Origin of the sequence: Pseudoalteromonas sp. SG43-8, assembly GCF_014164245.1 — a bacterium.
GTDB lineage: Bacteria > Pseudomonadota > Gammaproteobacteria > Enterobacterales > Alteromonadaceae > Pseudoalteromonas > Pseudoalteromonas distincta.
The window spans coordinates 115,344-230,686 of record NZ_JACJEX010000005.1 but is presented as its reverse complement, the minus strand read 5'-3'; the positions used below and the strand labels follow the sequence as shown (position 1 = coordinate 230,686).

97 protein-coding genes (2 of these 97 cut by a window edge) are annotated in these 115,343 nt (G+C 39.2%); 62 read left to right on the top strand and 35 right to left on the bottom strand.

Annotated features, from left to right (window positions below):
* The 8 genes in view from ispD to rpoS are tightly spaced (at most 41 nt apart) and all read left to right on the top strand, a layout consistent with a single transcriptional unit that may run on beyond the window.
* A protein-coding gene (gene ispD, locus H5122_RS12040; protein ID WP_182682169.1) for a 2-C-methyl-D-erythritol 4-phosphate cytidylyltransferase crosses the window boundary here: on the top strand, window positions 1–353 show its 3' portion. The gene continues 349 nt to the left of window position 1, outside the view; 353 of the gene's 702 nt are visible here — the last part of the coding sequence; its start codon lies off the left edge, out of view; it ends in the stop codon at window positions 351–353.
* Window positions 350–847, top strand: a complete 498-nt coding sequence (gene ispF / locus H5122_RS12035; RefSeq protein ID WP_024604077.1) for a 2-C-methyl-D-erythritol 2,4-cyclodiphosphate synthase — start codon at window positions 350–352, stop codon at window positions 845–847. The genes ispD and ispF overlap by 4 nt, the downstream gene beginning before the upstream one ends.
* Complete coding sequence (gene truD, locus H5122_RS12030; RefSeq protein ID WP_182682170.1) at window positions 844–1,896, top strand: tRNA pseudouridine(13) synthase TruD; 1,053 nt, start codon at window positions 844–846, stop codon at window positions 1,894–1,896. The genes ispF and truD overlap by 4 nt, the downstream gene beginning before the upstream one ends.
* A complete protein-coding gene (gene surE / locus H5122_RS12025; protein ID WP_182682171.1) occupies window positions 1,877–2,641 on the top strand; it encodes a 5'/3'-nucleotidase SurE in 765 nt (254 codons plus the stop codon). Before truD ends, surE begins: the two co-directional genes overlap by 20 nt.
* Window positions 2,631–3,269 carry a protein-L-isoaspartate(D-aspartate) O-methyltransferase gene (locus H5122_RS12020; protein ID WP_182670794.1) on the top strand — a complete coding sequence of 213 codons (639 nt, stop codon included), beginning with the start codon at window positions 2,631–2,633 and terminating at the stop codon, window positions 3,267–3,269. Before surE ends, H5122_RS12020 begins: the two co-directional genes overlap by 11 nt.
* 9 nt (window positions 3,270–3,278) lie before the next feature.
* Complete coding sequence (locus H5122_RS12015; RefSeq protein ID WP_002958957.1) at window positions 3,279–3,857, top strand: YqaA family protein; 579 nt, start codon at window positions 3,279–3,281, stop codon at window positions 3,855–3,857.
* A 41-nt stretch (window positions 3,858–3,898) separates the two neighbouring features.
* A complete protein-coding gene (locus H5122_RS12010; RefSeq protein WP_182682172.1) occupies window positions 3,899–4,723 on the top strand; it encodes a peptidoglycan DD-metalloendopeptidase family protein in 825 nt (274 codons plus the stop codon).
* 35 nt (window positions 4,724–4,758) lie between these two features.
* Window positions 4,759–5,733, top strand: a complete 975-nt coding sequence (gene rpoS, locus H5122_RS12005) for an RNA polymerase sigma factor RpoS (RefSeq protein WP_002958955.1) — start codon at window positions 4,759–4,761, stop codon at window positions 5,731–5,733.
* 91 nt (window positions 5,734–5,824) lie between these two features.
* On the opposite strand, the gene mutS is transcribed toward rpoS, so the two are convergent.
* A complete protein-coding gene (mutS, locus tag H5122_RS12000; protein ID WP_182682173.1) occupies window positions 5,825–8,410 on the bottom strand; it encodes a DNA mismatch repair protein MutS in 2,586 nt (861 codons plus the stop codon).
* 21 nt (window positions 8,411–8,431) lie between these two features.
* Here mutS and H5122_RS11995 point away from each other — a divergent pair, with 21 nt between their 5' ends.
* Entirely contained in the window at window positions 8,432–8,920 is a 489-nt protein-coding gene (locus H5122_RS11995; protein ID WP_002958953.1) for a CinA family protein, read from the top strand.
* Window positions 8,921–8,987: 67 nt separating this feature from the next.
* The gene (gene recA, locus H5122_RS11990; RefSeq protein ID WP_002958952.1) at window positions 8,988–10,031 is read left to right on the top strand and encodes a recombinase RecA; all 1,044 of its coding nucleotides are present in this window, start codon (window positions 8,988–8,990) and stop codon (window positions 10,029–10,031) included.
* A 189-nt stretch (window positions 10,032–10,220) separates the two neighbouring features.
* Here recA and H5122_RS11985 read toward each other — a convergent pair whose 3' ends face one another.
* Both H5122_RS11985 and H5122_RS11980 read right to left on the bottom strand, forming a co-directional pair.
* Entirely contained in the window at window positions 10,221–12,344 is a 2,124-nt protein-coding gene (locus tag H5122_RS11985; protein ID WP_182682174.1) for a TonB-dependent siderophore receptor, read from the bottom strand.
* A 219-nt stretch (window positions 12,345–12,563) separates the two neighbouring features.
* On the bottom strand, window positions 12,564–13,730 hold the full coding sequence (locus tag H5122_RS11980) for a DcaP family trimeric outer membrane transporter (RefSeq protein ID WP_024600614.1): 1,167 nt from the start codon (window positions 13,728–13,730) through the stop codon (window positions 12,564–12,566).
* 433 nt (window positions 13,731–14,163) lie between these two features.
* On the opposite strand from H5122_RS11980, the gene acs reads away from it, so the two are divergent.
* Window positions 14,164–16,104, top strand: a complete 1,941-nt coding sequence (gene acs / locus H5122_RS11975; RefSeq protein ID WP_039486744.1) for an acetate--CoA ligase — start codon at window positions 14,164–14,166, stop codon at window positions 16,102–16,104.
* A gap of 104 nt (window positions 16,105–16,208) precedes the next feature.
* On the top strand, window positions 16,209–16,859 hold the full coding sequence (locus H5122_RS11970) for a response regulator transcription factor (protein WP_002958948.1): 651 nt from the start codon (window positions 16,209–16,211) through the stop codon (window positions 16,857–16,859).
* A gap of 101 nt (window positions 16,860–16,960) precedes the next feature.
* Here H5122_RS11970 and purU read toward each other — a convergent pair whose 3' ends face one another.
* Together purU and H5122_RS11960 are read right to left on the bottom strand one after the other, a co-directional pair.
* Window positions 16,961–17,791 (bottom strand): formyltetrahydrofolate deformylase, encoded by an 831-nt coding sequence (gene purU, locus H5122_RS11965; protein ID WP_182682175.1) that lies wholly within the window; start codon window positions 17,789–17,791, stop codon window positions 16,961–16,963.
* Window positions 17,792–17,996: 205 nt separating this feature from the next.
* Entirely contained in the window at window positions 17,997–19,883 is a 1,887-nt protein-coding gene (locus H5122_RS11960; RefSeq protein WP_182682176.1) for a hypothetical protein, read from the bottom strand.
* 312 nt (window positions 19,884–20,195) lie between these two features.
* Here H5122_RS11960 and H5122_RS11955 point away from each other — a divergent pair, with 312 nt between their 5' ends.
* The 3 genes from H5122_RS11955 to H5122_RS11945 all read left to right on the top strand — a co-directional run bounded on the left by H5122_RS11955 (window position 20,196) and on the right by H5122_RS11945 (window position 23,723).
* Window positions 20,196–21,173 carry a DNA topoisomerase IB gene (locus tag H5122_RS11955; RefSeq protein WP_002958945.1) on the top strand — a complete coding sequence of 326 codons (978 nt, stop codon included), beginning with the start codon at window positions 20,196–20,198 and terminating at the stop codon, window positions 21,171–21,173.
* A gap of 211 nt (window positions 21,174–21,384) precedes the next feature.
* Window positions 21,385–22,710: a murein L,D-transpeptidase gene (locus H5122_RS11950; protein ID WP_182682177.1), complete on the top strand. Its 1,326-nt coding sequence runs from the start codon at window positions 21,385–21,387 to the stop codon at window positions 22,708–22,710.
* An 11-nt stretch (window positions 22,711–22,721) separates the two neighbouring features.
* On the top strand, window positions 22,722–23,723 hold the full coding sequence (locus tag H5122_RS11945; protein WP_154903679.1) for a D-Ala-D-Ala carboxypeptidase family metallohydrolase: 1,002 nt from the start codon (window positions 22,722–22,724) through the stop codon (window positions 23,721–23,723).
* A 275-nt stretch (window positions 23,724–23,998) separates the two neighbouring features.
* Here the strand turns inward: H5122_RS11945 and pelG are convergent, their stop codons facing one another.
* Genes pelG through H5122_RS11910 form a run of 7 tightly spaced genes read right to left on the bottom strand, consistent with a single transcriptional unit; the run spans window position 23,999 to window position 35,661 of the window.
* Window positions 23,999–25,363 carry an exopolysaccharide Pel transporter PelG gene (gene pelG, locus H5122_RS11940; protein WP_182682178.1) on the bottom strand — a complete coding sequence of 455 codons (1,365 nt, stop codon included), beginning with the start codon at window positions 25,361–25,363 and terminating at the stop codon, window positions 23,999–24,001.
* Window positions 25,351–26,868 carry a GT4 family glycosyltransferase PelF gene (pelF, locus tag H5122_RS11935; protein ID WP_182682179.1) on the bottom strand — a complete coding sequence of 506 codons (1,518 nt, stop codon included), beginning with the start codon at window positions 26,866–26,868 and terminating at the stop codon, window positions 25,351–25,353. The genes pelG and pelF overlap by 13 nt, the downstream gene beginning before the upstream one ends.
* Complete coding sequence (locus H5122_RS11930) at window positions 26,861–27,844, bottom strand: HEAT repeat domain-containing protein (RefSeq protein ID WP_033020714.1); 984 nt, start codon at window positions 27,842–27,844, stop codon at window positions 26,861–26,863. Before H5122_RS11930 ends, pelF begins: the two co-directional genes overlap by 8 nt.
* Entirely contained in the window at window positions 27,841–29,139 is a 1,299-nt protein-coding gene (locus H5122_RS11925) for a PelD GGDEF domain-containing protein (RefSeq protein ID WP_182682180.1), read from the bottom strand. Before H5122_RS11925 ends, H5122_RS11930 begins: the two co-directional genes overlap by 4 nt.
* Complete coding sequence (locus H5122_RS11920) at window positions 29,136–29,651, bottom strand: protein PelC (RefSeq protein ID WP_182682181.1); 516 nt, start codon at window positions 29,649–29,651, stop codon at window positions 29,136–29,138. Before H5122_RS11920 ends, H5122_RS11925 begins: the two co-directional genes overlap by 4 nt.
* A 14-nt stretch (window positions 29,652–29,665) precedes the next feature.
* Window positions 29,666–32,953, bottom strand: a complete 3,288-nt coding sequence (locus tag H5122_RS11915) for a tetratricopeptide repeat protein (RefSeq protein ID WP_182682182.1) — start codon at window positions 32,951–32,953, stop codon at window positions 29,666–29,668.
* Window positions 32,953–35,661: an endo alpha-1,4 polygalactosaminidase gene (locus tag H5122_RS11910; RefSeq protein ID WP_182682183.1), complete on the bottom strand. Its 2,709-nt coding sequence runs from the start codon at window positions 35,659–35,661 to the stop codon at window positions 32,953–32,955. Before H5122_RS11910 ends, H5122_RS11915 begins: the two co-directional genes overlap by 1 nt.
* 485 nt (window positions 35,662–36,146) lie before the next feature.
* On the opposite strand from H5122_RS11910, the gene H5122_RS11905 reads away from it, so the two are divergent.
* The 5 genes from H5122_RS11905 (at window position 36,147) to H5122_RS11885 (ending at window position 42,104) form a co-directional block, all read left to right on the top strand.
* Complete coding sequence (locus tag H5122_RS11905) at window positions 36,147–37,814, top strand: methyl-accepting chemotaxis protein (protein ID WP_182682184.1); 1,668 nt, start codon at window positions 36,147–36,149, stop codon at window positions 37,812–37,814.
* A 106-nt stretch (window positions 37,815–37,920) separates the two neighbouring features.
* Window positions 37,921–38,436: a MarR family winged helix-turn-helix transcriptional regulator gene (locus H5122_RS11900; RefSeq protein WP_223231670.1), complete on the top strand. Its 516-nt coding sequence runs from the start codon at window positions 37,921–37,923 to the stop codon at window positions 38,434–38,436.
* Between the two features lie 133 nt (window positions 38,437–38,569).
* Window positions 38,570–39,319, top strand: coding sequence for an RIO1 family regulatory kinase/ATPase (locus tag H5122_RS11895; RefSeq protein WP_182670808.1), 750 nt, complete (start codon window positions 38,570–38,572; stop codon window positions 39,317–39,319).
* A 315-nt stretch (window positions 39,320–39,634) separates the two neighbouring features.
* Window positions 39,635–40,987, top strand: a complete 1,353-nt coding sequence (locus tag H5122_RS11890; protein WP_101164203.1) for a magnesium transporter — start codon at window positions 39,635–39,637, stop codon at window positions 40,985–40,987.
* Between the two features lie 55 nt (window positions 40,988–41,042).
* Complete coding sequence (locus H5122_RS11885; RefSeq protein WP_024598984.1) at window positions 41,043–42,104, top strand: DUF21 domain-containing protein; 1,062 nt, start codon at window positions 41,043–41,045, stop codon at window positions 42,102–42,104.
* Between the two features lie 32 nt (window positions 42,105–42,136).
* On the opposite strand, the gene H5122_RS11880 is transcribed toward H5122_RS11885, so the two are convergent.
* Entirely contained in the window at window positions 42,137–42,742 is a 606-nt protein-coding gene (locus H5122_RS11880) for a TIGR04211 family SH3 domain-containing protein (RefSeq protein WP_002958928.1), read from the bottom strand.
* A gap of 307 nt (window positions 42,743–43,049) precedes the next feature.
* On the opposite strand from H5122_RS11880, the gene H5122_RS11875 reads away from it, so the two are divergent.
* The 4 genes from H5122_RS11875 (at window position 43,050) to H5122_RS11860 (ending at window position 48,354) form a co-directional block, all read left to right on the top strand.
* Window positions 43,050–44,573, top strand: a complete 1,524-nt coding sequence (locus tag H5122_RS11875) for a CYTH and CHAD domain-containing protein (protein ID WP_024596277.1) — start codon at window positions 43,050–43,052, stop codon at window positions 44,571–44,573.
* On the top strand, window positions 44,574–45,239 hold the full coding sequence (locus H5122_RS11870; RefSeq protein ID WP_182682185.1) for an START domain-containing protein: 666 nt from the start codon (window positions 44,574–44,576) through the stop codon (window positions 45,237–45,239).
* Between the two features lie 87 nt (window positions 45,240–45,326).
* Window positions 45,327–46,136 (top strand): phosphate/phosphite/phosphonate ABC transporter substrate-binding protein, encoded by an 810-nt coding sequence (locus H5122_RS11865; RefSeq protein WP_182670812.1) that lies wholly within the window; start codon window positions 45,327–45,329, stop codon window positions 46,134–46,136.
* Window positions 46,123–48,354, top strand: a complete 2,232-nt coding sequence (locus H5122_RS11860) for an ATP-binding protein (RefSeq protein ID WP_182682186.1) — start codon at window positions 46,123–46,125, stop codon at window positions 48,352–48,354. The genes H5122_RS11865 and H5122_RS11860 overlap by 14 nt, the downstream gene beginning before the upstream one ends.
* A 39-nt stretch (window positions 48,355–48,393) precedes the next feature.
* On the opposite strand, the gene H5122_RS11855 is transcribed toward H5122_RS11860, so the two are convergent.
* Window positions 48,394–49,911, bottom strand: a complete 1,518-nt coding sequence (locus H5122_RS11855) for a S10 family peptidase (RefSeq protein ID WP_182673781.1) — start codon at window positions 49,909–49,911, stop codon at window positions 48,394–48,396.
* A gap of 364 nt (window positions 49,912–50,275) precedes the next feature.
* Between H5122_RS11855 and H5122_RS11850 the strand changes: the two genes are divergently transcribed.
* From H5122_RS11850 to mrcB, 4 genes are all read left to right on the top strand, one after another.
* On the top strand, window positions 50,276–51,499 hold the full coding sequence (locus tag H5122_RS11850; RefSeq protein ID WP_182670815.1) for a diguanylate cyclase domain-containing protein: 1,224 nt from the start codon (window positions 50,276–50,278) through the stop codon (window positions 51,497–51,499).
* A gap of 211 nt (window positions 51,500–51,710) precedes the next feature.
* Window positions 51,711–52,049, top strand: coding sequence for a P-II family nitrogen regulator (locus H5122_RS11845; protein WP_004587162.1), 339 nt, complete (start codon window positions 51,711–51,713; stop codon window positions 52,047–52,049).
* A 9-nt stretch (window positions 52,050–52,058) separates the two neighbouring features.
* On the top strand, window positions 52,059–53,288 hold the full coding sequence (locus H5122_RS11840) for an ammonium transporter (RefSeq protein WP_182670816.1): 1,230 nt from the start codon (window positions 52,059–52,061) through the stop codon (window positions 53,286–53,288).
* 149 nt (window positions 53,289–53,437) lie between these two features.
* On the top strand, window positions 53,438–55,780 hold the full coding sequence (mrcB, locus tag H5122_RS11835) for a penicillin-binding protein 1B (protein ID WP_182682187.1): 2,343 nt from the start codon (window positions 53,438–53,440) through the stop codon (window positions 55,778–55,780).
* Window positions 55,781–55,845: 65 nt separating this feature from the next.
* On the opposite strand, the gene H5122_RS11830 is transcribed toward mrcB, so the two are convergent.
* The 5 genes from H5122_RS11830 to H5122_RS11810 all read right to left on the bottom strand — a co-directional run bounded on the left by H5122_RS11830 (window position 55,846) and on the right by H5122_RS11810 (window position 62,445).
* Window positions 55,846–57,687 (bottom strand): methyl-accepting chemotaxis protein, encoded by a 1,842-nt coding sequence (locus H5122_RS11830; RefSeq protein WP_182682188.1) that lies wholly within the window; start codon window positions 57,685–57,687, stop codon window positions 55,846–55,848.
* 180 nt (window positions 57,688–57,867) lie between these two features.
* On the bottom strand, window positions 57,868–59,148 hold the full coding sequence (gene hemL, locus H5122_RS11825) for a glutamate-1-semialdehyde 2,1-aminomutase (RefSeq protein WP_024604975.1): 1,281 nt from the start codon (window positions 59,146–59,148) through the stop codon (window positions 57,868–57,870).
* A gap of 33 nt (window positions 59,149–59,181) precedes the next feature.
* Entirely contained in the window at window positions 59,182–60,198 is a 1,017-nt protein-coding gene (locus H5122_RS11820) for an aspartate carbamoyltransferase (RefSeq protein ID WP_002958914.1), read from the bottom strand.
* Window positions 60,199–60,312: 114 nt separating this feature from the next.
* A complete protein-coding gene (locus H5122_RS11815) occupies window positions 60,313–60,747 on the bottom strand; it encodes a CopD family protein (RefSeq protein WP_002958913.1) in 435 nt (144 codons plus the stop codon).
* Window positions 60,748–60,762: 15 nt separating this feature from the next.
* Complete coding sequence (locus H5122_RS11810; RefSeq protein ID WP_182682189.1) at window positions 60,763–62,445, bottom strand: chloride channel protein; 1,683 nt, start codon at window positions 62,443–62,445, stop codon at window positions 60,763–60,765.
* 321 nt (window positions 62,446–62,766) lie between these two features.
* Here H5122_RS11810 and erpA point away from each other — a divergent pair, with 321 nt between their 5' ends.
* The gene (erpA, locus tag H5122_RS11805; RefSeq protein WP_002958911.1) at window positions 62,767–63,105 is read left to right on the top strand and encodes an iron-sulfur cluster insertion protein ErpA; all 339 of its coding nucleotides are present in this window, start codon (window positions 62,767–62,769) and stop codon (window positions 63,103–63,105) included.
* 49 nt (window positions 63,106–63,154) lie between these two features.
* Here the strand turns inward: erpA and H5122_RS11800 are convergent, their stop codons facing one another.
* The gene (locus H5122_RS11800) at window positions 63,155–63,343 is read right to left on the bottom strand and encodes a hypothetical protein (RefSeq protein ID WP_024596569.1); all 189 of its coding nucleotides are present in this window, start codon (window positions 63,341–63,343) and stop codon (window positions 63,155–63,157) included.
* A 446-nt stretch (window positions 63,344–63,789) separates the two neighbouring features.
* On the opposite strand from H5122_RS11800, the gene H5122_RS11795 reads away from it, so the two are divergent.
* Window positions 63,790–64,029 carry a helix-turn-helix domain-containing protein gene (locus H5122_RS11795; RefSeq protein WP_002958908.1) on the top strand — a complete coding sequence of 80 codons (240 nt, stop codon included), beginning with the start codon at window positions 63,790–63,792 and terminating at the stop codon, window positions 64,027–64,029.
* A 70-nt stretch (window positions 64,030–64,099) separates the two neighbouring features.
* Here the strand turns inward: H5122_RS11795 and H5122_RS11790 are convergent, their stop codons facing one another.
* Genes H5122_RS11790 through H5122_RS11775 form a run of 4 tightly spaced genes read right to left on the bottom strand, consistent with a single transcriptional unit; the run spans window position 64,100 to window position 67,855 of the window.
* Entirely contained in the window at window positions 64,100–65,479 is a 1,380-nt protein-coding gene (locus H5122_RS11790; protein WP_002958907.1) for an AmpG family muropeptide MFS transporter, read from the bottom strand.
* Window positions 65,480–65,528: 49 nt separating this feature from the next.
* Window positions 65,529–66,149, bottom strand: coding sequence for a peptidylprolyl isomerase (locus tag H5122_RS11785; protein WP_002958906.1), 621 nt, complete (start codon window positions 66,147–66,149; stop codon window positions 65,529–65,531).
* A 2-nt stretch (window positions 66,150–66,151) separates the two neighbouring features.
* Entirely contained in the window at window positions 66,152–66,712 is a 561-nt protein-coding gene (locus H5122_RS11780; protein ID WP_149603069.1) for a YajG family lipoprotein, read from the bottom strand.
* The gene (locus tag H5122_RS11775) at window positions 66,713–67,855 is read right to left on the bottom strand and encodes a methyltransferase (protein WP_182682190.1); all 1,143 of its coding nucleotides are present in this window, start codon (window positions 67,853–67,855) and stop codon (window positions 66,713–66,715) included.
* A gap of 42 nt (window positions 67,856–67,897) precedes the next feature.
* On the opposite strand from H5122_RS11775, the gene H5122_RS11770 reads away from it, so the two are divergent.
* The 17 genes from H5122_RS11770 (at window position 67,898) to cyoE (ending at window position 84,812) form a co-directional block, all read left to right on the top strand.
* Window positions 67,898–68,509 carry an alpha-ketoglutarate-dependent dioxygenase AlkB gene (locus H5122_RS11770; protein WP_024604969.1) on the top strand — a complete coding sequence of 204 codons (612 nt, stop codon included), beginning with the start codon at window positions 67,898–67,900 and terminating at the stop codon, window positions 68,507–68,509.
* A gap of 61 nt (window positions 68,510–68,570) precedes the next feature.
* The gene (locus tag H5122_RS11765) at window positions 68,571–68,882 is read left to right on the top strand and encodes a BolA family transcriptional regulator (protein ID WP_024596564.1); all 312 of its coding nucleotides are present in this window, start codon (window positions 68,571–68,573) and stop codon (window positions 68,880–68,882) included.
* 113 nt (window positions 68,883–68,995) lie between these two features.
* On the top strand, window positions 68,996–70,189 hold the full coding sequence (gene fabV / locus H5122_RS11760) for an enoyl-ACP reductase FabV (protein WP_182682191.1): 1,194 nt from the start codon (window positions 68,996–68,998) through the stop codon (window positions 70,187–70,189).
* Between the two features lie 629 nt (window positions 70,190–70,818).
* Window positions 70,819–72,162: a Na(+)-translocating NADH-quinone reductase subunit A gene (locus tag H5122_RS11755; protein WP_024596562.1), complete on the top strand. Its 1,344-nt coding sequence runs from the start codon at window positions 70,819–70,821 to the stop codon at window positions 72,160–72,162.
* A gap of 4 nt (window positions 72,163–72,166) precedes the next feature.
* Window positions 72,167–73,369 (top strand): NADH:ubiquinone reductase (Na(+)-transporting) subunit B, encoded by a 1,203-nt coding sequence (locus tag H5122_RS11750; RefSeq protein WP_002958899.1) that lies wholly within the window; start codon window positions 72,167–72,169, stop codon window positions 73,367–73,369.
* The gene (locus H5122_RS11745) at window positions 73,362–74,114 is read left to right on the top strand and encodes a Na(+)-translocating NADH-quinone reductase subunit C (protein WP_002958898.1); all 753 of its coding nucleotides are present in this window, start codon (window positions 73,362–73,364) and stop codon (window positions 74,112–74,114) included. Before H5122_RS11750 ends, H5122_RS11745 begins: the two co-directional genes overlap by 8 nt.
* Window positions 74,114–74,746: an NADH:ubiquinone reductase (Na(+)-transporting) subunit D gene (locus H5122_RS11740; protein WP_002958897.1), complete on the top strand. Its 633-nt coding sequence runs from the start codon at window positions 74,114–74,116 to the stop codon at window positions 74,744–74,746. The genes H5122_RS11745 and H5122_RS11740 overlap by 1 nt, the downstream gene beginning before the upstream one ends.
* A gap of 10 nt (window positions 74,747–74,756) precedes the next feature.
* On the top strand, window positions 74,757–75,365 hold the full coding sequence (nqrE, locus tag H5122_RS11735) for an NADH:ubiquinone reductase (Na(+)-transporting) subunit E (RefSeq protein WP_002958896.1): 609 nt from the start codon (window positions 74,757–74,759) through the stop codon (window positions 75,363–75,365).
* Window positions 75,366–75,383: 18 nt separating this feature from the next.
* A complete protein-coding gene (gene nqrF, locus H5122_RS11730) occupies window positions 75,384–76,613 on the top strand; it encodes an NADH:ubiquinone reductase (Na(+)-transporting) subunit F (RefSeq protein WP_002958895.1) in 1,230 nt (409 codons plus the stop codon).
* Window positions 76,614–76,723: 110 nt separating this feature from the next.
* Window positions 76,724–77,755, top strand: a complete 1,032-nt coding sequence (locus tag H5122_RS11725; protein ID WP_182682192.1) for an FAD:protein FMN transferase — start codon at window positions 76,724–76,726, stop codon at window positions 77,753–77,755.
* Window positions 77,756–77,856: 101 nt separating this feature from the next.
* Complete coding sequence (gene nqrM, locus H5122_RS11720; RefSeq protein ID WP_007376137.1) at window positions 77,857–78,069, top strand: (Na+)-NQR maturation NqrM; 213 nt, start codon at window positions 77,857–77,859, stop codon at window positions 78,067–78,069.
* A 1,182-nt stretch (window positions 78,070–79,251) separates the two neighbouring features.
* Window positions 79,252–79,671, top strand: a complete 420-nt coding sequence (locus tag H5122_RS11715; protein ID WP_002958097.1) for a hypothetical protein — start codon at window positions 79,252–79,254, stop codon at window positions 79,669–79,671.
* A 317-nt stretch (window positions 79,672–79,988) separates the two neighbouring features.
* Window positions 79,989–80,948, top strand: a complete 960-nt coding sequence (gene cyoA, locus H5122_RS11710) for a ubiquinol oxidase subunit II (RefSeq protein WP_182682193.1) — start codon at window positions 79,989–79,991, stop codon at window positions 80,946–80,948.
* Window positions 80,949–80,950: 2 nt separating this feature from the next.
* Entirely contained in the window at window positions 80,951–82,939 is a 1,989-nt protein-coding gene (gene cyoB, locus H5122_RS11705) for a cytochrome o ubiquinol oxidase subunit I (RefSeq protein WP_024596558.1), read from the top strand.
* Complete coding sequence (cyoC, locus tag H5122_RS11700) at window positions 82,936–83,562, top strand: cytochrome o ubiquinol oxidase subunit III (protein ID WP_002958100.1); 627 nt, start codon at window positions 82,936–82,938, stop codon at window positions 83,560–83,562. The genes cyoB and cyoC overlap by 4 nt, the downstream gene beginning before the upstream one ends.
* Window positions 83,562–83,918 (top strand): cytochrome o ubiquinol oxidase subunit IV, encoded by a 357-nt coding sequence (gene cyoD / locus H5122_RS11695; RefSeq protein ID WP_002958101.1) that lies wholly within the window; start codon window positions 83,562–83,564, stop codon window positions 83,916–83,918. Before cyoC ends, cyoD begins: the two co-directional genes overlap by 1 nt.
* Before the next feature lie 9 nt (window positions 83,919–83,927).
* Window positions 83,928–84,812, top strand: coding sequence for a heme o synthase (gene cyoE, locus H5122_RS11690; RefSeq protein WP_002958102.1), 885 nt, complete (start codon window positions 83,928–83,930; stop codon window positions 84,810–84,812).
* 61 nt (window positions 84,813–84,873) lie between these two features.
* Here cyoE and H5122_RS11685 read toward each other — a convergent pair whose 3' ends face one another.
* Window positions 84,874–85,461 carry an FMN-binding negative transcriptional regulator gene (locus tag H5122_RS11685; RefSeq protein ID WP_182682194.1) on the bottom strand — a complete coding sequence of 196 codons (588 nt, stop codon included), beginning with the start codon at window positions 85,459–85,461 and terminating at the stop codon, window positions 84,874–84,876.
* The gene (locus tag H5122_RS11680) at window positions 85,461–86,036 is read right to left on the bottom strand and encodes a GNAT family N-acetyltransferase (RefSeq protein WP_182682195.1); all 576 of its coding nucleotides are present in this window, start codon (window positions 86,034–86,036) and stop codon (window positions 85,461–85,463) included. The genes H5122_RS11685 and H5122_RS11680 overlap by 1 nt, the downstream gene beginning before the upstream one ends.
* 106 nt (window positions 86,037–86,142) lie before the next feature.
* On the opposite strand from H5122_RS11680, the gene H5122_RS11675 reads away from it, so the two are divergent.
* Entirely contained in the window at window positions 86,143–87,600 is a 1,458-nt protein-coding gene (locus H5122_RS11675) for a PLP-dependent aminotransferase family protein (protein WP_182682196.1), read from the top strand.
* Between the two features lie 14 nt (window positions 87,601–87,614).
* Here the strand turns inward: H5122_RS11675 and H5122_RS11670 are convergent, their stop codons facing one another.
* The 4 genes from H5122_RS11670 to H5122_RS11655 all read right to left on the bottom strand — a co-directional run bounded on the left by H5122_RS11670 (window position 87,615) and on the right by H5122_RS11655 (window position 93,787).
* Complete coding sequence (locus H5122_RS11670; protein WP_182682197.1) at window positions 87,615–88,280, bottom strand: hypothetical protein; 666 nt, start codon at window positions 88,278–88,280, stop codon at window positions 87,615–87,617.
* A 173-nt stretch (window positions 88,281–88,453) separates the two neighbouring features.
* Window positions 88,454–90,436, bottom strand: a complete 1,983-nt coding sequence (locus H5122_RS11665) for a phytase (protein WP_182682198.1) — start codon at window positions 90,434–90,436, stop codon at window positions 88,454–88,456.
* A gap of 11 nt (window positions 90,437–90,447) precedes the next feature.
* The gene (locus H5122_RS11660; RefSeq protein WP_182682199.1) at window positions 90,448–91,422 is read right to left on the bottom strand and encodes a metallophosphoesterase; all 975 of its coding nucleotides are present in this window, start codon (window positions 91,420–91,422) and stop codon (window positions 90,448–90,450) included.
* Window positions 91,423–91,483: 61 nt separating this feature from the next.
* Window positions 91,484–93,787 (bottom strand): TonB-dependent siderophore receptor, encoded by a 2,304-nt coding sequence (locus tag H5122_RS11655; protein WP_182682200.1) that lies wholly within the window; start codon window positions 93,785–93,787, stop codon window positions 91,484–91,486.
* A 297-nt stretch (window positions 93,788–94,084) separates the two neighbouring features.
* Here H5122_RS11655 and H5122_RS11650 point away from each other — a divergent pair, with 297 nt between their 5' ends.
* Both H5122_RS11650 and H5122_RS11645 read left to right on the top strand, forming a co-directional pair.
* A complete protein-coding gene (locus H5122_RS11650) occupies window positions 94,085–95,005 on the top strand; it encodes a GGDEF domain-containing protein (protein ID WP_182682201.1) in 921 nt (306 codons plus the stop codon).
* A complete protein-coding gene (locus tag H5122_RS11645) occupies window positions 94,989–95,990 on the top strand; it encodes an AraC family transcriptional regulator (protein ID WP_182682202.1) in 1,002 nt (333 codons plus the stop codon). Before H5122_RS11650 ends, H5122_RS11645 begins: the two co-directional genes overlap by 17 nt.
* Before the next feature lies 1 nt (window position 95,991).
* Here the strand turns inward: H5122_RS11645 and H5122_RS11640 are convergent, their stop codons facing one another.
* The 4 genes from H5122_RS11640 to ettA all read right to left on the bottom strand — a co-directional run bounded on the left by H5122_RS11640 (window position 95,992) and on the right by ettA (window position 99,713).
* A complete protein-coding gene (locus H5122_RS11640) occupies window positions 95,992–96,495 on the bottom strand; it encodes a TlpA disulfide reductase family protein (protein ID WP_182682203.1) in 504 nt (167 codons plus the stop codon).
* A 62-nt stretch (window positions 96,496–96,557) separates the two neighbouring features.
* Window positions 96,558–97,466 (bottom strand): histone deacetylase, encoded by a 909-nt coding sequence (locus H5122_RS11635; protein WP_182682204.1) that lies wholly within the window; start codon window positions 97,464–97,466, stop codon window positions 96,558–96,560.
* A 53-nt stretch (window positions 97,467–97,519) separates the two neighbouring features.
* Window positions 97,520–97,885, bottom strand: coding sequence for a PilZ domain-containing protein (locus H5122_RS11630; protein WP_002958114.1), 366 nt, complete (start codon window positions 97,883–97,885; stop codon window positions 97,520–97,522).
* 154 nt (window positions 97,886–98,039) lie between these two features.
* Window positions 98,040–99,713 (bottom strand): energy-dependent translational throttle protein EttA, encoded by a 1,674-nt coding sequence (ettA, locus tag H5122_RS11625; protein ID WP_039486820.1) that lies wholly within the window; start codon window positions 99,711–99,713, stop codon window positions 98,040–98,042.
* A 333-nt stretch (window positions 99,714–100,046) separates the two neighbouring features.
* Here ettA and H5122_RS11620 point away from each other — a divergent pair, with 333 nt between their 5' ends.
* The 8 genes from H5122_RS11620 (at window position 100,047) to H5122_RS11585 (ending at window position 110,421) form a co-directional block, all read left to right on the top strand.
* Window positions 100,047–100,694: a porin family protein gene (locus H5122_RS11620; RefSeq protein WP_182682205.1), complete on the top strand. Its 648-nt coding sequence runs from the start codon at window positions 100,047–100,049 to the stop codon at window positions 100,692–100,694.
* A 210-nt stretch (window positions 100,695–100,904) separates the two neighbouring features.
* Window positions 100,905–101,852: a homoserine O-succinyltransferase gene (gene metA, locus H5122_RS11615; protein ID WP_002958117.1), complete on the top strand. Its 948-nt coding sequence runs from the start codon at window positions 100,905–100,907 to the stop codon at window positions 101,850–101,852.
* Complete coding sequence (locus tag H5122_RS11610) at window positions 101,842–102,915, top strand: homocysteine S-methyltransferase family protein (protein WP_007376157.1); 1,074 nt, start codon at window positions 101,842–101,844, stop codon at window positions 102,913–102,915. Before metA ends, H5122_RS11610 begins: the two co-directional genes overlap by 11 nt.
* Before the next feature lie 8 nt (window positions 102,916–102,923).
* Window positions 102,924–105,554, top strand: coding sequence for a methionine synthase (metH, locus tag H5122_RS11605; protein ID WP_182682206.1), 2,631 nt, complete (start codon window positions 102,924–102,926; stop codon window positions 105,552–105,554).
* A 296-nt stretch (window positions 105,555–105,850) separates the two neighbouring features.
* Complete coding sequence (locus H5122_RS11600; RefSeq protein ID WP_182682207.1) at window positions 105,851–106,603, top strand: hypothetical protein; 753 nt, start codon at window positions 105,851–105,853, stop codon at window positions 106,601–106,603.
* 136 nt (window positions 106,604–106,739) lie between these two features.
* Window positions 106,740–107,495, top strand: coding sequence for a hypothetical protein (locus tag H5122_RS11595; protein ID WP_182682208.1), 756 nt, complete (start codon window positions 106,740–106,742; stop codon window positions 107,493–107,495).
* A gap of 170 nt (window positions 107,496–107,665) precedes the next feature.
* On the top strand, window positions 107,666–108,163 hold the full coding sequence (locus H5122_RS11590) for a (2Fe-2S)-binding protein (protein WP_007376163.1): 498 nt from the start codon (window positions 107,666–107,668) through the stop codon (window positions 108,161–108,163).
* A complete protein-coding gene (locus H5122_RS11585; RefSeq protein WP_182682209.1) occupies window positions 108,160–110,421 on the top strand; it encodes a xanthine dehydrogenase family protein molybdopterin-binding subunit in 2,262 nt (753 codons plus the stop codon). Before H5122_RS11590 ends, H5122_RS11585 begins: the two co-directional genes overlap by 4 nt.
* A gap of 63 nt (window positions 110,422–110,484) precedes the next feature.
* On the opposite strand, the gene H5122_RS11580 is transcribed toward H5122_RS11585, so the two are convergent.
* Window positions 110,485–110,682 (bottom strand): CsbD family protein, encoded by a 198-nt coding sequence (locus H5122_RS11580; RefSeq protein ID WP_002958133.1) that lies wholly within the window; start codon window positions 110,680–110,682, stop codon window positions 110,485–110,487.
* Between the two features lie 285 nt (window positions 110,683–110,967).
* On the opposite strand from H5122_RS11580, the gene hrpB reads away from it, so the two are divergent.
* The 4 genes from hrpB to H5122_RS11560 all read left to right on the top strand — a co-directional run.
* The gene (gene hrpB / locus H5122_RS11575) at window positions 110,968–113,394 is read left to right on the top strand and encodes an ATP-dependent helicase HrpB (protein ID WP_182682210.1); all 2,427 of its coding nucleotides are present in this window, start codon (window positions 110,968–110,970) and stop codon (window positions 113,392–113,394) included.
* 91 nt (window positions 113,395–113,485) lie between these two features.
* Window positions 113,486–113,950, top strand: coding sequence for a nuclear transport factor 2 family protein (locus H5122_RS11570; protein WP_165744383.1), 465 nt, complete (start codon window positions 113,486–113,488; stop codon window positions 113,948–113,950).
* Between the two features lie 15 nt (window positions 113,951–113,965).
* Window positions 113,966–114,310 (top strand): hypothetical protein, encoded by a 345-nt coding sequence (locus tag H5122_RS11565; protein ID WP_182682211.1) that lies wholly within the window; start codon window positions 113,966–113,968, stop codon window positions 114,308–114,310.
* A 395-nt stretch (window positions 114,311–114,705) separates the two neighbouring features.
* Window positions 114,706–115,343, top strand: the start of a protein-coding gene (locus tag H5122_RS11560) for a diguanylate cyclase domain-containing protein (protein WP_259395772.1). 928 nt of this gene lie beyond the right edge of the window; only the first 638 of its 1,566 coding nucleotides appear in the window; the start codon lies at window positions 114,706–114,708; its stop codon lies off the right edge, out of view.

Below are 115,343 nucleotides of genomic sequence, written 5' to 3'. Positions count from 1 at the left end.
TAGAGCGTCTAATTGACGAATGCATAAACGCTGATGAAGGCGGTATTTTAGCTAGTAAAGTAAAAGACACCATAAAACGTGGCCACACACATGCCCTACAAACTGTGCCACGAGACGATTTATGGCAAGCCCTTACCCCGCAGTTTTTTAAATATGACGAGCTTAAAAATGCACTGCAAAACGCATTAGCAAGCGGGGCTACTATTACCGATGAAGCCAGTGCAATTGAGTGGGCGGGTAAACCGGTTAAGCTTGTAGCAGGTCGTAGCGATAATATTAAAATAACTACGCCAGAGGATTTAGACCTGGCTGGGTTTTTATTACATAAACAACAAAACGAGAGTGGATTATGATACGAATTGGCCATGGTTTTGACGTACATAAATTTGGCGGCGAAGGCCCGCTAACTATTTGTGGTGAAAAAATTGATTACCCACAGGGCTTTTTAGCGCACTCAGATGGTGATGTTGCTATTCATGCATTATGCGATGCTATTTTAGGCTCACTTGCAATGGGTGATATTGGTAAGCACTTTCCAGATACAGCTAGTGAGTATGAAAATATCGATAGCCGTATTTTACTTCGCCATGTGGTGGGCTTAGCTAAAGAGCAAGGTTATGTACTTGGTAATGGTGATGTAACTATTGTTGCTCAGGCACCAAAAATGTTGCCACATATTCAAGCTATGCGCGCTAATTTAGCCAGCGATTTAAATTGCGACCTTAGCCAAATTAACGTTAAAGCCACTACTACCGAAAAGCTAGGCTTTGAAGGGCGCAAAGAAGGTATTTCTAGCCATGCGGTGGTTATTATGAGTAAAGAGCTTGCGAGTACAAAAAACGCATGAGCGATTTAAATTATTTATACGGTGCGCCGCTTTCTAAAGCTGATTTTAAAACCACAGCTGAAGACTTTATGGTTGATGAATACTTAGGTATAGAATTTACCGGCAGTGGCGAACACGTGTGTTTGCAGGTGGTTAAAAAAGGCGAAAATACGCAATACGTTGCAAAGCTAATTGCGCAGCGTGCGGGTGTTTCACCGCGAGACGTAAGCTATGCAGGCATGAAAGATCGCCACGGCGTGTGCTCGCAGTGGTTTAGTGTAAAAGTACCGATTAAAAAGCCTATCGATTTTAGCGATTTAAATAGTGAGAGTATTTTTATTGTGTCGCAACAGCGCCACGACCGTAAGTTACGTACGGGCTGCCACAAAGGTAATAAATTTACTATTACACTTCGTAACGTAACCAACCCTCTTGATATTCTATGCCGTATTAATGCCGTGCGCGCAGGTGTGCCTAATTACTTTGGCGAGCAGCGCTTTGGTCATGGTGGTCATAACTTAGTTATGGCTGAAAAAATGTTTGCCGGTGAGCGTATTCGCGATAAAAAGTTGCGCGGTATTATTATTTCAGCAGCACGATCGCATGTATTTAATCAGTTAGTGAGCCTGCGTGTAAAAGAGCATGGTTTAGCTAAAACAATGCATCGTGAAGTATTTATGCTTAGCGGCAGCAATGCATTTTTTGAAGATGCAATTAATGACGAAAACATAGAGCGATTAGCCACTGGCGATATTATGATGTCGGCACCTATGGTGGGTAAAAGTGAAAAAGGCTTAACCGAGCAAGAAAAAGTATGGCTTGTACCTTACCAAACATGGTGTGATGGTTTAGGTGAGTTAGGCCTTAAAAATGAGCGCCGAATGCTGCGCTTAATTCCACAAAACTTAACTGTTGAAACACTTGATGAAACCACACTAAAACTAAGCTTTGGTTTGCCAAAAGGGTGTTTTGCAACCGCATTATTACGTGAGCTGGTGGATTACACAGATGCTAGCCCTCGAGAGCGCAAAGAAAAGGATAATGGCATAAATGAAGATACTGTTAAGTAACGATGATGGCGTAAATGCCAAAGGCATTGCGGTTTTATATCAGGCGCTTATACAAATTGCAGATGTAACCCTTGTTGCACCTGATCGCAACTGTAGTGGCGCGAGTAATTCTTTAACACTTATGAACCCGCTACGAGCGACTACACTCGAAAATGGTTTTATGTCAGTTAATGGCACACCGACTGATTGTGTACATTTAGGTGTAAATCAGTTAGCTGATGAAAAGCCAGATCTAGTTGTTGCAGGTATTAACCATGGTGCCAATTTGGGTGATGACACGCTTTATTCCGGTACTGTTGCCGCTGCAACTGAAGGTCGCCATTTAGGTTTGCCTGCAATTGCGGTATCGCTTTGCTCACATAATGGCGATCATTTTGAAACAGCCGCTGCAGTTACCGTCAATATTATTAAAGGCTTGGCTTCGCATCCGCTGCCTAAAGATCAAATAATAAATATTAATGTACCAGATATTCCATTAAGTGAATTAAAAGGGGTGCGAGTAACACGTTTAGGTGCTCGTCATAAAGCCGAAACGATGACGAAACAAACCGATCCTTGGGGCCGTGATATTTATTGGTACGGATCGCTTGGCACCGAAAGCGATGCTGGTGAAGGCACCGACTTTTACGCAATCAATAATGGCTATGCCTCAGTTACGCCACTGAGTGTTGATATGACAGCTAAAGATAGCTTAAAGGCAGTAGGAGAGTGGTTAGCCGATTTGGAGATTAATCGTGCTCGCTAATTATACCCGCAGTGCAAAAGCGCTTTCTGACTTACTAAAGCGTGAAGGTGTTGAAGATACGCAAGTACTTAGTGCTATAGCTGATATTCCGCGCCATATTTTTATAGATGATGTGCTAAAACACAAAGCCTATGAAAATACAGCGCTACCTATTGGGCAAGGGCAAACAATTTCTCAGCCTTACATAGTAGCGCGCATGACAGAGCTACTTCGTTTAGCTGGTGTGCGCAATAAAGTACTGGAAATAGGTACAGGCTCTGGGTATCAAACTGCAATATTGGCCAAAACGTTTACAAAGGTTTACTCGGTAGAGCGTATTAAAACACTTCAGTGGCAGGCAAAAAGACGTTTGCAGCAACTCGATTTATATAATGTAACCATGAAGCATGGCGATGGTTGGCAAGGCTGGCAATCACAAGCGCCGTTTGATGGTATTATAGTGACTGCTGCGGCCTCTAAAGTTCCGCAAGATTTACTTGCTCAGTTGGCCGATGGTGGCGTGTTATTAGCCCCAATTGGTGAGAGCGATCAAAAATTAATAATGGTTATCCGCAAAGGCGATAATTATAAAGAGCATGTTATTGCTCCCGTTAGATTTGTGCCGTTAGTACCTGGCGATATTGAATAGGAATTCATTTTGAAGTTGTTTACCAAGTTATACGATATGGCCCTAGTGTGGGCAAAACACCGTCATGCGGAACGTTACTTAGCTGCTATGAGCTTTGCAGAATCAGTTTTTTTCCCGATACCACCCGATGTAATGCTTGCACCTATGTCACTTGCGCAACCAAACAAAGCATGGCGATTTGCAAGCTTTGCCACAATAGCATCGGTTATTGGTGGAGTGGTTGGTTACTTACTTGGTTTTTGGCTATTTGAACCCGTTGTAGAGCCATTGATTGCACAAATGCACTGGCAAGAAAAGTTTGATATAGCACTAAACTGGTTTAAGGATTACGGTGTTTGGGTTGTGTTTTTAGCCGGTTTTTCGCCTATACCATATAAAGTATTTACGATTGGCGCAGGCGTTTTACAAATGGCATTTTTGCCATTTTTAATAGCATCAGCCATTGGGCGCGGTGCGCGATTCTTTTTAGTTTCAGCCTTAATGAAGTGGGGCGGAGCTCAAATGGAGCGAAAATTACGTCAGTATATTGAAATACTTGGTTGGGGATTAGTGGTATTAATTGCGCTAGCTTACTTTTTATTGCGTTAAGCGTTAAAAATATCAATTTTCTAATTTAGGGGAAAAATACAATGAATAAACAGTGTTTACTGTATGTAACTATATTTATTAGTATTTTTCTCTTTGGTTGCTCTTCTCGCCATGTTCCTGCACCTGTTAGTAGCTTAAATAATAATGTTAATGATTTAGGTCATACTGTTAACATTAATGGGACTAGCTATAAAGTACAAAAAGGAGATACGCTCTACTCTATTGCCTTTAGTGCTGGGCAAGACTTTAGATTACTTGCAAAAAACAATTCAATTCCATCACCTTACACAATTTTCCCTGGGCAAAACATCTCCTTAATCCCCAAGCCCGAAAAAACAAAAAGGGATGGAAATTATACGAATTCGAGTAAAAAGTCTATAAAAAAACTACAAAAAAATAACATAATTTTAAAGAAAGAGCTTGATCCCCCAAAACAACGAGAGTATGTTCAGAAACAAGCCAGTAACAAAATTAGTAATACTAAACGCTTGTCGAGCAGTAAAGTTAAGTGGTTTTGGCCTGCAAAGGGCAAAATTACCAAACGCTTCTCTAATAAGGAAAACGGTTATAAAGGTTTACAGATTACTAATCGCAAAGGGGCTTCAGTCTTAGCTGCGGCACAAGGAACTGTAGTGTACGCGGGTAACGCCCTTCGAGGTTATGGTAGTTTAATCATATTGAAACATAATGATGATTACCTAAGTGCTTATGCACATAACTCGAAATTACTTGTTAAAGAAAAGCAGAAGGTTAAGGCAGGACAAAAAATAGCAGAAATTGGTAATTCAGAATCTCCGGTCACCGCGCTTCGCTTTGAAATTCGCTACCGAGGACAAGCTGTCAATCCTGCTAAATACCTACCCTAATTTTTAGGTATTGATAATTGCTCGGGAGAAGGCTTATGGCTAGCGCAGCAAAACTTGACAAACATACTACGACTGACGAAAAGTTCGATGACATCGATGTTGATGAAAGCACAGCTCTACTAGATAAAGTAGACGACGATGAAATCTTTGCTAAAGAAGAAGTAACTAAAAATCTTGACGCAACTCAACTTTATTTAGGTGAAATTGGTTTTTCTCCTTTGCTTAGTGCTGAAGAAGAAGTGTTTTTTTCTCGCAAATCACTTCGAGGCTGTGAAGCCTCACGTAAACGTATGATTGAAAGTAACTTACGTTTGGTTGTTAAAATAGCACGTCGTTACAATAATCGCGGCCTTGCTTTACTTGATTTAATTGAAGAAGGTAATTTAGGCTTAATTCGCGCAGTTGAAAAATTTGACCCTGAGCGTGGATTTAGATTCTCTACTTACGCTACATGGTGGATACGTCAAACAATTGAACGTGCCATTATGAACCAAACGCGTACCATTCGCTTACCTATCCATGTAGTTAAAGAGCTTAATGTTTACCTGCGTACAGCGCGTGAGTTAACTCAAAAGCTTGACCATGAGCCAACAGCTGACGAAATTGCAGCTTGCCTAGATAGACCCGTTGAAGACGTTACTAAAATGCTACGTTTAAACGAAAGAATTGCATCAGTAGACATGCCTATTGGTGGCGAAAACGACAGTGTACTACTTGATATCATCCCTGATGAAAAAAGTGCTGGTCCTGAAGGCGAAGTACAAAATAATGATATTAATAAACATATTGTTGATTGGTTAGGTGAATTAAACCCTAAACAACGTGAAGTGTTAGCACGTCGATTTGGATTGCTTGGCTATGAGCCTTCGACACTTGAAGATGTAGGTCGTGAAATAGGCTTAACACGTGAGCGAGTAAGACAAATTCAGGTAGAGGCATTACGTCGTCTAAAAGACATTTTGCAACAAGAAGGTTTAAGTACAGATAGCTTGTTTAATCAGTTTTCGTAACTAGTTAAATAGTATAAGAGACTATGTGTGTTAAAAAGCCGAAGAATTTATTCTTCGGCTTTTTTTATGCTTGTAAATTAGGTGATATAAATTACAACAATGCTTTTAGTTTATATAACAAATCGTGCGCTTGGCGTGGCGATAAATTATCAGGGTCGATTGCGCTTAACTGCTCTTCAACTTCTGAAGGTGTACTTTGTGTAATTTCGTTATTAAAAGTAAAGGCTTGTTGCTCTGTATTTGGTGCAGTAACGCTTTGATGATTTTCAAGCAACTTAAGTTTTTGCTTTGCTTGTGCAATCACAGCTTTTGGCACTCCAGCAAGAGCGGCTACTTGTAAACCAAAGCTTTTACTTGCTGCACCGTCGAGAACTGTATGCATGAATGCAATCGTGTCGTTATGCTCTATTGCATCAAGGTGTACGTTTACAAGGCCCGTAGTTTGCTCAGCAAGTTCTGTTAATTCAAAGTAGTGTGTAGCAAACAATGTTTTAGCAGATATTTTTGATGCTAAATGATCGGCTGTTGCATACGCAAGAGAGAGTCCATCGTAAGTACTTGTACCGCGACCAATCTCATCCATTAACACTAAAGACTGCGCCGTGGCATTATTTAAAATAGTCGCTGTTTCGGTCATTTCTACCATGAAGGTTGAACGCCCTGATGCTAAATCATCGCTTGCACCAATACGTGTAAATATGCGGTCGATATTACCAATTTTAGCGCTGTCAGCGGGTACATAACTGCCAATGTGAGCCATTAGAACAATAAGTGCCGTTTGGCGCATATAGGTTGATTTACCGCCCATGTTTGGACCGGTAATAATTAGCATTTTACGTTGGCTGTTTAATTCAACCGGGTTAGCAATAAACGGTTCTTTCATTACTTGTTCAACAACAGGGTGACGACCTTGCTTAATGCTTATATTGTCGTTATCGCACAATTCTGGTTTTGCATAATTGAGTGCGAATGCACGCTCAGCTAAATTGTTTAAAACGTCTAAATCGGCCAATGCTGCTGCCATCATTTGCAACTGCTCAATATGTGGAGCAATAAATCTAAACAGCTCCTCGTATAGTTGTTTTTCAAGCGCGAGAGCTTTTGATTGGCTACCGAGTACTTTATCCTCGTGCTCTTTAAGCTCTGGAATAATGTAGCGTTCGTTATTTTTAAGCGTTTGGCGACGAATGTAGTCGGCTGGCACTAAGTGCGCATTAGCTCTACTTACTTCAATAAAAAAGCCATGTACGCGGTTATAACCAATTTTAAGCGTACTAATGCCCGTACGTTCGCGTTCACGCAGTTCTAATTGCTCAAGGACATCAGTGGCACCTTTACTTAAGTTACGCCACTCATCAAGCTCACTATTGTAACCAGGAGCAATAACGCCACCGTCACGAATAAGTACCGGTGGGTTTTCTATCACAGCTCGTTCTAATAACGCTTGTAAATCAGGGAGTTCAGGCGAGTGCTTGATGATACCTGCTATACGAGGATCGTTAGCGTCAGCTAACAAAGTATGCAGTGGTGCAAGTGCTTGTAGCGCACTGCGCAGGCGAGTTAAATCACGCGGGCGTGCAGTACATAAAGCTAGGCGTGCAATAACACGCTCTACATCACCAATCTCTTTTAATGATTCGTGTAATTCACCGCAAAGCTGCGCATCTAAAATAGCGCTAATTGCATTTAAACGTGAATTTAGCTCGTCTTTATTACGAATTGGTGTATGAATACGGCGCTTAAGTAAGCGAGAACCCATAGGTGTGGCTGTTTTATCAAGTACTTGAGCAAGTGTATTTTCAAACCCGCCCGATAAATTAACAGTTAATTCTAAATTTTTACGGGTAGCGGCATCTAAAATAACAGCGTGTTCGTTGTGCTCAAGCGTAATTGCACGAATATGTGGCAGTGCAATACGTTGTGTATCTTTTACGTATTGCATTAGGCAACCTGCAGCAACAAGCGCGCTATGGGCTTTATCAACACCAAAGCCAACTAAATCTTTAGTACCAAACTGATCGCATAATAAGTGCTCGGCCGTATCTAAGTCGAATTCCCACTCTGGGCGACGGCGAGCACCTTTTATATGTTCAATTAAATGAACGTTTTCAAAGCTTTCGCTATACAGAAGTTCGGCTGGTGATAGGCGCTGAATAGTTGAGCTAAAGGCTTCGTCGGTATTTACTTCGACAATATTAAAACGACCAGAGTTAATGTCTAAATAAGCAATCCCGTATAAGCCTTTTTTACTTTGCCAAACGCTGGTAAGGAGATTGTCTTGGCGTTCTTGTAAAAGCGCTTCATCAGAAATTGTACCGGGTGTAACTATACGCACTACTTTACGATCAACAGGGCCTTTACTGGTTGCAGGGTCTCCCACTTGTTCGCAGATAGCGACTGACTCACCCATTTGGACTAGACGTGCTAAGTAGTTTTCTACCGCATGGTAGGGTACGCCCGCCATAGGGATAGGATCACCGCCAGCTTTACCACGATGAGTTTGCGAAATATCGAGTAATTGAGCGGCGCGTTTAGCGTCATCAAAAAAAAGTTCGTAAAAATCGCCCATACGATAAAACAATAAAATATCGCGATGCTCTGATTTTATTTTTAGATACTGCTGCATCATAGGGGTTTGTTGTTTTATAGTGTGTGGTGCATAAAGATCAAACGACATGTATTTACCCAAAGGCTGAATATGGAATTACATCAAGAGATTAAAACACTTGCTGCGCAATTAGGCGCTATTTTAACGGATAAATGCTTATGGATCACTACTGCTGAGTCATGTACTGGTGGCGGAGTGAGTTATGCGCTTACCGATACACCTGGAAGTTCAGCTTATATCGACCGTGCATTTGTCACTTATAGTAACCAAGCAAAGCAAGATTTGCTCAATGTTAGTGCTAGTACATTAAATCAATACGGTGCTGTGAGCGAGCAGACAGTCCATGAAATGGCAGTAGGTGCTATTAAAGCAACAAACGCTAATATATCTATAGCTGTATCGGGCATTGCAGGGCCTGGCGGGGCAACAGAAGGTAAACCTGTTGGACTTGTATGGTTTGGCATACAAATTAATGACAAAGTACTGACCTTTAAACAAATATTTACTGGTGATAGGGCTCAAGTAAGACTGCAAGCTATTGTATTTGCATTAAAAAGTGTAATAGATGAGATAAAATGAAAAAATTAGCTTGATACTGTGATTTCATACAGTATACTTGTTCGCATTAGCTGGATTGGAGAACAAAATGAACGATAACAAACAAAAAGCGTTAGACGCAGCACTATCACAAATTGAACGTCAATTTGGTAAAGGCTCAATTATGAAATTGGGTGACAACAAAGCGTTAAACATTGAATCTGTATCTACAGGTTCACTAGGTATTGATATTGCCTTAGGCATAGGTGGCTTACCTATGGGACGTATTGTTGAAGTGTATGGTCCTGAGTCATCTGGTAAAACAACGCTTACTTTACAAGTTATCGCAGAAGCTCAAAAAGAAGGTAAAACATGTGCCTTTATTGATGCTGAGCATGCTCTAGATCCTGTATATGCACAAAAACTAGGTGTAAATATTGATGACCTTTTTGTATCTCAACCTGATACAGGTGAGCAAGCACTAGAAATTTGTGACATGTTAGTACGTTCAAGCGCGGTAGACGTTGTTATTATTGACTCGGTTGCTGCACTTACACCAAAAGCTGAGATTGAAGGCGACATGGGCGACTCGCACATGGGCTTGCAAGCACGTTTAATGTCACAAGCATTACGTAAGCTTACTGGTAATATTAAACGCTCTAACACGTTATGTATTTTCATTAACCAAATCCGTATGAAAATTGGTGTTATGTTTGGTAACCCAGAAACAACAACGGGTGGTAATGCACTTAAGTTTTACGCATCGGTACGTATTGATATTCGTCGTATTGGTTCGGTGAAAGAAGGTGATGAAGTTGTTGGTAACGAAACCCGCGTTAAAATTGTTAAAAACAAAGTAGCGCCGCCATTTAAACAAGCTGAATTTATCATCATGTATGGCGAAGGTATTTCTAAGCAAGGCGAGTTAATTGATTTAGGTGTTAAGCATAAAATTGTTGAAAAAGCCGGTGCTTGGTACAGTTATAGTGGCAACAAGGTTGGCCAAGGTAAATCTAACTCAATTAAGTTTTTGAAAGAAAACCCAGAAATTGCAGATGAGATCGAAGGTAAGTTACGCGAAATGCTTTTACTAAAAGCAACTATTGAACCTGAAGACGGTGAAGATAAGTTAGGCGACGATCCAGACCTTTAAACTGCACCCAAATGAGTTTTTAAGCTTGATTTGACCCGAGCTTTGAAAAGCGCTAATCAGTAATGATTAGCGCTTTTTTGTTATTAAAAACTTACATCAGGTTAGATAAAATAAAAACGACACATTAAAAATGTGTCGTTTTTTAATTCAATAGAAAAAAATCTAGAGTCTTTAATTAATCAAATATATTTATAATTGCCAGTTTACAGATAGGGCGTAGTTACGAGGTGCACCGTAGTAACCTTGTGCCCAGTACAGGCTGTGCAAATATTTTTCACCGGTGGTGTTATTTACGTTGAAAGTGACTCCTACGTTATCTGTAATTTCGTAAGTGGCCATTAAATCAAGTAACCCGTATGCATCTTGGTGAGTAGTGACGCTTGCAATACCATTTGCATCTTCGACTTGAACTCGGCTAGTTGAATCCTGCCAGCGATAGTTTGCACCAAATGATAAACCATCAACTAAAGGTACTTGGTAGGTTGCGGCCACTTTAAGTTGATTTTCAGGTGTGTAATCTTTAACTAAATCATCACCATCAATAGTTAGGTTACTAAAACTTACACTTGCGCTTAAATCATCTGTTATTCGACCACTTAGTTCAACTTCAAAGCCGTTGCTGTTAATACCATCTGCTGCATAATAACGCGTATCACTAGGTAGTGAGTCGGGTAAAGCTATGGCAAGCCCTTCCTGCTTTGCATCGAAGTAAGCAAAAGTTACGAAAATTTGGTCATCAAGTAACTGTGCTTTTATACCAACTTCACTGCTTTTACCTATTACGGGAGCTAATTGGTTGGCATTAATATCAAGCTCTTTTTGCGGTACAAATGTTTCTGTGTAGCTTGCATAAGCTGATAGAGACTCGTTAAAGTCGTACACCGTGCCAATATAAGGAATAACTTCAGAGTCGCTTCTTGTTTGTTCAACACCGTAAGCACTCCCTTTTGTTTTCCAGTCGGTATAACGCACACCAGCGAGCACACTTAAAGGCTCACTTAATTTAATGCGAGTAGATATGTAAGCTGATTTTTGCTCGTTAGTAATATCACTACCATCTAAGCCATCAGCAAGTGTTGCCTCTGGTACTACACCATCCCACGTTTTAAGTGATGGCATATCTGGAAAACCATTGCCTGTAGTGTAATCGTAAAGAGACTGCTCGTTGTAATCCATTTTAGCTTGGCTAACACCAAATGATAGGTCGTGCTCTTGGCCAAATAAATCAAACTTACCACTGGCATATAAATCAAATAAGTCATGCTTATCTTCGTAATCATAACGGCTAGCATAACCTGTTAAACCAAGTTCAGTATCTTTATCAGGGGTGCCGTATACGTAGAACAACTCTGAGTCTTGTTCGTTTTCGATGTGGGCATAACGTGCTCTAGCTACCCATGTTGCCGATAAGTTTTGTTCAAGTGTTACATATACTTGCTCAGCACTGTTATCCCAGTAAGACCAGTCAGCAGCGGTGCTGGTTGATTCGTCGTAATCGGTTGCTGTTCCGTCTGTATAATAAAGAGGTAGTGCACCCCACAGCGGGCTATCTGCGTCTTTTTGTTGGTTAACGTAGTTAACGCTTAATAATGTGTTGTCTGTTAATTTGCCTTCGTAGGCTAAGTAAACAATGGTTTTATCTGTTTCGTAGCGATCTAAATATGAGTCAGCTTTTTGCTTTGTAAATACAGCGCGTACAGCGTGGTCTTCATTTATTGGCGTAGATACATCTAAATCTAAACGTTTTTTATTCCATGAGCCATAAGATGCTGATGCATTTGCCTGTGTTGTATAAGTTGGCTTTTTTAAAACCATGTTAACAGTTGCAGAAGGATTACCGGCGCCAGTCATTAAACCATTAGCACCGCGAACTATCTCTACACGGTCATAAATTGATGTATCAAGACTACCTTGAATAGAGCCTGAGCTTTGTGGGATCCCTAAGCCATCAACTTGAAAGTTCGTAATTTCAAAACCACGGGCCTTAAAGTAAGTACGATCTGTTTCTATTTGCTCTACTGTTACGCCTGGCGTGCTTTCAAGTACTGAGTTTATGTCGTCTAGTGAAAAGTCGTCCATTAGTGCGCGTGAAACTACCGAGATTGATTGTGGTGTTTCTTTAATTGTTAAACCTAGTTTGGTAGCCGATTGCGCTTCTTCAGTAATGTAGTTTTTATGATGCTGACCATATACCGCAATTTTTTCGAGAGGTTCAGATTTTACATTTGCCTCATCAGCAAGTGCATAACCAGATAAAATTAAAGAAGTAGCAAAGCTTAGTTTAGATAAACGCAAAACTTGAGGGGACGACATAAGTTTTTCCAGTTAGTTCAAAAGAAGTGCGTAACCTAATCTAAATGATATCGATTTGCAATTGTATTTAGTGTTTTTATCAATAATAATTCTATTTTTTTGGATTTTAGCGCCACATATGAAGATTTTAGGTACGAATTGATGAATTATATAGAACTCAATCTCGCTTATAAAAAAAGCGGCCTAGGCCGCTTTTTAAAGTAGTTAGCTTTTTAGCTATTAAAAAGAGTATTTAACAGAAAACTGTAAGCGGTCTAAATCGCCATCAACGCCGCTTTCAGTTTCACGCTCAGCATGCTTTAGCTCAGCACCAAAAGTTAGACGTTTAACCGGTGAGTATAGAATGTTAGCGCTATAGCTTTGGCTTGATTCAGTCGGATCACCAGAAATAGCTAATAAATCAGTGTTGTTATCAGCACTGAAGAATGAATATAAGAACGTTGAACGCCATTGGCTTGTCCACTTGTGCTGGTAGGCAACAAAACCAGAAGTCGAATCAATTGCATCTAGTTCATCGCCATTAAGTACTGCACCGTGAGCAACGTTTAAGCCTACGTAACGGCCTAAGCCTTTACCTTGAGTAAGCATAAATTTAAGGTTGTCTTCACCAAGGTTTATTTTACCTGATGCACTAATACCAAAAGAAGTTTCATCTGCATCAACACTGCCTACTTTATAAGTAAGTTGGCGAGCAAGCGCTGCAACCACAATGTTACCCCAATCGGCTTTGTGTGTGTAACGAGCTGTAAAGTCAGGCAATGATGCATCATCAGTTACTACCATACCGCTAGTAGTAGAAATTGTACTTTCTGGGTTTTCTAATGAAAACGACCATGCGCCAGTGGTGTATTTAATTTGCGATTGACGCACGAACACAGTGCCCTCAGCAGGGCCTACAAAATCAAGCGTTTCAGCAAGCGCCCCCACGTTTTGGAAGTTAGACCATGTTTGACCAAATAACCAACCATCGTAAGTCACAAAGGCATGGCGAATACGCGGGGCGTAAGAATTTGAAACTCGCTCATTACCGCCAGCAGCCGAGGCCAAAAAGTCAATTTCAATTTTAGTATTAACGGTTTTACCGTTATCCATAACAGTGGCTGTGCCAAAGTTAAAACGTGACTCACGAGCATGCATATCAAATACAGCATCTGAGCTGTTGTCATCGCCAACTGTTAACGTACTTGGTACGTAAAAGTCACGACCTACGTTTGAGCCTGCAGGCGCACCCGCTGAATAATCACTCCACATAGAGTCGAGTTTAATGTATCCACCGTAAGTAAATTCCGTATCACCAATTTTTGCGGCAGTCGCTGCATAAGCAGTGCTTGATAGTGCACATAATACAGCGCTTGCTGCTAATGTTTTTAATGGGGTAAATTTCATTGTGGTGTCCTTTATAGGCTACTTGTTGCTTTTTTTTCATGTAAGGTTGTATTACTTGCTACTAGTATTACTTACGAATAAAAAAGGGTGTTAGTTTGGCTTTTCAATACACATATTGTTTTCATTCGTTAAATAAAGCTTTGGCAAGTAATACCGCAAATATCTTTATTAAAGTACACAAACACTTTTGAATATGTGCAATATTTACTCAATTACCTATTGGTCTATAAGACTAAGGTTTTAGAGTTGATTAGTTTGCATTTACTTACATTTAACGCGTTGTATTATTTATGTAAAAAATTGAAAGCAGGTGGATTATAAACTACAAATGAGTAAATTGGAGTAGAGTACAACTAAGGTCTAATACTTAATAAAGTACTGCTGAGTAATCCTTGATAAAAGCTTAAGGCAAGTAATTTAAATGGAGACGAAGATGTCACAAAGTATCTATCCAGTTCCTGCGCATATTAAAGATGCGACTCTCATTGATAAAAATAAATATAATACGCTTTATAAGCAATCTATTGATGACCCAGAAAGTTTTTGGCGTGAGCATGGCAAACGCCTCGATTGGTCTACTCCTTACACTAAAGTTAAAAACACCTCTTTTGATAAAGGCCACATCAGTATTAAATGGTATGAAGATGGCTATTTAAATGCGTCTTACAACTGTATTGACCGCCACTTAAAAACGAAAGCAGACAAAATTGCGCTTATTTGGGAAGGTGATGATCCTTCTCAAAGTGAGAACATTACTTATCAAAAACTTCATGACGAAGTGGCTAAATTTGCCAATGGTTTAAAAAAACTGGGTGTACAAAAAGGTGACCGCGTAGCTATTTATATGCCAATGACCCCACAAGCGGTGTATGCAATGCAAGCTTGTGCACGTATCGGTGCTATTCATTCTGTTGTATTTGGTGGTTTTTCACCATCGGCTATTGCTGATCGTATTAGAGATTCTGGCGCTAAGGTTGTTATAACTTCTGATGAGGGACGCAGAGCAGGAAATTGTGTTCCATTAAAAGCAAATGTAGATGAAGCGGTAGCGCAAGAAACTGTAACCACAATTGAACACGTTATTGTGCACCAATTAACAGGCGGTGAAGTTGATTGGAATGAGCACGATATATGGTGGCACGAGCTAGTTGCTGACTTACCAGCACAGTGTGAGCCAGAGCCAATGAATGCTGAAGATCCTTTGTTTATATTGTATACATCAGGTTCTACGGGTCAGCCTAAAGGTGTTGTACATACTACAGGTGGCTACTTAGTTTACTCATCAATGACACATGAATACGTATTTGATTTAAAAGAAGATGATGTGTATTGGTGTAGTGCCGATGTAGGTTGGATCACAGGCCACAGTTACATTGCGTACGGGCCATTAGTAAACGGTTGTACTCAGGTTTTATTTGAAGGAGTCCCCACTTATCCAACTGCAGGGCGTATGGGCGAAGTAGTTGATAAACACGGTGTTACTATTTTATATACCGCCCCTACAGCAATTAGAGCACTAATGGCTAAAGGTGATGAGCCTACAGCTTCGTCACATCGCGATAGTTTACGTATTTTAGGTTCAGTAGGTGAGCCAATAAATCCAGAAGCGTGGACATGGTATTACGAGAGTATTGGTAAATCTAATTGCCCGATTGTTGATACATGGTGGCAAACAGAAACCGGTGGCATTATGATCACACCACTTCCGGGCGCTACTGATACAAAACCAGGTTCTGCAACACATCCATTTTTTGGTATTGCCCCTGCATTATTTGATGCTGAAGGTAATACACTCGAAGGTGCCGTAGATGGTAATTTAGTTATTTTAGATAGTTGGCCATCGCAAGCTCGAACTGTTTATGGCGACCATGAACGTTTTGAACAAACTTATTTTAGCGCCTACCCAGGAGTTTACTTTACAGGCGATGGTTGTCGTCGTGATGAAGATGGTTATTACTGGATCACCGGTCGTGTGGACGATGTACTTAATGTGTCTGGGCACCGCCTTGGTACTGCCGAAATTGAAAGTGCGTTAGTTGCGCATGAAGCGGTAGCAGAAGCTGCTGTTGTAGGTTACCCGCATGATATTAAAGGCCAAGGTATTTATGTTTACATTACGCCTAACGAAGGTATAACAGTAAGCGATGAATTAACTAAAGAGGTACGTAATTGGGTTCGTAAAGAGCTCAGCCCAATCGCATCTCCAGATATGATTCAATGGTCACCGGGTTTGCCAAAAACACGTTCAGGCAAGATTATGCGTCGTATTTTACGTAAAATCGCTGCAAATGAGCACCAACAACTCGGTGATACGTCAACGCTTGCCGATCCTTCAGTTGTCGATGAACTAATCGAGAACAGATTAAATCGTTAAATGTGCGTTAAAAACTTGATTACAAGTTGATTCTAAACGTAGTATATCGGCTGTCAGTAAAGGTTTAAAACCTAACTGGCAGCCGAATTTATTAGGAGTGAACCATGAGTCAGTTTTTAATAGCGGACGATCATCCGTTATTTCGTGAAGCACTAAAGGGCGCACTGAGCGCAAAATTTGAGGGTTTAGAGGTTTTTGAATCATCCGATTTTGACAGCACACTGCAAGTGTTAAGCGAGCAAGAGGATCTTGATATATTACTGCTAGACCTTCACATGCCAGGTAATGGTGATTTATATGGTCTTATTCGTATTAGAGAAGAATACCCAAGCTTACCTATTGCCGTTGTTTCGGGTAGTGAAGACGTGAACATCGTTTCTAAAGTAATGGGTTACGGCGCGATGGGTTTTATTCCTAAATCATCATCGTCTGATGATATTGCCAGTGCAATTAACCAAATACTTGAAGGCGATACATGGCTACCAAAAGAGCTAAAAAACAAAGTAGCTGAAATTGAAGGTGAAGATAGAGAAATAGCAGCGCAAGTTGCCTCATTAACGCCTCAACAATACCGAGTGCTGCAATATCTGCACGAAGGTTTACTTAATAAGCAAATTGCTTATGAACTACACATATCAGAAGCGACAGTGAAAGCACACATTACAGCCATATTTAGAAAACTCGGTGTGTACAATCGTACCCAAGCCGTTTTAATTGCCGCTAAATTAAAGCTCGAACCAATAGAGCAGGCATAATTTACATTTAAAAAGTTATTAGCTTATTTATGAGCAAAAAAATGCCAGCAACAATGCTGGCATTTTTTCATATGTAGAATAATTAAGCAGTTGTATTAATGCTAAGAAAACACCACGGTTTTATTACCATTAATAAATAGCTTATGCTCTGAGGCAAGTTGAAGTGCTTTACAAAACACAGTCTTTTCAACATCTTTGCCCATTTTAGCCATCATTTCGGCGGTATTAGCATGTGTAACGCTGGTTACATCTTGCAAAATAATAGGACCTTCATCAAGCTCATTATTAACAAAGTGAGCGGTAGCACCAATAATTTTTACGCCGCGCTCAAATGCTTGATGATAAGGTTTAGCCCCTATAAATGCTGGCAAAAATGAGTGATGAATATTAATTATTTTACCTTCAAATCGACCCACAAATTCAGGACTTAAAATACGCATGTATTTTGCGAGGCCAATAATGTCAGGGTTGTAGCTGGCAATTAAATCGCCTACCTTTTTATCATGCTCGCTACGGGTTAACCCTTCGTGCGATACAACATGAAATGGCACACCAAACCCTTTAGCTAGCGGCTCTAAATCAGCATAGTTCGCAATTACAGCTAATACTTCAATATTAAGAGTTTGTTCAAATTGCTTTAACAGCATACCACCTAAACAATGAGCTTCTTTAGTTGCCAATAAAACTACTTTAGTTTTTGCGCCGCAATGTAGCGCAAGTTTAGCGCCTTCTGGCAACAGTGCGCGTAGTTGATCTAAAAAGTCACTTTGTGGCTCGCCTGTAAGCTCTGTACGCATAAAAAATCGCTGCGCGTCTTTATCTACAAATTCGTTGTTACGCGTAATGTTTAAATTATTTTTATGGCAAAGCCCTGTAATTTTAGCTATTAAGCCTACATCATCAGCACATTGGGTGGTTAGTATATAGCTCATTGTCCTCATTCTTACCCTGTAATTAATCCTTTCATTATTTGTGTTTTGGCACATAAAGCAAGGGCTTTGTGAACTAATCCAATATTAATCATGTTGTTGAATGCAAAAGAGGTAATAAAGTTAAAAAGTATTGAATAGAGGTTAAAAAAATGCCACCTAAGTTAACAAGGTGGCATTAATAAAAATTATCTAGGTTTGAGGTTAATTAACCCTTGGGCTCGGGAGATAAGTTTTCTTCTTGTCTTAAATACCCAGCAGCTTCCTCGTCGTCTTTTGCTATCGCTTGCTGAGTAGGTATAGCGCGCGTTTGTTGGTTTAGTTGATGTATTTGTGACGCATTACCTAAATCACGCTCACTGGTAATTGAAGCGATAGATTCGCGGTCTTTTAAGAACGCAATAACGTCTTTTTTGATTGCTTGTAATTGCCCTTCGTCTTTATGCATTTCCATAATATGGCGAGGGTGCTCTAAGTTTTTCATACCTGTTGCAGCAAATGTAGTAGAGATAACACGAGAAACAATAATCCAAGGTGTTATGCTACTGCGTACTAAAGTATTTTCTGAGCGGGTGCTATCGTGAATACCAGTACCTGTTGATATTTTAGACTCAGTAAAAGTGCCTTCACATTTAAAGTACACAAGCAGTGACTCAAATTGCATTTCTGCAAAAAATAGATGCGCTGTGTTTGCAAGTAATTGCGCAAATGCTTTAATAAGTATGCCTATTAGCAATAAGTGAAAGCTTGTCATTAATAGCTCACTAAATTGAATAACATGTTGGTTATTAAATGCCTGTTTAAAACTATTAATATTTGCCGCATCAATGTAATGGTAAATATTAATAAACGAATACGCTAAAAATACAGTAAATGCTAACGCTACAATATAAAGTAAGTTACCGCTCACCAAAGCAAGTAATCTCGCGAGTGTAAAGTTTTTACCTAAGTCCATTGAGTGCAGTTTAGGCTGAATCTCTTGAATCATTTCACCTTTAAAACCGCCTTTACCTTCTATTTGTTCTTGAAGCTTAGGGTCTAATTCTCTATAAACTCTGTTAGGAACTTCTTTATAACGACGGTTAGCCATTACTAGGTTATCGAGGTTTATGAAAATCTCGTCTGGATGAACAGACTCTTGCCAGTTTTCACGTAGTTCAGAAACCTCAGCAGTAGGCGTTACCGAATTTAAACGTGCCTTTATCATTACAAAAACAAGTGCACAGCTAAGAGTTGCTAATACAATAATTGCTACTAAATAAAGCCCTGCATGTAGGCTAGGTAATTGCTCAAGCCAGCTATCTATTTGCGCTTTACTAATGCGTTGCTCTTTCATTAACCACGACATAGAAAGGCCAATAACAATAGGTAAAATAAATGATAAAGAAATAATTTTAGCAAGTGCGCCAGTACCTAAAGCTTCGATGTTTTTTTCTGCATTACGTGAAATAGGTTTGCCTGAAGAGCGCCAAGAAAAAAGCACATAAAACATTAATATTGCACTATAAACCGGAAATGCTAATTCGCCGGCTTCGCCAGTAAAGCCTGATAAAGACACGAATGCTACAAGTGCATAAGCTATAAGAGCAACAAGTGTGCTGACCCATGAGCCAAATAAGCGCTGAGCAACATTACGAATAGGATAAGGTAAAAATAAAAGCTTAGGGATTAAGCTGTGTAACAAGCGAGATAAAAAGCCATTAGGCTCTTTAAACGTACTGTTTTTACGACCAACCAGCATTTCTTCAAGAGAATTAGCTGTATAGGCCACTTCCTTTTTTTCCTCTTGGGCGGTCGATGTTTGCGATTTACTAAAGTTATAAGCTAAAGATGTAGGGTGGTTTCTGCCAACAAAATACTTGAGGGTTGCGTATATACCCGATGATAATGAGCGAATGCCAAGCGCTAATATAAACATGCCAAATATCATTAAAATCCAACCTGCGGTTGTATCTTCTTTCACAGAGCCCGCAGCAATAACAAGTAAACTAATACCAGCTATAGACTCAATGAGTCCTCTTAATGCTGTAACTTTACCTTCAAGTTTGAAGGGGTTTTTTAGTCCAAGATCAATCGATCCATAATCAAAAGCCATTGAATTCTCCATTTAAACAGCACCCCTCTTGCGGGGGACAAAGTGTAATTAATCTGAACTTAGGATAATAAATCTATCTAAAGTAGTTACTTTTAGCGCTGAGTGCATCAAGTTTAATCGTAATAGACTCGCTGCTGGCACTTAAGTTCTACCTACTTTTACAAAAACCTAAATAGAATTATTAATATATATTAAGTATTTATAATTGTTGTTGGTTTTTTATTATATATCAATAGTCTTGTTCAGTTTAAGGTTATTTTAAAGTGATACATTTTAAAGCTCGATGCATGCTTAAATATAACTGGAGGGTTAATGAAGCTAATTTATGTAGACGATAATTTACCAGGGATCACGCGTAAACTTAAACATAAAAGTTGGCTTTACTTTGATCCAATCGGTAAGCAAATAAAAGAGCAAAATGTGATTGATCGTTTGAATGGATTGGCATTTCCGCCTGCCTATAAAAACGCCTGGTTTTGCCCAGAAGAAAACGGACATATATTAGCGACAGGGTTTGATAGTAAGGGGCGAAAGCAATACCGCTACCATCCTGAATTTAGGGCGCAACAAGAGGCTAAAAAATACCAAGCATGTGGAGTATTTGGTAATAAACTCCCTTTGTTAAGAGCGCGTTTAGAAACAGACTTACAAGGCGATGAGCTTAATATTGAGCGCACTTTAGCGGCAGTTGTAAGACTTATGGATTTAGGTGCATTGAGGGTAGGTAACGAGCGTAACGTAAAGCAAAATAAAAGTTTTGGTGCGACAACACTACGAACACGCCATGCAAAACTCACGGGCAAAAATATTCAGCTAAAATATCGTGCCAAATCAGGTAAGGAACGTGAAGTAAATATAACCGACAGGGTGCTTAGCCATGTTATAAAAGACTTACAAGATTTACCCGGGCAGCATTTATTTCAGTATATAAATGAAGGTGAGCGCACAAATGTAACATCAAGTGAAATAAATCAATACATTCAGCAAATAATGGGCGAGGAGTTTAGTGCTAAACACTTTAGAACTTGGCGAGCAAGCGTTATTGCATTCAAACAATTAGCTAAAGCTAAAGGGGCGCTTAGTTTAAAAAGCATGCTTGATAGCGTATCTGAGCAACTTGGTAATACTCCCGCTATAGCACGCAAATCTTATGTGCATCCCGATTTAATTACGCTGTGTAAAGAAGATGAAGATACTCAAACTGCGTGGAGAGAGTCCCTTTCATTACCACGAAAAACAAAGTACTTGAGTCGTTATGAACGTGGTTTTTTAGCTTTTTTAAAAGATTAATTGCCATAGCAACTTTACACACTTGAGCATATTAATTACATATTCTCTAGTTTAATTTATTAACGTTTAGAATAAGGTTTTTTTAAAAAGTCATTAAATTTCAATTGTTTATTTTAAAACTTTAATTTGGCATTACCGTTGCACCTCCAGAGTACTACTTAGTGGTAAGTACAAAAGCATTTATCAACGATATTTAGCGAGGAGGTACACAGTGAAGGGGTCATTTTCAAATCAAGCGCATACTAAAGCAAAGGGTTTTACTTTAATAACTGCATTGTTTATTGGCATGAGCGGTTTATGCTCAGCACCAACTCTCGCTGCCAATGAGCTTGAAAGTGTGGTACTCGCTAACTCTTCACTAACTACTTATAACTCACAAAAGTACATGCAAGCTGATGACACCTACTACTTTGACCAATATTCAGCGCAGTTAATTGAACGTACAGAAAAAGCCATTAATTGGTATCAAGAAATAGTTAACAAAGGTGGTTTTACACACTTATATAACGATGAATTACTTGAACTAGGCAGTAATAATAAACAGGTGGGCTTACTTGCACAGCGTTTATATCAAGAGCGTGACTTAAAAATTAACGTGTGCGACGAAGCTATATGCACGTTTGATAAAGATATAGAGCAAGCTGTTAAGCAATTTCAAAGCCGCCATGGTTTAAAAGTTGATGGCCGAGTGGGTAAGCGTACTTTTGCATCGCTTAATGTGCCCGCACAACAAAAACTCGATAAATTAAAACTTAACTTTTATAGAATAACTAACTTTGCAGGCGCAAGTGATGAGCAATATGTGTATGTAAATATTCCTGAATACAGCTTACGATTTGTAAAAGCTGGCGATGTGAAATTGAAAAATAACGTAATTGTAGGTAAACCAAGTTGGGAAACACCTGCATTTAGCGACGAAATAGAAAAGTTTGTAGTTAATCCTGAATGGCGTATACCCACCTCAATTGCCACCAAAGAAATTGCTCCAAAGGTAGCCAAGGATCCTGACTATCTTGTAAAAAATAATATTGAAATTAGAAAAAACAGCTACCTAGACTCACAAACTGTTAATCCAAGCAATATTGATTGGGATTCTATTAAGCCGTACCAATTTGATCACTTTTTAGTAAAACGTGCTGGTGAAGAAAACCCCCTAGGGGAAGTTAAGTATTTATTCCCCAATGCCGAAGCAATTTATGTTCACGATACGCCAGCAAAGCACCGCTTTAGCCAAGCAAACCGAGCCTTATCGCATGGCTGTATAAGAATAGAAAAGCCTTTTTCGTTAGCGCGTGAAATTATTAAGTACGAAGGAGAAGCGCAAACACTCAATAATATGGACAGCGCACTTGCTCAAAACAGTACTCAGACGTTTTATTTAGATGAGCCTCTTCCTATTCATTTAGTTTATTGGACTGCATGGGTTGACGAAAATAAGCTGGTTAACTTTAGAGATGACATATATCAACGCGATAAAAAAGCACTATTAAAAAATGATGAACAGTCGGTGATTGCTGCTTTGTTAAAAAATAAATAATGAGAGGGTTTATGCAATTTATTCATTATATTTCTATCGCCATATTTACAATTATATTTAGCAATAGTGTATTTGCTGCCGCGCCTACAAAGCCTGCGCATCAGGTAGTTGATATAAAAAACAAAGCCAACTTTGAAGATGCAGAATTTAGCCTGAAAATTAACGATATAGTTATGCCATATTCGGTGTTTTCAGTATTTGTAATGCCCAAAGAGCAAGTTGAGTTTGAAGTGCTTTTTGCGCAATCAAAAAATGCTTACACACTAATTAACACTCAGGGGAAATCTAAGCTTACAGACACCAACCGCTGGCAATGGCAAGCACCCAAAGAGCCCGGTTTAACAACGGTAATTATTGAGTCGCCCGATAAAAAACAGCGTATGAAAATCAACGTATTTGTAAAAGTACCGGCAGACAATGTTGAAGGAGGAAAGCTCAAGTATTACCACATTGGGCACTATCCTAAACCTTCACAGATTAAAGACGCTTCACACTACATAGTGCCCGATGGCTTTGTTAAGGTAACGCCTGAAAATGAAAACGTAAAAATATCACCTCACTTTTCACTAAAAGAATTTGTTAGTAAGCAGCGAAGTAAGCACCCAAAGTATTTATTTTTACAAAATAAGTTGTTACTTAAACTAGAAAAAATACGCAAAGAACTGATTTTAGAAGGTATACCGGTTAGTAATATGGTGGTTATGAGCGGTTATAGAACTCCGTACTACAACAAATCAATTGGCAATGTAAAACTTAGCCGACATGTATTTGGTGATGCTGCCGATATTTTTATAGATAACGATGGGAACTACCGTATGGATGATATTAATAATGACGGTAAGCATTCAATTGGTGACGCTAAAGCGATGGCCGATATAGTGGAGTCGTTAGCTAGACGTGAATCATTTAAAGGTTTACTAGGTGGTTTAGGTATTTATGGGCCTAAGTCGCACAGAGGCGCATTTATACATGTTGATACGCGTGGTTTTAAAGCGCGTTGGGTGAGTAAATAATTGCAACGGCTACCTCATTTAGCATAAAGCTAAACTAGCTAAGTCTAATTGTACAAGAGATTAGCTAAGCCAAGGTAGGGGAGCTTGGTTTTTATAAGCCCTTTGTTTTATAAACATTTTATCTATTTACTGAGCTAGTCTTTTTTGCTTTAAACTGAGGCGCTTATATGAGCTATAAACATGGTGTGTATCAGCCGCTTCCCAATAATTAATTATTTTAATTTTGTATGAAAAGCTTTAAATATAAAGGCTGCATAAGCAGCCTTTATATTATGCTATTGCAGCATAAACGTTTCGTATTCTAAATTTTCAAATTGTTTAGAAAGCCAAAATAACCCAACAACAGAGGTAACAATAGTTGAGAGAGCAAAGCCGTAACCATAAAATTGCGGCCCAAAAGCGATCGATAGCAAAGTTAAAACAACGTTTATTACCAAAAATAGCCCCGCTAAAAATAGGACGGTTGAGCGTTTATCTAAATAAAACAAAATATTTAAAATAGACAAAAATATAACTTGTACACCCACACCAACTACATCAATAAATAAAAGCGTTTTATAGTTTGGATCAATACCAATAAAGGTAAGTATTTGCTCGCCCCATAATAATAAGCAGGCAACGGTAATACCTTGAATTTTAAATATATCGTATAAACCGGCACGTGCAGTTTGGATCATATTGTCTTTTAAATAGTAAATCTCTTCTAACGATGAACCCTCTCTAATAGCTGTGTAAAAACGGTCGTATTCTTCTACAAAGTCAGTTTCCATTTTTACTAAAAATACTGCCATACCGGGAATAATAGACAAATAGGCTAAAAATATAGGTAAGTCGTAAATTGGGCTGGCTCGTAACGTGCCAATAATCTGAATTGATGTGCTTGGCGAATACCAAAAAATGATTTTATCAGCCCACACACCAATGTTATAAAACAGACCACAAAAGAATAGGCTGTAATACACTTTTTTATTGCTTAAAAAGTCAAAGCTTATAAGTTTTTCACCTGGGTAGCGGCGAATAATCATAAACAAAAAGCTAAAAAAGAGCAGAGCTTCGCCTGCAAAAAACGCAAAAAATAAGCCGTCTAACTGCCAGTCTCTTAATAAATATGCAAGCAATACCATAAAGGCGTAACCACTTAGCATGGTAATTAAAATTAACCGGTATTCTTTCATACCTGATAGAAAAATAGCGCCAAGCCACTGATTACATAAGCTTACAAAGGCACCTAAAATTATAATCTTAGTAACAACGGGTATAGGGAGCATAGGCCATACAGCTAAGCCCACCAATAACGCAGCTATGGTTGTTACAAGCTGTGCCCCAAGTAAATTAGGCAGTACCTTTGCCTCTTCTTTTTGAAAAAACAAATCGGCAATAAACCGAGTTAGTAATAACTGCAAGCCACCCGTTAAAATAAGTGAGGCGGCCATCATGTAGGTAACAAGCGTTAAAAATTGAATAATAAGTACTTTAGGTAATACAATTCCTAAACTTAAAATACCAATTAGCATTAACGCTACAATAGAGAGCAGCCAGGGGCCTGAGCCTATTAAACCTGCGTAGCCGTATGCTTCAAAAACTGAGAGCAGGGTATTTTTTTTGAGAATTTTTCGTATCTCAAAACCTATTCCGGCCATGCCATTGTATCCTTATAAAGTTTATCGTAACGGGCAAACATGTGGCTCTCGTCATAAAATTTTTGTACGCGGTCTAAACCACTTTTTTGATACTCAAGCCAAGCTTGCTCATTTGTTAGCATATTTGATATTTGTTGTGCTGTTTCGCTAGGAGAAGCAATTGAGACAACTTCACCTGCTTTACCTAATGCTTTATCTTCATCGGTTCCGCCTTCGATTATTTCGCGGCACGAGCCAACATCACTAGCCAGTACAGGCACACCGGCCGCCATTGCTTCTAAAAGTACTAAAGGCTGCGCTTCGGAAATCGAGGTTAAAGCAACAATTCCGAGCTTAGGCAAAATTTTGGTAATATCTTGCATACCTAAAAACTTAACACTGTTTTGTAAATCAAGGCTGCCTACAAGTAGTTCACACTCTTTGTAATATTGCGGATCTTCTTCATAAGGGCCGATGATCCAGCCTTCGACCTCTGGTAATATCGATTGCGCTTCTTTAATCGCACGTATAAAGGTTTTAATATCTTTTATAGGCACTACACGTCCAATTAACCCAACAACCGGTGGTATCTGTTTTGGACGCTGATCAAGCGCTTCAATAAAGCGTACTGTTTTAATGCCATTAGGTACAACAAATGCTTTTTCAGGCGCTGCACCATCTTTTATTTGGCGCTGCCTGTTACCGTCGTATAGCGAAATGATCTTATCTGCTTCTTGGTATGTTGTTCGGCCAATTTGCTCAAAAAAGCTGATCCACATACGGCGAATAAAGCCCATCTCGGTATTTAAGTTTTTACCTAGGCTTTGTTCTGACTCTTTGATCCAACTGGCTTGAATAAGATCTATTTTTCTCTCTTTGGTGTAAATACCATGCTCGGTCAACAAAAAGGGAGTATTACTTATTACACTGGCGCCAGATCCTAAAATACCCGCATACCCGGTAGATATTGAGTGAATAAGTTTAACTTTAGGAAGCCCTCGTGCAATTTCGGCTATTTTAAATAGCGGTTTATATAAATTGCGATATGACCAAAAAAAGTCAATAAAAGAGGATTCATCACAAAAAGTTGAATAATAATTAGTGAGTACTTGCCATGACGATTCACTATATAAAAAGTCGGCTTCGTTAATACCGTCTTTTTTAGCTAAAGTTTCAAATGCAAACTTTAATAATTCAGTCGGGATTGGCTCGTTACAATCTCTAAAATATTTTTGTAGTTGCTGCCAAAAATCAAAGAGTTCTTTTTTATATTTAACCCCGTGCTTAGCTTTTATTTCAGAGGTATCATTTTGTACTAAGTAATGAACATGCAGCTTGGTAACGTTTTCAGGCAAGGTATATTGAATCTCGCCATAATGTTCTGGCGCTCCACCTATAAAAACAAGCTCAAAGTTATAATGAGGTAACCCTTCAATTATTTGATGAACCCAGCTAGATACGCCACCACGCACATAAGGGTAAGTACCTTCTAAAAGCAGTAAAATGTCTGCATTTTTGTTACTCATGCCAATACTCCTGTAAATGACGTAATTCACTGCCCTTAGGTTGTTCTGGGAGTTCTTTTAAGTAACGTTTACAGTCGTCAAACTTGTTCATACAAAAGGCAACTTCGGCTTTATAAGGGAGAACATGACGCCTTGCCATGCCCGACTCAGTTGCTTTGAGTAGGTACTCATGGGCTATTTCGTATTTGTTTAAGGCTAAAGATATACGCCCTAAAAATATAAAGGTTGCAGGTGTTTTTACGTGCTCAATACTTTGCTGTGCAAGTGCTTCGGCTTTTTCTAAAACGTATTTACGAAGCGCACCTTGTGCTAAACCTAAGTAGCTAAGTTCCCAATAAAGTTCGGCTAGTTGTTTTTGTAAATTACTTAACTTTGGCTGCTTAGTCGTAATGGCTATTTCTTGCTGGTACAAACTGATTTTTTCGTTGAGTTTGGTTTCTTTACCATCAAGGGTTGAGTAGGCGAGTAGGCGAATATCATCTTCTAAATCTTTAAGTGCTAGCTTTAAAATAGGAATAGCTTGTGAGTCACTCATGTGACGAGCCGCCATTACGGCACTTAGACGTTTATTTGGTTCACTAGCATGCTTCAAAATTGCTTTAAGTCCGCCCATAGAATAGGTCGGGTTTGCTGATATTGCTCTGGCTTCAAAAGGAAGCTCAGGTATTTTATGCTCTTCAATTTCTATGTCATCGTTTTTGAGTGGTTTACACAGAGCAAACGTAAGCGCTACTACAACGCCTATAATTCCAAGTACTGGCAATGTAAACAACAATAAAAACATGAGTAGTAAAGAGCTATAAGGAGTCGTTTTGTATTTTTTAGGTATCAGGAAATAGCTAACAAAAGCAAAAAGAATGCTAGCAATAGCATGCAATAGTATAGCTAAAAACCAATCAGGTGTTTCCAGTACTTCTATTAGTGCAAAGTACTGACAAATACACCCTAAAATAGCCGCTACAATAATTATAATCATGAAAGTGAAACCAATCTCTTTATGTCATCTGAGCTTATTGGTAGTGCGAGTTGTTGCTCAATAACAATATCAAGCTCAGCTAAAGTGCTACCAGTGCGCTCTTTACACCAAGTGTTCATTCGGGCAATAAAGCCTGCTTTTTCAAGTTCATCAGCTAATGGCATTAATAACAGTATTATCTGATTTTTATCATCATATAAATAAATGTCTAAACCACGACGAGCTTCACTTAAATAACTCATAAGTTGAGTCGATTTATCAGTAATATTGTTGGCTTTTATTTTTAGTAGCTGCGATGGAATGTTGTATCGTTTTGCTTCTTTATTTGCGCGCTTAACTTGGCGAATAAAGTATGGAGACTCTTCATACGTCATTACTGGGTTTGTTATTTCATGACGAAGTAAATCGCCTATATGCCCAGCCATTACAGCAAGTAATGTTAGAGTTGTATTTTTAAGCGCAAAAAATTGTATTCTTTCAACCAAAATAGCGCCGTAAATAGTATTGTTTACGTCGATAAGTGGGATTGCCATATGGTATTTACTTATACCCGATGATGCTTTTTCGTCTTTTACCGATACTAATTCTTTTTCTTCGATCATCGCTAATATAAGAGGATCGTTTTTAGCTATTGGACTCATTTTACCTATAGAGGCAAGTGGTGGCTCTAAAACACTGTCGTTTTCAACTTTATATAACCCCGCTCTTTCTAGCGAACCGTACTCAACAAACAAGTCGATTATTTTTTGCGCTGCGCTATCAAGTCTTCTTTCTTTTAATAGCCCGATAGAGGTTCTTACTGCTTGTAGCGATTCACGTAAACTTAACGTATGGCCAGCTAGCATTTGCTCAATTCTATCGTGAGATGAATTAATTAAATGATACTGACGAGTAAATGTTTCAAGGCGATCGGTTACGTACTCAAGCTGAATACTTTGCTGCTGATTAGTACGCTCCCACACATCTCTAAATTCGCCAGTGATCATAATTACAATGATGTAGCCAATCATAGCGTTAATATTGAAGTCGCTTTGCGGTGATAAAATATTTGCTTGAAGTAAAAAAAGTTGGCCAACAAGCAAACATAAAATACTAATAAAGCCTTTTGAAAAGCCATAGCGTAAAGAAACTAAAAGTGGGCCAAGTACAGGCCACGAAAACCCTCCCTCAGTCCAAAATGGGTCCTGTGCGTTAAATAATACAGGCAGCCCTAAAGCAAGCGCGGTAAATATAAATACCTCAGCCCATATTTGTAGCTCAGGAACGTCTCTTGGTCTAAGGAAATGTGTTTTCACTCACTAACCTCTATATAAGAAATTAAATCGGCAATCACATCTTGTGCTGTTGCTGCAATGCTATCGCGGCCCCAGCCACTTTTAGCAATAGTACCTGTCCAAACTGGTGTGGTTTGTCCATTTACAGTGAGTGATAATGTAAGTGCAACAACAGGTTCGCCATCAAGCCCTGCTTTATAACGCCACTCTTCAATGCTGCCTGTTAGTACATAGTCAGCTTGTTGAGTGCTTAACCATTGCATAGCATTGTCTAAACGGTATTGATCATCCAGCGGTGGAAGCTCTTTGCTGTTTACGCGAGGTGCACGTATTAGAGTTGGTAATTTATTTTGTTGCCAAATACTGGCTAAAATATCTTCAGCACGCTCACCGGCAAGCGGTGTTTGAGCATGATTAATAAGCGGCATTAGTACCACTGTTTTCGAAGGGCTAAGCTCTATATCATCAGCAACTCTGCTGGTGGTACATGCTGATAATAGTAATACCAAACACGGTATAATTAAACGAAACATACTCTCTCCTAACATTAAAAATGTACGTAATAACCTAATTGTAATTGTGTATCTGAGTTACCCACTTTATTACTACTTTGGTAACCCAGCTGTAATTTAAATAAATCATCGCCCAGTACAGACCAACCTGCGCCACTTGAAACTGATACATCTACTGTATCGTTAAGTGTTTGATAGCCAGTACTTATATCAAATAACCACGAAGGGCTTGCGCCTAAATAAGGAGGTTCTAATGAGCCAGTTGAAGCAAATGAGGTCCCTAGTGCAAAACGTCTAAATGGTTGAAGGTCAACTCTTAGCGGTCTTCTGCTTGAATCTGTATTTATTAATGCATTAACACGTTCAAAGTCTTGCCATTGCGCACTAAAATAAGCGTTCCAAATTGGGCGGTCTTTTAAAATGCTGTATTGGTAACGAGCATTATATTCTTGGCCGTTTATTAGTGAGCTGCCATCGCTTCTTCGAGAAAAAGACATCGCTGCTGCTGATAGCTGTACGTTTTGTCTACCATCAATATTGTAATTAACATAGGCCGTGGCTTTATCTAGCTGAGCATAGCTAAGTAGTGCTTCTGATTGGCGGTTTTCAACATTATATTCAAGCTTTAAACCTACCTGTGTTCGTGAATCCCATTGATAACGAGAGTCTATGCTAAGACCTTGGCGGCTAACTAAGCTGCCTTGGTGCGAATCTATTTTTGCATCAAAATACCAACGACCAAATGTCATTTTATCTTCTATCGCAAACAGTAATCCGTTGTTATCAAGGTTTTGCTGATTACTTAAACTTAATTTCCATTGCCCATTAGCATAAGGAAAATAAACGTTTACATCGTACTGGCTACTGTTTAAACCAGCCTCTGGCGATAGGTTTATTTCAAGCGCTCTAAAATAGGATACGCGTGCATTTCTGAGTAAACTCAATTGCGATTCATTTGCCTCGCCAGTGAGTTCTTCGTACCAACGTTGCATGGTGGCATAGGGTTGTTTTAAATAGAGTAGGGCGTTTAGCTCATCTAGTTTGCTTAGTGAACCTTCAGCTATAAGCTGTTTCGCTTTATTAAATTCGCCGTTGGTCATATAAAGTTGTAGTTTTTGCCATGGCTCTAATTTTTGTGCAGCTCGGCGTGCTAACCACCAGTTTGTTTGGGGCTCACCAATAGTGTCGGGGGCAAGTTCTTCCATTGTGTTTAATTGCATTAAATGAGGAACAGCCATCGCGCCCGCCCAGCGAAACATTAAGCCTCTGTATGCATATTTATCTTTAGGTAAGTGTTGCAGTAAATAGTGATTAAGTTCAGCAGCATTTGCATAATATCCAAGTTGTTTCATTACATCGGCTAAGTTAACCAGTGTTGTTAAGTCACTTGGATCTGCAATGGCCAATTTACGCAAATAAAAGTAGGCACTGTTATATGACTTTTCGTGAATAGATAGGCTAGCTAAGAGCTGCGTCCACGCATAGGAAGTGTCGCTTTGAGAATAGCGCGTTAAAATGCGGCCAATCATTACAGTGTCATGCATTTGCAGCGCTAGCCAACCTTGTGCAAGCACAACATCAGAGTCATATTCGCTTAGTTTAGCAGCGCGGTTTAAAGTTGTATAAGCTGAATTTAAATCACTTTGGTTTTGATACCAATTAGAAAGAATTAACCAAGCAGGATAGAGAGCTTTATTATATCGTTGTTTATCAAGTTCAGCATGAATACGTGCAACTGATTTAGCATCATTTACTTGTGTGCTTAATAATGCAATTTGAATCAATTGACGGTCAGTTTGCGACTCACTTTTCCATAAATAATCAAGAAGCTCCTGAGGCCTACCTTCAAAGCGCAATTGTTGGTAGTGCAGCATGTCGCCTACGCTTAAAGGGCTTATTTGTTGTAACTGCTCTAATGCATATAGCTCATGAGCTTTGTCTTGGACTCGCATTGCCATGTCTACATTGGCACTCCAAAACTCATCGTCAGAACTTTCATGTTTGTTTTTTAGTACTTGCAGAGCTGTAGAAAAGTCATCTTCTAGCCAAAATGCGCGGGCAATCCAAAGTAAATCTTCTTCATTTTTAGGCCCTTTATATGTAGGCCACAAAGCTCTTAATGCTTTTAAATTACCAGTATCGTGAAGTACTTTTGCTTTCCAATATTGTGATAACGCACTTTTACCATTTATTTGCTCAAAGCGTTCAATATTATTTAACTCTTGCTTTGTGTTACCAATAAATTCGTTAGCTTGCATCCAATTAGCAAAGCCATTTCCTTTTAGATTTCTATTTTGGGCTTTATATTCGTATATATCATTAGCATCTTGGTATAAATATAAAGCGGTGGCATCGTTAATACTATCGGTAAGCATCGCTGGTGTTACAGCTCTGTTCGACATTAGCCATTTAAACTCTCGAAGTGCTTCTTTAGGCTTGTTTTGCCAGCGCTTTATCTTCCAATTTAATAAATGTAGCTCTTTGTCATCTGGGCTTTGTAGTAATAACTTTGCAAGTAATTGCTCAGCCCCTTTTGCATTTCCATTTGCTAAACGCAGGTGCATTGCTTGTGTTAAGTACTCGCAGTTATTTGGATAGGTCTTTAATAAGCTTTCAATAGCTTGAGCTGCATCTTCTGTGTTGCCAGCCAAGTTTGCTAAATAAAGGGTGCGTTTAACATCGGCTTTGTCACCGTAGGTGCTCCACCATGCATAAGCTTGAATCGGATTATTTGCGCCAAGTGCAGTTTCAATCGCTTTAGCTGCAATGTCAGCATTTATATTTGTTTTATAAATAGCGAATGCTTTGTCAGGTTCCCCTGCGCTTAACCAGTAATCGGCTGCAAGGAGTGGCTGTTTATTTTTTTGATAATACTGAGCAACTTTTGCGTTTAACCCAACGGCTTTTGCAATTGTCAGTATTTGTTCGTTCCAATTTTTATGAGCTCCTATTTTTAATGATAGCTCTTCAAAGCGGTCGTCAACTTTAGCACCACTTGCTAGCCATAATGAGTAAAGCAACTTTATTTCAAGTGTTGCTTTGCGCTCGCCTCTAGGTAGCTTTTCAAGCTCGTTAGTGGCTTGTGAATACTCACTAAGCCCTATATGTAGCTCAACCAATTTAGCGCGAAGCTTTTCGTTGTCGGGCTCTGTATTGAGCGCTGCATTAAGGTAAGATTTCTCAAAGGTATAATCTTGTGAAAGTGCATCATCTTCAAAAAATAAGGTATGGGGAAATAACGCATAAAGTGCAAAACAACTTACAGCTAGTATCGCTAATATTGTTTTTATAGAAATTAACTGAGGGCGCTTTTTAGTATTCATTATAGAGCAGATCCGTTGCAGTTAAGGTAACCATAAAAGTCACCTGTAGGTATTTTAAAATGTGTTAATTTACCCCGATTAATACCTTTGAAGCGCTCACCCAAATTAGATACAAATTCGCAAGAACGTGCATTAATTAAATCAAGTGAAGCGGGCACCCATGCTTTAAAACTAACCGGTCCGTTAACTTGCCAGTTATCAATAACAACATTTGCAGATGCTAAATAAGGTTTTTCACTATTTTGGCTATGATCAAAGCTAAGGCGAGCTATGTTATTTATAATATGTATGTAGTCACCTTTTTCAGTTACACCAGATACTCCTTCACTTTGAGCTATGTTTGGCACATCAAAATCGCTAGGTATGCGCAGAGTACGAATGTACTTTGAGCTAAATAACCATTCATTATTACTATTTTTAGCAAGTGCAGAAAAGTAAAAATCTTTTGCTACTTTTGCATAGTGGCTTAAATGCACCGGTGTATTTGGCCTTGCTAAAACATAATCAATGTTGTGTTTAAGAGCGTCTAAGCCCGCAAGAACTTCACCTGAATAAAAGTGATAATAAATAGTGTAAGGTTTTAACCTATATGGCTTTTCTGTTATTTCGAATGTTTCGGTTAAGCGTCTAAAGCCGTAATAAGGGCCATGCCATAAGTTTGTGTAAACATTTTCATTTAATATGGGGGCGTAAATTTGATACAGCAAATCTCTTTCAGGGCGACCGATAGGGGAGATGTGAGAAAGGCTTGGGTTATCAGCATTTACATCAGTATTACCGCCATTGACATTTAACACACCAGCGTCACGAGCAAGTTCAAGTGCTTTTGGGCCAGGTGTTGCGTCCCCTGACCATAGCATCATTACTGTTTTTTTATTTTTAGGTGCGAGCTTGTCATTAATGTACTTTATCGAGTCGGTAATTTCTTTTTTAAGGCTAATTGTGTTGTAGCCAGGCACGTCTAGATGAAAACCGTAATCTGTGTCGTCTTCATCTATTTTTTTTCGCCCAGATAGTGCTGTCCAAAAATAGGGATGACTATAAGTGTGTGAAGCAACTTCTACGTAAGGCAGGTTAAAAATACTACGCGCAATGCCTTCGAGTTTGGCACTTTGTTTAGAATGAATACCGCCTTCTTCAATATCAGCTTGGATCACTGATGACGTTAACGGTAGTTTGTAGTGTTTAATTATTTCATCTCGAATTACTTCTGCTGAATAAGGCTTACCTGCGTAGTGGGCAATACTTGTAAATCCATCTCCATCGATATGCAAAGTAAGCATTCGCCTGCCGCTTTCGGTGGTTGTATCTGGCACTAATATAGGTGGTAACCCCATTGCTTGAGTAAGCAATGTACGCGGATCAATAACCCATTTGCTGCCTTCCATCGGAAATGTGTCAATTAACCAAGGAGCGGCCACGACTGCACCATATTTAGTTTTAGCCGCTTGTAAAATACTTATATTATTAGCAGACTTTATTGTTATTAGAGGAGTCGCATCAGTTGCTAATTTAAGTAAGTATGGTTTAACAATAGGGGGAGGTGTTGTTGACTCCCCTTTGAGCCAAGGTGCAAAGCTATCTTGTTTATATGGACCTTCAGGTAATGTGTTTAACGACTCAATACCTAAGCTTAATAATAATTTAGTTGATTGTGGTAACTCGCCTAAAATGAGTTCTGGTACAACACCTAAATTAGCTTCAAGCCAATTGTTTAGTGTTGGTGTGTAAAACGTATCGCTTGTGGTCCACGAGATAATACCTGCATGCAAGCTAGGATCAACCAAAGGTAAGTCGCGCTTTGCCATATCTATGTAGTCAGGTATATATCCCAAATACTCAATCATGGTCGCTAGTTTTAAATGTACGGTAGTGTAAATGAGTGGCTTTACGTTACTGTTGTACGGAATGAGGATGCGTCTTGGTACTGGTGATATAGTTGATGTACCCCATGTTTGTAAGTGCCCATCAGTTACCCAGGGAATAAAACCTGCCTGTTTTATTTTTTGCGCCATAGCAAGACGGTTGTCAGGCTGTGCATAATCAATAACTTGTACTTTAAAACCAAGCTTTTGTGCCGTTTTTAATTGTGCACTTAGCCAAGCTTGATCGTTCTCGGTGGTTAATTTGTAGCTATTATTGATTGGGTTGTAATGGCTATATAAACCTTCAGCCACTAAATCACTGGCTAAACCAGTAAGTCTAGGTAGTAACTCAAAGCCTCGGTTGAGGATAAGGTGTTTATTAAACGTGCCAGACAGACTCTTTATAATTGCGACTAAGCCATTTTGTTGATCTGATTTACTGTGCTTATCATCTAAAAGCTGATAGCTGTCTAGGGTATCTAAAAACAAGCCACTGAAGCCTCGAGCTTTTAAAGTAGCTGCGTTATTTTGCACATGTTGTTGCCAATGCGTAGATGTTAAATCGGCAATGTGACTATTCCAGTTAGGGTTTACTGCGAGTGAGGACTCACTTTCAATAAACGACTCACCAACACTTAAATAAGCATAAACAGCTATGTCACGCTGTTTAAACCAATTGAGTTCGTGCTCAGTCACAAGGTCAGGCTGAACTACAACGCGAGAATAAAAGGTCATTTCGGCTAATGGCATCGGCGCTGAGTAGTAAAAAGCGATACTATTATTTACAGGCGTTGCGAATGCGTGAGCCGACACTAAAAGTGCAAGGTATAAAATATACTTCATTAATAATTCATTTTTATTTGATTATAACTGTGACTCAAAGTGATGTGTTCCAATTTTTATCTAGTTGTTTGGTATTAGGAATATAGGACTATTATATGTTAATGGAAGTTTGATATCTATATATTCATTATTTATATGAACCTAAAACCAATATTAACATGGCTAATGACTTAACTCATTACATACGAAGCAATTGGGCCGCTCAATACGCTATCAAATTAATTTTAGATCAATACAGCCGTTAGAATTTTGAATATAACAAAAAGGGTGGTAAATAATATATTGATTAATACAAAGGTCGCAGTGTTTTTAGTGTTCAAATACCTCCCTTGTGACTATAATATCAACACGCAGAGCATGGTATGAGTATACTCCCACCAAATTTTTTATTTACTATGTTTTAAACCCAATAAAACATAGTAAACAGTCGTAATATAACTTTGGCAATTGTCGTTATATATGCATTTATACACCCCGGAGAGAAAATGAGTAATTTAAGCTTGAAAAACAAATTGCTGTTACTAGCTATTTTACCGCTAATGCTACTTTTGATCAGCTTAATGCTGAGTTCTTATTATTTAGAGAATAAAAATCAGCAACAAAATTTTGAAGCATTTCAAACTAAGTTAATAAGTGACAAGCAAACGTTACTAAGTACCGAAATTGAAATTGCTAGCAAAATTGTTCGCTATCAATTAGCAAATGGCTCTGAGCAAGATGCTAAAAACGCTTTAAGAGGCTTAACATTTGGCCAAGGTGGTTACTTTTTTATATACGACACCAATGGCATTAGTGTTTTTCATGCATTACTAGGTGATGCTATTGAAGGGCAAAACAAAATAGGGATGACTGACCCTAACGGTAAAAAAATAATAGTGGGCTTATTAGAGCAAGCTAGAAAAGGCGGTGGCGCTTTTAACTATCATTTTCAAAAACCAAATACCACAGGCTTAGTTGAAAAGATGGGCTATGCAGCAATGATACCAGGCATAAACTGGATGATTGGTACTGGCGCATATATGGATGATATAGACGCAGAGCTACTTAAATACCAAACAGCAATGCAAGAGCACATGAATGATAAGGTAATGACCTTATTATTAATTGCTTTATTTTGGGTTGTTTTAACAATTATATGTGCGTTAGTTGCCGCAAACACAATGGTAAAACCAATACAGCGCATGGCGCAAAGCCTTGACGATATTGCAAAAGGTGAGGGCGATTTAACTAAGCGTCTAGACATTGATACTAATGATGAAATAGGTCAACTTGGCGAAGCATTTAATATGTTTGTAAGTAAGCTACATGGCATTATTGCTAATGTGGTTGATGTAACACACGACGTAAAAACAGCTTCTGGTGACATAAATACACAAACACGATTAATTGAAGACAAGTTACTTAATCACAATCATGAAACAGATCTTGTTGCGACGGCTATTACCGAAATGTCGGCTACTTCTCATGAGGTGGCTCAAAATACAAACCAAGTGGCAGAGTCAACTCAAGCGGCAACGCAAGAAGTTGCTAAAGCTCAAGAGTGTGTTGATATTTCACTCAGTGAGGTTTCAAACTTAATGGGCGAAATTAACTTAGCTGCTGAACAGGTTGATTCACTCAGTGATCAATCTAAAAAGATTAATAGCGTACTAAGTGTAATTGGTGGAATTGCTGAGCAAACAAACTTACTTGCACTTAATGCTGCAATAGAAGCTGCGCGTGCAGGTGAGCAAGGCAGAGGGTTTGCAGTTGTTGCTGATGAAGTAAGAAGCCTAGCAAGTCGTACTCAAGTTAGCACATTAGAGATTAGTGAAATGTTGAGTGAGCTACATAACTTAGTATCAGATGCAGTTGCAGCAATGCAAGCAAGCCAAAGTAGTTGTAATCGCTCTGTTGAATCCTCTCGTGCTATTTCAGAAAGTTTAGGCGCGGTAACAAGCTCAGTTAGATCAATTAACGACATGAGTACGCAAATTGCGACAGCGGCGCTGGAGCAAAGTAGCGTTACAGAAGAAATAAACCGTAATGTATTTGCTATTCAAGAAATAGTTAATGAGCTAACTATTTCAAGTAAAACTACCTCTTCGGTAGGTCAGCATTTAGCTAGGCGTGGTGAAAGCTTAGGACACTTAGTTGGCCAGTTTAAGATTTAACAAAGCTCAAAGCCCTACACTAAAAGCCGCTAATAGCGGCTTTATTTTTGTGGGCGATTTTTTATAAAAATTATTGAATTTTTTGCATGCGTTAAGGTCTATCAGCATGCAAATATACCTATACAGTGAAATAACCATGCAAAACATGCCATCAATTAAACGTTGTACTCGAGAAGAGTTAGCGCCAGAGCAAGATTTGGGGCGTTTAGTCTCTTTTTTACGTTCGAGATTAGCCATTCATGTTGATGCCAAGTTACTTCCTATGGACTTAACTTCTGCGCAATATATTGTGGTTGTACTACTTGCGAGAGAGTCGGTTAATACGCTTGCAGGACTTTGCGAATATATGGTTTATGATCGTGGCGCTATGAGCCGCTTACTAAACCGACTTGAAGAAAAAGGACTCATTATTAAAACGCAATGTGAGCTTGATAAGCGCTCAACTATTTTGTGTTTAAGTGAAAAAGGTAAAGCTCTTTGTCCTGAAATTATGCCTGTAGTGAACGAAGTCTATGCGCAAGCATTAAATGGTTTTTCAGAGCCAGAAAAAAACCAAATAATCGACTTACTATTCAAAGCTATAAATAATCTTGATTCATTGCCAGACTCCCCCCAAAAGTAGATTATCAATAAAATAGCGATACTGTTTCAATAGAAAGTTAGCGTGCTAATTAGTTGATCTGATTGTGCGCAGAATCTAACTTTGATAATATAGTTGCCTAGGCAATTAAAGTTATCATCTTGTTAGGTTTGTTATGATTGAAAATAATTTGTTAGTACAATTACAACAGCAATTTCCAGAACATACTTTTATGCAACATCACTTAAGTGTTGTCCATAGGGGACGTTTTGCTAACGCGATTGTGTATCGATATAAAGATAATGAATTTGATTTAATCGTTAAAGATTTTAGCCAAAGCCCCTGGTTTATCCGCAAAACATTTGCACGAATGTCGGTAAATCAAGAGTATAAAGGGTTGAGCCGTTTAGCAGAGCTTGATGCAGTTGCTAACCGCTTTTGTAGATTGTCGCCGATAGCGGTTGCTTATAACTATATTGAAGGCACGCCACTGCGCGCTTTAATTCATGAAGACAAAACACTACCTGTTAACTTTTTTAGTGAGCTTGAGCGTCAAGTAGCAAAAATGCATCGCAAAGGCATCGTGCATTTAGACTTGCGTAATATGGGTAATATTTTATGCGGCGCAGACGGTAAACCTTACTTTATTGATTTTCAGTCCACTATTAGCTTTTCTCGTTTTCCACGTTGGTTGCAACGCTTTATGCGAGGATCTGACATGTCAGGCGTATATAAAGCATGGAATAAATTGGGTGAGCAGCCTCTGCCACAAAAAAAGCAAGACTATTTAGAGCGCTTTAATCACGTGCGTAAACGCTGGATTTTTAAAGGTTACCCAATACAGCGAGGCTATGCGTGGGGCGCTGCACTTATTACTCAATTTGTAGATTCTGACTTAGTACGAAATATTACTGATAGACTTTAATTTAAAGCATAAACCGTAATTTAAAAACACCTAATTCATTGTGTGATTTTGCCCATATTAGCCTAGCTAATATGGGATTTTTTTTTATTATAAGTAATCCCTTTAGTTTGCTTTCTTGTTGTTTAATCCCTCAAAAATAATTCCTTTTACTGTTTTTTTAATTTTTTAAAATAAATATTAGTACTGCATTTAGTTTGCCCATACAATGCGCAAAAATAGCTTGCGCATGCTTAATAAGTTCACGTTTTTTCTGCAATTTTTTATTGTTCAAGTAGACTATAAATAATGTGCGCTTTTAAATTTTAAGGTTTTAAGATGATTGAGTATCCGGTAGACCAACTTCCACAGCTCATAAATGATTTATTGCAATGCGATACAACAGAACGCAAAAATAAATTATTAGCAGATGCGCAGTTAACGCTTTCAACAGAGCACCTGTCATTACTTTTTGAGGCGATACCAAAAGAACAACGACTTGAAATTTGGCAGTTGCTTGATGAAGACACGCAACACGAAATTTTTGTTAATTTAAGTGAAGATAGTTGTTTGTGGTTGCTACAAACGCTAGAAGACACTGAGGCTTTTAAACTTCTTGATGAAGTTAATGTAGAAGAGCTACTGGAACTTGAAGAAGTTATACCAGAGCGATTTGTTGAGTATGCAAAAAAGCAACTCGATGAAGCGCAAACCAAACAATATGATTTAGCGCAGCAATACCCGCCAGAGCAATTAGGTCACTGGTTAGGTTTTGACTTTTTAAAAGTATCGGAGAAGCTAACAGCCGGTGGTGCTAAAAAATTGCTACATAAAGGTTTACCGCAATACAGTGAAGTTATTTATTTAGTAAGCCGCAAGGGTAGTTTAATAGGTGAGGTTGCGGTAAATGATTTAATAAAAGCCAGCGACACCGATAATTTAATGACATTGGCAAATCATGACTTTTCATTGCTCCATGCTGATGATGATTTATATGAAGCGGCAGAGGTGGTGATCCACAGTGAAAAAATGGCACTGCCAGTGGTTAATGCTGATAACAAATTACTTGGGCGATTAACCATTGCCTCTGCTTATGAATTACGACAAGAAGTTGCTGATGAAGCAGCCGCTAAAGCCGGTGGTTTACGTGAAGACGAAGACCTGTTCGCAAGTGTGCGAAAAAGTGCTAAAAACCGTGGCATTTGGTTAGGTATTAATTTAGCTACTGCCTTTTTAGCGTCGTGGTTTATCGGTTTATTTGGCGCAACGATAGAACAAGTTGTAGCACTAGCTGTATTAATGCCAGTGGTCGCTTCTATGGGGGGAATTGCAGGTAGTCAAACATTAACCGTTATTGTGCGAGGTTTAGCGCTTGGACAAGTTACAGATTCAAACCGTAATGCGTTGCTAAAAAAAGAGCTGCGTGTTGGCGCTGTAAATGGCTTGGTATGGGCGTTTGTAATAGGCCTACTAACCTTTTTATGGTTTAACGACTTAATGCTTAGTATTACGATTACGGTAGCCATATTATTGAATTTAGTGGCCGCGTCACTAGCAGGTGTTGTTATTCCGTCTATTTTAGACAAAATGAAAATTGATCCTGCGTTATCTGGTTCGGTAATTTTAACTACCGTTACCGATATTGTTGGGTTTGTTACCTTTTTAGGTTTAGGCAGTTTATTGCTTTTATAAGCCTTATACCAATTCGCTTAATTAAGTGAATTGGTATTACTAACAGGAAAATACAATGACCTTTGAAGTCATGATTTGGTGTGCAATTGCTTTGTGTATTTCACAATCGGCAATATTTTCGGGCTTAAACTTAGCGTTTTTTTCACTAAGTAGGCTTCAGCTTGAAATGGAAAGTGCAAAAGGGAACGAGGCGGCCATAAAAGTAATGGCCCTTCGAAACGACTCTAACTTTTTATTGTCGACTATTTTGTGGGGTAACGTAGGTATTAACGTACTACTTACACTACTTTCTGATTCGGTATTAATGGGCGCAAGTTCGTTTTTATTCTCAACTATCGCAATTACTATTATTGGTGAAATAACACCGCAGGCTTATTTTTCGCGTAATGCGTTAAAAATGGCAAGCCTACTTTCGCCGTTAATCAAGTTTTATCAGATTCTGTTTTATATAGTTGCTAAGCCAACGGCTTTAATACTCGATGCATGGTTAGGTAAAGAGGGGATTACGTACTTTGCTGAAAGTGAGCTCAGGGGTATTATTCGCAAACACATAGAGGCTGAAGAAGCTGATGTTCAACACGTTGAGGGAATAGGCGCGCTTAACTTTTTTAGCTTAGATGAAATAAGCGTAACCAAAGAGGGTGAGGTAATTGATCCAGACTCTATTATTGCTTTGCCTACTAAGCTTGATTTACCTATTTTCCCAGACCTTACATTAACAACTGATAATGAGTTTTTACGCAAACTACATAAGTCAGGTTATAACTGGGTGATCATTACCAATGAAGACGGTTGGCCTTTATTAGTGGTAGATGCTGACGGTTTTTTAAGATCAGCGTTATTTGAGCCAGATACGTTTGACCCTTATCATTATTGTCACAGACCTATAATTGTTGCTGATGAAGCGATGCGTTTGAGTGAAGTGATTTTAAAAATACGAGCTAATCATTCTTTAGATAAATCGTTTGATGGGGCCATTGATCACGATGTGGTATTAGTGTGGAGCGACGTGAAACGCATTATTACCGGCGCTGATATATTTGGTCGGTTACTCAAAGGTATGAGTGCACCAAAACTCGAACTGCATGAAAATACAGAGAATAAAAAGCCGCTATAAAGCGGCTTTTTTGTATTTAGTTGGATGGAGCTTTACGCCCAACCTTCGTAGCGCTTACGACGTGACAGCACTATCGTTAATATAATACCTAAAAACAGGCCTAAAAACGCAATAGCACCACCGTAAGTAAGTAGCTGGCGTTTCTCTTTTGAGCTAGCAGCTTCTTTTTGAGTGCGCTCTTGCTCTAGCGTTGTTTTAAGCTTAGTAATTTGAGCAGATAACTGCAGATTTTGATCTGTTAAAGTTTGATTTTGTTCTTGTAGCTGTGGAAGTTCTATTTGAGCTTGGCGTAGCTTTTCTTGCATAGTGCTCATTTCGCTACTTAGTGTTTTGTACTGTTGGTGTAAGCCAGCTGTTTTAGTAATAAACTTAGTTTCTATCCAGCCTTCGCGGTCTTTATCATCTTTTATTTTTATAAAGCCGTTTTCTTCATTTGATAACAAGGTTAACTTTGTTCCAGCATCTACAGAGCCGAGTAGTCGATAATTTTTACTCGCCCCAGAGCGCATAAAAGTGTATAGATTATCGATAATATAAGCGGTGTTTGCATTCGTTGAATTTGCAGGTTGTGCTTCTTGTGCATAACTCATGAATGTGGTGGCTGTTAAAAGTAGCCCTAATAAACAATGTTTTAGCATTTATCTACCTTGTTGATCTAACTGCGTCCGTTATGAACGTGATTTTTATTTCACATAAGTAGTTAGATAGTATGGATTAAATAGATCAATAGCAAGACTGATATTGTAACCCAGTACGGTAACGCAGGAGTAGTTATCGAGTCCACTAGGTTACAAACCTCACGCTGTGATTAAATTGCCCCTAGATAGAACGAATTTTAATCCGCAAAGGTCATCAGGCCCTAAAATAAGGTTAAAAAATTTGCATTGTTAAGGCGCTTTGTTTATTTTGAGCACTTATTTATTTTAAAGGTAATCCGCAAACCGAATGGATACTGAGATAGAACTGAAATTTTTGGTATCAGATGCCGTTATTCCACTGATCCCCTCATTAATTACTCAATTTGCAAAAACGGTGAAGAATAAACCGTCTCGCAGCTTACAAAATGCATACTACGATACGCCAAGCAGAGAGCTTAGAGCGCTTGATATAGGCTTTAGAACGCGTTGTTCTGACAGCGAATGCGAGCAAACTATAAAGCTTGCAGGTGAAGTGGTAGGTGGTTTACACCAACGTCCAGAGTACAATTTACCAATTGAATCAAGCCGCCCTAATTTAATGGCGTTTGATGCTGATATTTGGCCTCATGGCATGCAAATAAGCGCCATCTCAAAAAACCTGTATCCAATATTTAGTACTAACTTTATTCGTCGTACTTGGTTAATTGAAACCGAAAGTGGCGCTAAAATTGAAGTCGTACTCGATAAAGGTGAAATTGCGGCTTCGGGTAAAATTGAAATTATTAGCGAGCTAGAAATTGAGCTTGTTGAGGGCAGTCGTAATGAGCTGTTTGCATTTGCAGATATACTAGTTAGCCAAAACTGCATACGCTTAGGTTTGTATTCTAAGGCCGCGCGTGGTTATCGACTTGCTGATGAAAAACCTTTAATGCCAAGCAAATCTATTGGTTTTGTACAATTACCAAAGTCGACTACTCAAGAGCGTGCTTTAGTTGAAGCCATGAACTTTGGTATTCGCTTTGTACAAAAGCACGAGCAGTGCTATTTCGATAAGCCAAGTTTAAAAACACTTAAACGCGTAACTGACGGCATCAGTTTAATCCGCCATACTTTTTGGCTATACGACGATATAGTATCTAAAGAAAGTACAGAGCACTTACGTACCGAACTTAAATGGTTATTAAGTGAGTTAGCGTGGGTAGAAAACGCGATTCAATTAAAAACGTACACGTCTAAACGCCATGCTTTTTATAAAAAAATTAATGCGGCGCCAGCACTTGCTCAAGTCATTGGCGACTTAAAAGAGTTACAGCCAAGCATTGACGATATAAATGCACTGTTTCACAGCGCACGTTATAATCGTTTGTTACTGTCGTTAACTACCTGGTTAATCGATAAGCAATGGCGTAAAGACTGGGGGCAAGCAGAGCTTCAAGCGGCTGAGCAAAATGTATCGTCTATTGCCAATAGGCTTTTTAATAAAGACTGGAAAAACCTGCACGAGTTGCTTCCAAAGGAGCAAACACTCGATGTCGCTTCGTATTTAAACCTGCGAACTCAGCTTGAAAATAGCCTACTGAGCGGTAACTGTTTAGGATCGTTATTTGATAAAGAAGAACGCCTAGAATTTAGATTGCCTTGGCTTGATATTTCTCATGGTATTTATGAATTAAGTACGCTTGAGTATTTAAAGCAATTATGTGCAGGGCAAGAAGACGAACAGCTTGCTAAAATCCAGTCATGGCTTGAACAAAAGTCTGAATATTTGGTCAGTGCCATGGAGCAAAGTCGCCTTGCTTCACTAGACATAGAACCTTACTGGCAAAAATAAATGATGCGCTTTTGTAATAAAATTCAGTTGCAAAAGTGTTTATTCGTTATTTTTTTATTAGGTAGTTTTAACACTTACGCTGAGCCCATATGGCATTTGTATAAAAACAAAAATGGCGTAAGTGTGTATTATCAAAGCCACAGTGATAATACCTTTGAAGTAAAAGCGCAGATGAGCGTGAAAGGCGTATCCACCAATGAGTTTTTAGAATTACTTAGTGATACCGATGCCGCACCCCAATGGCTCGAAAATATATCTCAGGTAAAGGTTATTAAGCACATAAGCCCATCAGAAAATTTAGTGTACAGTTATTTTAATTCTCCTTGGCCTATTAGAGATAGAGATAGCATTACTTATTCTTGTTATTCACAGTTAACTGCAAATACAAGCCAATTGCTTATTAGTGCTCGCCCTAATAAGCAGCCCAAAAATAATGGCGTTATAAGAATTACTACTTTAAATGCACGCTGGCTACTGAGCGAGGACAAAGGCCGCCTTGATATTGAGTACCAAGTATATGCTTTGCTTGATGGGGCAATACCTACTTGGCTAAGCAATAAGGTCGGATTGAAAAGTACTTACACCACATTTATAAACTTGCATCATATGCTCACAGATAAGAAATACACTCCAAAACTACCTGTAATCAAAGCAGGTCAATGCTAAATATCGAATATATAATAATTTAATGGTGTGTTGAGTAGTCTTTAACTACGCTTAAGCAATAATGACACGCTATTATTTGGAGAATTGATGAAGTATTTAGTGGCTATATTATGTTTGATACACAGCTCATTCTTATTAGCTCAAGAATATACCTTTGGTGTAGTGCCGCAATACGAGCCGCAAAAGCTAAATACTATTTGGCAACCTTTGTTAAAGCAAGTAAGTAAGCAAACAGGAGTAACAATAAAGCTAATTACAGTTGAGTCTATTCCTGTATTTGAAAAAGCCTTTGCTAATGGCGAGTACGACTTTGCATACATGAACCCATGGCATAGTGTTGTAGCATACGAAAAACAGGGATATTTACCACTAATAAAAGATGCAGGGCGAAAGCTGCAAGGTATTTTACTCGTAAACAAAGACAGTGATATTGATAATTTAAGCCAACTAGAGGGCGCTGAAATAGCATTCCCTGCACCTAACGCATTAGGTGCGTCATTATTAATGAGAGCTGATTTAGCATTGTTATACGGGCTAACAATAAAGCCTGTATATGTCCAAACTCATCCATCGGTATATTTAAATGTTGCACTGCACTCAACAATGGCGGGCGGTGGTGTAATGGGCACATTTAAACAACAACCAGAAAGCTTACAAAACAAACTCAAAATTCTTTATAAAACGCGTGAAATTAGTCGCCACCCAATTGTCGCCCACCCAAGGGTTGATGCTGCAATACAGTTAAAAGTGCAACAAGCTATTTTAGATATAGGGCAAAGCGCAGAGCATAAACATTTACTTGCAGGTATCCCAATTATTAAACCTAGTATTGCAACTTTAGCTGAGTATCAGCAGTTAACTCAGTGGGGGTTGCGCTCTTTTTATGTTGAAAATTAGAGGGTTTCGTAGCCTAAGGGCGCAAAGCTTTATTGTGGTATTGCTTTGTGGCTTGCTTATGGCCTGTCTTTTTATGTTTTACGCCTTACCTGAGCAAGCGCGTTGGGTAAACGATGGCCTTTCAAAGGCTGCTCAGCGTTCTTTAGCGCAGTTATCGACTTCTATAACGACTCCGTTGTTAACTAGGCAATATGCAGAGCTATATGAAGAGATAGACAGTCAACTTCAAACTCGCCCTAATTGGAAAAGTATTAAAATTGTTGATGTTGATTCAAAAAACCAATTGTATCCGCTTGATAATTGGGTTGGAGCAAATGAAAACGGCGACATGCTGTTATCTCAACATGTGGTATTTTTAGACAAACCGCTGGCTAATATTAGCTTGGTTGTTAATTTTACGAATGAAATTAACGAATCTTCAAAACTTCATTACACCTTAATATATATACAATTTATTATTTTAGTTATCGTTTTTATAGGTTTAGCTTGGCTGGTGGATTACAGGGTTACATCGCCTTTGAGGACGCTAAAACTTGGGTTTTCACGTTTAGCCAAAGGCGACTTTGATTGCCATATAGATAAACAACAACAAAATGAAGTGGGCAGTGTAATAAATGCATTTAATAATATGGTTGATGAGGTTGCGAATAACCATCAAAAATTAAATGCATTACGCATTCAAGCTGAGTCTGCAAGTAAAGCAAAGTCAGATTTTATGGCCAGTATGAGCCACGAATTAAGAACTCCATTAAATGCGATTTTAGGCTTAGCCCAGCTGTATGGATATGATGAGAGTGCTAATAAAGTACAAAAAGAAAACGCGAAAAGCATTTATCAAGCTGGAGAGCATTTACTATTACTCATAGACGATGTGCTTGATTTAACGGCTATTGAGTCGGGTAATATGCAGTTTAGTTTTTCTTATGTGCCTATTAAAAGCATATTAGAAGAGTCAGTAGAGCTTGTCACTGAGCTTATTAAAGGGCAATCAATAACACTGCAAACTCACGGTTTTGAGTCCTTAGAAGGATTGAGTATTTATATTGATCAGCGCCGCTTTAAACAAGTGATGCTTAACTTGCTTTCAAATGCGATTAAATACAACAAACCAAATGGCAGCATTAATATTAATTGTCGGGTGTTAAGTAATAAACAATGCGAAATAGATGTAATAGATACCGGATGTGGATTTTCTCCAGATGACATTTCTCGCCTATTTAAACCTTTTGACCGCTTAGGAGCTGAAACCAGTAAAGTAAATGGGACCGGTATTGGTTTAGTGATAACTAAGCAGCTGGTAGAGCGTATGCAAGGGTCTTTGAGCGCGCAGAGCGAGCAGCACAAAGGTTCTTGTTTTACGCTAAACTTTAACAGTTTTAATCAAACTGACTTGCCAGCACAAGTGCAAGCCCCTCAAATAACACAGCAAAGCTTAAATGCGGTAACGCTTCCTACGCTTGAGATTTTAGTGGCAGAAGATCAAGTTACAAATCAGCAAGTGTTAAAACAGCAATTAACTATGCTTGGAATGTGCTCTACTTTTGTAAGTAACGGTGAGCAAGCTTGGGAGGCCATACAAAATAAACGCTTTGATATTTTACTAACCGACATTCAAATGCCCTTACTCGATGGGTTAGGGTTAGCCAAAAAAATACGCGAAAACACTCATTTTGATGAACTGATTATAATTGCAATTACAGCCAACATTACCAAAAACAACATAGATAATTGTTATGCTTGTGGAATGAATGGCTTTTTAACAAAGCCTATTGAGCTTGTTAAATTAAAGTCGTTATTGATGGAGCATTCTCAAACTATGGTCAATACACGTTCAGAAAAATCAGATGGTGAAAATATAGCTTCAGATAGTTTTGATCAACTAGATATCACATTATTAAAAGCAATGCTTGGTGATGATCCTAGCGTACATTGCATGGTATTTAATGCGTTTTTACAAACAGCAGGGGAGCAAATTAAATTAGCTAACGCGTATGCTAAGAGTAAAAACTATGTTGATTTAGCTTTTCAGGCTCATGCATTAAAGTCGTCTTCAAAGTCTGTGGGGGCTATTGAGTTGGCAAATATATGCCAGCAGATAGAAACGCAGGCAGAAAACGAAACAGTCAAAAATGAATATATACAGCAGCTGGAAGAGCGCTTTAACGCTGTAGTCACACAACTTAAAAGCTATTGTTTACGATATGAAAAACGCACATAAAAAATGGCTCTTAAAGAGCCATTTTTTGTTTTAGGTATTTTAGTATTTAGCCGCTTGCCCTTTTTTGGGTAAAGCGTGCTTTATAAAGTCACGTAAATCGTTATTAGAGCTTTCTAAATCAGCGTGGCGAAGGTACATCATGTGTCCGCTTCTGTAGCCTTTAAAGCTCAAACGGTCTTTCATTTTACCGCTTGGGTCTAATTGCCATAACGTATATTTAGCGTCAAAGTAATTGGTTGCGCCATCAAAGAATCCTGATTGGATCATCACGTTTAAGTAAGGGTTTTGTGCCATTGCTAAACGTAGGTTTTCGCCTGTATTATTACCGGTTCTATCCCATGGATGGACATTACCAAATAAGTTATATTTTACATCAGTTTTATAGTTTAACTCTTCACGTAAGTAGTGATTAATTGCAGGAGTGAAAGAGTGTAACCAAGAGGTAAGTTCAGCCCAGTAGTCTGGGGATTCACCTGCGTCGCGTTTATCTATTCCTAAATAACGAGAATCTAAGCGACCCACAGTTTGACCACGTTCACGTAGTAGCTCTTTCCAGAAAAACTGAGTTGGAATATCTAAGTTATTTTGCTCAACAAATTTTTCTGATAAGCCAGCGTAGTGCGCCATTTTTGTAATTATGCGTCGCTTTTCATCAGCATTAATAAAACCACCTTTAGCAAGCGCTGGGATTAACTCATTTACAGTAAACAGCTCAACTTCTGGTAATAGCTCGTCTAAGTCTTTAGCTTGTAAATCGGCTTTAAGTGCTTTGTGATACCAAGCAGTTGCAGCGAAGTAAGGTAGGCGGTTGGCAGCTTTTATTGGGCCATCGCGCTTAATACCAATATCGGTAGGTGATACGAGAACAACACCGTTTATGTACATCCACTGACTGTTTTGAAGCTCATGAGCGAGTCCAGACACACGCGTTGTACCGTAGCTTTCACCAATTAAAAATTTAGGCGAGCGCCAGCGCTGGGCTCTATTTACAAAAGTATTTAACCACTCAGCAAGGTATTTAATATCGGCATTAACACCAAAAAATAGCTCTTTTTGTTTTGCTTTAGAAGGCAGTTCGCCTTTTTCGTTTTCAAGTACGCGTGAGTAGCCAGTATTTACCGGGTTTACGTAAACAATATCGGCAATATCAAGTACAGAATATGGATTGTCTTTTACGCCATAAGGTTGAATTGGATAGCCTTCGTCATCAATTTTTAATACGCGAGGGCCAGTATAAGCAAGATGCATCCATACAGAAGCCGAACCCGGCCCGCCATTAAATGAAATAAGTAATGGGCGAGCTGTCCTGTCGTCAACTTTGTCACGTGTGTAGTAGGTGTATTGTAGTGTAGCAACCGCGTCGCCTTTATCATCCCATACAGGTTGTGTGCCTGTAGCTACGGTATAACTAAAACGCTGGCCATTAATTTTAGCCTTATGTTGGGTAACTACTTTGCTGTCTACATCAATACGACGTTGGTTATCGGCAAGCGTGCTTGTACTAATTATTAATGCAATAACTGTTATCGGTAAACTGATAATACGACTAAGCTTCATTAGGTGTCCTTATTATTGTTGATACATCATTAAAGATAAAAATGAGTTAAATAACAAAAGTATTGAGACTAGTGGCCGATAATACTGGTTAAGTAAGGTATTAATATATTGAAAGACGCGTATTAATCGCTTTTATAGTTATTTTGGATTTACTTTCTTTATTTAGTTAATTGCAAAATTCAGGTATATTGCGGCCTACTTGTATTGATTTTTTATACAGGCTATCACCAAAAAAATCTAACGGATTACGCTTTCAAGCACATAAGTGCACTCTACACCGGATGTTTATGACTAATGCTATTGCAGTAATTGCGTGGTATTTGTCGTTTTGTGGTAAAACTAATTAAAGGTAAAGAGAAGCTTTATGCAAAGAGTATTAGTGGTTGAAGACAGTAAAGTAGTGCAGCAGGTACTTCGCCACTTAACTGCACAATACCTTGATGTGGCAATCGATTTTGCTTGGTCTTTAGCTGAATGTGCCACTTACGTAGAAAAATACGACTACACGCTTGCGTTAGTTGATTTAACCTTGCCAGATGCTCCTCACGGTGAAGTCGCAAAATATACTTTATCTAAAAAGATTCCTACGGTTGTTTTAACCTCAAAAATAGATGAGTACAAGCGCCAACAAATGCTTGAATTAGGTGTAGTTGATTATGTTATTAAAGATAATCGCGACTCTTACCATTACGCCGTTAAACTCGTTGCGCAATTGCTAAGAAACCAAGGTTGTAAAGCATTAGTAGCAGATGATTCATTACTGAGCCGCTCGTTAATGAAGCAAATGCTTGAAAAGCAATTGTTTGATGTGACAGATGCCCACGATGGACAACAAGCACTCGAAATATTAAAAGCTAATCCTGATATAAAGCTACTTATGACCGACTACGCTATGCCTTCTATGGATGGCTTTGAACTTGTAAAAGCGGTACGTAACTTTAGAGGCCGAGACGACTTAGCAATTATTGGCTTGTCGGGCGCGGGGAAACATGGCCTATCAGCGCGATTTATTAAATATGGCGCCAATGACTTTTTAACAAAGCCATTTATGAATGAGGAGTTTCATTGTCGAGTACTTCAAACAATGGAGCAACTATCGTTAATTTCAGATATTAAAGAAAGCGCGCATAGGGATCATTTAACAGGGCTTCATAATCGACGCTATTTTTATCAATATGCAGAAAAGCTCCTTAAAAGTAAAAACCAGAAAAATACTCTCGCATTGTTAGATATCGATTTTTTCAAAAATATTAACGATACATTAGGCCATGAGGGTGGCGATCAGGCTTTAAAGCAGGTTGGTTCATTAATCCGTACTACGTTTTCAAAGTTTACAGTTGCACGGGTTGGTGGAGAAGAGTTTGCCATAATATTACCTGAGATAGAGCTTGAACGTGGTCGTGAATACCTTGAAGCATTTAGAAAAAAGCTGGCTAGTTACGATTTTTCTATCAGCGATAAATCAATTAAAATTACTACAAGTATAGGCTTGGCAGACTTTCAAGACACTAGCTTGACGCAGGCAATGCGTGTTGCTGACAAAGCATTATACGAAGCTAAAAACCAAGGTAGAAACTGCGTGGTATAGCTCTGTTATATAAAGCTAAGCATGCAATTAATATATTGCACGCACCAATGTAGATAACTTGTTAAATTAACGCACCTAATTGGTGCGTTTTTTTTGTTATTTAGTTTCTGTTTTTCACTAACTTATTGTTTTAAAAAATATAAAAATAGTGGCACAAAGGTTGGATTGTTTAACCCAACAGGATAACAATAAAGAGTCCGAGGGGGCCGCTATGAAAATGATTAGTGCAATCATAAAACCATTTAAATTAGACGACGTGCGTGAAGCACTCGCTGATTTAGGAATTGAGGGGATGACAGTAGTTGATGTTAAAGGTTTTGGACGTCAACGAGGTCATACTGAGTTATATCGTGGTGCAGAATACCAAGTAGATTTTATTCCTAAGATCAAACTTGAAATTGCAACTCGTACTGAAAATTGTCAACGCGTTGTTGAAGCAATTACTAAAATTGCATCAACAGGTAAAATCGGTGACGGGAAAATTTTCGTGTACGACTTAGATCAAATTGTTCGTATCCGTACTGGCGAACTTGACGAAGAAGCAATTTAAGGGGGTCTCATGGAAAATACAATAATAGAACTAAAGTTTTCACTCGATACCTTCTATTTTTTAATATCAGGTATATTAGTAATGTGGATGGCAGCAGGTTTTGCCATGTTAGAAGCGGGCTTAGTTCGTTCTAAAAACACAGCTGAAATTTTAACTAAAAATGTCGCGCTGTATTCAATTGCATGTACGATGTTTTTATTAGTTGGCTACAACATTATGTATGTAGACAATGCCGAAGGTGGTTTTATTCCTTCAATAGGCGCTTTAATTGGCACACAAGCTGCTGATGCTGACCATTCTTTAGAATCTGATTTTTTCTTCCAAGTAGTATTTGTTGCAACGGCTATGTCGATTGTATCGGGTGCAGTTGCTGAGCGTATGAAGCTATGGGCTTTCCTTGGCTTTGCTGTAGTACTAACTGGTTTTATTTACCCTATTGAAGGTTACTGGACATGGGGTGGTGGTTTCTTATCTGAAATGGGCTTTGTAGATTTTGCAGGTTCTGCAATTGTACATGGCGCAGGTGCAGCTGCTGCACTAGCGGGTGTGTTAATCCTAGGTGCTCGTAAAGGAAAATATGGTAAAAACGGTGAAATATACCCAATTCCAGGTTCAAACTTACCACTTGCTACACTAGGTACATTTATTTTATGGATGGGTTGGTTTGGCTTTAACGGTGGTTCTCAATTACTACTTTCGGATAAAGAAAACGCAACAGCGGTAGGTCAAATATTACTTAATACTAATGCAGCTGCTGCAATGGGTGCTATTGCTGCACTGTTTGTATGTAAGATACTTTGGGGCAAATCAGATTTAACCATGGTATTAAACGGTGCATTAGCAGGTTTAGTTGTAATTACTGCTGACCCACTTTCACCTTCTCCATTAATGGCATGTTTACTAGGTTTACTTGGTGGCTCATTAGTTGTGTTTAGCATTATAGCACTTGATAAAGTTAAGATTGACGATCCAGTAGGTGCTATCTCTGTACACGGTGTGTGTGGTGCATTAGGTATTATGTTAGTACCGCTAACCAATGGTGATGCAAGCTTTGTTAATCAGTTAATTGGCCTACTTTGTATTCTTGCCTTTGTATTTGTAGCATCATTTATTGTTTGGACTGTGCTTAACAAAACAATGGGTATACGAGTAACTGAAGAGGAAGAACTAAACGGTATGGATCAACACGATTGTGGTATTGAAGCCTACCCAGAGTTTGTTTCTGTTCGAAATAGCTAATAGTTTATTTAAATAATAGTGTGTTTACACAAAGCCCTACTTCGGTAGGGCTTTTTTTGTTTCAGGGGGGGTTAACTTTCGGATGTTAGGATATGCCCAATATGCTAAGCTCACACTCGTGAATAACCCTTGGAACAAATTACACTTAAATGGCCGACAATAAAAAAACACCTACCAGCAAGCCTGCAGCTAAACGTGCTAGTAAATCGTCAAGCACGACAAAAAAAAGCACATCAAAGGGCAGTAAAAAAACAGTGAAGCCCACTGTAAAACGCTCTTTTATGAGAAAAACATGGTCAGTGTTTTGGAAATTCAGCTTGGCTGTTTTTATTGCAATGGCAATGTATTTCATTTATTTAGATTCAAAAACTACACGTATATTTGAAGGTAATAAATGGCAACTTCCAGCGCAAGTGTATGCTCGTTCCATGGAGTTTTATCCGGGGCAATTTTTATCAAGCCAAGAAGTTGTGTTTGAATTAGAGCGTTTACATTATTCATCTGTTAATAGATTAAGCAGAACAGGGCAGTTTGTTAAAACAGCAGATAGCATCAAGATTTATCGCCGTGATTTTGAATTTTATGATGGCCTTGAAGAATCACATATTATTGAACTTCGTTTTGCAGGGCAAAAAGTTGCGACCATTAAAGATAAGTTCGGCAGACGTTTAAACTCTGCTCGCCTAGAACCTGTGCAAATAGCGCGAATTGGCAACGACTCTAAACAAGATAGAGAATTTGTACCGCTAGATAAGTTCCCAGCCATGCTTAAAGATACGCTACTGGTAGTTGAAGACCGTGATTTTTATGATCACCATGGTGTGTCGGTGTTTTCTATTTTACGTGCGCTTTATTCAAATATTAAAGCGGGACGCACCGTTCAAGGTGGCAGTACGCTTACTCAGCAATTAGCTAAAAATATATACCTCACGCGTGAGCGTTCTTTAGTACGAAAAATAAATGAGGCCTTTATTGCCCTTATTTTAGATTATCGCTATTCAAAAGATCAGATATTAGAAGCTTACTTAAATGAGGTATACCTAGGGCAGTCATACAACCAAGGTATCCATGGTATGGGGCTTGCTTCTGACTTTTACTTTTCAAAGCCTGTAGACGAGCTTGAGTACGATCAAATTGCTCTGCTGGTGGCAATGGTTAAAGGCCCATCTTATTACAACCCACGTCGTTATAAAGAGCGCACAATGGAGCGCAGGGACTTAGTGCTGCGTCTAATGGTCGAAAATAAGTTACTTAGCACAAAAGAGTACCGTGCATCGCTTAATCGCCCAATTGATATTGCGCCAATGAAAGCCAGTTTACAAAAATCATACCCAGGCTATTTAGAGCTAGTAAACAGAGAGTTAAATGAATTATTACCTGATCAGCAAACACTTGATGCAGGCGTAAGAGTATTTACTTATTTTGATTTGCAAAAGCAAACAGTAATGGAAGAGTCTATTGAAAAGAGCTTACCGTACTTGGAGAATCGCCCTAGAACTGAAAAACTAGAAGCAGCCATGATCTCTGTTAATGTAGAAAAAGGCGGTGTTTCTGCACTTATTGCTGGTCGCGATGTTCGATATTCAGGATTTAACCGTGTTTTAGACACGAAACGTAATATAGGCTCGCTTGTAAAACCTGCCGTGTATTTAACCGCACTGCAATTGCCACATTATAATTTAGCTACTTTGCTTGATGACTCGCCAGTACAGGTCACAAATGAGCAAGGGAAAGTGTGGCAACCAGAAAATTTTGACCACCAATACCGTGGTGCAATTCCACTTTATAAAGCATTTAGTAACAGTATAAATATCCCAGCGGTTAATTTAGGCCTCGATGTAGGTGTTGATAAAGTAGTAAATACATTGAAAGGTTTAGGCGCAACAGGGGCGATAGACGAATACCCATCGCTGCTTTTAGGGGCTGTTGAAATGTCGAGTTTTGAAGTGGCTCAGCTTTATACAACAATTGCCGCAGATGGCGAATATAAAAAGCTCACTGCAATTTCGGCATTAACTGACTCTGTTGGTAAAGTACTTTATAAGCATAAAGTAAATGCAGAGCCTCGTTTTGATAAATCTGCAATGTATATGACCAAATACGCGATGAAACGCGTAACGAAAGATGGCACTGCTAAACGCTTAAATTTACACTTTCCGTCAATCCAGCTCGCTGGTAAAACAGGGACCAGCAACGATTTACGTGATAGTTGGTTTGCAGGCTTTGATCAAAATACAGTGACTGTTGCGTGGCTTGGTCGAGATGACAACAAAAGCACTGGTTTAACAGGCAGCGTAGGCGCATTAGAAGCGTATATTCGTTACTTAAAGCCGCTTAACCCACAAGCAATAGCTGATACTCGTCCACCATCAATTCGCTGGGCATTTGTAAATGAGCAAACGGGTAAGCAGGCACCACCAGGATGTGGCAAGGTGATTCAGCTACCGCTTAGGGCGAGTGAGTTCGAGCCTAGGCCGCAATGCATACGTTAATTTAAGATTACTTTAAACAACAAAGCCGCTTATTTAGCGGCTTTGTTGTAAGTTGTAGTTAACGCTTAAGACTTAAAAAACTGCATTGATTTGGTTAAATCATTAGATAAGCGACTTAATTGCTGTGCATCTTGTAGCGTTGATTGAGCCGATGTTAGCGTTTGATCTGCTAAATTACTCACTTCTTGCGAATCATTTAATGCTTGTGTTGTTGCATTTGATTGCTGTTTAACACGCTCTGCAATTACTTCTCCTTGATGTTTAATATCGCCCATACTTTGCTCTGCACTTTGCAATACTTCATTGGTTTGATTGGCTGCTTTTACTGATTGCTCCATTTTTTCAACACTTGAGCGCATTTTTTGCTGGGTGTCGTCAGATGCTTGTTGTAAAGAGCTAATAATTTGATGTATTTCTTGGGTTTGTGTTTGTGTACGCTGAGCAAGTGTTCTTACCTCATCAGCTACAACGGCAAATCCACGACCATGCTCGCCAGCTCGCGCGGCTTCAATAGCGGCATTAAGTGCAAGCAAGTTTGTTTGATCGGCTATTTCACTGATCCCTTTACTTACTTTGCTAATTTCTTGGCTATCTTGTGCTAGTTTATCGAGCGCTTGTTGGCTCTCTGCAAATTCAATTTGGAGGTCTTGCATATATTTAGCAAGCTCCATTGTATTGTCTGAACCTTGTTTCACATGAGCTGCAGCATCTTGCGCGGTGAGCGTAGCTTGATGCGCAGACTCTTCAACTGCAAGTGCGTTTTGAGCCATATCGCTTAGTGCATTATAAATAGCATTTACTCGAATTTGCTGTTTTGAAACATCACTGCTTGTTTCGCTACTCGCATGTGATAGCGATTTAGTTGCGCCGCATAGCTCTTCTGTACTTGCTTTAACATCAAATAATAAATGTGAAAATGCATTAAGTAATGCATTGTAGCGCGATGCAATAATTCCCATTTCATCATTAGTACTCGAATCGATAGTTGCATTTAAGTCGCCATTCGCGGCTCTATTCGCGGCATCAGCAAAGCGATTAATGGTATCAACGACTGCAAAATAGAAACCAATCATCAAATAAAAAGCAAATAGCAAACTGATTAATGAAGCAGCTAAAACAAGATTTCGTGTCCACTGCTGAGTTTGTAGTTTTGCCTCAATAAGGCTCTCAAGTGTTGGAATGCTCTTACTAACAAGTTGATTAATACTACTGTGAACGTTGTTTGTTAGCTTAGTGAACTCTGCTTGAGTTAATAGAATATCGTCTGGCTCAAGTAGTTTTTCATCTATCGCTCTTTTAAATGCACCCACAGCACTGTGTAAATTAGTTAAAGGAGGCATGAGCGCTTTGTTTACTGATTTATCTGCATTGGTGGCTACATTGAGTATTTTATCGAGTTGTTTTTCGTATAAAGGAAGTGACTTACTAAAATTTGAAAGTGCTATAAACGTATCGGGCGTAAAACGGTTACTAGCCAAAACAGTATTAGCACTTTGCGCTGTTGAGTTTATTTGCATTATAAGTGCAGGAATTGGCGTGACTAAAGAGCGGTTTACATAAGCGCTTGCTAATTGACTGTCTAAGGCTAGATTTGATTGAATAGAAACAAGTTCAAGTACTTCATTTGCTTGATCATCCTTTATGTCAAAGCCGAGTGAACGAGCTATTTTTATATTTTGATTCGTATCTCCCTGCATTTGATTTGAAAGTATAGATCTGTAGCCTTTTAAGCCTTGCTGCTGCATTTTTGAAACAGCAATACTTTCACTTAATAACGAGACTAAAAAAAACAAACTAAGTGCTAGAGGAACGAGTAAAATTCCAAACATTAAGCTGATTTTAGTTTTGTATTTTAAGTTTGCCATTAGTTGGATAGCGGGAAAAGAAAATTGGCGTAATCCTGACATAAGGCTCTCTTGTATTTTTTGTAATTAGGGTAAAGGTGAATAGACCTTGTTATGCTTAATTATCATTCATTTATAGTACATTACAAATAAAAAAAGCCCTTTCGGGCTTTTTTCAATCTTTAGTCTTAATTACATACTTAAAAACAAGTGGTTACAAATGTATAAATAGTAATTTTTAGCTTAAAGTTTAGCAAACGAGCGTTCCGCCGCCGCTATTGTGTTTTTTACTTCTTGTTCAGTATGCGCAGCACATACAAAACCAGCCTCAAATGCTGATGGGGCAAGGTAAACGCCTTCTTCAAGCATAAGGTGGAAAAAACGTTTGAAGCGCTCTAAGTCACACTCAGTTGCTTGCTTGTAGGTTGTTACTTTTTCAGCATCAGTAAAAAAGAATCCATACATGCCGCCCGCATAGTTAGTTGTTAGCGCAACACCGGCTTTTTTAGCACCAGCTTCAAAGCCTTCACAAATTGCTTTTGAAATAGCTTCTAACTTATCGTGAAGGCCAGGCTCACTTAATAGCTCAAGTGATTTTAAACCTGCAGCCATTGCAATAGGGTTACCAGAAAGAGTACCTGCTTGGTAAACTGGTCCTACAGGCGCAATGTAATCCATTATTTCAGTTTTACCACCAAACGCGCCAACTGGCATGCCGCCGCCAATTACTTTACCTAAACACGTAAGATCTGGTTTAATGTTGTAATAAGCTTGTGCACCGCCAAGTGCAACACGAAAGCCTGTCATTACTTCATCAAAAATAAGTACTGATTTATATTCGTCACATACATCACGCAAACCTTCTAAAAAGCCAGGCACTGGTGGAATACAGTTCATATTACCGGCTACTGGCTCTACAATAATACAGGCAATTTCGTCTGCGTATTTTGCAAAAATAGCTTTTACTTCATCTAGATTATTAAACGAAACTGTAAGTGTATGCTTAGCAAAGTCTTCAGGAATACCTGGAGAATTAGGTACACCCATTGTTAGTGCACCAGAGCCTGCCTTAACTAATAACGAGTCAGCGTGACCGTGGTAACAACCTTCAAATTTTAATATTTTATCGCGACCGGTAAAGCCACGTGCTAAACGAATTGCACTCATTGTCGCTTCAGTGCCTGAGCTAACCATGCGTACTTTTTCGATTGATGGAACTAGCTCTTTTACTTTTTCAGCCATTAATATTTCGGCTTCAGTTGGTGCGCCATAGCTAAGGCCATTTTCTACAGCTTCGTGTACAGCTTGTTTAATTGCAGGGTGATTATGGCCCATGATCATAGGCCCCCAAGAGCCAACATAATCAATGTAACGATTACCGTCGGCATCAAATGTAAACGCGCCTTCTGCTTTTGTAATGAATAGTGGCGTACCGCCTACACCATTAAAAGCACGAACTGGTGAGTTTACGCCACCAGGAATAGAAGCTTGGGCGCGTTCAAATAAGTCTTGGCTAATTGTCATGAAAAATCCTATAAATTGTCACTTAAAAGGGGGTTAGCTGTCGCGTTTGCGGCTAAACCAAGGTACGTCTACTTCATACTTATCGACTTTGTTTTCTACGCCGAGTGTTAAAGCAAACAGTGCCATACGAATTAATACGCCGTTTTGTACCTGGCGAAATATTGCTAAATTGTCGTTACTGTTTAAGTCGTTATCAAGCTCGTTGGCTTCTAAGCGACTGTCACGTGGAAGAGGATGCATTAATACAGAGTTAGGCTTACAGTGAGCGCTGTAAATAGATTGGCTAATCCTAAAGCCGCCACGGTATTTATTTGCTTCTTCTTGCGATGGAAAACGCTCTTCTTGAATACGTGTTTGGTAAACAATATCGGCTGCTAAATTGCCTTCCATCTTATTTACTAGCTCAATTTTATGGCCAGCATTTTCTACTGCATCTAAAATGCTTGTTGGCATTTGTAAGCCATCAGGCGCGACCATCGAAAACTTTACGTTTTTATAATGGCACAATAGTTTAGATAAAGAATGCACTGTGCGGCCATACTTTAAATCGCCCACAAGCGCTATATGCATACCATCAATATTTTGACCAAAACGATGTAATTCGCGCTCAATGGTTAATAAGTCAAGCAATGCTTGAGTAGGGTGCTCATTTGGGCCGTCGCCGCCATTAATAACCGGCACAGTACAGCCATCAGCAAATTCACTTACCGAGCCTGCATCAGGATGGCGCATAGCAACAGCGTCAGCATAAGCTGAAATAACGCGGGCGGTATCGTAAAGAGACTCACCCTTAGCAAGGGCTGAACTTTGCATACCTGTAGTTTCACGTACGCCACCGCCAAGTAAGTTAAAGGCGGTGCCAAAGCTAACTCGTGTACGAGTGCTTGGTTCAAAAAACAAATTAGCTAAAATAGCGCCTTCTAGCACCGTAGTTTGCTTTTGCTTTTTAGCATAAGGCTCCATTTTTTTTGCTACTGCAAAAATACGTTCAATGCAGTCTCTGTCTAGCTGATTTACAGACAGTATATGCTCACCTTGGAAACTTAACATGGGGTTATTCCTAATCAATCAAATGGGCGCGATAATCCATAAATGGAGCACGCAATCGCGCGTGTTAAAGCAAGTATTGTAAATTGCAGCGAAGTTTAACATGCGCCGCAAAGCTTATAAATTAGGTTTTATTACCGCAAGCGCCACTATGATGAGCAACGCAATAACTGGGAGCTCATTAAAAATACGGTAAAAGCGGTCTGTCTTAGTGTTGCGGTCATGTTTAAAGTCATTTAATAACTTAAAACAGTAGCCGTGGTATATATATAATATGATCACAAGCACTAGCTTATAGTGCAACCACATACTGTATCTAAACCAATCACGACCATATTCAACAATGGTCAATACACCAAATACAGCGGTTAATACAGCAAATGGGGTAACGAAATAAAGTAGTCTGCGCTCCATAACTTTTAACATAGAGTTGCATGATCTTTCCTCGCTCATAGCGTGATATACAAATAATCGAGGCAAGTAAAAAATACCGGCAAACCACGCAATCATAAAAAATATGTGGAGTGTTTTATAAATCAATAATGCGCTCATAATAGTCCTTATTGTTTAAAGTAAGCTGTTACGAATGGTTAAAATATGATGAATTTGATCCCAGCGTAATAGCCCCATAATTTGTTGATTATCTAAAAGGTTATAAACGTAAAGCGCGCCACTTCTTTTATCTTTTAGGATATCGAAAGCATCGGCTAGGGTGGCCTGACTACTGATGCCCTGCAAGCTAATATAATTTATATTTATTGTTTCATTAGACATTAGCGTTAAATCGTATTCAGCGAGACGATAGCCATTTTCTTCGTCAAAAACAATTAACGGAGTTTGGCTATCCATGGCATCTAATGTGCTTTTTATTTGCACTTTGTCGTCAGAATAAAGCAATTTAAAGTCTTCATCCATATCATCCATTATCCCCACTTTTTGTAATGCTTCGGTAGCGGGAGATACATGGTACGGTAATCCCTGAAAATCTAGTTGCTGCAAAAATATGGAGCGATTTCCAAAAAACTGTAATGCTGTTACATAGGCCGTGGTGATCACAAGCATAGCTGGAACAATTATCTCAGGTGACGATGTAAGCTCCATGACCGTTGTTAAAGCAGCTAGTGGCGCATGCAACGTGGCGGCCATTAATCCGGCCATACCTAACACGCCATAAGTACCCGCTATATCAGTGCCAGGACTAATAAACTGAGCAAAAAAAGCCATTAGAGTACCAATTAATACGCCAAGTCCAATTACCGGACCAATTAAACCACCTGGTATACCCAAACCGATAGCAAACAATGTAGCAAGTAGTTTAGCGATTAAAATAGTTGTGAGTAGCTTTACGTCATCAGGAGATTCAACCGCGATAGTTATTGCGCTCATACCAGAGCCCATAGCATGAGGTACTGCGTAAGCTATTAAGCTGGCAATGCATCCTGCAATTAATAAACGAGGGAACATACTTAAAGGTTTAAATGTTTTAATAATTAGCATTAAGTTTTGATTAAAGCTAAATGCAATAGCACCCAGCGCCATGCCGCATAATATTAAATAAGGGTAATGCCAACCACTCAATGGCGCTATGGTAATGAGTGCAAGCTCTGAACCTTCACCAAAAACAAACTGTGTTGCCAGTGCGCCAGTAACAGCGGCAAGCATGATAGGTACAAATATATGTACTTTATATTCACGAAGTACCACTTCCATTACAAAAATAACGGCTGCAAGTGGAGTATTAAACGACGCGGCTATACCTGCCGCTACTCCACAACCACTTAGAGTGCGCATGGCATTATGCGGTAAATGCAGCTTATCTGCCAAAATACTCGCCCCCGTTGCGCCCATATGCACGGAAGGCCCTTCTCGGCCAACTGAAAAACCGCTAATGAGAGCAAGTGCGCCACCAACAAATTGATTAACCGTATTGTATAAAGGCATTTGCCCGTAGTGACGTTTAATTCTGTGTATAACGAAGGGAATACCCAAGCGGTAATGTTTAAACCCAGTAAAGGCAGCAAACGTGGCTATTAGTAATGCAGCAATTAAAGGCATTAGTACACGTTCAAGTGTTGGTAGGGTAGTAAAGTCGTCAGGTGTTTCTAAAAATAAGCTTTGGAAAAACAGAATGGTTAAGCGAAATAGAATAATAAAAAATGCAGCAATTAATCCGGCAACTACGCCTAATAAGCATAATTGTACAGATGTTTTAGGTTTTGCCAGCCGACGCCTGAGTTGCTCAAGCCACATGCATAATTCCTCGCTGTATTTTTCAGCAGCATTTTAGCAAAAGAGTTTAGCTAAGTCCTTGTGATTTTGAAATTTTCGTAACTTATATTAACAATTTGCAGTGAAGATTAAGACCTATTGCCTATAACTAAAATATTTAATGAGTTTATAGCGTATAAAGGTCGCTTTTAGTTTGCTTAAGTATTATTTTAGCTAGTTAATGTTTGGCCACTTTTTTACTAATTTATAGGTATAACTTAGAGGAAAGAGTTGTTTTACTATACTTGATTAAAACACTCGGGTATTAGATAATCACGCCATTGCGATATTGAGGGTTTTAAAATGTCTGAAGAATTACCAATTAAGTTTAGCGATGCAGCTGCTGTTCGTGTTAAACAGTTAATCGACGAAGAAGAAAACCCAGACTTAAAACTGCGTGTTTATGTAACAGGCGGTGGTTGTTCTGGTTTTCAATATGGTTTTACTTTTGATGAAAAAGCTAATCCTGGCGATTTAGAAATTGTAAAAAATGGTGTAACACTCGTTATTGATCCAATGAGCATTCAATATTTGGTTGATGGTGAGGTTGATTACACTGAAGGATTAGAAGGCGCACGCTTTTTTGTATCTAATCCAAATGCAACAACAACCTGTGGTTGTGGTGCAAGCTTTAGCGTTTAACAGCCAAACGCTAAATAGAATAAAGCCGCTTTTGCGGCTTTTTTAATGCCTACAAATCAGTTGGTGCGTATTCGGTAATTTGCATTATCAATACAAAAAAGCCGAGCACAAAGGCTGAAAACGCTAAAATATACATAAAGCCTTTTTTACCTTGTTTAATTGGTACGCCGTTGTGGCGCAAAAAAAAGTACCAACCTAAACACAACACGATAGGTAATAAAAAAAGAAGTCTGAACATTACTTGGCCTTTTTAGTGCAAATTATTGCTTAATAATAAACGTGTAACATTAAAATGGAACAAATATGTTATAAATATTTTTAAGCTGTTTTATGAAGGTAATATTATTTTTTTAATATTTTCTGATAACTTAGGTCAAATATTCAGTGTTTATAAATGTTCGTTCAGGTTGATTTTGTACCGAGTATGTAATTAATTATTTAACCAAAGTGTTAATAGTATATAATGTATCCAAGAATGAGACGGGCAAAATTTCATTCTCAATAAAAACAAATCTTTACCATATTATTAGCGTAGTTTTTAGCTGTGTTGGTGGAGTGAGTAGCAACACATGCTTTATTAAGCAATAGCTTGCTATTGAAAGTATGACTGCTTACCTGCCTACGGCTATTGATGGAAACTACTGCTTTAATGGGTACGTCAAATCATCTAGTAGGAGATGTAAAATGATGGGCAAAACAGTTTCTTCTGAAGAAAATGCAAAGCTAACAAAGTGGCTTAAAACTAAGCGCCATGAAAAGGGTCATACAATGCGAAGCCTAGCACAAGTGCTTGGAACGCCTCATTCATTTATCGGCAAGATTGAAAATCAAGAACGCCGTTTAGATGTCATTGAGTTTGTTCGCTATTGTACAGCTCTAGAAGTTGATCCACATGAAGCACTTAGCTTGCTAAAAGTAGATTAACTCAATAATTGCTTAGTACACTTTAAGGGGCACTTGATAGTGCTAAGCAATATGTTAATGCAGGGATGCATTAAATATTTTTGTGGTAATTCTTCTCAAGCTCATACAACTTATGCCTAATCAGATATAAAAATATCAACGAGGGTAAAACCATTAAGGCTGTTAAAATAAAGAACAGCGACCAATTTCCCATTAACCAATCATCAATTACTACACCACTGTAGCTTGAAAGCAATGTTCGTCCTAAATTCCCTAATGACGCCAGTAATGCATAGTGCGTTGCACTAAATGCTCTATCGCATAACATCGATATAAAGGCCACCATAGCGACCAACGACCACGCTTGCGTAAAGCCATCAATAACAATAGCAAAGGCATACAGCCTTAGGTCAGGGCCAACTAAAGCAATCCACGAGAAGGCTAAGTTTGAAGCAGCCATTGCAATACCACTTACAAATAAACCCTTAACAATGCCATATTTTTGATTAAATAAACTGCCAACAAAGGTAAATATGATTGTAAGTACCGCTGTACCTACCTTCGAAAATGTAGCTATATCGCTATTACTAAAACCAATTTCTTTATAAAACACAATTGACATGCGCCCTAAAAACGCTTCGCCTATTTTAAATAAGAAAATAAACGCAAGTAATGCTAGTGCTGTTTTAACGCCATTTTTAGTAAAAAAAGCTCTAAAGGGATCAATAACGGTTACCGCAAGCCACGCAACAGTTTTTGTTAAAGGAGTTTGTTTTGTAGATGACAGTTTTTCAAGGTACACACGCTCAAGCTCAGCATGTACTGCTTCGCGGTTAGTTTCGGGCTCTTTTGCAAACAGTGCTCCACTCATTAACAGCAGCATTACGGCAGCTAAAAAGTAATAAATTTGTGGCCAGTCGAGTGAGGGGATATCGGCCATGTAAAATGGAATGGCGCCTAAAAGTGCATAACCTGTCCACCAACCCGAAGTTGCCATGGCGGCTGCAGCGGTTGCTTTGTGCGATTCGCTTTCGCTTAGGGTATCTATTCTAAAGGCATCAATAGCAATGTCTTGAGTAGCCGAAGCAATGGCGATTAATAAACAAATCGCAGCAACAATTGCCAAATTAGCTTTTAAATCAAGCCCTGCTAATAGCAAGGTGCCAATAAAAATAAAACTTTGGCAAAATAGTATCCAACTGCGACGTTGGCCTAGCCATTTATATAAAATAGGAAGTTTTGTACGGTCAATGAGTGGCGACCACAAAAAGTTTATGCTGTAAGCGCCAAATACAATGCCAAATAGGCCTATCATACTGCGACTTAGCCCTTCATCTTTTAGCCAAGCAGACATAACAGAGCCAATTAAAACCCACGGAAAACCGCTACTCATACCAAATATGAAAATGTGGATTAAGCGTTTGTCTTTAAAGTAAGAAAAATATTCGCTAATAGAGAGAGATTTGCTCATAGGGCCTTCATTGGCTTTGATGCAGAGCAGCTAAGCTGCTCTTAAAAAATTATAGTGGGACTTGTTCAAGCACTTTAATGTTTAAGATGACAACAGGTTTTTTAGGTACGAAATCGTAGCCAATTTTTTCATTAAAACCGGTTTCAACAGTCATAATTTTATCAAGCGTGTCGTAACCATCCATTACGCTACCAAATACAGCAAAGCCCCAATCTTTCCCTGGATTTAAGTGATCGTTATTATCCATATTAAAAAAGAATTGGCGAGTTCCTGAGTGCGGTTGTCTATCTTGATAGGCCATAGCAATGCTATACATATCGTTTTTTAAACCATTACCGCTTTCATTAAAAATAGGGTCATTTTCATGTAAGCCATCATAGTCTTTATCGTAACCGCCACCTTGAATAACAAAGTCGCGATCATTTTCTACATCGCGCTCAATACGGTGAAAAACGCTGCCTTGATAACTTTTGTCTGACACGTAAGTTAAAAAATTATTGACTGTGATGGGCGCTTTAGAACGATCTAGCTCAACCACGATGCTACCCATTGAGGTTACAATTTCTACGCGTGGAAAAATGTTGTCCTTTTGCACAAAGCGGCCTTCTTGGGCTGCTAAGCTACTTACACTAAAGAATAGGCCTAAGCAGATTAAAAAAAGTCGTTTCATAGTTAACCTTCTAAAAATTCTATTAATTCAGGGTCAGATACAATGCGGGTAATAACTTGCTCAGTCAACTTATTGAGCTGACCTTCTATTTTTGCTCGCTCATGACTAAATGGGCCTTCTAAATTAGCACTGCCTCTATACACTTTACTAAAGTTACTTGAGGCGCGAATAACACGCACGCCAAGTTCTATGTGGGCTTCGCTGGTATGGCTCACTAGCTTTTCGGTTACAACAGCTTGCAATGCATGAATATCTACTTCAAAGCGAACAGTTGCTAAGTTAGAAATACTGGCTCCATTGCGGCTAAGGGCGCTGTCTAACACACTTTTAATAGAGCTGGTAATGCCTTGGCTTGCAAAGGTTTTAGTTTTGTCTGACTCAATAAGTTTAAGTGTTGATGTATCGCCACGTAAATCAATTACACTAGTACTTAAGCTACTATTTATAGTGCTAATTTGACCATTTTTATAAACAGGGTTAAGTATTACTTGGCTAGGCTGATTCGCGCAGCCACCAAGTATCAGTAATACACAACACCCAATTATAATGTTTGTTAATTTCATTTATAGCATTCCACTATTTTTTGTTGCACTTAAAACGACAAACTTTTTGTTTGAACCTAGCAACTTACAGTTGCCAAACATACGGTTTAATTTATCATGATAATCTAAATGGCGATTACCAATAATACGCAGCTCGCCGCCTTCTTTTAAAGTATCTTTTGCTTGTTTAAACATTTGCCAAGCAATATGGTCGGTAACGGCCTGAGCTTGGTGAAATGGAGGGTTACAAAGCACCATATCTACACTGTCTCTTTCAAAGCCTGTTAAACAGTCGTTTTCGATGAACTCGCAGTTATCAAACTTATCGCCTAGGTTAATTTCTACATTTAACCGAGCCGACTCTACTGCCATGTAAGACTCATCAACAAAAGTAACAGATGCATTAGGGCAACGAGCAAGCGTCATTAATCCAACAACTCCGTTACCACAGCCTAAATCAATAATGCTTTTAGCTTTTGGTGTTTCTGGTAAGTAGTTAAAAAAGAAGCGTGCACCAATATCTAACGAATCACGCGAAAACACATTTGCATGGTTTGTTATATTAAACTCAGTACCTTCAAGCTCCCACGTTACAGGGAAATCTGCTGCTTTATATCCGCCTTTAGCTGTACTTAATATAAGACGGGATTTTTTAACTGCTAGGCTAGTTTTTGTTTCACCAATAAATTGCTCAAATGATTTTATTGTTGAGTTATGAATTTCTTTTGTTTTACCTGCGGCAATTACTGGCGTACCAGGTGCAAGGACTTCACTGAGTTCACTTAACTGAAACTGTAAAAAACCTACATTACGAGGGATTTTAATAAGTACTAAATCAACATCCTGCGGTAATGCAGACAAACTATCTAATTGTGTAAACTCTGCTGTAGGCAGTTTGTTTTCTTGTAAGTTATAAGCCGCAGCTTGGTGGCTAATATAAGAATCGTTAACTGAACAAACCGTTAACTTATTAAAATAACAAGCAAGTGCACCAAAGCTATCGTTTAAAATGAGCAATGAGCGACAATCAGGGTGATGTTCGTTAACATAATTGATAAGGTACTCATCTGCCGAATCCCACGCTTGTAAGCTGCGGTTTTTTTGATCCAAAGGAAAGCGTTCAAGAGTAAAGGTTTTATCGCCTAGCTGGGCTTGCGTCGTCATAATGGTTCGTTGATCAGTAATCTAATGTAGGTAAATTCTAACATGCAACGGCAAAACGCCAACCCCCAACAGTTACCAAATGGCTTTTCTTATCAAAGTAGGGCACTTAGTGCACAAAAAAGCCTCGATCTATTTTATTATTTGCAAAAAAACCTACGTTGGCAGCAACCCGATGTAACTGTTTATGGTAAAACGGGGCCTATTCCACGGCTACAATGCTTCATGAGCGATTTAAATATTGAATACGGCTATTCAAGTAGTAAGCAAATAGTAGAGCCATGGGATGAATTGTTACTTAATATGAGAAGGCGTTTAGAGGCGCACTTAAATCAGCCTCTAAACTCATTACTCGTTAATTATTACCGAGATGGTAATGATACGATGGGCTGGCACAGTGATGATGAAATAGAGCTTGGTGATAAACCAACAATTGTGTGTGTCTCGCTAGGAGCTGATCGGGTTCTAAAGTTAAAGCACAAGGCGAGCAATAAAGTAACCGACTTAAAATTACAAAGTGGCAGCTGTTTAATAATGAATGGACATAGCCAGCGAGATTATCAACATGCAATACCTAAGCAAACAACGCTTGCACATCCTCGAATAAGTTTAACTTACCGATTTATTAAGCACATTAAACAAAAGCAATTTAGTTAGCCAAGCGCTGCGTTAAATTGTTATAGTAAGTATATAAATTAGCTAATTAAAACGGTCTTTTATGTCAATGCAGCAACAGATCCAAGAAAAAATAAGCAACGCTATTGCGTGTAAACATTTAAACGTAATTAACGAAAGCCATATGCACAGTGCGGGCACTGAATCACACTTTAAAGTAATAGTGGTTAGCGAAGGTTTTACAGGTAAACGTTTATTGCAGCGCCATCGTGAAATTAATGAAATTCTAAAAGATGAATTAGCAAATCATATTCATGCACTCGCAATTCATACATATACACCCGATGAGTATACAGAGCAGGGCGGCGAGGCACCTGATTCACCTAATTGTATGGGCGGCTCTAAATTAGCTTAAATAATTAATAGTGATTTGATAGTTACACTTGTGGTTAACTGATCAGATCAGTGTTTTTAGTATTAGCCTTTAAACTAGCGCTAATTTTTATTGTAAAAGATATAGGATGATCAATGGTCATTAAGCCTAAAATTCGTGGATTTATCTGCACAAACGCACATCCAGCTGGTTGTGCAGAGCATGTTCAAGAACAAATTAACTATGTAAAACAACAAGGCGCATTAAAAAATGCACCAAAAAATGTATTAGTTATTGGCGCATCAACAGGCTACGGCTTGGCTTCGCGCATTACAGCTGCGTTTGGTGGTGGTGCTAAAACATTAGGTATTTTCTTTGAAAAAGAAGGTACAGATCGCAAAACAGGTTCTGCTGGTTGGTACAATACCGCTGCTTTTCAAGATGCAGCAGACGAAGCAGGCCTTTGGTCTAAAAATATTAATGGCGATGCGTTTTCTAACGAAATTAAACAAAAAGCAATCGATACTATTAAAGCAGATTTGGGCAAAGTAGATTGTATTATTTACAGTTTAGCGTCTCCTCGTCGTACAGACCCAAATACGGGCGAAGTATACTCATCTACGCTTAAGCCAATTGGAAATGCCGTTACTACTAAAAACTTAAATACATCAAAGCGTGAAATTGATGAAATTACTGTTGAAGCTGCAAACCAAGACGATATCGACAACACCATTAAAGTAATGGGCGGTGAAGATTGGGAAATGTGGATTGACGCATTAAAAGAAGCGGATGTATTAGCCGATAACTTTAAAACGACTGCGTACACTTATATTGGTAAAGAGCTAACATGGCCAATATACGGACACGCTACTATTGGTAAGGCTAAAGAAGATTTAGACCGTGCAACCGCTGCTATTAAAGAATCAACAAAAGATTTAAATGGTGAGGCATATGTTTCATCACTTAATGCTGTGGTAACGCAAGCAAGTTCTGCTATTCCTATTATGCCGCTATATATCTCTGCTTTATTTAAAGTTATGAAAGCAGATGGCACATACGAAGGCACTATTGAGCAAATTCACGCTTTATTTAGTGAAAACTTGTATGGTGAATCACCTCGCTTTGACGACGGTGGACATTTATTCCAAAACTACAAAGAGCTAGAAGACGATGTACAAGCTCGCGTGCAATCTGTTTGGGATAAAGTAGATACGAGCAGCATTGATGAGCTAACAGATTATGTTGGTTACCATAATGAGTTTTTACGCTTATTTGGTTTTGGTATAGATAGTGTTGACTACGATCAAGATGTAGATTCAGTTAAGCCAATTGCCAATATGATTGACTAACAGAACTTAGGGCCTGTTTATCTTTCGAGGTTAAATTTGCAGCAGTCTGTTTGGTATTTAGGCAAGGCAGAGCCTATGTAGTGTGGTTATTCCCCATAAATGGGCGATAACGTGGAATAAATGCCAAACATGCGCTGCCCAAAGGGTTCTGCCTAGGGGCTATTTACTCTTTGTTGCTCGGTTTTTACTTAGCCCACTAGGTTACAAACCTCACGCCGCGATTAAATAGCCCCTAGATTGAATAAATTTTAATCCTGAAAGGTCAACAGGCCCTAGTTATAAAAAGCCGCTATCGCGGCTTTTTTTGTATTATGCGATTTGTTGAATTTACGATGAAATCAGGAATGATAATTGCTTAGGCTACCACTTTGGTCTAGCTTGATTTTTATTTAATTCACTTAACAAAACTAAATAAGTGTTTCTGTCGTATAATTTTCATAAATACACTCGCATAGTCATCTAAAATGATGTTAAAATCTCGACAATATGTGATGAGTTTTACTACGTTGCTTGTTTGATATCTCTAGCAAGCTGCTCTTTTGTACCTTGATATAACTTGGAATAACTCAAATGGCGACGTGGTTGATACGATTTTTCAGTTTCTTTCCTTTAATGTAATGCAAGTGCGTATGATCAACATAAAAAAAGGTCTGGATTTACCCTTAGAGGGCGCGCCACAGCAAGTTATACATGACGGTTCTGCTGTCAAACGTGTAGCTGTGCTTGGCGAAGAGTTTATCGGTATGCGTCCAACCATGCATGTTCGTGTGGATGACCAAGTCAAAAAAGGCCAGGTACTTTTTGAAGATAAAAAGAACCCAGGCGTCCTATTTACTGCTCCAGCTTCTGGTACAGTAAAAGAAATAAATCGTGGTGCTAAACGTGTGCTGCAATCTGTTGTTATTGAAGTAGCAGGCAGTGAGCAAATCACCTTTGACTCTTTCAAAGCAGACGAGCTTCCGAGCTTAGAGCGCGAAAAAGCCAAAGAAGTACTTATCCAGTCTGGTCAATGGACAGCACTTCGTGTTCGCCCATTCAGCAAAGTAGCGGCTGTGGATGCAAATCCTAGTTCTATTTTTGTGACCGCAATCGACACAAACCCATTAGCTGCAGATCCTGCAGTAATTATTGCAGAAAATGCGCAAGCATTTGAAGCGGGTCTTGCAGTTGTTTCGCGTTTGACTGATGGCAAAGTATTTGTGTGTAAAAAAGCAGGCAGCCAAGTTCCTAGCTCATCTATAGCTCAAGTAGAAGTACATGAGTTTGGTGGTGTGCATCCGGCTGGCCTCGTTGGCACTCATATCCATCATCTTGATGCAGTTTCTGTTAGCAAACAAGTTTGGCATATTGGTTACCAAGACGTTATTGCGTATGGTCACTTATTCCTTACTGGTGAAATTTACACAAATCGTGTTATTTCGCTTGCAGGTCCTCGCGTTAAAAACCCACGTTTAGTGAAAACACAATTAGGTGCTTCATTGGATGATTTAGTGGCTGGTGAGTTAGAAGACGGAGATAACCGCGTTATTTCTGGTTCTGTTCTATCGGGTTCTATTTCAAACGGTGTTCATGCATTCTTAGGTCGTTACCACGTTCAAGTATCTGTTTTACTTGAAGGTCGCGAAAAAGAATTGTTTGGCTGGATTGCACCAGGTAGTGATAAATTCTCTGTAACGCGTACATTCCTTTCTCACCTTGCACCAAGTCGTTTATTTAAAATGACAACGTCAACAGGTGGTTCAAAACGTGCCATGGTACCAATTGGTAGCTACGAGCGCGTAATGCCGTTAGATATTTTGCCTACTCTATTATTACGTGACTTAATTGCACGTGATTTAGACAGTGCAATTTCATTGGGCGCGCTTGAACTTGATGAAGAAGATTTAGCGTTATGTACCTTCGTTTGTCCAGGCAAATACGAGTATGGTTCTATCCTACGCGATTGCTTAACTACGATCGAGAAGGAAGGCTAGAGAGATGGGTTTAAAAAAATATCTAGAAGATATCGAGCCGAATTTTGAAGCCGGTGGTAAATATGAAAAGTTTTATGCACTGTATGAAGCAGCTGCAACTATTTTTTATACACCAGGCTACGTAAATAAAGGCGCGACACACGTACGCGATAACATCGACCTAAAACGTATGATGATTTTAGTGTGGATGGCGACCTTCCCAGCTATGTTTTTTGGTATGTTCAATATCGGTCATCAGGCCGCTGGTGCTTTAGCACAAGGTTTTGAACTAGCAAACACGTGGCAAGTTGGTTTGTTCCAGTTATTCGGTGGTGAGTTAACCGCTGATGCAGGCTGGGGCGCTAAAATGTTCTATGGAGCATGTTTCTTCTTACCTATCTACGCTGTAACATTTGCAGTAGGTGGTTTCTGGGAAGTTATATTTGCTTCAGTGCGTAAGCATGAAATTAACGAAGGTTTCTTCGTTACTTCTGTATTATTTGCACTTATTTTGCCAGCAACTATTCCTTTATGGCAAGTTGCGTTAGGTATTACGTTTGGTGTAGTAATCGCTAAAGAAATCTTTGGTGGTACTGGCCGTAACTTCTTAAACCCTGCTTTAGCCGGTCGCGCATTTTTATTCTTTGCATACCCAGCTCAAATCTCAGGTGACACAGTATGGACAGCAGTAGATTCTTTCTCTGGTGCAACTATGCTAGGCCAAGCATTTGCTGGCACACTTGACTTTGCAAACATGGAATTATGGTGGAATGCGTTTTATGGTTTCATTCAAGGTTCTGTAGGTGAAACATCTACACTTGCATTATTAGTAGGTGGTTTGTTCTTAATTTACGTTCGTATCGCTTCTTGGCGCATCGTACTAGGTGTATTCCTAGGTATGGTAGCAACTGCATTTTTATTAAATGCTGTTGGATCAGAAACTAACCCTGTATTTGCAATGCCTTGGTATTGGCATTTTGTACTTGGTGGCTTTGCGTTTGGTATGTTCTTTATGGCTACTGACCCTGTATCAGCTGCATTTACTGACAAAGGTAAATTAGCATATGGTCTATTAATTGGCTTTATGGTGGTTATGATACGTGTTGTGAATCCTGCTTTCCCAGAAGGCATGATGCTAGCAATCTTATTTGCTAACTTGTTCGCTCCACTGTTCGATCACTTTGTGGTGCAGGCTAATATTAAGCGGAGGTTGGCACGTAATGTCTAGTAATAACGAATCAATCGGCAAAACGTTATCAGTTGTTGTAGCACTATGTTTAGTGTGTGCAATCATTGTATCGTTTGCTTCTGTACAGCTTCGTCCTTTACAGCAAGCTAATAAAAACAAAGATATTCAAAGCAATATCTTAGCTGCTGCGGGCATCGACAAAGTTGAAAATGTTCTTGAAACATTTGATGCAAAAATCGAAGCGCGCGTTGTAAACATGACTACAGGTGAGTTTGTAGATACAGACCCAACAATCTTTGACTTTGAAAAAAGCAAATATGATGCAGCGCTAAGTGTTTCTCTTCAAGAGAAAGGCGTTAAAGATATTGCTGGTATTCAACGTGTGACTAAAGAGTCACCGGTGTATATCTCTAAAAAAGAAGATGGCTCAGTTGATGCAATCATTCTTCCTATCCAAGGCTACGGCTTATGGGGCTTAATGTACGGTTTTATCTCGCTTGAAAGCGATGGTGAAACAGTTAAGGGCATTATCTTTTACAAGCATAATGAAACCCCAGGTCTTGGTGGCGAAATCCAAAATCCACAGTGGACTGCTACATGGGAAGGTAAAGAACTTCCAATTCAAATTGTTAAAGGTACTGCGGGCAATGATGAGCATAAGATCGATGGTCTTTCAGGTGCTACATTAACGTCTAACGGTGTTGATCATGCAGTTGACTTTTGGACTGGCGAAAATGGCTTTGGCCCTTTCCTTGCGAAAGTACGTAAAGGAGCATTGAAATAATGGCTGATACTAAAGAAATGAAGGCGGTCCTATTTGGTCCGGTTTTAGCTAACAACCCAATCGCACTACAAGTACTTGGTATTTGTTCTGCGCTAGCGGTAACGTCTAGCTTAAAAAATGCGTTAATCATGTCAATTGCATTGACACTTGTAACTGCGTTTTCGAGCTTCTTTATCTCGCTTATTCGTAACCAGATCCCATCATCTGTACGTATCATCGTACAAATGACCATTATCGCATCATTGGTAATCGTTGTTGACCAAGTATTACAGGCATTTTCTTATGCTACTGCAAAAGAGCTTTCTGTATTCGTTGGTCTAATCATTACTAACTGTATCGTAATGGGTCGTGCTGAAGCATACGCGATGAAGTCGCCACCACTTATGTCATTCCTTGACGGTATTGGTAACGGCTTAGGTTACTCTGTAGTACTACTTACTGTTGGTTTCATTCGTGAGCTATTTGGTAAGGGTTCACTATTCGGTGTTGATATTATCCCATTAGTACAAGATGGCGGTTGGTATCAGCCTATGGGTCTATTGATCTTACCACCGAGTGCATTCTTCATCATTGGTTTATTCATATGGGTACTGCGTACTTATAAGAAAGACCAAGTAGAAGCTAAAGCGTAAGGGGCAAATAGTGGAACATTATATTAGTTTATTTGTAAAAGCCGTTTTTATTGAGAACTTAGCGTTGTCATTCTTCTTAGGCATGTGTACTTTTTTAGCGGTATCTAAAAAAGTAACTACATCAATTGGCCTAGGCATAGCGGTTATAGTTGTATTGGGTATTTCTGTACCTGTAAACAACTTGGTTTATCATGCGGTACTTGCACCTGGTTCACTAACTTGGTTAGGTTACCCAGATGCAGATCTTAGCTTTTTACGTTTCTTAACTTTCATTGGTGTTATTGCAGCACTTGTGCAAATTCTTGAAATGGCATTAGATAAGTTTTTCCCTGCACTATACAACGCGTTAGGTATCTTCTTACCACTTATCACAGTTAACTGTGCAATATTTGGTGCGGTATCATTCATGGTTGAGCGTAACTATAACTTCGGCGAGTCTGTTGTTTATGGTATTGGCGCTGGTGTTGGTTGGGCACTTGCAATTACATTACTTGCAGGTATCCGTGAGAAACTGAAATACTCAGACGTACCTGACGGCTTACGTGGTTTAGGTATTACCTTCATCACTGTTGGTTTAATGGGACTTGGCTTTATGTCATTCTCTGGTATTTCACTGTAAAGGTAGCGAGGATAAATCATGGATTATCAGATTTTCTTAGGCGTTGGTGTTTTTATCGCTATCGTTGTACTACTGGTTTTAGTCATCATTGGTGCTAAATCTCAGTTAGTTGCAAGTGGCGATATTATCATCGGCATTAATGGCGACCCAGATAAAGCCATTAAAACATCAGCAGGTAGTAAGCTTTTAGGCGCACTATCTGAGTCAGGTATATTTGTATCATCTGCTTGTGGTGGCGGTGGCTCTTGTGGTCAGTGTCGTGTACACATTAAAGAAGGTGGTGGTGATATTCTGCCAACTGAGCTTGATCACATATCTAAAGGTGAAGCCCGTGAAGGCTGTCGTTTAGCGTGTCAGGTAAATGTTAAAAATGACATGGAAATTGAACTTGAAGAGTCAATTTTCGGTGTTAAGAAGTGGGATTGTGAAGTTATCTCTAATGATAACAAAGCAACGTTCATCAAAGAACTTAAGCTGCAAATTCCAGATGGCGAGTCAGTGCCGTTTCGTGCGGGTGGTTACATCCAAATCGAAGCTCCACCTCACCATGTTAAATATGCAGATTTCGATGTTCCTGAAGAGTATCGTGGCGACTGGAACCATTTTGGTTTCTTCGATCTGGAGTCAAAAGTAGACGAAGAAACAATTCGTGCTTACTCAATGGCTAACTACCCAGAGGAAGAAGGCATCATTATGCTTAACGTGCGTATTGCTGCTCCACCTCCAAGAAACCTTAGCTTGCCATGTGGTAAAATGTCTTCGTACATTTGGTCACTTAAAGAAGGCGACAAGGTAACTATTTCGGGTCCATTTGGTGAGTTCTTTGCTAAAGACACTGACGCAGAAATGGTATTTGTTGGTGGTGGTGCTGGTATGGCGCCAATGCGTTCTCATATCTTTGACCAACTTAAACGTTTGAACTCAAAACGTAAGATGAGCTTTTGGTATGGTGCACGTTCTGAGCGTGAAATGTTCTACGTAGAAGATTTTGACGGCCTAGCCGCTGAAAATCCTAACTTCGTATGGCATACAGCACTTTCAGATCCACAGCCTGAAGATAACTGGGAAGGCTATACTGGCTTTATCCATAACGTGTTATTTGAGAACTATCTTAAAGATCACGAAGCGCCTGAAGATTGTGAGTACTACATGTGTGGTCCTCCAATGATGAATGCGGCAGTTATTACTATGCTTAAAGATTTAGGTGTTGAAGACGAAAATATCTTACTAGATGACTTCGGTGGCTAACACTAATACCAAAACAGTTTAGTTTTGGTTAAAATACCAGCCTCGTAGCACTTGTGTTACGAGGCTTTTTTTATTTTTTTAATTTTATCAATCTATTAAGTAGAGCTGTTATGAATCGAGTAAGTACTTCACAGGGCATAATGGCCTTTTTACTAATTACACTGACTTTATTATTGTCTGGGTGTGGTGAAAAGCCAGAGTTAAAAGAAACCTTTTTAGAAGGTAAGACTATGGGTACCACTTATCATATTAAATATTATGATGAGCAAGCCCAGCTATCGGATTCACAACTACAGCTGCAAATAGACGCTGTTTTAAAAGATGTGAACCAATCTATGTCTACTTACATAGAAGACTCTGAAATAAATACATTTAACAGATTACCTGCAAATCAAGTCATGCCAATTAGCGAAGATTTTAGGGCTGTTATAAGCGAGTCTATTCGCTTAGGTGAATCGACTAAAACACTCGACGTAACAATGGGGCCTTTAATTGATTTATGGGGTTTTGGGCCTGATAAAAAACCAACTAATCGCCCAAGTGATGAAGAGCTTGCAAGTATGGTTGAAAAAATAGGCATTGATAAACTTATCTTAAATGAGCAAGGACTGGCTAAAACAGTTAATGGACTGGAGCTTTCTTTTTCGGCAACAGCTAAGGGCTATGGTATTGATAAAGTTGCCCAGTTATTAGAAAGCCACGACATTACTAATTACATGGTTGAGATTGGTGGTGAGCTGCGTATAGCAGGTGAAAAGCCAAATAATCAGGATTGGAAAATTGCGATTGAGCAACCAGATGCGCAACCTGGAGAGCGCAAGGTACACCGTGTTTTATCGCCAGGTACAAGTGGTATAGCGACATCGGGTGATTACCGTATTTTTTATAAAATGGATGGTGAGATCTATACCCACTTAATTGATCCAGCAACAGGTATGCCTATTAAGCACGACTTAGTGTCGGTAACTGTGCTTCATCCAAGCGCTATGACGGCAGATGGTTTAGCGACGGCACTTACTGTAATGGGGATGCAAAAAGCGCAAGCTTATGCTGAGCAACATGATTTACCGGTTTATTTAATAGGTAAATCAAAAGAGGGTTTAATTACCTACTCAAGCCCAGCATTTAAGCCTTATTTATAGTATGGTGCTGACTTGTTTATTTCCGTGTTATTTGGGTATATAATAGCAGTCGCTCAAAAATATTTGAGTTTAATTTATTGCTGATCAATAGGGGCTAAGCAATGTCACTTTTTCTTCTTACTTTTGGCTTACTAATTTTGATAGTTTCGGCTATGGCCGTTGGTATGATCGTGCAAAAAAAATCTATGGCAAGCAGCTGTGGTGGTTTAGGTTCGGTTGGTATTGATAAAGCCTGTGATTGCGATGATCCATGTGATAAACGCAAAAACCGTTTAGCAAAAGAGCAAGCTTGGAAAGAAAACCAAATTATTTAAGCCTGTCTTAAATATTAAAAAGCGCTTTATAGCGCTTTTTTTGTGCCTGTAAAACGCCTTCGCATCATAGCTTCCAAAGCAATCCAATCTAAATGTATTAGACAAAGGTATATAGTTTAGTTTTTTTCACCTATTAGGTTTATTTTTCTCGTTTGTCAAATTGGAGCTAACACTCTAAAGTTTAACCATAGACAAAGAACAAGGCTCTCGTCATAAGCTTGAGGCATAAGTTAGCCTCGCCTAAAAGAATCTTTATATTGTGTGTGAAGATGTTGTCAGTGTGAAAGGCAACTCAAGTTCGGTGGATTCACTTCCATAAAGAACGAGTTTGAGTTGTTTTTATTTCCCTACAATTGCCACACAGTGTAAACCAAGAATCTTTATATTGTGTGTGAAGATGTTGTCAGTGTGAAAGGCAACTCAAATTCGGTGGTGACTGCATTTGAGTTGTTTTTATTTCCCTACAATTGCCACGTAGTGTAAACCAAGAATCTTTATATTGTGTGTGAAGATGTTGTCAGTGTGAAAGGCAACTCAAATTCGGTGGTGACTGCATTTGAGTTGTTTTTATTTCCCTACAATTACCACGTAATGTATACCAAGAATCTTTATATTGTGTGTGAAGATGTTGTCAGTGTGAAAGGCAACTCAAATTCGGTGGTGACTGCATTTGAGTTGTTTTTATTTCCCTACAATTGCCACGTAATGTAAACCAAAAATCTTTATATTGTGTGTGAAGATGTTGTCAGTGTGAAAGGCGGCTCAAGTTCGGTGGTGACTGAATTTGGGCTGTTTTTATTTGTGCGACACAGTTATTACTCCCTCCTAAAAACCTATAATCCTATTAAATATTTCTCTTTAAATCGTTTTTTATTTGAACTAACCGAATGTTTTTTATCGTGTTATTTTTTATTAACAAAATAGCTTCGAAAGCTTAACTCAAATTAATTGATTTTTAGTTGAACAGAAAATTCTCTTTGTTATACTCAAGTTCGAACTTTCAGTAAGTTTTGAAAGTTTGGTTGATACGGATCAATTTTCGCTAGGTAAATATGTGCTAGCTGGATTTGATTGTATTTAGCACCTGGTTTTAGGGTTTACAACAGCAATGTTTTTTAAATTTTTCCATTGCAAACTGTATTACTCTAATTTTGTTATAGTCATTTTAGTAGGTTAATGTCTTTGAACACACTTTCTTTGCATCATACAGCTACGGAACTTGCCTCTGGCGAGCCGCAGACGTGTGAACGCTTGAATAAAGCAGGCAAGGGCGTGTGTGTAGCTATAACTTTATTAGTGTTTAATACTGTAATGTTGCTAAGCGGTGCATTAGAGGATGCCTTCAAGCTTGAAGCGCTATTAAGTGATGGGTTTATTGTAGAGCCACTGTTACTTAATCTTGCGCAATTTTTAGCTCATCCGATCATATCAAGTCAGTTACTTATTGGCCTTTGTTGGTTATTGTTCCATATTTGTCCAGCGCGTCGTGCTGGCATAATCCTCCGTAAAGCAGCCTTTGCTTTTAGCGAGGCTAAAGTTCTTCAGCCTGTGATCTCTTCACATGGTTGTCGTGCTCCACCTAGCTTTACAGGTTGCCTGTAACGCTGCATCTTGTTGCTGGTTTTAATTATTTGTTCTTGCTGTAAATAATTAAGGTTAGCTAAAACAAAGTAGCTCCGTGTTTTTAAACACATTTCAGCCAACCACCACTCACCCAAGTTAACTTTTATTACGTTATATAAATGCGTTTAGAAAGCTGGGTTTGTTGCTAGGTCATTAATGGCATGAGCTTTAGGTTTTGAATAGCCCCCTTATTTTTATAATTTAATTCTAGTTAACTTGGGTTTTTATTGAAAAATCGTTGCTTTGGTTTTTATTTTAAGCAGCAAATTGAAACTCTAGGTTTGTAGGATACTCCCTTGTTAATTCGTAACCTTTGTAATATTGCTTTAGCTAGTACAGTGCTGGCGTTGTCAGGCTGTAAAGGCGGGATACTCGATCCAAAAGGGCAGATAGGCATTGATGAGAAAAATTTAATCATCATCGCAACCGTGCTTATGTTGCTTGTAGTCGTTCCCGTTATTGTGATGACTTTGTATTTCGCTTGGAAATACAGAGACACTCAAAACCAAGAAATTTATGCTCCGAAATGGGCTCATTCAAATAAAATTGAAGCCGTTGTTTGGGCTGTTCCTATTGTTATTGTAATCATTTTAGGTGTTATTACCTGGCAGTCTACCCAAGAATTAGACCCCTATAAACCCATTGAAGGTAAAGGTGAACACCTTACTGTTGAAGTGGTTTCATTAAATTGGAAATGGCTATTTATATATCCTGAGCAAGGTATTGCTACGGTTAATGAATTAGTGTTCCCAGCAAATGTACCTGTTGAATATAAAATCACCTCAGAGAGCACAATGAATTCATTTTTTATTCCGCAATTGGGTAGTCAAATATACTCAATGGCTGGGATGGAAACCAAGCTTCACTTAATTGCAAATGAGCCAGGTACGTTTAAAGGCTTTTCAGCAAATTACAGCGGCGCAGGTTTCACTGGCATGACATTTAATGCCATTGCTACACCTACTCAAGCAGACTTTGATAAGTGGGTGAGTGATGTGAAAGCGAATTCAAGCGCTAATAACCTGACTCATGCAAATTATGTTGAGCTTGCAAAAGCAAGTGAAAATAACCCAGTAGCATATTACGGAAAAGTTGATGACGGCTTATTTCATACCATTGTTATGAAGTATATGCAGGCGCATGGCGATATGAACAAAAAACACCATGCAATGGGCGAACATGGGCAAATGAGTAAAAAGCATCATGAAATGAGTGAGCACTCAATGCCTTCATCTCACAGCCAAGGCGAGGAATAATAATGTCGTTATTAGGTAATCTTTCACTCGACGCAATTCCGTTTCATGAGCCAATTCTTGTGTTCACGATGTCGGTTATTGCGATAGCTGGGCTTATTATTGCCGGGCTTATTACAAAGTATAAAAAATGGGGCGTGCTTTGGCGCGACTGGATCACGTCTGTTGATCACAAACGCTTAGGCGTAATGTATATTCTTTTAGCACTAATAATGCTGTTTCGTGGTTTTTCTGATGCAATAATGATGCGTGCGCAGTTGGCACTTGCTACCAGTGGTGCGCCAGGTTATTTACCACCAGAACACTACGACCAAATATTTACTGCCCACGGCGTAATCATGATCATATTTATGGCAATGCCATTTATGATTGGTCTAATGAACATTGTATTACCACTTCAAATTGGTGCTCGCGATGTTGCATTTCCATTTTTAAATAATTTAAGTTTTTGGTTTACAGCCAGTGGTGCAATTTTAATTAACTTATCACTTGTATTTGGTGAATTTGCAAAAACAGGTTGGGTGGCATATCCGCCGCTTTCGGAGCTGACCTTTAGCCCTGGGGTGGGGGTCGATTATTATATTTGGGCCTTACAAATATCCGGGCTCGGTACACTTCTAACAGCCGTAAACTTTTTAGCAACCGTGTTTAAAATGCGTGCACCAGGTATGACCCTAATGAAAATGCCAATTTTCACATGGGCATGTACATGGGCAAACATCTTAATTGCAGCATCATTCCCAATTTTAACTGCTGTACTTGCAATGCTAACGCTTGACCGTTATCTAGACTTCCACTTCTTTACCAATGAATTAGGCGGTAACGCCATGATGTACATCAACCTGTTTTGGGCATGGGGTCATCCTGAGGTATACATATTAGTATTACCAGCGTTTGGTATTTTTTCTGAAATTATTTCGACCTTTGCCGGTAAACGTTTGTTTGGTTACAAATCGATGGTTTACGCCAGCGGTGCAATCTCAATTTTAGGCTTTATTGTTTGGTTACATCACTTCTTTACTATGGGCTCAAGCGCTAACGTTAACGCGTTCTTTGGGGTAATGACCATGGTTATTGCCGTACCAACTGGGGTTAAGTTGTTTAACTGGTTATTTACTATTTACCGAGGTCGTTTACGTATAAGTGTACCGGTACTTTGGACTCTTGGCTTTATGGTTACCTTTACCGTAGGCGGTATGACCGGTGTATTACTTGCCATTCCTGGCGCCGATTATGTACTGCATAACAGCTTATTCTTAATTGCACATTTCCATAACACAATTATTGGTGGTGCTGTGTTTGGTTACCTGGCCGGTTTTGTATTTTGGTTCCCTAAAGCAATGGGCTTTAAACTTAATGAAAAATGGGGCAAAGCATCATTTTGGTGTTGGATTATTGGTTTCTTCGTAGCATTTATGCCGCTGTACGTACTTGGTTTCTTAGGTATGACACGTCGCTTAAACCACACTAACAACCCAGATTGGAACATGTGGTTATACATTGCCGCAGGCGGTGCTGTAATTATTATGTTTGGTATTATCAGCCAAGTAATTCAATTATATGTGAGCTTTAGAGACCGTGAAGCGCTTGACGATACAACAGGCGATCCGTGGAACGGCCACACACTTGAGTGGGCAACAAGTTCACCTCCGCAAATTTATAACTTTGCAACAATTCCACATATCGATGATATTGATGCATGGACCGATATGAAAGAAAAAGGTCAAGCATATCAAGATAAAGCAAACTATAGCCCTATTCATATGCCTAAAAACACATCAGCTGGCGTGTTAATGGCAGCAAGTTTAACAGTATTTTGTTTTGCAATGATTTGGCATATTTGGTGGTTAGCTGTTGTTGGACTAGTAGGCGGAATTGCCATATTTATCAAACGTTGTTACACCAGCGATGTTGATTACTATATACAACCTGATGAAATTGCACGCATTGAAGCTGCATATAATTCAAGTGGCGTTAAGGAGTTAAAAGCGTGAGTACACTTTCTGCAAATTTAGACTCTGTATCACACGATGATCATGCCCACGCGCATGATCACCACGATACTTCGGGTGATACCGTATTTGGTTTTTGGTTATACCTAATGACCGATTGCCTACTGTTTGCCTCGTTTTTTGCCACTTACGCTGTATTATTTATGAACACAGCCGGTGGCGTATCGGGTAAAGATATTTTTGAACTCGACTTTGTAGCAGTAGAAACTGCAGCACTACTGATTAGTAGTATTACTTTTGGTTTTGCCATGATTGCCGCTCAAGGGCAAAAAAAGGCACTAACACTGACTTGGTTATTTGTTACGTTTTGTTTAGGTGCTGTGTTTATTGGTATGGAAGTATACGAATTTCATCACCTAATTGTGCATGGCAATGGTCCACAACAAAGTGCCTTTTTAACATCGTTTTTCTCATTAGTTGGCTTACATGGTTTACATGTAACAGCGGGTCTAATTTGGATGACCATAATGATGATTGAAGTTGCTAAACGCGGCTTAGGTAAAGCAACCGTAACGCGTTTAAGCTGCTTAAGCCTATTTTGGCACTTCTTAGACATTGTTTGGATTTGTGTATTTACCGTTGTTTATTTAATGGGAGCAATGTAATGAGCCACAGCGAAACGCATGCGTTAAAGCAAACGCAAAGTGATCATCATGATGAATCTCATGGCAGTGTTAAAACTTACTTAATTGGCTTTGTGCTATCGGTAATTTTAACTGCTATACCGTTTTACATGGTAATGGAAGGTGACTTCTCAAAAGCAACAACGCTTTGGAGCATTGTTACTTTAGCAATCGTACAAATTTGGGTGCATTTAAAATACTTTTTACACCTTAATTTTACCACCGAAGATGGCCGTGCAAGTACTTTCTCATTCCTATTCAGTGCTCTGATCATCGTAATGGTTGTTGGGTTATCTGTTTGGATCATTTATGAATCTAACGCAATGATGATGTACTAGGAGTTGAAGATGTTTCGTCGTTATTTATCAGTGACAAAGCCGGGTATTATTATGGGCAATTTGATCAGCGTAGCGGGCGGGTTTTTACTTGCTTCGCGCGGTGATATAGACCCATGGTTAATGATTGCCACATTAATTGGTTTGTCGCTAGTGGTTGCATCAGGTTGCGCTATCAATAATGTTATAGATAGAGACATAGATGTGGCCATGGCGCGTACTCGTACGCGGGTTACAGTAACGGGCGAAATGTCGGCCTTTGCTGCACTTAGTCACGGTATTTTATTGGGTGTTGTGGGCTTTGGTTTACTTATCGCCTACACCACTCAAGCCGCGGTATTTTTTGCAGCCTTTGGCTACGTAATTTATGTAGGGGTTTATAGCCTCTACATGAAACGCAACTCAGTATATGGCACTTTTGTAGGCAGCCTTTCTGGCGCTGTACCGCCAGTAGTAGGTTACTGCGCCGTAACAGGGCAGTTCGATATGGGCGCATTAATACTGCTAGTCATGTTTAGCTTGTGGCAAATGCCGCACTCTTACGCTATTGCTATTTTTCGCTTTAAAGATTATCAAGCTGCAGGTATTCCTGTATTACCAGTAGCGCAAGGTATTGATAAAGCAAAGCGCCATATCGTACTTTATATTGCTGTATACGCATTAGTGGTGATGTTACTGCCAATTACTGGCTACACAGGAGCTGCTTTTATGGCTGTGGCGTGTATTACCAGCTTTTGGTGGTTGCTAATGGCGCTACGTGGTTATCGTCGTAATATTGATATGAGTAGCTGGGCACGTAAAGTGTTCGCATTTTCAATTATTAATATTACAGCGTTAAGCATTGCTATGGCTGTTGATTACCATAGCGTTGCTCCACAGCTATTAACGCTTACCTAATTTAAAAATTTTTAACTATTCCAAAGTTAATCCAAAGGCTCGAAAGAGCCTTTTTTTATGCCTAAAATAGTTTTGCAATAGAGCGCTTATTGGCAAGTTCTAGGCTTTGTTTTATTCGTGCTCTTACCTCAGGTGATTTATTTTGGCTTAGCTTAAAGTTTCCACTCCAATGAGTAGGAGTAAATTCTATAAAGCTTAATTGTTGATACATTGCTTGGCGACTGCTTTTGGGCACATCAGTAATATTCCAAATTGGCGTAAAGCCTTGCTCAAAATGGCTCGTTAGTTGCCGCATTATTTTGCCTTTCTCATTATCGCTTTCAATAATATTCACATTTGCAGTTACTTGTACTGATGAATAAAGCCAGCTCGGCAGTGTTTTATTATTACTATACGAGGGAGATAGATAACAGTTATCGCCATTAAATAGTAATTTCACTGACTGTTTATCACATTGCGTTAGCGGGTTATGTCTTGCTACGTGTGCAATAAATACATTACGTGAGGGCTCATACAATACAGGCACTTGGCATATATTATTTAAGTCACTTTGCGAGCAGTACATTAAAATACTCGCTAGAGGGAATTGCTCAACTAATGCCTGCAAACGTTCAATATGATGTTCTTGAAAATGTGTGGGTGGGTACATTAAAGCCTCTCCTCTAACTGTAACTTAATGCTCTGCCAATGTTCGTCAATAATGCTAAATTTTGCAGTGCTTCTGTAACTTCCATCACTTAGTAATCTATCTTTATGGGCTATACCTTCAAATCGGGCGCCTAGTCGAGTAATTGCATTTCGAGATTTTTGATTTTTTTCGTGGGTATTAAACGTTATTCGCACTAAATTCAACGCGTCAAAAGCATAGCTAAGCAGTAAATATTTAGTGTGAGTATTAATATAAGTTTGCTGCCAGTGATGGCTTATAAATGTATGACCAATTTCAGCACTTAAGTTATGTGTATCTAATCTAAATAGTCGTGTAGTGCCTACAACCTCTTTGCTGGCTATGTCTACTATGGCAAATACAATTTGTTCTTTTTTATTAAATTGTGCACTGGTGGTAAACCATTCCTTTAACTGTTCGGGTGTTTTTGTATAGTTGCTTAATACCCATTCCCATATTTTTGGATGTTGCCCTGCTTTATATAAGCCTTTTAAATGCTCATAATTTAATGGCTCTAAAATTACCTTATTTGTTTTATGTATCTGTTGAGTAAACATGTTGCCTCTAAGCTTTGCTATTTACAAGCAACAAATGTACGCTAATTTGGCTTGGTAAAAACAACCAGAATTGGCTTTTTAGCTATACCAGTTATAAGGGAATGACATGCAACCGCTTAATATTGAATTTAATGACTCAAACAAAGCTAAGTACATACAAGTTGCAGATGCTTTGCGTGGTTCTATCGTAAAGGGAGATATTGCACCTGGTACAAAACTCAGTTCTGCTCGAGTTATGGCGCAAGCGTATCAGTTAAACCGTCATACAATAATGAACGCATTGCAGTTATTAGTAGCCGAAGGATGGCTAGAATCTCATGAACGCTCTGGGTATAGCGTCACTCAAACACTACCAATTCAAAGCAGTGCTAACTGTGAGCACACGCCAGTTTTAACACCAAAACCTTATAAATTTGCTACAGAGTTAGCCGTGCCTATTCCGGCAATGAATTTAAAAGACTACGTATATAATTTTGCAGGTGGACTTCCTGATTTAAATAGCTTTCCTTATAAAGAATTTAAACGCTCTGTAAGTCATGTATTTAATCATTTAGATACCAGTAAGCTTCATTATGGTGATATAGGTGGAGTGAGTGAGCTAAAAGTTCAGATAAGCGATTACTTACATAAAACTAGAAATTTAAAAGTATCAGACTTACTTGTATGTAATGGCTCACAAGAAGCTTTATTTTTAATTTCTAAGGCCTTTATAAGTAAAGATGACTTCGTAGCCGTTGAGACTTTAGGCTACCCACCAGCACGCAAAGCCTTTGCTGCTTGTGGCGCGCAATTAATAGATATAAAACAAGATGAATATGGTTTATGTGTTGATGACTTAAAAGCGCAATTTAGACGATATCCAATAAAAATGCTGTACTTAACCCCGCTGCATCAATACCCAACTACCGTTACGCTTTCGCCCACACGGCGCATGCAAATTTATCAATTATGTTATGAGTATGGCGTAATGATTATTGAAGATGATTACGATCACGAGTTTCATTATCGCTGTCAGCCATTGCAACCTATGGCTGGGGACGATCCCGCTGGGATTATTATTTACTTATCTACATTTTCTAAAATCATGTTCTCAGGCGCTAGAATTGGCTACATTTGTGCAGCTCCTGAAGTATTAGCACAGTTAACCGCATGGAAGCAGTTAATGAATCATAAAAATGATGTGGTTATGCAGCTAGCCGTTGCGCACTTTATGCAAGAAGGTGGATTTGAGCGCCACTTAAAACGCATGACTAAACACTATAAACAACGTTATGAAGCAATGGACAACACGTTAGCGTTGCTGCAATCACAGGGGTTACCAATAGAGTATAAAAAGCCAGATGGCGGTATGGCAATGTGGGTTAACTTAAATAAAAATACGAGCAATATAAAACAAGCAATGCAAAGTAAAAGCCTATATTTACAAGCAGAATCTGAGTTTTACTTTGCTGATTCAGTGAGAAGTTTAATGCCTAAGCAATATAGTTATGTTCGCTTAGGCTTTGCAGGGCAATCAGTTGAGGCAATGAAGCAAGGGCTCAAACTAATCACTGAATATAAGTAACTAGATACCATTAACTATTTCTTAAAATCATCAGCATTGTAATAAAGTGGTTTAAGGGTGCCGCAGTTAATAAATTTATAGGTAAGCTCATTTTCAGCTGGGACACGTTTTGAGGTACGAAGCTTTTGCATACATGCATTAACTAAATCAACAAAAATAAGATGGTTATAGCTCGGCGCTTGTTGAATTTTATGAATATAAATACGCTCACTCCCGCCCAGATTAATCATGTCGTAGTCTTGCCATTGCGATGATTCACTTAAATCTTTTAGCTCTCTGGCATACAGTTGCTTACTAAGCTCAAGCTCTTTTTTTGAGTAAATTAAACTGCCACCTTCTCTATAATCACCCTCATAAATATCAGCAATAATCGTAATTTCTTCACCACGCATTAAATGTTGAATATTAAACGCTTGTGGCTTAACCGTGATTAGCTCAGCATTTCTAACAAAATTTAAGAGTGCGACATCTGGGTTTCCAATTTTATAAACAACTTGCAAATCATTGGGTAAATTATAGGTGGGTAAATTCATTGCAATAATAGATGAGCCTTGATTAACCAAAGCCATAGGATGATCAGCATTGTAAGCGGGGTCTACCGGTGGTAGTTCTGCTTTTTCTTCTTCAGCTGCGGCAAAGCCACTTAAAGTGATTAGTAATAAAGTAAGTAGTAAGCGCATAATAATCTCAATTAATTTATGAGCTTACATTGTAGTATAAAATATATATTACATTGAGTTAATTACACTTAATACTTAACTGCAAAGAATTGTATAAAAGGCTCAAATGAGCCTTTTATACAATTTCAAGGTAATCTCAAAGAGACATTAAAATAATGGCGACTAAATAAGCACTACTTAATTGCTTTTTTTACTTCTCGCCAATCTATTATTTTAAAGTTTTGAGGCTGCTGTGGCATACGGTTATAACCATCTTGTACAACTAAAATACCTTCAGGATAACCCGGAAGAGACTTAGATGTTACTGTTAACCCGTCGGTTTCTGATGAGCCATCAATACCATTAACCAAATCACTTATTAAACTAAACTTACCTGCAAACTCTAAGCTAGGTGTTTTTATGCCCGCAGTACCATTCTTTATTTTATACAGTACGTAGCTGTTATCACCTTGGCTGGAAACAACTAAATAACGTGTTTTGTCGCTGTGGTAAATTTCCATACCTTCAACATCATCAACAAGTTGCTCATTTATACCTTGTAGCATAACCGGTGTACTTCCTGCCGTTGGCTCTGCACCTATAAACCAAATACCGGCATCTTCTTCGCCTACAAATAATTGTCCTAGTTCATCATCTGCACTACAGCCTTCTGGTTGGCTTGGTAGGTTAAACTCGCGAACAAGTTTGCCTGTTATTTTTTCGTTATTCTCACTGATTTTATATTGCTGATATAGCCCCGATTTATCATTTACAAATACATAGTTCCCCGTATTTGACGAGTACATACATAAGCCATAAATTTCATCAAGATTGGTAGGAATATCAGCAATGTACTTTACATTATTATTAGCTTGTACTGTAAATACACTAATACCGTTAAGCGTTCGGTTACTAGCAGTTATTAATGTATTGGTACTGTTTTTAATGGTGCTATTTTGTCGCAGGTCTACGTTATTTAAACGACCAACTTCAAGTGACTGTTCAAGCTTGCCATTTAGGCTGTATACCATTAGTCCACGGCGTTTATCGGTGCCTAAAATTAAGCTGTTTGCTGCATCTTTAGGGTTAACCCAAATTGCCGGATCGTCTGCTGCATCACCAAATGCTTGAACGGGGGCCGTTTGTGCACTTGCCTTTATTTGAGTGATTGATTGAGTGTTGATTTTTAATGGTTTTTTGATAGGTGTTACAGGTAATGTACTTTTAATATAAGCGCCTGTTTCGTCGTTATACAGCACTGCCGTTGCCGCGTTGTTACTTGTGTAATTTACCGCTACCGATTCCAAGCTCAAGTCACCATTTAACATCCAGTTATTAAGCATTTTACTAATTGGATCATAAGCATACACAGTATTGTTTTTGGTACTAGTAAACCAGATAATACCATCTTGCGAAGCTGAAATAGCTCCTAGTCCACTGTCTAACTTTCCAAAGGGGGCGACTAAAGCAATCGGTTTTTTATCTGCTTGCGATTCCGCGTTCGCGTTTATTGCCCAAATGCCTACTTCGCTTTCACTTACATATAAGGTATTTGTTGTTGTACTTACAGCACAACCCGACGCCTCACTAACACCAGAAAATTCACGTACATTTACGTTAACCGCTTTATTATTCGCTGTATCAAAAATAATAGTTTCGGTAATTAGCCCGCGTACATCAGGTACAAATGCCGATATTGATTCACTCGCTTTATTAGCAAATAAACACACCGTATCGGGTTGTGCTTGTGGTGGGTTAATGCGGGTTAGTTCAATTGTATTCCAGCCACTTTGAGTGTGCTCAAGCTTAAATATAACAACGCTATCTTGATTGTTATCAATAGTTGCAACCAAAAATGAGTGTGCTGTTAGCTTAGTGACAGCAAGCGCTTCAAAGTTACCTTTTTTTATAATGCGGCTTTGTTGCGTTTCACTTTCAACTAACACTAAGCCTTTGCTTTCACTTGCTAGCAACCAATTGTTATTATTTAACCATGCCGCTTGTGAGCCTTGCATGTTATCTGTTGGACCAAATTTAGTACTATTAATGACTACTTTATCAGGTGTGTTTTTTACTGCCGTATTTGTAGCCACGTTACTATTGCTACACGCACTTAATGTGCTAAGCACTAAGCTACTTACAATTAAGCTAAGAGATGTTTTTAATTTAAAGTTCATGTTGTAACCTTTTATTGGTCAAAGCGCTTTTGAGTGCTGTAACGCACTTCGCCTTTATAGTTAATAGCCGTTGCTTTTAGTGCTTCATTGTTAATCGAAAAGCTCAAAAATCCTGGAGTAGCTTCTGCAAAACGCGTAAATTCACGTTGTTTTACGTAACGCGCTTCGCTACCACCACCAGATACAAAGTGGTCGAGTTTACTGCCATCTATTTGGTTATGTTGCAGGTCATGTTCGTGTCCTGCTATGTATGCTTGCACACCATTTTGCTCAAATATGGGCTCGAGTAAATTACGTAAACCTTCAGTAAGTCCATAACGTTTTCCACTGCTATAAAGTGGGTGATGACCAACCACTATTTTCCATCGAGCTTGGCTATTTGAGAGTTGGCTATTTAACCATGTTAATTGCGCTTGGCTGTTTTGCCCTTGAGTTGCTTTGTATTTTTCGCGTGTATTGTATTCAGGGTTTAAAGTATTAGTGTCTAAAAACACCATTAATATCTGCTCGCCACCTTTTAAAGTAAAGGTTTTGCTGTAATAGCGTGCAGGTAAATTCCAGCGCTGACTTTTTTTACTGTAATCAAGTTGTGCTTGCGCATTACCTAAATAATCATGATTACCCAGTACTACATACCAAGGCTCGAATGTATGTGGACCATGGTAAATATCTTCATAGGCACTTTGCCAAAGCGGGTCATTAACACTTGCCACGCCATTGGGATAAAAGTTATCGCCAGTTGAAATAGTAAAATCACCATCCGTCTGAAACATCGCTATTTCTAACTGGTGTGCTACGTCTTTTTGATAAAAGTGCCCGTTATGACCCCAATCACCAATAACCGTAAAATTTAAGCTCTTAGGCAGCACCGTCAAGTTGGCAATTTTTTGTTGCTCGTATAATGTGTCGGTGTACGTTACGTTTGCCAATACGCTTTGTATACTGCATAGACCAACTGTTATTAGCAGTAATGTTTTTTTTATCATTATAGTTCTCTCATGTTTGGCAGCGCTAAATAAAGTGATTAGCACTACCTCATAAACTTATTTAAAACGCGTAACGCAGCATAAGTTGATAAACCGGTCCCGCTTCTTCAGATTCAATTTCGTACTCATCAAAGCTTCTACTAAACTGATCTTCAACGGTATCAAATTTATTAAAGGTTTCGTCTTTACTTGCATCAAGTAGGTTTGAACCCACCAAGCGTAGCGTTACATCTTCCCAACGTTTTTCTAAAAACACTTCAAAGTCGGCACTGTAAGATGTAGTTATTTCTTCACCTACAATACGTCCATAGGCATCACCTTGCTTACGGTAAGTTACGCCAAATGCAGCTTTGAGTTCGGGTAGGTCTTGAATAAACCCAACGTTATAAACGTAGTCTGATTGGTCGTTAAATTTGCGAGTTCCAAAAAAGTCAGTTACTTCACTATCAAGCCATGAGTAGTTTAAAAATACACCCGTATTAGGCATGCTAAATGCGCCAAGTGGAGTAGATAAATCAAGCTCAACTCCTTTAACATTACCATCGCCGGTGTTGCGTGGTTGCAGTACAAATGTACCTTCGCCCTCAGAGCCTTCTTGTCCTGTATTTGCTATTTCTATTAGGTCATTTACTTTGCGATAAAATAAATTAATACCTACAACGCCACTTTTTCCTAAGCGATACTCGTAGCCTAAGTCCATACCCCAAGCTGATTCTGGTTTTAATTCAGGGTTCCCTAGTTGGTCGTTATCGCCAAGCTCTTTTTCGATAAGTGCCGGCGTTAAAAAATCAAACTCAGGGCGGCGTAAACTACGCGCAATCGATGCACTTATACGCCCATTTTCGCTAACGTTATAACGAAAGTGTGCCGAGGGGAGGATAAAGTCGTAACTATTATTTTCGCTCACGCCAATTGTTTTATCATTAATTTTAGAATCGGTAGACTCCCAGCGAACGCCCAGCTCCCAAGCAAATAAATCATCTTTGTGCTTAACAAGGGCAAATAAGTCAAAGCGATCTTCTTCTAAAGTATTTACACCACCAGTAACCGCTTCGTACTCGCTATTAAATGTAGCAAGCGTTAAAGGTGTTGCTGCGTATTGCTCCCAACTGGTAAGTGCAAGTTCTAATTCGTTTTGCGATTCTAAAATTTCACTGTCGCGTTTTTTATTTTGTAAAAATGCACCAAACTGAATTTCTTTGCTGTCACCCCAAGGTTGGCTGTGTTGCCACTGTAGAGTCCATTCTTTATCATCTATTTCACTTTTAGTTTGCTCTTCTTCAAATACCATCGGCAGCTCTGAGGTATCTAATTCGACTTCTTCCTCATAAACAGACTCTTCAAACCGAGCAAAGCCAAATTTAAACTTACTTGTGCCACTTAGTAGTGGAAATTCATAAGCGGTATTGATGTTGTAATTAGTTTGGTCAATATATTTAACATTCGCATTATCTGTTTCTAAGTTACCGCCATTTACAATATCGTTATTGGTTGCAGTTGGGTCGTTGTATTCAAATGAACGTTCATCCTCAGTACGCTCTGTATCAACCCACATAGCGCTAATATTAAACTGACTATCGTCGTTAAAAACAATTTCGTAGCTGGAGTTAAGTGACGTGTCGTCGCCATCGCGAGTGTCAGATTGGTCTTCGCGGTTATCAAATTCTTCTGTTTGAAAGTTTATATTGTTTTCAGGGCTATCGCCGTAGCGCAAACTATTTTTTTGTTTTGGGTTATATCTGCCTTGTAAATTTGCACCAAGTAATAAGCGCCCACCAGCCAATTCAGTACCGTACACTGCAGCTAAGCTTTCTTTAAATTCACCATCGTCATAAAGCAAGCCACCAGCACGCAAGTAACCGCCATCTAAACTGTAACCATCGCGCAATACAATATTTAATGTGCCCGCAATAGCATCGGCTGAGCGGTTAGCACTTGAAGAGCGAATTATTTCAACGCGTTCAATTAACTCAGCCGGAATTCGGTCAACAAAAAATGAACGATCGGCACCAGCGCCTGGTACTTCTTCACCGTTTATAAGCACCTTTGTATAAGCAGGGCTTAACCCCCGCATACGTGCACCATCCGATTCAAGCACATCCGATAAAAATGTAACACTGGGTACTCGTTTTAATGCATCGCCTGCGGTCAATGGTTCAAAACGTTGAAAGTACTCTTGTGAATACTCCAAGGTTGGTGCGAGTTCGTCTGAGCGGTTTCTGTAGCCAATTTCACCGTATACAACAATTTTGTCAGAAACTTCGATATCTTTTTTTGTGGTTTCTTTTGCATCATCTTCTGCATAAGCCGTCAAATTACATAAGGCTAATGCGGCTACCAGTGCTTTTATTTTAAAGTCTTTCATTGTATTTGCTCTTGGTTATTGCTGGGTTGCTTCTTGGTATGGCGAGCAAGCTAAAGATATTTGATTACGTAAATGTGACAGGGTTTAGGTTTAATACATGTATTTAGAGGTATTTGAGCAATATGTAGAACGTATTGAGCTTTTATCACTCCTTGAAAAGTCAGGTGTTATGTACCGTGCAGGGCTATTTTAAAAGTAGGTATCATCTCGTTGTCATATAGCTGAGCTAATATGACCCTGCTAACAAAAACTTGTATGAACTAACTTTAAAACTCATTTATAAACGAGATACCGCACATGCGATTTAACCCCTTTATCAGCCACCGATTATTAATAAACGCTATTATTGCGATGTTTTTTAGCGCTGTGTTTTTAAGTAGTTATTTAGGTGTATTAAAAACTTACGCCAGTATTCAGTGGCTCGATATTATGGGGGAGGGCGGTATTGTATTAATGACTCTTGTATGGATTACCGCGTTATTAATTTCAAGACCACCGAGTAAAGTAACCACTTACTTAGTAATAGGTGTTGGGTTATTTATGTTCTCGGCAACCCTAGATTTACTTGATGAATGGCTAATGCATCCCGCCCATCAATGGCTCAGTTGGATTGAATCTCTGCCAGCACCTTTAGGCATGTTGTTAACTAGTGTGGGTTTGTATTATTGGCATCAAGAGCAGTACGTATTAAATCGTCAGCTACGCCGCCGTGAAGCGCATTTACGTGAGTACGATAAGGTGTGTCCAATAACGGGCCTTTATAAAGCGCAGTACCTAGATTCTGCAATTAAAGAGCAACTTACGAGCAAACAACCACTCTGGCTTGGCGCGATTGATATTCGTGATTTTTCGCATTTTAATAGTGAGTTTGGCTTTAGTGAGGGCGACCGGTTACTGCGTGAAATTAGCGAGCTATTGTTAATGAATTGCCGACTAAGTGATGTAGTGTGCCGCTACGCAGGAGATTGCTTTATGGTATTGATGCCAGCCACCACAGAGCAGCAAGCTAAAGAGTTGATGGCACAAATTAAAGGAGCTCTAAAGCATTGTGCATTTAAAGTTGAAGCATCTAAAAAAGCAAAGTTTCAATATGTCACTACCTCCTTAATACAAGGTAATAAGCATAGCAGTACAGGTAAACTAACAAGCCAACTGCATAGTCAATTACAACAAAAAAAGCATCAACTAAAAGTAGCGCACCGTGCACATGTTTGTTAGCCAAGACGACAAATATTTAAGCGCTCAAGGGCTTATTACGTCAGCTGTAGAGCTTGCTCAAAGCCGAAACATAAATTTACATAAGCTGCTACGCGGTACCGGTATTTTTGAACAAGACTTACTTAATTTTCAGCATACATTTAGTATGTCTCAGCAGGTGCGTTTATTAGCTCAATTTAAGTTGTTGATGAAAAGTACTGACAGTGGTTTTTTACTCGGTAGCCAACTTATTAACGACACGCGAGCCGAAGCTCAGGCATTAATATATAGCGATAATTTAGCTCAAGTATTAAAGCAATTATCACTTTTAAGAATGCAATTAGCGCCTTTGCTGTTTAGCCAAACGTATATTAAAAACGATAATGTTTATATTTATATTCAGCCAGCACATGGGTTTGATGAAAGCCTTTACCACTATGTGCTAGAGATATACAGCACTGCATTTTATAGTTTACTTAAACGAGTGAGCGAAAGTTACCCGCATTGTCAGTTCGACTTTGCTTTTAAACGCCCTCGGCATATTCAAGAGTACGAACAAAATTTAGGGCTAAAGGTAAGTTTTGATAAGCCATGTACTCGCTGGGTATTAAATAAAACCATGTTAAGGGCTAAAAACCCGCACGCGAGTCAATTACGATTTATGCAAGCGCAGTCGCAGCTACATAATAAAAGCGTAGTTAGCATGACTTTTATTGAAGCCGTCTGCAGATACTTATACTCTCACCCAAATGCTAATTTAGAGTGTACCGCAAAGCACTTTGCTATGAGCTCAGCTACATTTAAGCGCAGACTCAAACTCAATGGGGTACGCTTTTCAGCGTTAATAGATGAGCAAAATAAGCACAAAGCTATTTACCTACTTACTCTGTGCGCTAAACATAACGAACAAGTCGCTGAACATTTAGCTTTTTACGATATACCTAACTTTCGGCGCGCCTTTAAACGCTGGACGGGCTTAACACCTAATCAGTTAAAAGCGCAATAAGTTACTCAGTTGCCATGTCGATGGAGTGCAACAATGTTCGTGCCTTTAAATGTAGGTTTGGATCTTCTGGATTTGACGTATTAGTCAGCCAAATTACATTGCCTTCTTTATTTACAAACAATGTAGTAGGTGTGCCTCGTATACCTAATTGCTGTGCTATTGCATCGGCTTTTACAGCTGTTTTAAAAGTATAGCCTCTTTCGCTAAGTGCTTTAGCGGGAATGGCATCGTCATCTTCTTTAAAGCTCACGGCAATAACTTTTAAGCCCATATCATCAATTTTTTGAAGTGCTGGCTGCAGCTTTTTACAATACGGACACCACGTTGCCCAAAAGTGTAAAACGTAAGGCTGACCTAATAAATCTTGAGTGTTGAGAGCAGAACCATCAGCCATTTGTAAATTTAATGTAGGTAGCTTAGGGTATGTTGCTTCTGAGCTTGTATCTTGTGCGTAAGCTGTAAAGCTTAATAAAATTAGCGTGATGGTAATAAATAACTGTTTCATAATATGCTCGTTTTTATTTTACATATTAAATAAGAACGATAATTTAACATTTTTCTTTCAAACTAAAAGCCAGCCGCTTGTTCAACAACAATAGCATGGCGCTTTGCTAGGCGAAGGTGATCTCTATCGTAACCTCCACCTATCACAGTAGCTACAGGTGTATTATGTTCAAGGCAGCGTTTTAGCACTAAATGGTCACGCTTAACTATGCCATCCCAGCTGATATCTAATTTACCCAAGCCATCGCCTTGCCAAATATCAACGCCAGCATCGTAAAGTACCAAGCTTGGGTTTAGCTCTTTAAGTAAATAACTCAAGGTGTCGTCAACTACGGCAAGGTATTCGTCGTCCTTCATATTATTTGCCAGGCCAATGTCTAAATCGCTAGCGGACTTTCTAAAGGGGAAGTTTTTTTCACAATGGATAGAGCAAGTATACGCATAGGGTTGATGCTGTAACATTGCGGCTGTGCCATCACCTTGGTGCACGTCTAAATCAAAAATAAGTACGTTAGTTACCTCACCCGATTCAATTAAAGTTTGCGTGGTGAAGGCCAAATCGTTAACCATACAAAAACCTGAACCAAAGTCATTATGTGCGTGATGTGTACCACCAGCAAGATGACACGCTATACCATGTTTAAGTGCTAAACGAGCTGTTTGTAAAGTACCTTGAGGAGCTGTAAAGGTACGTGCCATAAGCTCTTTTGACCAAGGTAGACCAATGCGACGCATTGCTTTTTCATCTAAGCGGTTGAGCCATAAATCTTGGATATAATTATCGCAATGCACAAGCTCAAGGGGCTCTGGCGTGCCTAATATTGGCTCAACTAGGTTACTGCCGATTAAACCAAGCTCTGCAACATGTTGATATAAATGTGCAAATTTACTCATTACAAAGCGATGCTTGGGATCAAAGCTAAACGAGTAGTTAGGATGGTATACCAAAGGCAAATGAGGATTTAAGCGCATATTTACAAGCTTTATAAAGTTTGCGCTATGGTAATCAACTTAAGAGAATGAGTCTATTGTGAGTCATTAATAAGTGACGCTAATTCGCGATGCAGTAGCTCATCATCGGCTAAGTTTAGCTCTATTAATCGCTTTAAATAAGTAATACTGTCTATATCAATATGATGGCATTTTAAACCAATATGATCGGCTTCAATATGGCAAATTACTACTTCCATTTTTATTTCTATATCGCTTTGAGGCAATGTAAAACGCAGTATTGCTTGCGTATTGTGGCTGCCAATAAATGCATCACAATTAGTGACCAACGCGCCATGTAGCGATAGATCGAGTAATTTACACGGATACTGTTGGCTATCAAAACATAACAGAGCGTTAGTTGAAAATAGCACACGAGAAAACTGTCGACGATTTTGCATAACCTAATTTAGCCTTACTGTTTTTATAATAAATTAAGCATAGCGGGTAATTCTCTACATGCTAGCAAGATGTGCTCCTGTAATGCTGGTGGCATAAAAAAGCCCTGCAAAGTGCAAGGCTTAAGTTATACAAACATAAAATTAACCAATATTTTTAGCCAATTTTTTTGTATTTAATACGTTTAGGTTGAGTTGCCTCAGCGCCTAGGGTCTTTTTAAGCCACTCTTCATATTCAGTGTAGTTACCATCAAAGAAGTTAATTTGACCTTCATCACGGTAATCTAAAATATGTGTAGCAATACGGTCAAGGAACCAACGGTCATGCGAGATACACATTACACAACCTGGGAACTCTAAAATAGCGTTCTCCAGTGCACGTAGTGTTTCAACGTCCAAGTCGTTGGTTGGCTCATCGAGTAGTAACACATTGCCGCCAGCTTTTAATAACTTAGCAAGGTGTAAACGGTTACGCTCACCACCTGATAGGTCTTTAACAAACTTTTGCTGATCGTTACCTTTAAAGTTAAAGCGACTTACATATGCTCGGCTTGGGAACTCAAAGTTACCAATTTTCAGTACGTCTTGTCCGTCTGATATTTCTTGGAAAACAGTTTTGCTTTCGTCCATACCGTCGCGGAACTGATCAACAGTAGCTAGGTGTACTGTTTCGCCAACGCTGATGCTACCGCTGTCTTGCGTTTGCTCACCGCTTATCATTTTAAACAGTGTTGATTTACCCGCGCCATTCGCACCAATAATGCCCACAATGGCACCTTTTGGCATGCTAAAGCTTAAGTCATCAATTAAAACACGATCGCCAAAACTCTTACGAAGATTAGTTACTTCAAGTACTTGGTCACCTAAACGCGGACCAGGTGGGATAAACATCTCGTTAGTTTCGTTACGTTTTTGGTAATCAGACTGCTGCATTTCAGTAAACTGAGCCATACGTGCTTTTGACTTAGCTTGACGACCTTTAGGGTTTGAACGAACCCATTCAAGTTCTTGCGCAATTGATTTTTGACGAGCTTTTTCAGATTTTTGTTCTTGTTGTAAGCGCGCATCTTTTTGTTCAAGCCAAGAAGAGTAGTTACCTTCCCATGGAATACCTTCACCACGGTCAAGCTCCAATATCCAACCAGCTACATTATCAAGGAAGTAACGGTCATGCGTTACTGCCACAACAGTGCCTTCGTAATCGTGTAAGAAGCGCTCTAACCATGCAACCGACTCAGCATCTAAGTGGTTAGTAGGCTCATCAAGAATAAGCATGTCTGGTTTTTCAAGTAATAATCGACATATAGCAACACGGCGACGCTCACCACCTGAAAGGTGCTCAATTTTAGCATCCCACTCTGGCAGGCGAAGTGCATCAGCTGCGCGTTCTAAAACGTTGTCGATGTTATGACCATCGTGCGCTTGAATAACAGCTTCGAGCTCGCCTTGCTCTTTTGCAAGTGCGTCAAAGTCAGCGTCTTCCATGGCGTATTCGTTATACACTTCGTCAAGACGTTTAAGTGCATGCTTAACTTCGCCAACAGCTTCTTCAACAGTTTCACGTACTGTTTTACTTTCGTCTAAAATAGGTTCTTGCGGTAAATAACCAATTTTAGTACCAGGCTGAGGATGTGCATCACCTTCAAAATCTTGGTCAACACCGGCCATAATACGCAGTAACGTAGATTTACCAGAACCGTTTAAACCAAGCACACCAATTTTAGCGCCAGGAAAAAAGTGCAACGAAATATCTTTTAAGATAGTGCGCTTAGGTGGCACAACCTTAGATACTCGACTCATCGAGAATATAAATTTATCAGGTAAAACCATGGAGGAAAGCCTTCAAATAATAATAAAAATTTCAATGTTGTATTGTAGTGGCTGACGGGTGAAACAGTCAACGAATGCTGTATAGAACAATACACTTACCTAAGCGGTACTTTGTTTTGATTGCTCGTTAAAAACACTACTATTACAGGATTTCTATTGTGTAAAATTCTGTAATCTATTGTTTTATATTGTTCAAATACATTCCATTTTTAACAAAAGTGGTACAGTATATTTACAAACTGTAAAGTATAAGCAAGTTATATAGGCAGGCCACACTTAGTTTGTTGTTCAACATCACATTATTAAATATTACAAAGGTTTAAAGGAATGAACATGAATATAGTTACAAAGTTAGGGGCATTACTTTTAGGTTTATACTCATTTTCGAGCCAAGCAGACATACTCCATGTAAATGGTTATTACCAAGGAATAGGGATAGGGTCTACGCAAATTGATGTATACGAGAGTGATAGCATACAGTTTACAACGCTTTACGGCCGGTTTGGATATCAGTTTTCGCGTTACTTTGCATTAGAAGGGCGTATAGGGTTTGGGTTAAATGATGAGTCAACGCCTCTACACGGAATTGTTTACACTCAGAACCCACAGGACGGCTCGCTTAGTTCAGAATTCATTAAGAGCGAAATCGATTCGAGCCTTGATTTGCAAACAAGTATATTTGTAAAAGCTAATTATCCAATTTCATCTCGAGCTGATGTGTTTTTATTTGGTGGCTATGGTAGAAATAAATTAAGTTACAATGAAGGCGACTTAAAAAACCTTGCAGAATCAATAACTGGTACAGATACAAATTCTACGCTAATAACTGAGCAAAACTACGATGAAGGCGGCGTAACGTACGGAACCGGCATTGACTTTAGGCTAACTCAACGCTGGCAAGTAAGTGCTGAATACCAATATTTTGATACAAATGAAGGCGATATTTACGCTCTTAATTTATCTGTAAATTATCGTTTTTAATTATAATAGCGCTACTGATTTTAGTAGCGCTGTTTCAATTCACTAAAACAAAGTACTTCAATATAAATGCACTGCCCCTCATCTATAGCTTTTAGTAAGTCTTAAAAAAACCATGAATAAATTTCATTTGGACATCTATACATCTAGAGGTTGATATTTTTTACTTTCAGTTCATAATTAAGCCTCGGTTTTTATGAGCAGGAGTAAAGTATGCCAATTACAGTAAAAGACGAGTTGCCGGCAATTGCACGTTTACGTCAAGAAAACGTATTTGTAATGCCAAAAAGTCGTGCAAAAACGCAAGAAATACGCCCAATGCGTTTGGCTATTTTAAACTTGATGCCTAATAAAGTAGAAACCGAAGTTCAGTTTATTCGCTTACTTGCCAATTCGCCTTTGCAAGTAAACGTAGAACTACTGCGCCTCGACACTCACCGCAGTAGCAGCAATTCAGAAGAGCACCTTGATACCTTTTACCGTTATTTTTCTGAGGTTAAAGACAACAATTACGATGCATTAATAGTAACCGGTGCGCCACTTGCGCATTTAGAATACGACGATGTAGCGTATTGGGATGAGCTAAAAGTCATTATTGATTGGGCTGAGCAACACGTTACCTCTACGTTGTTTTCGTGTTGGGCAGCGCATGCAGCGTTATATCACCGTTACAATTTAAAACGCGATTTAAAAGACGATAAACTGTGTGGCGTATTTACTCACCAGTGTTATTTTGATCACGGTGCACTGACTCGCGGATTCGACGATACCTTTTTAGTACCGCACTCACGCTACGGCCATATTGATATAAATAAAATAAACGCCTGTGAAGAACTCGTTGTACTGGCAGGTTCTGAGCGAGTAGGGGCTTACTTACTTAAAAACAAATCGGGTAGCCAAGTGTTTATAACCGGCCACCCAGAGTACGACGCCGACTCGCTAAAAGCAGAATACGAGCGCGATTGTAAAAAAAGCCCTAATGCACCAAAGCCCGAAAATTACTTTCCGGATGACGATGCAACCAAACAACCTTCAAAAACGTGGCAAAGCCATGCTTTTTTACTTTTTTCGAACTGGTTAAATTACTACGTGTACCAAACCACACCGTATGATATTAATTTAGTTAGCCAAGACGTGAGGACTAACAACTATGCCGAATAACGCGCCTACAAATAATAAGCAAGCCGAAATAAGCGCCGCATTAAAAGAACGCATTTTAATTTTAGATGGCGCTATGGGCACCATGATCCAAGATCATAAGCTAGAAGAAGAAGACTATCGCGGAGAGCGTTTTAAAGACTGGCATGTATTAATTAAAGGCAATAACGATTTATTAAGCCTAACTAAGCCCGACTTAATCACTGATATTCATCGTGGTTTTTTATCGGCGGGCGCCGATATTATCGAAACCAACACGTTTAACTCGACCACTATTTCGATGGAAGATTACGACATGGCAAACCTAAGCCGTGAAATAAACGTAGAGTCGGCTAAATTAGCACGCGCAATTTGCGATGAATTTACGGCTAAAACGCCAGAAAAGCCGCGCTATGTAGCCGGTGTTTTAGGGCCGACATCTAAAACGTGTTCAATTTCGCCAGACGTAAACGATCCGGGTTACCGAAACGTCACCTTTGATAAGCTGGTTACTGCGTATGTAGAGTCTACCCTTGCATTAATGGAAGGCGGCGCCGACTTAATACTAATTGAAACTATATTCGACACGCTTAATGCAAAAGCCGCCTCGTTTGGTGTAGAAGAAGCCTTTGAGCAAGCAGGGCGCACATTACCAGTTATGATCTCGGGCACTATTACCGACGCTTCAGGGCGTACGCTTTCTGGGCAAACAACCGAAGCATTTTATAACTCTATTCGCCATATTAAGCCTATTTCGATTGGTTTAAACTGCGCGCTTGGCCCTGATTTACTGCGCCAATATGTAGAAGAGCTTTCGCGCGTGTGCGAAACCTTTACATCGGTACACCCTAATGCGGGCTTGCCTAATGAGTTTGGTGAATACGACTTAGAAGCGCCTGAAATGGCAGCCGAAATTATCGATTGGGGTAAATCGGGCTTTATTAATATAGTAGGTGGATGTTGTGGCACCACGCCTGCGCATATTCGTGCTTTTGCAAAAGGTTTAGCAGGCGTTAAACCACGCCAACTGCCAGAGCTTGAAGTACGCATGCGTTTATCAGGTCTTGAAGCCTGTAACTTAAACTAGGAGCCAACATGACCCAACAAATAGCAGTATTTACTAATGTCGGCGAACGTACCAATGTAACCGGTTCTGCCATGTTTAAACGTTTAATCATGGAAGAAGACTTTGAAGCTGCGCTAACAGTGGCTCGCGAGCAAGTAGAAAATGGCGCACAGGTTATTGATATAAACATGGACGAAGCCATGTTGGACTCAAAAGCCGCGGTGGTTAAGTTTTTAAACTTAATAGCCTCAGAGCCTGATATTTCACGCGTACCCATTATGGTCGACTCCTCTAAATGGGAAGTAATAGAAGCAGGCCTAAAGTGTATTCAAGGTAAGGCCATTGTTAATTCTATATCGCTAAAAGAGGGCGAAGAGCCGTTTATTCGCCAAGCTAAAATAATAAAACGTTTTGGTGCAGCTGCCGTTGTAATGGCGTTTGATACTGACGGGCAAGCTGATACAGCAGACCGAAAATATGAAATATGTGCCCGCAGCTACAAAATATTAGTAGAAGACATTGGTTTTCCACCAGAGGATATTATATTCGATCCTAATATATTTGCCGTAGCCACCGGTATAGAAGAGCACGATAACTACGCAGTAGAATTTATTGAAGGCACACGCCGTATTAAGCAAAACTTACCGCACTGTAAAGTGTCGGGCGGGGTGTCTAATGTATCGTTTTCATTTAGAGGTAATAACCCAGTACGTGAAGCTATTCACTCGGTATTTTTATACCACGCCATAAAAGCGGGTATGGATATGGGGATTGTAAATGCAGGGCAACTCGCCGTTTACGACGACATACCAGAAGAGCTTCGTAAAGCCGTTGAAGACGTAATACTTAACACAGACCCAGGTGCAGGCGAGCGTTTAGTAGAGCTTGCACCAAAATACTCTGGTATGGCACAAGCCGAGCGAGTCGAAGATTTAGAATGGCGTACATGGCCTGTAGAAAAACGCCTTGAGCACGCGCTTGTAAAAGGCATTACTACCTTTATAGATGAAGATACCGAAGAGTGCCGCGCTGCTGCCGATAAACCTATTCACGTAATTGAAGGGCCGTTAATGGATGGCATGAACGTGGTAGGTGATTTATTTGGCGCAGGTAAAATGTTTTTACCACAAGTGGTTAAATCGGCGCGCGTAATGAAACGAGCCGTAGCTTACCTAGACCCATTCATTGAAGCCGAAAAAGAAGAAGGTTCAACCAATGGTAAAATAGTGATGGCGACCGTAAAAGGCGACGTACACGACATAGGTAAAAATATTGTAGGCGTGGTACTACAATGTAATAACTACGAAGTTATTGATTTAGGCGTAATGGTACCTGCCGATAAAATACTGCAAACCGCCATCGACGAAAAAGCCGATATTATTGGTTTATCGGGCTTAATTACCCCATCGCTTGACGAAATGGTGCACGTAGCAAAAGAAATGAAACGCCGTGGTTTTGAACTGCCGCTACTTATTGGTGGTGCAACTACCTCTAAAGCGCACACCGCAGTAAAAATTGAGCCGCAATATGACAAAGGCGTTGTGTATGTAAATAACGCAAGCCGTGCAGTTGGTGTAGTTTCAAACTTATTATCAAAAGACATTAAACCTGACTTTTTAGCTAAAACTAAAGCTGAATATGTAAAAGTACGCGAGCAACAAGCGCGTAAAAAACCACGCTCTAAGCCTGTTACAATCCAGCGCGCACGCGATAACGCAGCAAAGCTTGATTGGGATAACTACACACCACCTGTGCCTAAAAATCTGGGCGTGACTGAATTTAAAAACGTATCAATTGCTACTTTGCGTAAATACATAGATTGGACGCCATACTTTATGACGTGGTCAATTGCCGGTAAATACCCGCGCATAATGGACGATGAAGTAGTAGGCGAGCAAGCGCAAAGCTTATTTAAAGACGCTAACGATATGTTAGACGACCTTGAAAAAGCAGGCAGTTTGCAACCACTTGGTGTAATTGGTTTATTCCCGGCTAACCGCGTTGGGGACGACATAGAAATATACACCGACGAAACACGCAAAGAAGTATTAACTACTTCGTGCCATTTACGCCAGCAAACCGAAAAAACCGACTTTGCTAATTATTGCCTAGCCGACTACATAGCACCCAAAGGCACGCCTGATTACTTTGGCGCGTTTGCAGTAACGGGCGGCCTAGAAGAAGACGACTTAGCAAATGCGTTTGACGCACAGCAAGACGACTACAACAAAATAATGGTTAAAGCCGTTGCCGATAGGCTCGCCGAAGCGTTTGCAGAATACCTACACGAAAAAGTACGTAAAGAGTATTGGGGTTTTGCACCAGACGAAAACCTAGCAAACGATGAGCTAATACGCGAAAACTACCAAGGTATTCGCCCAGCGCCAGGTTACCCAGCGTGCCCTGAGCACACTGAGAAAAAGAAAATTTGGCAGTTGCTCGATACCGAAAAACGCATTGGTATGCAGCTAACTAGCTCGTACGCCATGTGGCCAGGTGCTGCTGTTTCGGGTTGGTACTTTTCACACCCTGAGGCTAAATACTACGCCGTGGCCGCTGTGCAAAAGGATCAGGTAGAAGATTACGCCAAGCGAACCAATATGACGCTCGAAGAGGCAGAACGTTGGCTATCGCCTAACTTGGGGTATGATCCGGAGTAGAGCGAAACGGTTAGTTTCTAGCTATTAGTTAAAACAAAAAACGAGTCCAATGTGGCTCGTTTTTTTATTAACTTGCATAAGGGCGACCGATTGAATTCATATAATATGGCTATTCAAGTGTGATTAGTTTTTTTCTTGAACTGGATTAATATTAGGTAAACGGTTAGGAGTTCCTATAAAGTAATGGTCTAGTTGTAGTAATTGGAAACTACTATGTTTAGGAGCTAAATATAATTTTTTAGTTACCTAATTTTCGAGTGAATTTGTAAGTTTTTTAAAAATAAGGATTAGCTGTTTTGAGGGGTAAAATTAAGGATTTTTGGAATAGGAAAAAATTTATATTAATCACATTTTCTGCTCTTGCTATTACTTTTATTGGTGTTTATGAAATACTCTATCACTCTAATCGACATTATGATGTTTGGTCTGATTTAGGTAGTTGGGTTGGGGGTGTCGGTACTATTTATGCTGTATTTATCGCAATTATTGAGTACAGGAATCGTAAAAGGGTTGATGGGGCATATGAGAGATTTGAAATACTGAGTTGTGTAAAAGGAGAGTATTTTCACAGTTGGATGTATTGTACTTTGTATCAACTAGAAACCAAAAGCTGCTTGGAATCATTAAGAAGTTCTTCAAGAGACAAGCAAGATATTGCAATGGAGAAATGGAGCAGTTCTTTGAAGTCGACATTAGAGTTCCATCAAAAATTTACAATTTCTCATAATAAATTATCTAACTTAGTTACACGTTTAAGATTTTTGTCTCCGGATAAACATAAAATATTAAAAGGAGATTTTGAAAATTTGTATAAATTAGCAAATGATGTTGAAAAGCTTATGGATACTATTGATCAAAAGCGATTTGATAAAATTGATCCTAACTGGTCTTCAGAGTTAAATGATTTATCAGATAAAATAAGCAAAAAAAATAATTATGATCTCATTTTTAATATTCAATATGATGAAGAATGGTCTGAATACTTAGAAGGTATTCGAGAAAATGTATTTAACTCTTTATTAAAAAAGCTAGAAAACCCTGAGTTGTAATTTAAAAATATATAGTTTTCTGGAACTTTGTAAAAATTTTTTATGAACTTTCTTCTAATTATATATCCTCACTTAGTATTTTATATCACCAGCCCCACGCAATCCATTTATGATAGTTTTAAATAAAGGACTATAAATGAAATATCTAAGCCACATTCTACTGTGCCTATCACTACTTTTCACATCGAACACATTTGCGCTTGAGCAAAAGTATCACGAGTTCGTTTTACCTGTTATTGCTGCTTTTAAAGCGCATGATAAAACTGCGATTGCAGCACTTATTCGCTACCCGCTAAAACGACGATATCCCATACCTGACATTAAAAATGAAGCCGAGTTTATTAACCGCTTTGATGAAGTGTTTAATGATGAGCTAGCGGCAGTTATTGCCAGTTCAAACATTAAAACTGATTGGGAGAAAGTAGGTTGGCGCGGCATTATGCTAAATAACGGCGTTATGTGGGTAGATACCGATGGTAAAATTATTGCTGTAAATACACAAAATACTAAAGAGCAGACACTTGCTAAAAGCTTAATCGAAGACGATAAGCAATCCTTGCACGCAAGTATTAATACTTTTGAAAAACCAGTACTCGATTGGAAAACGGCTAACTACCATATTCGTGTTGATGATTTAGGCGATCATAATTATCGATATGCAGTGTGGAATATTGATAAAAGAGCAAAGGATAAGCCTGATATGGTTTTATTTAACGGCGATGTAACGGTTAGTGGCACTGGCGGTAATCACCATTATACGTTTAAAAATGGGCGTTATAGTTACATACTACATGTAACCATTATTGGCTGTGATACATCACCACCAGGTTGGCTTGAAGTCTATAAAGACGATGAGCGATTACTATTTGAAGATGTTATAAGCACTCATTAATGTATGTTTTAGTATGCTTGATAATGTAGATCTGTTTTTAACAGTAAAACGTTCTAATAATTAGTGTTTTTATAAAACAGATCTAAGTGGTAGGCTAAAAGTAGTAAGTATAAAATAGTTCTCGCGCAACAAGGAACCCTCCTGTAAAGCGCCTTGCCAAGGAGTTTAGTATGATCACGCTTACCATTAATGGTAATAAACATGAGTTTTCTGGCGATCCGTCAACGCCAGTATTATGGTATCTCCGAGATGAATTGAATTTAACTGGGCCTAAATTTGGCTGTGGTATGGCTCAGTGCGGTGCGTGTACCGTGCATATTGATGGGGTAGCTCAGCGCTCGTGTGTATTGCCTGTAGCGGCAGCAGCAGGGCGTTCAATTACGACAATTGAAGGGCTAAGCGAGCAGGGCGACCATCCAGTGCAACAAGCATGGGTTGAGCATAAAGTACCGCAGTGTGGTTTTTGCCAGTGCGGCCAAATGATGCAAGCTGCGAGTTTATTAGCAGCAAACCCAACCCCAACTGACGATGAAATAGTAAGTAATATGTCGGGAAATATTTGCCGTTGTGGTACATACCCGCGTATTCATAAAGCAATTAAATCAGCTGCTAAAACAATGGCGAGTGTTCAATATTTTGACCCAAATGAACAAGGGGAAGAAGTATGAACCAAGATAACAAATATTTTGATTTAAACCGCCGTAAGTTTTTAAAAACCAGTGCTATAGGTGCATTGGTACTTGGTACTTATTTTGTAGGCAGTGCGCCAAGAGCATTTGCGGGTGTATTAGAGCAGCCATCTGAGCAAGCAAAACGCGCAAACTTATTCATTGCACTGCGCCCAGACGGCATGGTTGAAATAACCTGCCATCGCTCTGAAATGGGTCAGCAAATTCGCACCGCGATTGCACAAATTGTTGCCGATGAAATGGAAGCCGCATGGGATAAGGTTATTGTTATTCAGGGTAAGGGCGACCCTAAATACGGGGATCAAAATACCGATGGCTCGCGTAGTATTCGCTACAACATGCAGCGCCTGCGTGAAATGGGCGCAAGTGTACGTTACATGATGCAGCATGCTGCCGCTAAGTTTTGGAAAGTTGATCCAGAAACCTGTACTGCTAATCAACACGTTGTTACACACAGCTCAGGTAAATCGCTTACTTATAAAGATTTAATCGACTTAGCGCTTACAATAACGCCACCAGAAGCTGACAAACTAACACTTAAAACACGCAAAGAATGGCGTTATATTAATACTGGCATGGCGCACATAGATTTAGCCGATTTAGTAACAGGTAAAGCTATATTTGCAGCCGATGTACGCGAACCACAAGCGCTGGTGGCTATAATTGAACGCCCGCCAGTGGTAGGCGGTGTTGTTAAGTCGTTTGATGCCAGTGCTACAAAAGCGATAAACGGCGTTATAGATGTTATTGAAATACCTGCTCCAAAAGGCGCACCGCAGTTTCAGCCAAAAGGCGGCATTGCGATTATAGCTAAAAACACATGGGCTGCATGGCAAGGGCGTAAAGCATTAAAAGTTGTGTGGGATGATGGCAAAAATGGCGATTACAATTCAGAAAAATTTAAAAAGTCATTACTAAAAACAGTACAAACTCCACAGGCAAACATACGTGATAAAGGCGATGCCATGGGCGTGTTGGCTAAATCGAGCAATAAACTCGTAGCTGATTATTACGCGCCGCATCTTGCTCAAGCACCAATGGAGCCGCCGTGTGCAACAGCTATGTACAACAAAGATAGTGTTGATATATGGGCTGCTACGCAAAACCCACAAGCCGATATGAAAACAGTGGCGGCAATGCTTGGCATGGATGAGAGCAAAATTAATGTTCACGTTACCATGTTAGGAGGCGGCTTTGGGCGTAAGTCAAAACCTGACTTTTCAGCAGAAGCAGCTTACCTTTCAATGAAAGTAGGCAAACCTATTCGTGTGCAATGGACGCGTGAAGATGACATACAACATGGTTTTTACCATGCGGTTTCGGCTCAGCACATTGAAGCATCGCTAGATAAAAATGGCGCAATAGAATCTTATTTACACCGCACCGCGTTTTCACCAATTACCTCTACCTTTTCAGAAGGGGCGACTACGCCAGGAAGCTTTGAACTGCGCTTAGGGTTTACCGATAACCCAATTAACACACCTAACATGAAGTTAGAAAACGGTGATGCGCAAGCCAAAGCACGAATTGGTTGGATGCGCTCTGTATCAAATATTTTTCATGCCTTTGCTATTCAGTCATTTATTGGCGAAGCAGCGCACAAAGCCGGTCGCGACCAAAAAGACTATTTACTAGACACCATAGGTCCGAGTCGTATTGTTGATGTAACAGAGCAAAATGCTACATACGATAATTACGGTGGCGATAAAGAGGTTTACCCTTTAGATATTGGCAGACTGCGCCATGTTATTGAAAAAGTAGCTGACATGAGTAAATGGGGTCGAGAGCTTCCTAAAGGGCGAGGTTTAGGCATAGCAGCACACAGAAGCTTTTTAACTTACGTAGCTACGGTAGTTGAAGTAGAAGTGTCGGATGCTGGCGATTTAAACGTAATTAAATCGTGGGTTGCCATTGACGCGGGTACGGTTGTAAACACTGACACCGTTAAAAACCAAACTCAAGGTGGTTCTATTTACGGGATTACAACTGCAATCAGCGATGGTATTACCTTTGATAAAGGCCGCGTGCAGCAAAGTAACTTTCATGATTATCGCGTACCGCGTATGAGCGACTCACCTCTTGAAGTTGACGTTGAAATAGTACAAAGCGATGCACCACCAGCAGGGGTAGGCGAGCCATCTACACCGGTTTATGCGCCAGCATTATGTAATGCTATTTTTGCCGCGTGCGGAAAACGTATTAGGCAGTTACCGATTGGTAACCAATTAAAAGCGTAGCTAAATAACCTACAGCTTGAACAAAAAAACCGCCAAAATGGCGGTTTTTTTAGAAGTTAGCGATTAGTGAGTTTTTTCAAACTCATCAACTTCACGCTCTGCTTCTTCTTTAGATTTACCATACTGCTGCTGGATTTTACCCACAAGCTCTGTACGGCTACCTTCAATTTTGTCTAAATCGTCGTCAGTAAGATCGCCCCATTTTTGTTGAGCCTTACCTTTAAGTTCGTTCCAATTACCTTTCATACGATCGCTGTTCATAAGTTTCTCCTTACTTAGATTTAATTAACGTTCAGTATAAAAGGAGCAAGGCGTGTACCAACAAGTTAAATCTTTACTTTATATTTATAATCATGGTGTTATGTTTTTATTGAGGCAGTAATGATTAATGTTGTGAGCACATCCTTAAAAAATGTACAGAGCGGTCTGTAATTATTTCTGATTATGTAACCCTTAATTAAATCCTTTATAACCACACAGCTTTAGCGGCGCGTTTATTTTTGGTTTTTGTTACAATGCACACAAAGCAATTTAGGGTAAATAGCTGTGCTGCCGGTTCAAGACATATATCAACAACTCGTTACTACATTACAAAGTAATCCTATTACGTTATTACAAGCACCGCCTGGTGCGGGTAAATCTACGTGGTTACCGCTAGAGCTTATGCGCGATGGGCATTTTAAACGGATTGTAATGCTAGAGCCTCGCCGTTTAGCTGCTCGTAATATAGCCAGTTATTTAGCAAAGTGCCAAAACGAGAGTGTTGGGCAAAGTGTGGGCTTGCGGATTAGGGGCGAGAGTAAAGTAAGCGCTAATACACGCCTCGAAATAGTTACCGAAGGTATGCTAACCCGCATGCTGCAAAACGATCCCGAATTAAGCGATATAGATTTACTGATATTTGATGAATTTCATGAGCGTTCAATTGCAGCCGATACCTCACTTGCCTTTGCGCTCGAGACCCAAAGTGCACTGCGTGAAGATTTAACTATTATGCTTATGTCGGCAACGCTAGATACAGAGCGCTATACAGCCTTTTTTGACTGCCCTGTAATTCAATCGAGCGGTCGCAGCTACCCAATAGATGAAGTATACATACCCATAAAAGATGAAAGTCGCTGGCTTGATGCAATTCCTAACATAATAAAACAAGCACTTAATGAGCAAACAGGTAGCGCATTGGTGTTTTTACCTGGGCAATTTGAAATACTACGCGTGCAACAAGCGCTCACCGATCTACCCAGTAACTGCCAAGTTGCAACGCTATTTGGCGAGCAGGATAAAGCCAATCAGCAAACTGCTATTGCTCCTGCACTAAACGGCATGCGCAAAGTAGTGCTTACCACCAATGTAGCCGAAACCAGTTTAACTATTGAAGGTATACGCATTGTAATTGACAGCGGCAAGCGCCGTGCAGCCACCTTTAATTTAAAAACAGGGGTTACTGAGCTCACAACACAAAGTATATCGAGCTCGTCTGCTGTTCAGCGTGCAGGGCGTGCAGGACGAATAGAGCCGGGCATTGTTTATCGCATTGGCTCAAAGCAAACCTTTGAGCGACGTAATAGCCACGACAATCCCGAAATACTCACATCAGACATAAGCCAACTTATGCTTGAGGCAAAGCAGTGGGGAGCCAGTATTGATGAGCTAACCTTGCTCGATAAGCCCACTGAGCAACAATGTGAGCAAGCAAGTAACCTGCTTAACATGCTAGAAGCTATTGATAGCAAGGGTAAGCTCACACCGCTTGGCAGTAAAATGTTAGGTTTTGGTGCTGATATTCGTTTGGCGCATATGCTATTGAAAGCACAAATACTTGATGACCAACTCCCTGGTATTTTTAGGCTCGCTATTTATTTAGTGGCATTACTTGAGAGCCGAGTAAATAGCGCAAACGAGTTGAGTTTAGCGCTGCATAGCCAGCAGCAACGTCCGCATCCGGTATTTAAACAACAGTTAAAATATTGGCAAAGCCGCTTAAAAGTAAAAGACGAAAACAGCGAATTAAATACGCATTATATTAGTTTGCTAGTGGCATTGGCATACCCCGATCGCATCGCTAAAAAACGCGGTAATGGTTATTTACTTGCCAATGGTGCTGGTGCTGAGTTAAATGTCGATTACTGGCACAACGACGATTACTTAGCTATAGCAACCATGGGCGGGCACAAAGGTGGGCGTATATTTGCAGCCACCGCACTTAACCCATTTGAGTTACAAGAATTTTTACCGCATTTATTTAGTAAACTTACTCGTTGTGAGTTTGATGAAAAATCAGCGCGCTTTATTCATCAAGATGAAGTGAAACTCGGGGCTATAACGCTCAGCAGCCAGCCTAGTAAACAAAAACTAGATAAGAGCGAGCGTGCTAAAGCGTGGCTTAGCTTATTTACTAAACACGGTTTTGCTTTATTTAACGAGCAACCTGATGCGCAACAATTGCTGATACGTATGAGCCTAGCAAGTAATTTAATGCCCGATAAATTCCCGCAAATAAACGAGCAACAACTTATTCAAAATGCAGCGCAGTGGCTAGGCGTGTTTTTAGAAGATATTAAAACGCTCACGCAGCTTAAAAAGTTTAACTACTTTGAAGCATTACAAAACTGTTTTGATTGGCAACAACAAACAGCTTTAAAAGCACTGTTACCACTGCGCTTAACGGTGCCAAGTGGCTCAAATATAAAAATAGAATACCAGCTTGATGGCCCCGCAAAGCTAAGCGTGCGTATGCAAGAAGTTTACGGCTTGACCAGTACGCCTATGCTTGCCAACGGTAAATTGCCATTGCTTATGGAGCTGCTATCGCCAGGTAAACGTTCATTGCAACTTACTCAAGATTTAGCCCACTTTTGGGATAGCAGTTACCGCGATGTGCAAAAGGAAATGAAAGGCCGCTACCCTAAACATTTTTGGCCAGACGACCCAGCCAACAGCGTTGCAACAAATAGAGTAAAGAGCAAAATGTAGGTGTTAATTTACTTAAAACTGATTTTGTTTGATTATTGAACTTACTAAGGTAATGTACCTATAAAATATTTTTAACTACAGGGAATAGTCAATGAGGTTACTTTTAACGTTAGGTTTGGCTCTAGTAACTGCTTTTTCGGCTTATGCTGAAAAGCCACTCGACTTAAATGCATTTGCGCAGCAATACTATAAAACAATGACCGCAACACAAGCACCTAACGCAGGTGCTAAAGAGCTTGAGGCTTATCTTGCATTGTTAACCGATGATATTGGTAATCAGCATATTCCGTATCAACCGGATGACTCACGTACTCCTGATGGCAAAGAGCAGATGCGCAAAGGTATGAGTTTTTACTTAGGTGCGCACACGTTGTTTGAAAGCACACTGCTTAATACATTTGTGTTTAATGATACAGGCTTTGCTATTCGTTATAAGAGTCATGCAAAGGGCATTCACCCGCAAAGTAAGCAGCCAATAGAATACACCTCCACAATGATGGAAGTAATAGAACTTGAAAACGGTAAAGTGGCGATGATACGCAAGTATCACGAATAAAAAATAAGGATATATATGAAACATTTACTGATCGCACTATCAATATTAATGCTTAGTGCATGCGCTAGTACAAAAAGTGATTTTAGATTTGATGGTTCTACACCTGAGTCAACTCAGGCCGGAGTTCATAAAGTTTTAAAGACATTAAAATCTCAAGATGTAATGCGCTTTATAGGCGCCTTAATTGCAATTCAATTTTCTGATGTGCAAAGCGCAGAAGATGTTTTAGGCGACCCAACCATGATGAATGAAATGAATTATTTTATTATTGGTAAAAAAATTGAAGGCTTAAATTATTATGAAGTACTGGATCTTGCGAGTTCATCTTCATCGAAAGTGGAAGTTTCGGTAGCGAAATAGTTCCAGATTTTTGTATTACATTAAATGTGTAATACCAATCCGCAATAATACTTAATCATTTTGCAGGGCTAAACGTGTCGCTACCTGCGTTAAAAAATGCTCATTTAGAACAACTAAATAGCGAATTTTTTGCCTAGCTATCAACACGTTTTTCTGTCCTCAAAATAGACCACTTAATTAAGCGAATTGGTATGATTTTATGTCTATATTAAATATATTATTGAAAGTCCTAAAGTTTTAACGCTATAAAACTTAATAGTAAGCTTTGTTTATTCCTGCTCATGAATTTATACTACGCTTTAGTAAGAAGCTAATTATTTATAATTTAGATGTCGAAGTCTAAAACATAAAACGTAAGCTACTTTGACTTAATTCTACACGATTAGATAGAGACTATGACATTAAGATTTTTTGTAATAATAGGTACTTTAATTTTAATGTGCTTTGTAACAAGTTTATTAGTTGGGTACCGCTATTTTTTTAGCCTGCCGACTATAAACACTAGTATTGAAGATTATCAAAATCGTGAATTACTGAGTCTTAAAATTGCGCTTGATAGAGAGTTTATATTTTTAGAAACACTCAATTATGACTACGCCGTATGGGATGACACCTATGATTATATGGCTGATTTTGACACAGAATATGTAGATTCAAACTTTGTAGGGGATACCTTCTATTCTCTCAAAATTGATGGTGTGTTTATCTACGATGTAAACTTTAATATGGTTTACGGACAAGCGTATGATTATATGAAGCATAGGGAGTTTGATGCGCCTGATTTAGATTTACAGGTTAATAAATTAAACCGCGCAATTATTCCTAATCCAAAAGCTGCTAATGACGACAGTAGTTTAAGTCATTCTGGTTTTTTACAAACAGCGGGCGGCCCTATCATGTTTGCATCGCATGTAATAAAGCGAACAGATAAAACAGGTGAGCCTGTTGGTAGTATTGTTTTTATAAAAAAAGTAAGACCGTCGTTGATCAAATCCTTAGCGGAAATTGCACAAGTGGAGCTTAGCTATACACA

What these genes read in the sequence shown, in the direction of transcription:
- ispF (WP_024604077.1), top strand. Translation starts at nt 350, where the DNA reads ATGATACGAATTGGCCATGGTTTTGACGTACATAAATTTGGCGGCGAA.
- truD (WP_182682170.1), top strand. Translation starts at nt 844, where the DNA reads ATGAGCGATTTAAATTATTTATACGGTGCGCCGCTTTCTAAAGCTGAT.
- surE (WP_182682171.1), top strand. Translation starts at nt 1,877, where the DNA reads ATGAAGATACTGTTAAGTAACGATGATGGCGTAAATGCCAAAGGCATT.
- H5122_RS12010 (WP_182682172.1), top strand. Translation starts at nt 3,899, where the DNA reads ATGAATAAACAGTGTTTACTGTATGTAACTATATTTATTAGTATTTTT.
- rpoS (WP_002958955.1), top strand. Translation starts at nt 4,759, where the DNA reads ATGGCTAGCGCAGCAAAACTTGACAAACATACTACGACTGACGAAAAG.
- mutS (WP_182682173.1), bottom strand. Translation starts at nt 8,410, where the DNA reads ATGTCGTTTGATCTTTATGCACCACACACTATAAAACAACAAACCCCT.
- H5122_RS11995 (WP_002958953.1), top strand. Translation starts at nt 8,432, where the DNA reads ATGGAATTACATCAAGAGATTAAAACACTTGCTGCGCAATTAGGCGCT.
- recA (WP_002958952.1), top strand. Translation starts at nt 8,988, where the DNA reads ATGAACGATAACAAACAAAAAGCGTTAGACGCAGCACTATCACAAATT.
- H5122_RS11985 (WP_182682174.1), bottom strand. Translation starts at nt 12,344, where the DNA reads ATGTCGTCCCCTCAAGTTTTGCGTTTATCTAAACTAAGCTTTGCTACT.
- H5122_RS11980 (WP_024600614.1), bottom strand. Translation starts at nt 13,730, where the DNA reads ATGAAATTTACCCCATTAAAAACATTAGCAGCAAGCGCTGTATTATGT.
- acs (WP_039486744.1), top strand. Translation starts at nt 14,164, where the DNA reads ATGTCACAAAGTATCTATCCAGTTCCTGCGCATATTAAAGATGCGACT.
- H5122_RS11970 (WP_002958948.1), top strand. Translation starts at nt 16,209, where the DNA reads ATGAGTCAGTTTTTAATAGCGGACGATCATCCGTTATTTCGTGAAGCA.
- purU (WP_182682175.1), bottom strand. Translation starts at nt 17,791, where the DNA reads ATGAGCTATATACTAACCACCCAATGTGCTGATGATGTAGGCTTAATA.
- H5122_RS11960 (WP_182682176.1), bottom strand. Translation starts at nt 19,883, where the DNA reads ATGGCTTTTGATTATGGATCGATTGATCTTGGACTAAAAAACCCCTTC.
- H5122_RS11955 (WP_002958945.1), top strand. Translation starts at nt 20,196, where the DNA reads ATGAAGCTAATTTATGTAGACGATAATTTACCAGGGATCACGCGTAAA.
- H5122_RS11945 (WP_154903679.1), top strand. Translation starts at nt 22,722, where the DNA reads ATGCAATTTATTCATTATATTTCTATCGCCATATTTACAATTATATTT.
- pelG (WP_182682178.1), bottom strand. Translation starts at nt 25,363, where the DNA reads ATGGCCGGAATAGGTTTTGAGATACGAAAAATTCTCAAAAAAAATACC.
- pelF (WP_182682179.1), bottom strand. Translation starts at nt 26,868, where the DNA reads ATGAGTAACAAAAATGCAGACATTTTACTGCTTTTAGAAGGTACTTAC.
- H5122_RS11930 (WP_033020714.1), bottom strand. Translation starts at nt 27,844, where the DNA reads ATGATTATAATTATTGTAGCGGCTATTTTAGGGTGTATTTGTCAGTAC.
- H5122_RS11920 (WP_182682181.1), bottom strand. Translation starts at nt 29,651, where the DNA reads ATGTTTCGTTTAATTATACCGTGTTTGGTATTACTATTATCAGCATGT.
- H5122_RS11915 (WP_182682182.1), bottom strand. Translation starts at nt 32,953, where the DNA reads ATGAATACTAAAAAGCGCCCTCAGTTAATTTCTATAAAAACAATATTA.
- H5122_RS11910 (WP_182682183.1), bottom strand. Translation starts at nt 35,661, where the DNA reads ATGAAGTATATTTTATACCTTGCACTTTTAGTGTCGGCTCACGCATTC.
- H5122_RS11905 (WP_182682184.1), top strand. Translation starts at nt 36,147, where the DNA reads ATGAGTAATTTAAGCTTGAAAAACAAATTGCTGTTACTAGCTATTTTA.
- H5122_RS11900 (WP_223231670.1), top strand. Translation starts at nt 37,921, where the DNA reads ATGCAAATATACCTATACAGTGAAATAACCATGCAAAACATGCCATCA.
- H5122_RS11895 (WP_182670808.1), top strand. Translation starts at nt 38,570, where the DNA reads ATGATTGAAAATAATTTGTTAGTACAATTACAACAGCAATTTCCAGAA.
- H5122_RS11890 (WP_101164203.1), top strand. Translation starts at nt 39,635, where the DNA reads ATGATTGAGTATCCGGTAGACCAACTTCCACAGCTCATAAATGATTTA.
- H5122_RS11885 (WP_024598984.1), top strand. Translation starts at nt 41,043, where the DNA reads ATGACCTTTGAAGTCATGATTTGGTGTGCAATTGCTTTGTGTATTTCA.
- H5122_RS11880 (WP_002958928.1), bottom strand. Translation starts at nt 42,742, where the DNA reads ATGCTAAAACATTGTTTATTAGGGCTACTTTTAACAGCCACCACATTC.
- H5122_RS11875 (WP_024596277.1), top strand. Translation starts at nt 43,050, where the DNA reads ATGGATACTGAGATAGAACTGAAATTTTTGGTATCAGATGCCGTTATT.
- H5122_RS11870 (WP_182682185.1), top strand. Translation starts at nt 44,574, where the DNA reads ATGATGCGCTTTTGTAATAAAATTCAGTTGCAAAAGTGTTTATTCGTT.
- H5122_RS11865 (WP_182670812.1), top strand. Translation starts at nt 45,327, where the DNA reads ATGAAGTATTTAGTGGCTATATTATGTTTGATACACAGCTCATTCTTA.
- H5122_RS11860 (WP_182682186.1), top strand. Translation starts at nt 46,123, where the DNA reads ATGTTGAAAATTAGAGGGTTTCGTAGCCTAAGGGCGCAAAGCTTTATT.
- H5122_RS11855 (WP_182673781.1), bottom strand. Translation starts at nt 49,911, where the DNA reads ATGAAGCTTAGTCGTATTATCAGTTTACCGATAACAGTTATTGCATTA.
- H5122_RS11850 (WP_182670815.1), top strand. Translation starts at nt 50,276, where the DNA reads ATGCAAAGAGTATTAGTGGTTGAAGACAGTAAAGTAGTGCAGCAGGTA.
- H5122_RS11845 (WP_004587162.1), top strand. Translation starts at nt 51,711, where the DNA reads ATGAAAATGATTAGTGCAATCATAAAACCATTTAAATTAGACGACGTG.
- H5122_RS11840 (WP_182670816.1), top strand. Translation starts at nt 52,059, where the DNA reads ATGGAAAATACAATAATAGAACTAAAGTTTTCACTCGATACCTTCTAT.
- mrcB (WP_182682187.1), top strand. Translation starts at nt 53,438, where the DNA reads ATGGCCGACAATAAAAAAACACCTACCAGCAAGCCTGCAGCTAAACGT.
- H5122_RS11830 (WP_182682188.1), bottom strand. Translation starts at nt 57,687, where the DNA reads ATGTCAGGATTACGCCAATTTTCTTTTCCCGCTATCCAACTAATGGCA.
- hemL (WP_024604975.1), bottom strand. Translation starts at nt 59,148, where the DNA reads ATGACAATTAGCCAAGACTTATTTGAACGCGCCCAAGCTTCTATTCCT.
- H5122_RS11820 (WP_002958914.1), bottom strand. Translation starts at nt 60,198, where the DNA reads ATGTTAAGTTTCCAAGGTGAGCATATACTGTCTGTAAATCAGCTAGAC.
- H5122_RS11815 (WP_002958913.1), bottom strand. Translation starts at nt 60,747, where the DNA reads ATGAGCGCATTATTGATTTATAAAACACTCCACATATTTTTTATGATT.
- H5122_RS11810 (WP_182682189.1), bottom strand. Translation starts at nt 62,445, where the DNA reads ATGTGGCTTGAGCAACTCAGGCGTCGGCTGGCAAAACCTAAAACATCT.
- erpA (WP_002958911.1), top strand. Translation starts at nt 62,767, where the DNA reads ATGTCTGAAGAATTACCAATTAAGTTTAGCGATGCAGCTGCTGTTCGT.
- H5122_RS11800 (WP_024596569.1), bottom strand. Translation starts at nt 63,343, where the DNA reads ATGTTCAGACTTCTTTTTTTATTACCTATCGTGTTGTGTTTAGGTTGG.
- H5122_RS11795 (WP_002958908.1), top strand. Translation starts at nt 63,790, where the DNA reads ATGATGGGCAAAACAGTTTCTTCTGAAGAAAATGCAAAGCTAACAAAG.
- H5122_RS11790 (WP_002958907.1), bottom strand. Translation starts at nt 65,479, where the DNA reads ATGAGCAAATCTCTCTCTATTAGCGAATATTTTTCTTACTTTAAAGAC.
- H5122_RS11785 (WP_002958906.1), bottom strand. Translation starts at nt 66,149, where the DNA reads ATGAAACGACTTTTTTTAATCTGCTTAGGCCTATTCTTTAGTGTAAGT.
- H5122_RS11780 (WP_149603069.1), bottom strand. Translation starts at nt 66,712, where the DNA reads ATGAAATTAACAAACATTATAATTGGGTGTTGTGTATTACTGATACTT.
- H5122_RS11775 (WP_182682190.1), bottom strand. Translation starts at nt 67,855, where the DNA reads ATGACGACGCAAGCCCAGCTAGGCGATAAAACCTTTACTCTTGAACGC.
- H5122_RS11770 (WP_024604969.1), top strand. Translation starts at nt 67,898, where the DNA reads ATGCAACGGCAAAACGCCAACCCCCAACAGTTACCAAATGGCTTTTCT.
- H5122_RS11765 (WP_024596564.1), top strand. Translation starts at nt 68,571, where the DNA reads ATGTCAATGCAGCAACAGATCCAAGAAAAAATAAGCAACGCTATTGCG.
- fabV (WP_182682191.1), top strand. Translation starts at nt 68,996, where the DNA reads ATGGTCATTAAGCCTAAAATTCGTGGATTTATCTGCACAAACGCACAT.
- H5122_RS11755 (WP_024596562.1), top strand. Translation starts at nt 70,819, where the DNA reads ATGATCAACATAAAAAAAGGTCTGGATTTACCCTTAGAGGGCGCGCCA.
- H5122_RS11750 (WP_002958899.1), top strand. Translation starts at nt 72,167, where the DNA reads ATGGGTTTAAAAAAATATCTAGAAGATATCGAGCCGAATTTTGAAGCC.
- H5122_RS11745 (WP_002958898.1), top strand. Translation starts at nt 73,362, where the DNA reads ATGTCTAGTAATAACGAATCAATCGGCAAAACGTTATCAGTTGTTGTA.
- H5122_RS11740 (WP_002958897.1), top strand. Translation starts at nt 74,114, where the DNA reads ATGGCTGATACTAAAGAAATGAAGGCGGTCCTATTTGGTCCGGTTTTA.
- nqrF (WP_002958895.1), top strand. Translation starts at nt 75,384, where the DNA reads ATGGATTATCAGATTTTCTTAGGCGTTGGTGTTTTTATCGCTATCGTT.
- H5122_RS11725 (WP_182682192.1), top strand. Translation starts at nt 76,724, where the DNA reads ATGAATCGAGTAAGTACTTCACAGGGCATAATGGCCTTTTTACTAATT.
- nqrM (WP_007376137.1), top strand. Translation starts at nt 77,857, where the DNA reads ATGTCACTTTTTCTTCTTACTTTTGGCTTACTAATTTTGATAGTTTCG.
- cyoB (WP_024596558.1), top strand. Translation starts at nt 80,951, where the DNA reads ATGTCGTTATTAGGTAATCTTTCACTCGACGCAATTCCGTTTCATGAG.
- cyoD (WP_002958101.1), top strand. Translation starts at nt 83,562, where the DNA reads ATGAGCCACAGCGAAACGCATGCGTTAAAGCAAACGCAAAGTGATCAT.
- cyoE (WP_002958102.1), top strand. Translation starts at nt 83,928, where the DNA reads ATGTTTCGTCGTTATTTATCAGTGACAAAGCCGGGTATTATTATGGGC.
- H5122_RS11685 (WP_182682194.1), bottom strand. Translation starts at nt 85,461, where the DNA reads ATGTACCCACCCACACATTTTCAAGAACATCATATTGAACGTTTGCAG.
- H5122_RS11680 (WP_182682195.1), bottom strand. Translation starts at nt 86,036, where the DNA reads ATGTTTACTCAACAGATACATAAAACAAATAAGGTAATTTTAGAGCCA.
- H5122_RS11675 (WP_182682196.1), top strand. Translation starts at nt 86,143, where the DNA reads ATGCAACCGCTTAATATTGAATTTAATGACTCAAACAAAGCTAAGTAC.
- H5122_RS11670 (WP_182682197.1), bottom strand. Translation starts at nt 88,280, where the DNA reads ATGCGCTTACTACTTACTTTATTACTAATCACTTTAAGTGGCTTTGCC.
- H5122_RS11665 (WP_182682198.1), bottom strand. Translation starts at nt 90,436, where the DNA reads ATGAACTTTAAATTAAAAACATCTCTTAGCTTAATTGTAAGTAGCTTA.
- H5122_RS11660 (WP_182682199.1), bottom strand. Translation starts at nt 91,422, where the DNA reads ATGATAAAAAAAACATTACTGCTAATAACAGTTGGTCTATGCAGTATA.
- H5122_RS11655 (WP_182682200.1), bottom strand. Translation starts at nt 93,787, where the DNA reads ATGAAAGACTTTAAAATAAAAGCACTGGTAGCCGCATTAGCCTTATGT.
- H5122_RS11650 (WP_182682201.1), top strand. Translation starts at nt 94,085, where the DNA reads ATGCGATTTAACCCCTTTATCAGCCACCGATTATTAATAAACGCTATT.
- H5122_RS11640 (WP_182682203.1), bottom strand. Translation starts at nt 96,495, where the DNA reads ATGAAACAGTTATTTATTACCATCACGCTAATTTTATTAAGCTTTACA.
- H5122_RS11635 (WP_182682204.1), bottom strand. Translation starts at nt 97,466, where the DNA reads ATGCGCTTAAATCCTCATTTGCCTTTGGTATACCATCCTAACTACTCG.
- H5122_RS11630 (WP_002958114.1), bottom strand. Translation starts at nt 97,885, where the DNA reads ATGCAAAATCGTCGACAGTTTTCTCGTGTGCTATTTTCAACTAACGCT.
- ettA (WP_039486820.1), bottom strand. Translation starts at nt 99,713, where the DNA reads ATGGTTTTACCTGATAAATTTATATTCTCGATGAGTCGAGTATCTAAG.
- H5122_RS11620 (WP_182682205.1), top strand. Translation starts at nt 100,047, where the DNA reads ATGAATATAGTTACAAAGTTAGGGGCATTACTTTTAGGTTTATACTCA.
- metA (WP_002958117.1), top strand. Translation starts at nt 100,905, where the DNA reads ATGCCAATTACAGTAAAAGACGAGTTGCCGGCAATTGCACGTTTACGT.
- H5122_RS11610 (WP_007376157.1), top strand. Translation starts at nt 101,842, where the DNA reads ATGCCGAATAACGCGCCTACAAATAATAAGCAAGCCGAAATAAGCGCC.
- metH (WP_182682206.1), top strand. Translation starts at nt 102,924, where the DNA reads ATGACCCAACAAATAGCAGTATTTACTAATGTCGGCGAACGTACCAAT.
- H5122_RS11595 (WP_182682208.1), top strand. Translation starts at nt 106,740, where the DNA reads ATGAAATATCTAAGCCACATTCTACTGTGCCTATCACTACTTTTCACA.
- H5122_RS11590 (WP_007376163.1), top strand. Translation starts at nt 107,666, where the DNA reads ATGATCACGCTTACCATTAATGGTAATAAACATGAGTTTTCTGGCGAT.
- H5122_RS11585 (WP_182682209.1), top strand. Translation starts at nt 108,160, where the DNA reads ATGAACCAAGATAACAAATATTTTGATTTAAACCGCCGTAAGTTTTTA.
- H5122_RS11580 (WP_002958133.1), bottom strand. Translation starts at nt 110,682, where the DNA reads ATGAACAGCGATCGTATGAAAGGTAATTGGAACGAACTTAAAGGTAAG.
- H5122_RS11570 (WP_165744383.1), top strand. Translation starts at nt 113,486, where the DNA reads ATGAGGTTACTTTTAACGTTAGGTTTGGCTCTAGTAACTGCTTTTTCG.
- H5122_RS11565 (WP_182682211.1), top strand. Translation starts at nt 113,966, where the DNA reads ATGAAACATTTACTGATCGCACTATCAATATTAATGCTTAGTGCATGC.